This is a genomic window from Streptomyces sp. TG1A-8, assembly GCF_030499535.1.
In the GTDB taxonomy this organism is placed as follows: Bacteria; Actinomycetota; Actinomycetes; order Streptomycetales; family Streptomycetaceae; genus Streptomyces.
Genome location: NZ_JASTLB010000001.1, coordinates 2813879 through 2928469 on the forward strand (window position 1 = coordinate 2813879; position 114591 = coordinate 2928469).

Annotated in this window: 93 protein-coding genes, 5 pseudogenes and 2 riboswitches (2 of these 100 only partly in view); of the genes and pseudogenes, 33 read left to right on the forward strand and 65 right to left on the reverse strand. The window is 74.0% G+C overall.

What is annotated here, in order from left to right:
- A protein-coding gene (locus QQY24_RS11920) for a L,D-transpeptidase family protein (protein ID WP_301972658.1) crosses the window boundary here: on the forward strand, window positions 1-782 show its 3' portion. The gene continues 40 nt to the left of window position 1, outside the view; 782 of the gene's 822 nt are visible here — the last part of the coding sequence; its start codon lies beyond the left edge, outside the window; it ends in the stop codon at window positions 780-782.
- Between the two features lie 243 nt (window positions 783-1025).
- On the opposite strand, the gene QQY24_RS11925 is transcribed toward QQY24_RS11920, so the two are convergent.
- The 6 genes from QQY24_RS11925 to QQY24_RS11950 form a co-directional block, all read right to left on the reverse strand.
- Window positions 1026-2159, reverse strand: coding sequence for a hypothetical protein (locus QQY24_RS11925; RefSeq protein WP_301972659.1), 1134 nt, complete (start codon window positions 2157-2159; stop codon window positions 1026-1028).
- Window positions 2159-2821, reverse strand: a complete 663-nt coding sequence (locus tag QQY24_RS11930; protein ID WP_301972660.1) for an RNA polymerase sigma factor — start codon at window positions 2819-2821, stop codon at window positions 2159-2161. The genes QQY24_RS11925 and QQY24_RS11930 overlap by 1 nt, the downstream gene beginning before the upstream one ends.
- 1175 nt (window positions 2822-3996) lie before the next feature.
- Window positions 3997-4629 (reverse strand): RNA polymerase sigma factor, encoded by a 633-nt coding sequence (locus QQY24_RS11935; RefSeq protein ID WP_301972661.1) that lies wholly within the window; start codon window positions 4627-4629, stop codon window positions 3997-3999.
- A 170-nt stretch (window positions 4630-4799) separates the two neighbouring features.
- A complete protein-coding gene (locus QQY24_RS11940) occupies window positions 4800-5183 on the reverse strand; it encodes a hypothetical protein (RefSeq protein ID WP_301972662.1) in 384 nt (127 codons plus the stop codon).
- A gap of 159 nt (window positions 5184-5342) precedes the next feature.
- Window positions 5343-5885 (reverse strand): hypothetical protein, encoded by a 543-nt coding sequence (locus tag QQY24_RS11945; RefSeq protein WP_301972663.1) that lies wholly within the window; start codon window positions 5883-5885, stop codon window positions 5343-5345.
- Between the two features lie 163 nt (window positions 5886-6048).
- Window positions 6049-7701: a glycoside hydrolase family 20 protein gene (locus QQY24_RS11950; RefSeq protein ID WP_301972665.1), complete on the reverse strand. Its 1653-nt coding sequence runs from the start codon at window positions 7699-7701 to the stop codon at window positions 6049-6051.
- Between the two features lie 152 nt (window positions 7702-7853).
- Here QQY24_RS11950 and QQY24_RS11955 point away from each other — a divergent pair, with 152 nt between their 5' ends.
- The 9 genes from QQY24_RS11955 (at window position 7854) to QQY24_RS11995 (ending at window position 14333) form a co-directional block, all read left to right on the forward strand.
- Window positions 7854-8429: a 2-oxo-4-hydroxy-4-carboxy-5-ureidoimidazoline decarboxylase gene (locus QQY24_RS11955; RefSeq protein ID WP_301972666.1), complete on the forward strand. Its 576-nt coding sequence runs from the start codon at window positions 7854-7856 to the stop codon at window positions 8427-8429.
- A 202-nt stretch (window positions 8430-8631) separates the two neighbouring features.
- Window positions 8632-9012, forward strand: a complete 381-nt coding sequence (sdhC, locus tag QQY24_RS11960; protein WP_301972668.1) for a succinate dehydrogenase, cytochrome b556 subunit — start codon at window positions 8632-8634, stop codon at window positions 9010-9012.
- 5 nt (window positions 9013-9017) lie between these two features.
- Window positions 9018-9500, forward strand: coding sequence for a succinate dehydrogenase hydrophobic membrane anchor subunit (locus QQY24_RS11965; protein WP_301972669.1), 483 nt, complete (start codon window positions 9018-9020; stop codon window positions 9498-9500).
- A 19-nt stretch (window positions 9501-9519) separates the two neighbouring features.
- Window positions 9520-11274 (forward strand): succinate dehydrogenase flavoprotein subunit, encoded by a 1755-nt coding sequence (gene sdhA, locus QQY24_RS11970; protein ID WP_301972670.1) that lies wholly within the window; start codon window positions 9520-9522, stop codon window positions 11272-11274.
- On the forward strand, window positions 11274-12053 hold the full coding sequence (locus tag QQY24_RS11975) for a succinate dehydrogenase iron-sulfur subunit (protein ID WP_301972671.1): 780 nt from the start codon (window positions 11274-11276) through the stop codon (window positions 12051-12053). The genes sdhA and QQY24_RS11975 overlap by 1 nt, the downstream gene beginning before the upstream one ends.
- Before the next feature lie 101 nt (window positions 12054-12154).
- Complete coding sequence (locus tag QQY24_RS11980) at window positions 12155-12565, forward strand: VOC family protein (RefSeq protein WP_301972672.1); 411 nt, start codon at window positions 12155-12157, stop codon at window positions 12563-12565.
- Between the two features lie 95 nt (window positions 12566-12660).
- Window positions 12661-13068: a hypothetical protein gene (locus QQY24_RS11985; protein ID WP_301976220.1), complete on the forward strand. Its 408-nt coding sequence runs from the start codon at window positions 12661-12663 to the stop codon at window positions 13066-13068.
- Window positions 13069-13073: 5 nt separating this feature from the next.
- A complete protein-coding gene (locus tag QQY24_RS11990) occupies window positions 13074-13577 on the forward strand; it encodes a thiol-disulfide oxidoreductase DCC family protein (protein ID WP_301976221.1) in 504 nt (167 codons plus the stop codon).
- Window positions 13578-13586: 9 nt separating this feature from the next.
- The gene (locus QQY24_RS11995) at window positions 13587-14333 is read left to right on the forward strand and encodes a TetR/AcrR family transcriptional regulator (protein WP_301972674.1); all 747 of its coding nucleotides are present in this window, start codon (window positions 13587-13589) and stop codon (window positions 14331-14333) included.
- Here QQY24_RS11995 and QQY24_RS12000 read toward each other — a convergent pair.
- The 3 genes and pseudogenes from QQY24_RS12000 to QQY24_RS12010 all read right to left on the reverse strand — a co-directional run.
- Window positions 14318-14497: pseudogene (locus QQY24_RS12000) on the reverse strand (peptide-binding protein); the annotation flags it as partial. The gene QQY24_RS11995 and the pseudogene QQY24_RS12000 sit on opposite strands and share 16 nt — an antisense overlap.
- Before the next feature lie 167 nt (window positions 14498-14664).
- A complete protein-coding gene (locus tag QQY24_RS12005) occupies window positions 14665-15957 on the reverse strand; it encodes a metallophosphoesterase (RefSeq protein ID WP_301972675.1) in 1293 nt (430 codons plus the stop codon).
- A gap of 16 nt (window positions 15958-15973) precedes the next feature.
- Complete coding sequence (locus tag QQY24_RS12010; RefSeq protein ID WP_301972676.1) at window positions 15974-16213, reverse strand: SCO4848 family membrane protein; 240 nt, start codon at window positions 16211-16213, stop codon at window positions 15974-15976.
- 91 nt (window positions 16214-16304) lie between these two features.
- On the opposite strand from QQY24_RS12010, the gene QQY24_RS12015 reads away from it, so the two are divergent.
- Window positions 16305-17537, forward strand: a complete 1233-nt coding sequence (locus QQY24_RS12015; protein ID WP_367657991.1) for a D-alanyl-D-alanine carboxypeptidase family protein — start codon at window positions 16305-16307, stop codon at window positions 17535-17537.
- On the opposite strand, the gene QQY24_RS12020 is transcribed toward QQY24_RS12015, so the two are convergent.
- The 14 genes from QQY24_RS12020 to QQY24_RS12085 all read right to left on the reverse strand — a co-directional run bounded on the left by QQY24_RS12020 (window position 17485) and on the right by QQY24_RS12085 (window position 34438).
- Window positions 17485-18444 (reverse strand): YihY/virulence factor BrkB family protein, encoded by a 960-nt coding sequence (locus QQY24_RS12020; protein ID WP_301972679.1) that lies wholly within the window; start codon window positions 18442-18444, stop codon window positions 17485-17487. The genes QQY24_RS12015 and QQY24_RS12020 overlap by 53 nt on opposite strands.
- 188 nt (window positions 18445-18632) lie before the next feature.
- A complete protein-coding gene (locus QQY24_RS12025) occupies window positions 18633-19211 on the reverse strand; it encodes a 2'-5' RNA ligase family protein (RefSeq protein WP_301976222.1) in 579 nt (192 codons plus the stop codon).
- Between the two features lie 116 nt (window positions 19212-19327).
- Window positions 19328-20341, reverse strand: a complete 1014-nt coding sequence (trpS, locus tag QQY24_RS12030; protein WP_301972681.1) for a tryptophan--tRNA ligase — start codon at window positions 20339-20341, stop codon at window positions 19328-19330.
- A gap of 99 nt (window positions 20342-20440) precedes the next feature.
- Window positions 20441-21892: a glycine hydroxymethyltransferase gene (locus QQY24_RS12035; RefSeq protein WP_301972682.1), complete on the reverse strand. Its 1452-nt coding sequence runs from the start codon at window positions 21890-21892 to the stop codon at window positions 20441-20443.
- 41 nt (window positions 21893-21933) lie between these two features.
- A riboswitch (ZMP/ZTP riboswitch) is annotated at window positions 21934-22023 on the reverse strand.
- A 107-nt stretch (window positions 22024-22130) separates the two neighbouring features.
- Window positions 22131-23315 (reverse strand): glutathionylspermidine synthase family protein, encoded by a 1185-nt coding sequence (locus QQY24_RS12040; protein WP_301972683.1) that lies wholly within the window; start codon window positions 23313-23315, stop codon window positions 22131-22133.
- 14 nt (window positions 23316-23329) lie between these two features.
- Complete coding sequence (locus QQY24_RS12045) at window positions 23330-23680, reverse strand: hypothetical protein (RefSeq protein WP_301972684.1); 351 nt, start codon at window positions 23678-23680, stop codon at window positions 23330-23332.
- 166 nt (window positions 23681-23846) lie between these two features.
- Window positions 23847-24800 carry an ABC transporter substrate-binding protein gene (locus tag QQY24_RS12050; RefSeq protein WP_301972685.1) on the reverse strand — a complete coding sequence of 318 codons (954 nt, stop codon included), beginning with the start codon at window positions 24798-24800 and terminating at the stop codon, window positions 23847-23849.
- 1 nt (window position 24801) lies between these two features.
- Entirely contained in the window at window positions 24802-26748 is a 1947-nt protein-coding gene (locus tag QQY24_RS12055; RefSeq protein WP_301972686.1) for a proline/glycine betaine ABC transporter permease, read from the reverse strand.
- Window positions 26748-27980, reverse strand: coding sequence for a glycine betaine/L-proline ABC transporter ATP-binding protein (locus tag QQY24_RS12060; protein WP_301972687.1), 1233 nt, complete (start codon window positions 27978-27980; stop codon window positions 26748-26750). Before QQY24_RS12060 ends, QQY24_RS12055 begins: the two co-directional genes overlap by 1 nt.
- Window positions 27977-29509, reverse strand: coding sequence for a GMC family oxidoreductase (locus tag QQY24_RS12065; protein WP_301972688.1), 1533 nt, complete (start codon window positions 29507-29509; stop codon window positions 27977-27979). The genes QQY24_RS12060 and QQY24_RS12065 overlap by 4 nt, the downstream gene beginning before the upstream one ends.
- 154 nt (window positions 29510-29663) lie before the next feature.
- Window positions 29664-31184, reverse strand: a complete 1521-nt coding sequence (locus tag QQY24_RS12070) for an aldehyde dehydrogenase family protein (protein WP_301972689.1) — start codon at window positions 31182-31184, stop codon at window positions 29664-29666.
- 347 nt (window positions 31185-31531) lie between these two features.
- Window positions 31532-32521 carry a malate dehydrogenase gene (locus QQY24_RS12075; RefSeq protein WP_301972690.1) on the reverse strand — a complete coding sequence of 330 codons (990 nt, stop codon included), beginning with the start codon at window positions 32519-32521 and terminating at the stop codon, window positions 31532-31534.
- A 599-nt stretch (window positions 32522-33120) separates the two neighbouring features.
- Complete coding sequence (locus QQY24_RS12080) at window positions 33121-33558, reverse strand: DUF3017 domain-containing protein (protein ID WP_301976223.1); 438 nt, start codon at window positions 33556-33558, stop codon at window positions 33121-33123.
- A gap of 25 nt (window positions 33559-33583) precedes the next feature.
- Window positions 33584-34438, reverse strand: coding sequence for a bifunctional methylenetetrahydrofolate dehydrogenase/methenyltetrahydrofolate cyclohydrolase (locus QQY24_RS12085; protein WP_301972691.1), 855 nt, complete (start codon window positions 34436-34438; stop codon window positions 33584-33586).
- 271 nt (window positions 34439-34709) lie between these two features.
- On the opposite strand from QQY24_RS12085, the gene QQY24_RS12090 reads away from it, so the two are divergent.
- Entirely contained in the window at window positions 34710-35354 is a 645-nt protein-coding gene (locus QQY24_RS12090; RefSeq protein WP_301972692.1) for an RDD family protein, read from the forward strand.
- Between the two features lie 120 nt (window positions 35355-35474).
- Here the strand turns inward: QQY24_RS12090 and purH are convergent, their stop codons facing one another.
- Both purH and purN read right to left on the reverse strand, forming a co-directional pair.
- Window positions 35475-37049 carry a bifunctional phosphoribosylaminoimidazolecarboxamide formyltransferase/IMP cyclohydrolase gene (purH, locus tag QQY24_RS12095; protein WP_301972693.1) on the reverse strand — a complete coding sequence of 525 codons (1575 nt, stop codon included), beginning with the start codon at window positions 37047-37049 and terminating at the stop codon, window positions 35475-35477.
- Window positions 37046-37684, reverse strand: coding sequence for a phosphoribosylglycinamide formyltransferase (gene purN, locus QQY24_RS12100; protein ID WP_301972694.1), 639 nt, complete (start codon window positions 37682-37684; stop codon window positions 37046-37048). Before purN ends, purH begins: the two co-directional genes overlap by 4 nt.
- A 302-nt stretch (window positions 37685-37986) precedes the next feature.
- Between purN and QQY24_RS12105 the strand changes: the two genes are divergently transcribed.
- Window positions 37987-38784, forward strand: a complete 798-nt coding sequence (locus QQY24_RS12105; protein WP_301972695.1) for a hypothetical protein — start codon at window positions 37987-37989, stop codon at window positions 38782-38784.
- A 65-nt stretch (window positions 38785-38849) separates the two neighbouring features.
- Here QQY24_RS12105 and QQY24_RS12110 read toward each other — a convergent pair whose 3' ends face one another.
- Window positions 38850-40880 carry a DUF6350 family protein gene (locus tag QQY24_RS12110; RefSeq protein ID WP_301976224.1) on the reverse strand — a complete coding sequence of 677 codons (2031 nt, stop codon included), beginning with the start codon at window positions 40878-40880 and terminating at the stop codon, window positions 38850-38852.
- 113 nt (window positions 40881-40993) lie between these two features.
- On the opposite strand from QQY24_RS12110, the gene QQY24_RS12115 reads away from it, so the two are divergent.
- Window positions 40994-42118: a helix-turn-helix domain-containing protein gene (locus QQY24_RS12115; protein ID WP_301972696.1), complete on the forward strand. Its 1125-nt coding sequence runs from the start codon at window positions 40994-40996 to the stop codon at window positions 42116-42118.
- A gap of 125 nt (window positions 42119-42243) precedes the next feature.
- Here QQY24_RS12115 and sucD read toward each other — a convergent pair whose 3' ends face one another.
- From sucD to QQY24_RS12140, 5 genes and pseudogenes are all read right to left on the reverse strand, one after another.
- On the reverse strand, window positions 42244-43128 hold the full coding sequence (gene sucD, locus QQY24_RS12120; protein ID WP_301972698.1) for a succinate--CoA ligase subunit alpha: 885 nt from the start codon (window positions 43126-43128) through the stop codon (window positions 42244-42246).
- A gap of 26 nt (window positions 43129-43154) precedes the next feature.
- Complete coding sequence (gene sucC, locus QQY24_RS12125) at window positions 43155-44333, reverse strand: ADP-forming succinate--CoA ligase subunit beta (RefSeq protein ID WP_301972699.1); 1179 nt, start codon at window positions 44331-44333, stop codon at window positions 43155-43157.
- 434 nt (window positions 44334-44767) lie between these two features.
- Window positions 44768-45957, reverse strand: a pseudogene (locus QQY24_RS12130) (VWA domain-containing protein).
- Window positions 45954-48584, reverse strand: a complete 2631-nt coding sequence (locus tag QQY24_RS12135; RefSeq protein WP_301972700.1) for a DUF5682 family protein — start codon at window positions 48582-48584, stop codon at window positions 45954-45956. Before QQY24_RS12135 ends, QQY24_RS12130 begins: the two are co-directional and overlap by 4 nt.
- The gene (locus QQY24_RS12140) at window positions 48581-49711 is read right to left on the reverse strand and encodes an AAA family ATPase (RefSeq protein WP_301972701.1); all 1131 of its coding nucleotides are present in this window, start codon (window positions 49709-49711) and stop codon (window positions 48581-48583) included. The genes QQY24_RS12135 and QQY24_RS12140 overlap by 4 nt, the downstream gene beginning before the upstream one ends.
- 132 nt (window positions 49712-49843) lie before the next feature.
- Between QQY24_RS12140 and QQY24_RS12145 the strand changes: the two genes are divergently transcribed.
- Entirely contained in the window at window positions 49844-51205 is a 1362-nt protein-coding gene (locus QQY24_RS12145; RefSeq protein WP_301972703.1) for an SWIM zinc finger family protein, read from the forward strand.
- Window positions 51206-51245: 40 nt separating this feature from the next.
- Window positions 51246-52892 carry a DUF5691 domain-containing protein gene (locus QQY24_RS12150; RefSeq protein ID WP_301972705.1) on the forward strand — a complete coding sequence of 549 codons (1647 nt, stop codon included), beginning with the start codon at window positions 51246-51248 and terminating at the stop codon, window positions 52890-52892.
- Window positions 52893-52991: 99 nt separating this feature from the next.
- On the opposite strand, the gene QQY24_RS12155 is transcribed toward QQY24_RS12150, so the two are convergent.
- On the reverse strand, window positions 52992-53414 hold the full coding sequence (locus tag QQY24_RS12155) for a cobalamin B12-binding domain-containing protein (protein WP_301972707.1): 423 nt from the start codon (window positions 53412-53414) through the stop codon (window positions 52992-52994).
- A 224-nt stretch (window positions 53415-53638) separates the two neighbouring features.
- Here QQY24_RS12155 and QQY24_RS12160 point away from each other — a divergent pair, with 224 nt between their 5' ends.
- Entirely contained in the window at window positions 53639-54487 is an 849-nt protein-coding gene (locus QQY24_RS12160; RefSeq protein WP_301972709.1) for a triacylglycerol lipase, read from the forward strand.
- Window positions 54488-54743: 256 nt separating this feature from the next.
- Window positions 54744-56255: a M23 family metallopeptidase gene (locus QQY24_RS12165; RefSeq protein ID WP_301972710.1), complete on the forward strand. Its 1512-nt coding sequence runs from the start codon at window positions 54744-54746 to the stop codon at window positions 56253-56255.
- A gap of 59 nt (window positions 56256-56314) precedes the next feature.
- Here QQY24_RS12165 and pcrA read toward each other — a convergent pair.
- Window positions 56315-58794: pseudogene (gene pcrA / locus QQY24_RS12170) on the reverse strand (DNA helicase PcrA).
- Window positions 58795-59054: 260 nt separating this feature from the next.
- A riboswitch (cyclic di-AMP (ydaO/yuaA leader) is annotated at window positions 59055-59225 on the forward strand.
- Window positions 59226-59233: 8 nt separating this feature from the next.
- On the opposite strand from pcrA, the gene QQY24_RS12175 reads away from it, so the two are divergent.
- Together QQY24_RS12175 and QQY24_RS12180 are read left to right on the forward strand one after the other, a co-directional pair.
- Entirely contained in the window at window positions 59234-60151 is a 918-nt protein-coding gene (locus QQY24_RS12175) for a C40 family peptidase (RefSeq protein WP_301972712.1), read from the forward strand.
- Between the two features lie 99 nt (window positions 60152-60250).
- Complete coding sequence (locus QQY24_RS12180) at window positions 60251-61255, forward strand: hypothetical protein (protein ID WP_301972714.1); 1005 nt, start codon at window positions 60251-60253, stop codon at window positions 61253-61255.
- On the opposite strand, the gene QQY24_RS12185 is transcribed toward QQY24_RS12180, so the two are convergent.
- On the reverse strand, window positions 61233-61586 hold the full coding sequence (locus QQY24_RS12185) for a hypothetical protein (RefSeq protein ID WP_301972715.1): 354 nt from the start codon (window positions 61584-61586) through the stop codon (window positions 61233-61235). The two genes, QQY24_RS12180 and QQY24_RS12185, sit on opposite strands and share 23 nt — an antisense overlap.
- Before the next feature lie 409 nt (window positions 61587-61995).
- Here QQY24_RS12185 and QQY24_RS12190 point away from each other — a divergent pair, with 409 nt between their 5' ends.
- Entirely contained in the window at window positions 61996-63054 is a 1059-nt protein-coding gene (locus QQY24_RS12190) for an NlpC/P60 family protein (RefSeq protein WP_301976225.1), read from the forward strand.
- 19 nt (window positions 63055-63073) lie between these two features.
- Here the strand turns inward: QQY24_RS12190 and QQY24_RS12195 are convergent, their stop codons facing one another.
- Window positions 63074-63820: a response regulator transcription factor gene (locus tag QQY24_RS12195; RefSeq protein WP_301972716.1), complete on the reverse strand. Its 747-nt coding sequence runs from the start codon at window positions 63818-63820 to the stop codon at window positions 63074-63076.
- A complete protein-coding gene (locus QQY24_RS12200; protein WP_301972718.1) occupies window positions 63817-65109 on the reverse strand; it encodes an ATP-binding protein in 1293 nt (430 codons plus the stop codon). The genes QQY24_RS12195 and QQY24_RS12200 overlap by 4 nt, the downstream gene beginning before the upstream one ends.
- 212 nt (window positions 65110-65321) lie before the next feature.
- On the opposite strand from QQY24_RS12200, the gene QQY24_RS12205 reads away from it, so the two are divergent.
- Entirely contained in the window at window positions 65322-66800 is a 1479-nt protein-coding gene (locus QQY24_RS12205; protein ID WP_301972719.1) for a PspC domain-containing protein, read from the forward strand.
- A complete protein-coding gene (locus tag QQY24_RS12210; RefSeq protein WP_301972720.1) occupies window positions 66787-67047 on the forward strand; it encodes a hypothetical protein in 261 nt (86 codons plus the stop codon). The genes QQY24_RS12205 and QQY24_RS12210 overlap by 14 nt, the downstream gene beginning before the upstream one ends.
- On the opposite strand, the gene QQY24_RS12215 is transcribed toward QQY24_RS12210, so the two are convergent.
- The 3 genes and pseudogenes from QQY24_RS12215 to QQY24_RS12225 form a co-directional block, all read right to left on the reverse strand.
- Window positions 67044-67562, reverse strand: a complete 519-nt coding sequence (locus tag QQY24_RS12215; RefSeq protein ID WP_301972721.1) for a DoxX family protein — start codon at window positions 67560-67562, stop codon at window positions 67044-67046. The two genes, QQY24_RS12210 and QQY24_RS12215, sit on opposite strands and share 4 nt — an antisense overlap.
- A gap of 141 nt (window positions 67563-67703) precedes the next feature.
- The gene (locus QQY24_RS12220; protein ID WP_301972723.1) at window positions 67704-68993 is read right to left on the reverse strand and encodes a hypothetical protein; all 1290 of its coding nucleotides are present in this window, start codon (window positions 68991-68993) and stop codon (window positions 67704-67706) included.
- Between the two features lie 287 nt (window positions 68994-69280).
- A pseudogene (locus tag QQY24_RS12225) lies at window positions 69281-69379 on the reverse strand (class II aldolase/adducin family protein); the annotation flags it as partial.
- An 87-nt stretch (window positions 69380-69466) separates the two neighbouring features.
- Here QQY24_RS12225 and QQY24_RS12230 point away from each other — a divergent pair.
- Window positions 69467-69943, forward strand: coding sequence for a pyridoxamine 5'-phosphate oxidase family protein (locus QQY24_RS12230; RefSeq protein ID WP_301972725.1), 477 nt, complete (start codon window positions 69467-69469; stop codon window positions 69941-69943).
- A 9-nt stretch (window positions 69944-69952) separates the two neighbouring features.
- Here QQY24_RS12230 and guaA read toward each other — a convergent pair whose 3' ends face one another.
- Window positions 69953-71533, reverse strand: coding sequence for a glutamine-hydrolyzing GMP synthase (guaA, locus tag QQY24_RS12235; RefSeq protein ID WP_301972727.1), 1581 nt, complete (start codon window positions 71531-71533; stop codon window positions 69953-69955).
- Between the two features lie 350 nt (window positions 71534-71883).
- Here guaA and QQY24_RS12240 point away from each other — a divergent pair, with 350 nt between their 5' ends.
- A complete protein-coding gene (locus tag QQY24_RS12240) occupies window positions 71884-72153 on the forward strand; it encodes a chorismate mutase (protein WP_301972729.1) in 270 nt (89 codons plus the stop codon).
- A gap of 747 nt (window positions 72154-72900) precedes the next feature.
- Here QQY24_RS12240 and QQY24_RS12245 read toward each other — a convergent pair.
- From QQY24_RS12245 to QQY24_RS12265, 5 genes are all read right to left on the reverse strand, one after another.
- A complete protein-coding gene (locus tag QQY24_RS12245; RefSeq protein WP_301972731.1) occupies window positions 72901-74706 on the reverse strand; it encodes a GMC oxidoreductase in 1806 nt (601 codons plus the stop codon).
- A 61-nt stretch (window positions 74707-74767) separates the two neighbouring features.
- Window positions 74768-76381 carry a succinic semialdehyde dehydrogenase gene (locus QQY24_RS12250; RefSeq protein WP_301972733.1) on the reverse strand — a complete coding sequence of 538 codons (1614 nt, stop codon included), beginning with the start codon at window positions 76379-76381 and terminating at the stop codon, window positions 74768-74770.
- 127 nt (window positions 76382-76508) lie between these two features.
- The gene (locus QQY24_RS12255) at window positions 76509-77522 is read right to left on the reverse strand and encodes a serine/threonine-protein kinase (protein ID WP_301972735.1); all 1014 of its coding nucleotides are present in this window, start codon (window positions 77520-77522) and stop codon (window positions 76509-76511) included.
- A gap of 196 nt (window positions 77523-77718) precedes the next feature.
- Window positions 77719-78321 (reverse strand): recombinase family protein, encoded by a 603-nt coding sequence (locus tag QQY24_RS12260; protein ID WP_367657992.1) that lies wholly within the window; start codon window positions 78319-78321, stop codon window positions 77719-77721.
- 557 nt (window positions 78322-78878) lie between these two features.
- Window positions 78879-79832, reverse strand: coding sequence for an AraC family transcriptional regulator (locus tag QQY24_RS12265; protein WP_301972740.1), 954 nt, complete (start codon window positions 79830-79832; stop codon window positions 78879-78881).
- Window positions 79833-79954: 122 nt separating this feature from the next.
- Between QQY24_RS12265 and QQY24_RS12270 the strand changes: the two genes are divergently transcribed.
- Entirely contained in the window at window positions 79955-80707 is a 753-nt protein-coding gene (locus tag QQY24_RS12270; protein WP_301972742.1) for an SDR family NAD(P)-dependent oxidoreductase, read from the forward strand.
- A gap of 406 nt (window positions 80708-81113) precedes the next feature.
- On the opposite strand, the gene QQY24_RS12275 is transcribed toward QQY24_RS12270, so the two are convergent.
- The 7 genes from QQY24_RS12275 to QQY24_RS12305 all read right to left on the reverse strand — a co-directional run bounded on the left by QQY24_RS12275 (window position 81114) and on the right by QQY24_RS12305 (window position 92982).
- On the reverse strand, window positions 81114-83093 hold the full coding sequence (locus tag QQY24_RS12275; RefSeq protein WP_301972744.1) for a Tn3 family transposase: 1980 nt from the start codon (window positions 83091-83093) through the stop codon (window positions 81114-81116).
- The gene (locus QQY24_RS12280) at window positions 83003-83815 is read right to left on the reverse strand and encodes a hypothetical protein (RefSeq protein ID WP_301972745.1); all 813 of its coding nucleotides are present in this window, start codon (window positions 83813-83815) and stop codon (window positions 83003-83005) included. The genes QQY24_RS12275 and QQY24_RS12280 overlap by 91 nt, the downstream gene beginning before the upstream one ends.
- A 2-nt stretch (window positions 83816-83817) precedes the next feature.
- Entirely contained in the window at window positions 83818-84144 is a 327-nt protein-coding gene (locus QQY24_RS12285) for a DUF4158 domain-containing protein (RefSeq protein WP_301972747.1), read from the reverse strand.
- A 449-nt stretch (window positions 84145-84593) separates the two neighbouring features.
- Window positions 84594-86303, reverse strand: coding sequence for a serine/threonine-protein kinase (locus tag QQY24_RS12290; RefSeq protein ID WP_301972748.1), 1710 nt, complete (start codon window positions 86301-86303; stop codon window positions 84594-84596).
- Window positions 86304-86396: 93 nt separating this feature from the next.
- On the reverse strand, window positions 86397-88139 hold the full coding sequence (locus tag QQY24_RS12295; RefSeq protein ID WP_301972749.1) for a serine/threonine-protein kinase: 1743 nt from the start codon (window positions 88137-88139) through the stop codon (window positions 86397-86399).
- A 221-nt stretch (window positions 88140-88360) separates the two neighbouring features.
- Window positions 88361-90754 (reverse strand): protein kinase, encoded by a 2394-nt coding sequence (locus QQY24_RS12300; protein WP_301972751.1) that lies wholly within the window; start codon window positions 90752-90754, stop codon window positions 88361-88363.
- Between the two features lie 164 nt (window positions 90755-90918).
- The gene (locus tag QQY24_RS12305; protein ID WP_301972753.1) at window positions 90919-92982 is read right to left on the reverse strand and encodes a serine/threonine-protein kinase; all 2064 of its coding nucleotides are present in this window, start codon (window positions 92980-92982) and stop codon (window positions 90919-90921) included.
- Window positions 92983-93152: 170 nt separating this feature from the next.
- On the opposite strand from QQY24_RS12305, the gene QQY24_RS12310 reads away from it, so the two are divergent.
- Entirely contained in the window at window positions 93153-94196 is a 1044-nt protein-coding gene (locus tag QQY24_RS12310) for a serine hydrolase (protein ID WP_301972754.1), read from the forward strand.
- A 131-nt stretch (window positions 94197-94327) separates the two neighbouring features.
- On the opposite strand, the gene QQY24_RS12315 is transcribed toward QQY24_RS12310, so the two are convergent.
- A complete protein-coding gene (locus QQY24_RS12315; protein ID WP_301972755.1) occupies window positions 94328-96034 on the reverse strand; it encodes a glycerol-3-phosphate dehydrogenase/oxidase in 1707 nt (568 codons plus the stop codon).
- A gap of 284 nt (window positions 96035-96318) precedes the next feature.
- Here QQY24_RS12315 and QQY24_RS12320 point away from each other — a divergent pair, with 284 nt between their 5' ends.
- Together QQY24_RS12320 and QQY24_RS12325 are read left to right on the forward strand one after the other, a co-directional pair.
- On the forward strand, window positions 96319-97527 hold the full coding sequence (locus QQY24_RS12320; protein ID WP_301972756.1) for a nucleotide sugar dehydrogenase: 1209 nt from the start codon (window positions 96319-96321) through the stop codon (window positions 97525-97527).
- 334 nt (window positions 97528-97861) lie between these two features.
- On the forward strand, window positions 97862-98251 hold the full coding sequence (locus QQY24_RS12325; RefSeq protein WP_301972757.1) for a hypothetical protein: 390 nt from the start codon (window positions 97862-97864) through the stop codon (window positions 98249-98251).
- Between the two features lie 58 nt (window positions 98252-98309).
- Here QQY24_RS12325 and QQY24_RS12330 read toward each other — a convergent pair whose 3' ends face one another.
- From QQY24_RS12330 to QQY24_RS12345, 4 genes are all read right to left on the reverse strand, one after another.
- Window positions 98310-99434 (reverse strand): GuaB3 family IMP dehydrogenase-related protein, encoded by a 1125-nt coding sequence (locus tag QQY24_RS12330; protein WP_301972758.1) that lies wholly within the window; start codon window positions 99432-99434, stop codon window positions 98310-98312.
- 115 nt (window positions 99435-99549) lie between these two features.
- On the reverse strand, window positions 99550-101058 hold the full coding sequence (guaB, locus tag QQY24_RS12335) for an IMP dehydrogenase (RefSeq protein ID WP_301972759.1): 1509 nt from the start codon (window positions 101056-101058) through the stop codon (window positions 99550-99552).
- A gap of 163 nt (window positions 101059-101221) precedes the next feature.
- The gene (locus QQY24_RS12340; protein ID WP_301972760.1) at window positions 101222-101809 is read right to left on the reverse strand and encodes a sigma-70 family RNA polymerase sigma factor; all 588 of its coding nucleotides are present in this window, start codon (window positions 101807-101809) and stop codon (window positions 101222-101224) included.
- Between the two features lie 381 nt (window positions 101810-102190).
- A complete protein-coding gene (locus QQY24_RS12345) occupies window positions 102191-102802 on the reverse strand; it encodes a response regulator transcription factor (RefSeq protein ID WP_003948568.1) in 612 nt (203 codons plus the stop codon).
- 380 nt (window positions 102803-103182) lie between these two features.
- Here QQY24_RS12345 and QQY24_RS12350 point away from each other — a divergent pair, with 380 nt between their 5' ends.
- Window positions 103183-103512 carry a WhiB family transcriptional regulator gene (locus tag QQY24_RS12350; RefSeq protein WP_301972761.1) on the forward strand — a complete coding sequence of 110 codons (330 nt, stop codon included), beginning with the start codon at window positions 103183-103185 and terminating at the stop codon, window positions 103510-103512.
- Window positions 103513-103655: 143 nt separating this feature from the next.
- Here the strand turns inward: QQY24_RS12350 and QQY24_RS12355 are convergent, their stop codons facing one another.
- Window positions 103656-104552, reverse strand: a complete 897-nt coding sequence (locus QQY24_RS12355) for a LysR family transcriptional regulator (protein ID WP_301972762.1) — start codon at window positions 104550-104552, stop codon at window positions 103656-103658.
- 80 nt (window positions 104553-104632) lie between these two features.
- Between QQY24_RS12355 and QQY24_RS12360 the strand changes: the two genes are divergently transcribed.
- Together QQY24_RS12360 and QQY24_RS12365 are read left to right on the forward strand one after the other, a co-directional pair.
- On the forward strand, window positions 104633-105301 hold the full coding sequence (locus QQY24_RS12360) for an MOSC domain-containing protein (protein ID WP_301972763.1): 669 nt from the start codon (window positions 104633-104635) through the stop codon (window positions 105299-105301).
- A gap of 76 nt (window positions 105302-105377) precedes the next feature.
- Complete coding sequence (locus QQY24_RS12365) at window positions 105378-106151, forward strand: SDR family oxidoreductase (RefSeq protein ID WP_301972764.1); 774 nt, start codon at window positions 105378-105380, stop codon at window positions 106149-106151.
- 194 nt (window positions 106152-106345) lie between these two features.
- Here QQY24_RS12365 and groL read toward each other — a convergent pair whose 3' ends face one another.
- The 4 genes from groL to QQY24_RS12385 all read right to left on the reverse strand — a co-directional run bounded on the left by groL (window position 106346) and on the right by QQY24_RS12385 (window position 110604).
- Complete coding sequence (gene groL / locus QQY24_RS12370; protein WP_301972765.1) at window positions 106346-107971, reverse strand: chaperonin GroEL; 1626 nt, start codon at window positions 107969-107971, stop codon at window positions 106346-106348.
- 121 nt (window positions 107972-108092) lie between these two features.
- Window positions 108093-108401 (reverse strand): co-chaperone GroES, encoded by a 309-nt coding sequence (gene groES / locus QQY24_RS12375; RefSeq protein WP_301972766.1) that lies wholly within the window; start codon window positions 108399-108401, stop codon window positions 108093-108095.
- Between the two features lie 416 nt (window positions 108402-108817).
- Window positions 108818-109666, reverse strand: coding sequence for a polysaccharide deacetylase family protein (locus QQY24_RS12380; RefSeq protein ID WP_301972767.1), 849 nt, complete (start codon window positions 109664-109666; stop codon window positions 108818-108820).
- Window positions 109663-110604, reverse strand: coding sequence for a polysaccharide deacetylase family protein (locus QQY24_RS12385; protein WP_301972768.1), 942 nt, complete (start codon window positions 110602-110604; stop codon window positions 109663-109665). The genes QQY24_RS12380 and QQY24_RS12385 overlap by 4 nt, the downstream gene beginning before the upstream one ends.
- A 90-nt stretch (window positions 110605-110694) precedes the next feature.
- Between QQY24_RS12385 and QQY24_RS12390 the strand changes: the two genes are divergently transcribed.
- Window positions 110695-111861 (forward strand): class I SAM-dependent methyltransferase, encoded by a 1167-nt coding sequence (locus QQY24_RS12390; RefSeq protein ID WP_301972769.1) that lies wholly within the window; start codon window positions 110695-110697, stop codon window positions 111859-111861.
- 42 nt (window positions 111862-111903) lie between these two features.
- On the opposite strand, the pseudogene QQY24_RS12395 reads toward QQY24_RS12390, so the two are convergent.
- The 3 genes and pseudogenes from QQY24_RS12395 to QQY24_RS12405 form a co-directional block, all read right to left on the reverse strand.
- Window positions 111904-112200 (reverse strand): annotated as a pseudogene (locus tag QQY24_RS12395) (RNA polymerase subunit sigma-24); the annotation flags it as partial.
- A gap of 16 nt (window positions 112201-112216) precedes the next feature.
- A complete protein-coding gene (locus QQY24_RS12400) occupies window positions 112217-113260 on the reverse strand; it encodes an LCP family protein (protein WP_301972770.1) in 1044 nt (347 codons plus the stop codon).
- Between the two features lie 327 nt (window positions 113261-113587).
- Window positions 113588-114591, reverse strand: partial view of a LacI family DNA-binding transcriptional regulator gene (locus QQY24_RS12405; protein WP_301972771.1) — the 3' portion only. 43 nt of this gene lie beyond the right edge of the window; 1004 of the gene's 1047 nt are visible here — the last part of the coding sequence; the start codon falls outside the window, past its right edge; its stop codon occupies window positions 113588-113590.

Genomic DNA, 114591 nt, shown 5'->3' on the forward strand with positions numbered 1-114591 from the left:
CCGCCGTCCTCGCCGCGCTCTGCGGCTGCACCGTGCGGCCCCCGGGCGCGGACGGCACGGGCCGCTCCCCGGTGCGCGCCGGACCGCCGTCGGGCCGCGGCCCCGGGCCGGCCCGTACGGCCGGGGTCCCGGCCGCCCCCGCGCCCGCGCCCCCCGTGCTGTGGTCGCGCGGGGACAGCGGCGCGGGCGTCCGCGAACTGCAGGCGCGGCTCCGCCAGGTGGCCTGGCTGTTCGACGGGCCGACGGGGAGCTACGACGACCTGACCGAGCGGGCCGTCAGGGGGTTCCAGGCCAAGCGCGGGCTGCCGCCGACCGGCGAGCTGGACACCGTCACCTGGCGGCGGCTGCTGGGGATGACGCGCCGGCCGGGGAAGTGGGAGCTGTACCTGATGGGCGGCCAGCCGGCCGCCGCGCCCGATCCGCGCTGCCTGACCGGACGGGCGCTGTGCATCAGCAAGACCAGCCGGACGCTGCGCTGGATGGTCGACGGGCGGACGGTGTCGACGATGTCCGTCCGCTTCGGCACCCAGTACACCCCGACCCGCGAGGGTGTGTTCCGCATCTACTGGAAGTCACGACACCACGTGTCGACGCTCTACGACTCCCCGATGCCGTACGCGATGTTCTTCAGCGGCGGCGAGGCGGTGCACTACTCGTACGACTTCGCCGCCCGCGGCTACGCCGGCGGCTCGCACGGATGCGTGAACGTACGGGACGAGGCGGCGATCGCCCGGCTCTTCGCGCAGGTGAGGATCGGCGACAAGGTCGTCGTCTCCTGGTGAGGAGTGGGGCGCGGGCGGGACCGGGGGAACGTGTCCCGCCCGCGCCGGGTGCACGAGCCGTAGGTACGGGGGGAACCCCGGCTCAGTGCGACGGCCGATGACCAGTCGGCTCACTCGGTACTGCGTCAGTGGGCGCGGAAACGTCACACCTGACCGGTAGAAAAATCTACGGACCCGCAAAAGCCCAGGTGGGAGCAGCGGGATCGCACGGCGCGGAGCAACCGTGCGGGTCAGCCGCACGGATCAGGGGGTGCCGTGCGACGGGCTCGGCGCCGGGGCCGGTGTCCGCGCCGGCGCGGAGGACGGCCGGCGGGCGGCCGGCGGGGCGGGGGTGGCGGCGGTGCCGCGCCGGCCTTCCGCGCGCCCGGCGCCGCCCTGGTCGCCGTCGTCACCCTTGCTGCCGGACCCGTCCCCGCTCCCGGCCTTGCCCTTCGCTTTCTTCTTCGCCTTGTCCTCGGCCGTGCCGTCGCCGGTCCCGCCGCCCCCGCCGCTCCGGCCCGTGCCGCCGGAGGAGGCCGAGGGGGCCGAGGGGGCGGAAGGAACGGAGGGGGCGGCGGAGGAGGCGGACCGGCCGGCCGCCAGGACGGTCCTGCAGTAGCGGTCCACGCGCGCGGAGCCGCCCGCCAGACCGTCCAGGGTCCGCCTGCGGCCGGCGGTCAGCTCCTTGCCGTCCCGCAGGTCGCGGCAGGCCGCGGCGGCGCCCTGCCGCCGGGTGCCGGAGGGGCCGCCGGAGCCGGACGCGGCGTCCCGGTCCGCACTCCCGTCCGGCCCGACGGCCTCGGCGGAGGAGCCGCCACCGGGGGGCGTGCCCGTACTCCCGCCGGACGTGCCCGCGGCGAGGCCCCCCGGGGAGGGCGCGAACGGTTCCCCGGAGGCCGGCGTGGCGGACGCGGAGGCGGCCGGGCCGGGCTCCTGCCGGCCGAACGGAAGCGGCAGCACGCCGCTGCCGGCGGCCGCGGCGACCCCGCCGAGCGTGCCCGCGGTCACCACCGCGGCGAGTGCGAGCCGTGCCGGGCGGGCCCAGCGCGGGCGGCCGGACCGGATTCCGGTACGGGAGGGGGCGCCGGTGCGGACCGGTCCCGCGTCCGTGCCGGGCGCGGCCGGCCCGGAGCACCGCCCGGCCCCGCCGGAGACCGGTCCGGCGGCGGTACCGCCGGCCCCGGCCGCCTCCCGGGCCTTGCGGAACGCGGCCAGCGCGGCCTGTTCGCCGGGGAGTTCACCGGGCGCGGGGGCCACCTGGGCGGACAGTGCGCCCAGTGCCTCGACGAGCCGTTCCGCCTGGTCACGGACGGAGTCGTCGACGGCTTCCAGCGGCTCGCCGCGCAGCAGGCGTTCCGCCGTCCCACGGTCCAGCCACTTGTCCTGCTCGTCGGCCATCACATGTCCTTCTGCGTCCGCGCCCGCGTACGCGTCACAGTGGTTGACGTCACCGCGCGGCCATGCGGTTGCCGCGGGAGCGGGAGCGCTTCGAGCACGCCCGCCGATTCCGGATCCTCGCCGAGCAGTTCCGCGAGCCGCTTCAGGCCGCGGTGCGCCGCGGTGCGCACGGCGCCCGCGCGCTTGCCGAGCGTCTCGGCGGCGGTCTTGGCGTCGAGGCCCACCACCACGCGCAGGACGACCGCCTCGGCCTGGTCCTGCGGGAGCCGGGCGATGAGCGAGAGGGTGCTGTCGGTGGTCAGCGCCTCGATGGCCTCGCCGGCGGTGTCGGACTCGGCGGCCCGGCCGGTCAGCTCGGTCTCGTCGCCGCCGATCGCGGGGCGCCGGCCGCGCATGCGGATGTGGTCCAGGGCGCGGTTGCGGGCGATCCGGGCGGCCCAGCCGCGGAAGCGGTCGGCATCGCCGCTGAAGCGGTCCAGGTCGCGCGCGATCTGGAGCCAGGCCTCGGACGCGACGTCCTCGGCGTCCGGATCGCCGACCAGCGTGCGCACGTAGCCCAGCAGCCTCGGATGCACCGAGCGGTACACCGTACGGAACGCGGTCTCGTCCCCGTCCTGTGCCGCACGCACCGCGGCGGTCAGTCCCGCGTCGTCCCCCAGCACCGCACTCCCTTTACGCCCGTCTCCGATCGGCGCGAAAGGCACGTTACGGCCTGAAAGCTTCCCTCGTCCACGTCCGCGGGAGATGCAACTAACTCGTGACTCGCCCGGGTGTGACAGAAAACGCACTCATGGCGCTGAAGTGAGTACGGGCCGCCGCGCGGCCCGTGTCGCGCGACGGCCGGGGCCTCTCCTGTGGGGGGTGGCGGCCCCGGCCGTTGCTCCGACAGGGTGCGCCACCGCGTGCTCACCGCCCGCCGGCGGGCTTCCCGGCGGCCTTCCCGGGAACGGCGCCCCCGACGTCACCGGACCTGCCGACGCCCCCGTCGGCGTCCGCCGTGCCCCCGGCCCCGCTCCCGCTGTCGCCCTTGCCCTCGCTGTCGCCCTTGCCCGGGGCGTCACCGGCGCCGCTCCCACCGTCCGCGGGGGCGGCCGGGGGAGCCGCGCGGCGCAGTACGCGGCGACGTTCGCCTCGCCGCCCGCGGCCGTGACGAGCAGCCGCCGGACCGGCGCGTCCAGGGCGCTGCCGCGCTCTTCGGCCCGTTCGTGGGCGCGGCAGCGGACCGCGGTGTCCGAGGCGGCGGCGGAACGGCCGGGCCGTGCGGAAGGGGTCCCGGAGGCGGTGGAGTGCGGTGCCGGGGCCGGCCGCGCCGGGGCGCTGGCCGGCGGGCGCGTCCGCCGGCCCGCGTCGCCGGGGCCGGATCCCGGGCCGGCCGAGCCGATCGCCGCCGCGGCGACTCCGCCCAGCGTGAGGCTCGCGAGGAGCACGGCGAGCGCGGCCTTCGGCGACGGCCTCGCCGGGCGCGGCTCGCGGGGCCGCCAGTCGTCCCGCCGCCGGGTCCGCGCCCGGTCCGTCCCGGCGTCCCGCGCGGTGCGGAACGCGGCCAGGGCGCGCCGCTCGGCCTCACCCCCCTGGGCGCCGGGTCCCCGGCCCGCACGGATCACGGTGCCGAGGAACGCCTCGAAGCCGTCCGGCCCGCGGGAGCCCCCGGGTCCGGGAACCCGGCTCACCGCCCCTTCCTGCGCCCGTACCGCAGCCCGTCCCGTCCCCGCTCCGGCCGCGGGGGCCGTCGCACCGGCCGGGCCGGTGGCGGCGGGGGCCGGGCGGCCTCGGTGACGGCCGGGGAGTTCGCCGTCGTCGTGCCGTTCACCCATGTCCGCGTCCGCTCCGCCACCGTTCATGTCGACTCCCCCAGCGTCCGGGGACCGTCGTCCGTCACGCCCCCGGCCGGCGCGTCCGGGACGCCCAGCTGGCGGGCGAGCCGCCTCAGCCCGCGGTGCGCGGCCGTGCGGACCGCGCCGGGGCGCTTGCCGAGGACGCGTGCGACGGCGGGACCGTCGAGGCCGACGACCACCCGCAGCAGCACGGCCTCGGCCTGGTCGCGCGGCAGGGCCCGCACCAGGTCCAGGGCGCGCTCGGTGGACAGGGACTCCAGTGCCTGGTCGTGCGTGCTGTGCGGTCCGGGCAGGTCCAGTACGTCCTGGTCGAGCGCCGTCGCCCGGGGCCGCACCCGCCTTCGGCGCAGGTGGTCCAGCGCGCGGTGCCGGGCGATGGTCGCGGTCCAGCCGCGGAACCCGGCGCCGTCGCCCCGGAACCTGCCCAGGTCGCGGGCGATCTCCAGCCAGGCGTCGGAGGCCACGTCCTCCGCCTCGTCACCGACGAGGCCGCGGAGGTAGCCGAGCAGGCCCGGCTGCACCAGCCGGTAGGCCACCGCGAAGGCGGTCTCGTCGCCCCCCTGGGCCCGCGCGACCGCCGCGCCCAGCTCCCCGTCGTACGCCTGCACGCGGCGGGGTACCCCTCCCTGGCCCAACGCTGTCCTCGTTCGCCGTGTCCCACGTTCAGCCGTGCGCACGGCTCATGGTCATCAGCGTCGGCCCGCACGGAAATGTCACTGCCGGCCGGGCCCGGTCCCGCGCCGGGACGGCGGCGCGGGCGGCGGCACGGCCGGCCGCGCGGTCCGGGGGCGGCCCGGCCGGCCGTTCATCCGCTCGTCGCGTCCCGGCACAGCAGCCGCAGCGAGCCCTGGCCGCCGAAGCAGCGGCGGGCCTCGTCGAAGGGGTCCCACAGGCGGCCGTCGGGCGTGCGGACCCAGTGGTCGCCGCCGGTCGTCCACCACTCGGCGCCGGTCTGGCGGACGATGACCTCCCCGGCGTAGGCGCCGAAACCGCGCAGTACGGCCTCGACCGCCGCGTACGGCGGGTCCTCGCGGCGGATGTCCTCGATCATGCGGTCCACCCGCCACAGGCTCTGCGCCGAGTAGTCGAGCCGCACCCGCGCACCCTCGCGCATGGTCGCCACCGCGTCCGCCGCCCACCGCACGGGCTTCGCCGCGGCCTGCGGCCTGGTCTCCTGCTGTGCGGTCACGTAATGGGCTGTCACATAGGGAGAAGCGGCCCCGGCCCCGCTTCCGTCACCCGGATCCGCGGTGTTCCCCCGACCGGCGCAGGACCGCCCCACCTCCCCCGCAGGACGCCCACAGGACCCGCCCACGGCAGGGGTTTGGGACGGGGGAGGCCGGGTCCGTCAGGACTGTCCGCGCGTCCTGCGGGAGACCACCGCGCGCAGGACGCGGCGGCCCTCGACCGAGAGGTCCAGGGCGCGGCGCAGGCCGTTCGCGCCGTGTTCGGCGAGGAGTTCCAGGACGGCGACCTGGCGCCGCAGCTCGGCGGCGACCAGCGGGGACAGGGTCTCCGCGGAGACCAGCGGGGACAGGGACCCGGCGCCGTCCGCCGCGGGGTCGAGGAGGCGGTGGATGCGCAGGGAGGCGACGGAGCAGGTGCCGGCCCAGGCCCGTACCGCCTCGGCGCTGCGCACGGCCGGGGCGGTGTCCAGCATGCGGCGGGCGAGCCGCGCGGCTTCGGTCCCGGCCGGGTCCGCCGGACCGAGCGCGGCACGGGCCTCCTCCAGGTGCCCGGCCCAGTCGGAGCCCTCGGCGAGGCTCGTCCACAGCGGGCGCAACACCTCGTCGTCGCCGCCCAGCAACGGCAGGCACCGATCCGAACAAGCCAGACCACTGGCGGCCAGTCCGCGTTCGTCGGCCTGCGCGATCAGTTCCACCAGGCTCATGGAAGCCTCCCCGGCCAGGGCACCGCCGATACGGAGCCCGAACTCGCCCTTACTGCGGGCGAGGAGCCGAGACTGTCACAGCAGCAGGTTTCAGCCAAGATCCGTGGAGGTCACGAAACCGGCGCGGCGGCCCGGACCGCCGGGGCGGCGGCCGCCGCGGGGATCAGCCCAGGCGGTCCGCCAGCTTGCCGAAGTCCGCCCAGGACAGGGCCGGGGTGCGCGGGTCCCACAGCTTCTGCGCGGTGGCCCGCAGCGGCATCCGGATCCCGGCGGCGACCTGGGCCTCGGTCTGCGCGTTGGCGTAGTCGCACCACACCGCGAAGGATCCGCCGAGGATCTGCCCGTCGTACCGCGCCGGAACGGCGGTGGTGCCGCGCAGCACGCGCGGGGTCCACTGCTGGTAGATGCGCTGCCCGGTCGGGTAGACGAAGGTCTGCGGCTGGCCGAGGACGTAGTAGAGGAACTCGTCGTTGTAGTTGAGCACCCTGCGGCCGGCGCTCAGGTACTCCACCGGCTGCCGGGCGCCGATCTCCTTGCCGGTCCAGTAGGCGACCTGGAGGTCCCCGGCGGGCTGCGCGGAGGCGCTCCGGAAGAAGCCGTCGTTCCAGGCCCGCAGGGTGCGGTCGTGGGCGCGGACGGTGTCGGCGCGGTCGTCGAGCCAGTCGGTGGCGAGGTCGGCGACGGTGCCGCCGGAGCCGTGGGCCCGCCGGGCGGCGGCGGCCAGCTGCGGGTAGGCGGCCTGCGGGTCGGACGCGGCCAGCGCCTGGTACTCGTCGCCGCCGAGGTGCCACCGGCCGCCGGGGAACAGCCCGGCGTACTCGTCGAGCAGGTCGTCGACGATCTTCGCGGAGCCGTCCTTGGAGATGTCGATCGCGCCCCTGGTCGCGACCCCGCTCGCGTTGCGCAGCTGCAGCTCGGGGTGGGCGGCGAGGACGGCGCCCAGGTGCCCGGGCGAGTCGATCTCGGGCACGACGGTGATGTGCCGGCTCGCCGCCAGTGCGACGATCCTCCTGACCTGCGCCTTGGTCAGGTGGTCCTTGGAGACGATCTCGGGGTGGGTGCCGGACTCGATCCGGAAGGCCTGGTCGTCGGAGAAGTGCAGCCCCAGTTCGTTGAACTTCAGGTCCCCGAGCTCGCGTATCCGGTCCTCGATCCAGTCCTCGCCGAACGGTTTGCGCGCTATGTCCAGCATGAAGCCGCGCACCGGTTTGGCCGGCCGGTCGCGCACGACGCCCTCGGGGGCCGTGCCGCCGTCGTGCACCTCCTGCTTGAGGGTGCGGGTGCCGTAGAAGACGCCCGCGTCGGCCGGCCCGGTGATCTCGACCCGTCCGCCGCGGACGGTCAGGGTGTACGACTCCGCGTTCCCGCTCCCGGCCAGCGCCAGCCGGACGTCGCCGGCCCGCGCACCGTCCCCCTCCCCCGCGTACGTGAGCCCCAGCTCGCCGGCCACCAGCCGCCCCTCGTCGGCCAGCCTCCCGTCGGCGACGACCACCCGCTCGCCCTTCCTCGGCCGCCAGCCGGGGCCGCGCGCCGGGGTGTGCGAGCGCACCGCGGGTATGGTGCGCGGCGCTGGGGACAGCGGGTAGGACCGGCCGGGCGTGGGCGTCCCGGCCCGGGCGGCCCCGCTGGGCGCGCCGACGGCCCCCTCGTCCGACACCGCCCGCGGCGCGTTCCGCCGCTCGGTCCCGCCCCCGTCCGCCGAGGCCCACACGCCGACACCCGCGCCGAGCGCCACGGTCCCCGCGAAGACGGCGGCCACCGCCGTCCGCTTCCGCCTCACCTGTCGCGCCGAGGCCCGGCGCCTGTGCTGACTCACCCGGCCAACGTACGACCGATCGGCCGGCGATCCGTCATCGAGGGGTCGCCGACCCCTTCCGTCCGGGTGAAATCCGGGCGTCCGCCGGACACACTCCGGCCACACCCGATAACGTGAAGACACACCTTTCACACCATCCCCGGACACCATCCGTGACGCGAGGACCCACGCTGCTGCCTGCGCACCGTCTCCCGTACCTCCCCCAGCCGCTCGACGCCTTCAACGGCGCGCCCGCCGACGAGGCCCGCACCCTGCTCGTGCACTGCCTGCGCAGCCGACGCTGGGCCCGGCGGATCGCCGACCACCGCCCCTATCCCGACCTGGCCGCCCTGCTGGCGGCGGCGGACGAGGCGGCCTACGACCTGTCCCCCGGCGACCTGGCGGAGGCCCTGTCGGGCGAGCCCCTCCCCGAGCTGCCCGCGGACACGTACGCGGCGGCCCGCACGGCCCTGAGCGCGGCCCACGCGGCCTACGAGGCCCGATTCGGACACGCGTTCACCATTTCCCTGGGGGGCGCACCGCCGGACGAGGTCGTCGACCGGGTCCTGGAGGGCATCCGGTCACGATTGGCGAACGATCCGGAGGAGGAGCGGGTGGCGGCGGCGGAGGAACTGCGGCGCCTCGCGGGCGAGCGCCTGCGCCGGTTCCTCGGGGGTCCGGGGCCGTCCGCCCCGGCGGCACCGCCGCGAGGCGCGACCAGCCCGAAGGCGCACACACCCGGCACGTGACCGCCCGTCCCGCGGCGGCCGCCGGCGCGCGGCCCCGCCACTGGACCGACCGCGTGCCAGATAGATCACACAAGGTAGGCCCCCCGTGAGCGTCCCGACGGCACGCGGATACGATGCAGAGGGCCGGTGGACCGTACCCGGCCGGGCCCGACCGACACCGAAGCCGGCGCGGCCCTAGTCCCCGCTCCCGGAGGGTTCTTCCGTGCCGGCTGGAACGCTGTACCGCGGCCGGGAAGGAATGTGGTCCTGGGTGGCTCACCGAGTCACCGGCGTCCTCATCTTCTTCTTCCTGTTCGTTCACGTGCTGGACACCGCACTCGTCCGTGTCTCCCCCGAGGACTACGACAAGGTCGTAGCCACCTACAAGACCCCGATCGTCGCGCTGCTGGAGTACGGCCTCGTCGCCGCCATCCTCTTCCACGCGCTCAACGGCCTGCGCGTCATCGCCGTCGACTTCTGGTCGAAGGGCACGCGCTACCAGAAGCAGATGTTCTGGACCGTCATGGTCGTCTGGGTCGTCCTGATGGCCGGGGCGATCTACCCCGTCCTCGGCCACGCCGCTCGTGTTCTGTTCGGGAGCTGAGGCCCATGTCCACGACTGAAACCCCCGCGTCCGGAGTCGGCCCCGTCGAGGGCGCCCCCGTCTACACCGTCGACAACCCGGCCCCGCTCATCGAGGCGCCGCGCAAGCGGACTAGGAAGTCCCCGAAGTCGACCCGGGGCAACTTCGAGCTGGCGGCCTGGCTGTTCATGCGCCTGTCCGGCATCGTGCTGGTCGTCCTGGTGATCGGCCACCTGCTGATGCAGCTCGTGCTGGACGGCGGCGTCTCCAAGATCGGCTTCGCGTTCGTGGCGGGCCGCTGGGCGTCCCCGTTCTGGCAGGTCTGGGACCTGTTGATGCTGTGGCTGGCGATGCTGCACGGCGCCAACGGCCTGCGCACGGTCATCAACGACTACGCGGAGCGGCCGAACAGCCGGTTGTGGCTGAAGGGCCTGCTGTACACCGCCACGGTGTTCACCATCCTGCTGGGCACGCTGGTGATCTTCACCTTCGACCCGAACATCCGCTAGGCACGGGGCTGCGAGAATCATGAAGATCCACAAGTACGACACCGTCATCGTCGGCGCCGGCGGCGCGGGCATGCGCGCCGCCATCGAGGCGACGAAGCGCAGCCGCACCGCGGTCCTGACCAAGCTCTACCCCACCCGCTCCCACACGGGCGCCGCGCAGGGCGGCATGGCCGCCGCGCTGGCCAACGTGGAGGAGGACAACTGGGAGTGGCACACCTTCGACACGGTCAAGGGCGGTGACTACCTGGTCGACCAGGACGCCGCCGAGATCCTGGCGAAGGAGGCCATCGACGCCGTCCTCGACCTGGAGAAGATGGGCCTGCCGTTCAACCGCACCCCGGACGGCACCATCGACCAGCGCCGCTTCGGCGGTCACTCCCGCAACCACGGCGAGGCCCCGGTCCGCCGTTCCTGCTACGCGGCCGACCGCACCGGCCACATGATCCTGCAGACGCTGTACCAGAACTGCGTCAAGGAGGGCGTGGAGTTCTTCAACGAGTTCTACGTCCTGGACCAGCTGATGACCGAGGTCGACGGCGTGAAGCGGTCGGCCGGCGTGGTGGCGTACGAGCTGGCGACCGGCGAGATCCACATCTTCCAGGCGAAGGCCGTGATCTACGCCTCCGGCGGCTGCGGCAAGTTCTTCAAGGTGACCTCCAACGCGCACACCCTCACCGGTGACGGCCAGGCCGCCGTCTACCGCCGGGGCCTGCCGCTGGAGGACATGGAGTTCTTCCAGTTCCACCCGACCGGCATCTGGCGCATGGGCATCCTGCTGACGGAGGGCGCCCGCGGCGAGGGCGGCATCCTGCGCAACAAGGACGGCGAGCGCTTCATGGAGAAGTACGCGCCGGTCATGAAGGACCTGGCGTCCCGCGACGTCGTGTCCCGCTCCATCTACACGGAGATCCGCGAGGGCCGCGGCTGCGGTCCCGAGGGCGACCACGTCTACCTCGACCTCACGCACCTCCCGCCGGAGCAGCTGGACGCCAAGCTCCCGGACATCACCGAGTTCGCGCGCACCTACCTGGGCATCGAGCCGTACACGGACCCGATTCCGATCCAGCCCACCGCGCACTACGCGATGGGCGGCATCCCGACCAACGTCATGGGCGAGGTCCTGGCGGACAACACCACGGTCGTCCCGGGCCTGTACGCGGCGGGCGAGGTGGCCTGCGTCTCGGTGCACGGCGCCAACCGCCTGGGCACCAACTCGCTGCTGGACATCAACGTCTTCGGCCGCCGGGCCGGCATCGCCGCCGCCGAGTACGCGGAGAAGGCGGACTACGTCGAGCTGCCGGAGGCCCCGGAGGCCTTCGTCGTCGAGCAGATCGAGCGGCTGCGCAACTCCACCGGCGGCGAGCGCGTGGCCACGCTGCGGCGCGAGCTGCAGGAGACCATGGACGCGAACGTCATGGTCTTCCGCACCGAGCAGACGATCAAGACGGCGGTCGAGAAGATCGCCGAGCTGCGCGAGCGCTACCGGAACGTGGCGGTCCAGGACAAGGGCAAGCGGTTCAACACGGACCTCCTGGAGGCGATCGAGCTGGGCAACCTGCTCGACCTGGCCGAGGTCATGGCGGTGTCCGCCCTGGCCCGCAAGGAGTCCCGCGGCGGTCACTACCGCGAGGACTACCCGAACCGCGACGACGTCAACTTCATGCGTCACACCATGGCGTACCGCGAGGTCGGCGCCGACGGCTCCGAAACCGTCCGTCTCGACTACAAGCCGGTCGTCCAGACCCGCTACCAGCCCATGGAGCGTAAGTACTGATGGCTACCCCCGTTCTGGACAAGGAAGGCGCGGCCGGCCAGCCCGAGCCCGGTTTCGCCGACTCCCCCTACATCACCGCCACCTTCCGGATCCGCCGGTTCAACCCGGAGGTCTCGGCGGAGGCGACCTGGGAAGACTTCCAGCTGGAGATCGACCCCAAGGAGCGGGTCCTCGACGCCCTCCACAAGATCAAGTGGGACGTCGACGGCACCCTCACCTTCCGCCGTTCCTGCGCGCACGGCATCTGCGGCTCGGACGCGATGCGGATCAACGGCAAGAACCGCCTGGCGTGCAAGACGCTGATCAAGGACATCAACCCCGAGAAGCCGATCACGGTCGAGCCCATAAAGGGCCTCACGGTCCTGAAGGACCTGGTCGTGGACATGGAGCCGTTCTTCCAGGCGTACCGGGACGTGATGCCGTTCCTGATCACCAGGGACACGAACGAGCCCACGCGCGAGCGTCTGCAGTCCCCCGAGGACCGCGAGCGCTTCGACGACACCACCAAGTGCATCCTGTGCGCCGCGTGCACGTCGTCCTGCCCGGTGTTCTGGAACGACGGCCAGTATTTCGGCCCGGCCGCGATCGTGAACGCCCACCGCTTCATCTTCGACAGCCGTGACGAGGCGGGCGAGCAGCGCCTGGAGATCCTCAACGACCGCGACGGCGTCTGGCGCTGCCGCACGACCTTCAACTGCACGGACGCCTGCCCGCGCGGCATCGAGGTCACGAAGGCCATCCAGGAGGTCAAGCGCGCCCTGATCACGCGCCGCTACTGACCGTCCCGGTCCTGCCCGAGGGCCCCGCTTCCGATCCTCCGGAAGCGGGGCCCTCGGGCGTTTTCACCGGTTTCCCGGCCCGTCGGTTCTAATCTGACGACATGTCAGACAAAGAGTCGTACGAGCTGCTCGGGTTCGACCACGTACTGCTCCCCGTCGGCGACCTCGGGGAGGCCGTCGGGTTCTACGAGCGGGCCGGGTTCCGTGTCGGGTTCCGCTTCGACGAGGGCGGGCTCGCGCTGCTGAAGGTCGGTGCGGAGACGCCCGGCATCCTGCTGCGGGTCGAGGACGAGCTGCACCACCGGACGCCGCCCTGGCCCCCGCCCCGGCTGTGGCTGGAGGTGCCGGACGCGCGGGCCGCGGCGCGGGAGCTGGCCGCCGCCGGGATCGCGCCGCTGGACGAGGCGTTCCCCGGGGCCACCGGATGGACGGTGGAGATCGCCGATCCGTGGGGGAACGTCGTGGGGTTCACGGACTACAGCAAACGGCCGGAGCTGGGCCGCAGGGGGTGAGGCCCAGGTCTCCCACCTCTCGGTTGAACACGTTCAAAAAGAGGGCTACAGTCATGTCCGTCAGCGTTTTGAACGCGTTCAAGAAGGGGTGGGGCATGGACCGCACCGTCATCGCCTACGTCATCTACCTGGTCGTCAGCATCGCGCTGACCATCTGGGTGGCCCGCACGCTCAGCAGCAACGGACGGGTCTTCCTCGCCGACGTGCTGCACGGCAACGAGAAGCTCGCCGACGCCGTCAACCACCTGCTGGTGGTCGGCTTCTACCTGGTCAACCTGGGCTTCGTGGCGCTGTACCTGAGCGACAGCGGGGACATCGAGGACACCCGCGGCGTCTTCGAGGCCCTGTCGGCCAAGCTCGGCGTGGTGCTGCTGGTGCTCGGCGTGATGCACCTGGGCAACGTGTACGTGCTGAACAGGATCCGCCGGCGCGGGGCCATGGAGCACGAGCAGCAGCCGCCCGTGGGCCCGACCGGCTGGGTTCCGCCGGTGACCGGGGCGTGAGCGCGGTGAGCGCGGCGCGGACCGGGACCGCCGCCCTCGGCCGGGACGCCGCCGGCGTCCCGGTCCGCGGGCTCACCGTCCTGTACGACGCCGAGTGCGGGCTGTGCACCCACCTGCGCGACTGGCTGGTGCGGCAGCCGCAGCTCGTGCCGCTGGAGCTGGTCCCCGCCGGGTCGGCCCCGGCCCGCGCGCGCTTCCCCGGCCTCGACCACGCCGCCACCCTCGAGGAGGTCACCGTGGTCGGGGACGCCGGGCAGGTCTACCGGGGCGCCCGCGCCTGGATCGTCGTCCTGTGGGCCCTGCGCGAACACCGCCCGCTCGCCCACCGGCTGAGCACCCCGGCCGGCACCGGGCTGGCCCGGGGGGCGGTGCTGGCCGCCGCGAAGTGGCGGGGCGCCCAGTGGGGCGGGCGGTCGTACCGGAGGGCGGACGGGTGGTCGTACCACCCCGACCGGGGCTGGACCCACGGGCCGCGGTCCTGTTCCGGCGGCACCCGCCCCACTGGTTAGGCTCCTGGTGTGCCCGCGAAGAACGACGGCCCCGAGGGGGCCGGCCCCCAGACCAAGTCCGAGCAGACCCGCGCGCTCATCCTGGAGACCGCGATGCGGTTGTTCCAGGAGCGCGGCTACGACAAGACGACGATGCGGGCCATCGCCAACGAGGCCGGGGTCTCCGTCGGCAACGCCTACTACTACTTCGCGGGCAAGGAACACCTGATCCAGGGCTTCTACGACCGGATCGCCACCGAGCACCAGGTGGCCGTCCGGGAGGTCCTGGACCGGGAGACCGACTTCGAGGCGCGGCTCGCGGGCGTGCTGACCACGTGGCTGGACCTCGCCACGCCGTACCACGAGTTCGCGGTCCAGTTCTTCAAGAACGCCGCCGACCCCGACAGCCCGCTCAGCCCCTTCTCCCCGGAGAGCGAGCGCGCCCGGGAACAGGCCATCAGCATCCACCGCGAGGTGCTGGCCGGCTCCGGGGCGAAGGTGGCGCCGGAACTGCGCGAGGTGCTGCCGGAGCTGATGTGGCTCTCGCAGATGGGGCTCGTCCTGTACTGGATCTTCGACCGCACGCAGGGGCGTGAGCGCAGCTACCGGCTGGCGCGGCGCGGGGCCCGGCTGACCGCGCGCGGGGTCGCCCTGGCCCGGTTCCGGGTGCTGCGCCCCCTGGTGCTGGAGGTCCACGAACTGTTCACGGACTTCCTGCCGGGGATGACGAGGGTGCTGCCGGACCCGGGGCGCGCGGCGCCGAGGTGGCCCCGGTAGCTCCCGTGGGGCGCGAGGACGGCGCTGCGGCCCTTGGTGTACGAGGTGAGCCTGTACGGGCCGGTGCCGTCGACCCGGCTGCCGGTGCGCAGGGCACCGGCCGGGTACCTGTCCCGGTCGACGATCGAACCGGCGCCGGTGGCGACCTTCTGCGGGAAGGTGGCGTGCCCCTGGCCCGGCACGGACTGCGCCACTCCCCTGGTGGCCGGCTCACCCGATCACACGCGTTTCGCCTGGGGAGGAGTGTGTGAACCGAATGAGCGAGAACGTACCGAAGCGTTGTTTCCGCCCGGTTCCACGGTTCCTCCACAGCGGACGGGCGGGATTCCGCTCACGCGCGCGCGGCGGCCAGTTCGATCACCGTCACGTCCGACGGCGCCCCCACGCGCGTGGGCGGGCCCCAGGCCCCGGCGCCCCGGCTGACGTACAGCTGTGTGTCGCCGTAGCGTTCCAGGCCGGCGACGGTGGGGTTGGCGGCGGCCGCGAGGAGGCTGCCGGGCCAGAGCTGGCCGCCGTGGGTGTGGCCGGAGAGCTGGAGGTCGACGCCGTACCGGACGGCCTCGTGGATCTGCACGGGCTGGTGGGCGAGCAGGACGCAGGCGCGGGCCGGGTCCCGGTCGCCGAGCGCCCTGGCGAAGTCCGGCCCCCGGCCCTCGCCCTCGCCCTGGAGGTCGTTGACCCCGGCCAGGTCGAAGTGGGGCAGTTCGGTGCGGGCGTTCTCCAGGGGGTGCAGCCCCAGCGCGCGCACCTGGGCCACCCACTGCTCGGCGCCGGAGAAGTACTCGTGGTTGCCGGTGACGAAGTACGCGCCGTGCCGGGCGGTCAGCCCGGCGAGCGGGGCCGCGGCCGGGCCGAGGTCCTTGACGCTGCCGTCCACCAGGTCGCCGACGACCGCGATCAGGTCGGACCCGGTCGCGTTGACCGTGTCGACGACCCTCTGCGCGAAGTCCCGGCCGAGCACCGGCCCGAGGTGGACGTCGCTGACGACCGCGATCCGGAACCCGTGGGCGGCGCGCGGCAGTGCGGCCAGGGGCACGACGACCCGTCGCACCCGGGGCCCGCGCAGGACGCCGTGGGTGCCGGTGGCGACGGTGCCGACGGCGACGGCCGCGGCGGCCCCGCCGACGACCCGGGAGACGAAGAGCCGGCGGGAGGGCTCCGCCGAGCGCTCCGGCAGGGGCACGGGCCGCTGCCGCGGGCCGGGCTCCGGCGGCGCCGGCACCGGGGCGGCCGGCACGGCGGGCCGGGCCGGCACGGCGGACTGGGCGGGCTGGGCCGGCAGGGCCACCGGGTCCGGTCGCCGGGTCCGGGTCCGCCGAACCGCCACGCGCCGCAGCAGCGGTCGCACGGCCTCCGCCGCCACCACCGTCAGCAGCAGGTAGAGGGACAGGGCGAGCCACAGGAAGCCGGGCCAGGCCAGGGTCCGCTGGAGCCAGAAGGGGGCGCCGGAACGTTCGGCGGCCAGGGCTCCGACGGCCAGGACCGGACCCGCCACGAACACCGCCGTGCCGGTCCGGCGGGCGGGCCCGGGGCCGGCGGTGGTGTCGCGGACCAGCCGCCGCCACACGTACCAGTGCAGGCCTGCCACGACGGCCAGGGCCGCGAGCGCGAGGACGATGACCACTCCGTCCCGTCCCCCGCTACGGCGTCCGGCGCAGGGCGCGCAGCCCGCGCAACCCGATGGCCCCGATGACCGTCCCCAATACGAAGGAGACGACCGCCAGCAGCAGGTGCACCCAGAAGTACGCGGTCGGGTGACCGTCGTCGAAGGCGAGTCCGCTGCTGTCCTTGACGAGGTTCTTGACGAAAGTGACCCAGATGACCCAGCTCCACACCCCGAACGCGAGCAGGAACCAGGAGACCGGGCGGCTGAGCTTCATACGACCAGTATCTCCGCCGGCCGGCCGGTTCCCCGCCCGGGGTGGGGAGGGCGGTGGGACTCCGCGGTCCGCGACCGGTGCGTTCTCGACCGTGTCCGCTGCCGAAAGGACCGTCCGGCGCTGCCTGCTGGTCGCCTCCGCCGCCCTGCTGTCCCTGTCCGCCACCGGGCCCGCCGCCCTCGCCGCCCCGGCCCCGCCGGCCGGCCCCACCACCGCTCCCCCGGCGCTGATGTCCCAGGTGGGCGGTGCCCGGCTGGGGCGGCCAGGGACGCAGGTCGACCTCGCGCCGGGCGTGCCCGTGCTGCCGAAGGACCTCACCGCCCGCTCCTGGATCGTCTCCGACGCCGAGTCCGGCCAGGTGCTCGCCGCGCACAACGCGCACTGGCGGCTGCCCCCGGCGAGCACCCTGAAGATGCTGTTCGCGGACACCGTGCTGCCGAAGTTCCCGGCGACGACGGAGCACACGGTGGCGGCGTCCGACCTGGCGGGCGTGGGCGCGGGCTCCAGCCTGGTCGGGATACGGACGGGCCGCGCCTACACCGTCCGGGACCTGTGGCTCGGCGTGTTCCTGCGCTCGGGCAACGACGCCGTGCACGTGCTGTCCGCGATGAACCACGGGGTCGCGCGGACCGTGCGCGACATGCAGGAGCACGCCGCCGACCTCCAGGCCCTGGACACGCACGTGGTCAGCCCGGACGGCTACGACATGCCGGGGCAGGTGTCCTCGGCGTACGACCTGACGCTGTTCGCGCGCTCGGGGCTGCAGAAGAAGGACTTCCGCGACTACTGCTCGACCGTGCGGGCCAGGTTCGGCCCCAGCGAGATCCGCAACACCAACCGGCTGCTGAGCGGTGACACCGACGTGCCGGTCTACCGGGGCATCGCGGGCGTGAAGAACGGCAACACGACGCGGGCGGGCGCCACCTTCACCGGGGTCGCCGAACGCGGCGGCAAGGTGCTGCTGGTCACGGTGATGCACCCGGACGGGCGCGGGCACAACGAGGTCTACAAGGAGGCCGCGAAGCTGTTCGACTGGGGTTTCCAGGCGGACGGCAAGGTGCAGCCGGTGGGCCGGCTGGTGCCGCCGGGGACCGCCGCCCCGGCCACCGCCCGGCCGGGACCCACCGCCTCCGCCCGGCAGGTGCCGGTGACCGGGGGCACCGGCTCGGAGCCGGTGGCGGGCGCCCCCGCCGGGCCGGGCTCCGGCGCCGGGACCGCCCTGGCGGTGGCCGCCGGGCTGCTGGTGCTGCTCGGGGGCGGGGCGTTCCTGGTCAACCGCCGCTGGCCGCTGCCCGATCTGGTGCGCCGCCGGCCACGGCCCTGACCTCCCCGGTGCCGTGCGGCGCCGCGGCCGAGGCCACCGCCCCGGTGCCGGCCTCGGCCTCCTTGCTCCGCGTCGCCGTCCAGGCGGCGCAGAACAGGACCAGTTTGCAGGTGAAGTTGATCCACAGCAGCAGTGCGACGGGGACGCCGAAGGCGCCGTACATGCTCTTCGCCGCGACCCCCTGGACATAGCCGCTGAGGAGCAGCTTCAGCAGCTCGAAGCCGACCGCGCCGGTCAGCGCGGCCACCACCAGGCGGCGGCGCGGCGGCTCGACTCCGGGCAGCAGGGTCAGCACGTAGAGCAGGACCAGGAAGTCGCCGAGCACGGCGACCGCGAACGCGGCGGCCGTCAGCAGCGCGCTGCCCCAGCCGCGCTGCTCCAGGCCGAGCAGGCCGGCCACCCGGCCGACGGCGGCCGAGGCGAGCGTGGAGGCGGCCAGCGTCACCAGCAGGGCGCCGCCGAGGCCCAGCAGGACACCCGCGTCCTTGGCCTTGGTGACGAGCGGGTTCTCCTCCTGGTCGGGCAGTTCCCACACCGCGCGCAGGCAGTCCCGCACCTGGCCGACCCAGCCGATGCCGGTGAACAGCAGCGCGGCGCCGGCGATGACGCCGACGGTGCCGGCGTTCTGCACCAGGGAGCCGAGGTCCAGCTGGTCGGACAGGCCGGGGAACTGGTCGGCGATCCGGTTCTCGACGGCCTTCTGGCGGGAGTCGCCGAGGGCGGCGGCGGTGACCGCGGCGGCCACGGTCAGCAGCGGGAACAGGGCCACGAAGCTGACGAACGTCATCGCGGCGGCCAGCCGCGTCCACTTGACCCGGTCCAGACGCCCGTACGACCGCCAGGCGTGCGTGAGCGTCAGCCGGGCGACGATCGGCCCGATCCCGGGGATCCTCTTCAGCCAGTCCATGTTCCGCCTGTGCCCTGCGGCATCCCGCTCATCACCCGTCGCGCGGAACCTGACGCCCTTTCGCGGCCCGTTGCCGTCCCTCCCCGGCGGGAGCGACGGCCGCGGGCCCGTCCGGGACACGCGGGGCGCCCCCGCACGCCCCGGTCCCCGCTCGTCCCCGGCGGCACGCGCGGGGAGGAGGGCGGCGGCTAGCGGCTGGCGATCGTGCCGCGCTCGACGAGCCCGGCCTGGGGCGGCACCACGGGTCCGCCGAACGTGTAGTCGCGCAGCTTGCGCCAGGCGCCGTCGGCGCCCTGCTCGTACAGCGCGAAGCCGGTGCACGCCCACTCGGCCGCGAACCCGGCCAGTTCCTCGAAGGCGCGGTCCATCGCCGCGTCGTCGATGCCGTGCGCGACGGTGACGTGCGGGTGGTACGGGAACTGCAGTTCGCGCGCCACGGGTCCGGAGGCGTCGCGGATGTGCTGCTGCAGCCAGGTGCAGTCCTCGGCGCCCTCGACGACCCGCACGTACACCACTGGGGACAGCGGCCGGAAGGTGCCGGTCCCGGACAGCCGCATCGGGAACGGGCGGCCGGCCGCGGCGACCTCGGCGAGGTGCGCGTCCACCGCCGGCAGGTCCGCCCCCTGCACCTCGGTCGGCGGCAGCAGGGTGACGTGCGTGGGGATGCCGTGCGCCGCGGCGTCGCCGAAGCCCGCGCGCCGGCCCTGGAGCAGGCTGCCGTGAGGCTCCGGGACCGCGATCGACACGCCGATCGTTACGGTCCCCACGTCGTCTCCCGTCATCGAACCCTCCCCGGCACGGATGCCCGCCGGGGCAACTCTCGGCTATCGACTGTACGACCACCGCCGCCGTGTTGTACGGCTGCGGCGGTGTGCTCTGCGGCTCAGTGCTTCGCCGGGAGGAGGCCGATCCGCTCGTACGCCCGCGCGAGCGTCTCGGCGGCGACGGCACGCGCCTTCTCCGCGCCCTTGGCCAGGATCGAGTCCAGCGTCTCGGAGTCGTCCAGGTACTGCTGGGTGCGGTCCCGGAACGGGGTCACGAAGCCGGCCACGACCTCGGCGAGGTCCGTCTTGAGCGCACCGTAGCCCTTGCCCTCGTACCGCTGCTCCAGTTCCGCGATCCCGGTGCCGGTGAGGGTGGAGTAGATGGTGAGCAGGTTGCTGACGCCCGGCTTGTGCTCGCGGTCGAAGCGGACCACCGTGTCGGTGTCGGTGACGGCGCTCCTGACCTTCTTCGCGCTGGCCTTCGGCTCGTCCAGCAGGTTGATCAGGCCCTTGGGGGTGGCCGCCGACTTGCTCATCTTGGCGGTCGGGTCCTGCAGGTCGTAGATCTTCGCCGTCTCCTCGGGGATGTACGCGCTCGGGACGGTGAAGGTGTCGCCGTAGGTCTGGTTGAACCGGTCCGCGAGGTCGCGGGTCAGCTCCAGGTGCTGGCGCTGGTCCTCGCCGACGGGGACCTGGTCGGCCTGGTACAGCAGGATGTCCGCGACCATCAGCATCGGGTACGTGAACAGGCCGACGGTGGCGCGGTCGTTGCCGTGCCTGGCGGACTTGTCCTTGAACTGGGTCATCCGGGAGGCTTCGCCGAAGCCGGTGATGCAGTTCATCAGCCAGGCCAGCTGGGCGTGCTCGGGGACGTGGCTCTGCACGAACAGGGTGCAGCGCTCGGGGTCCAGGCCCGCGGCGAGCAACTGCGCCACGGCGACGCGGGTGTTCTCGCGCAGTTGCGCCGGGTCCTGCCGGACCGTGATCGCGTGCAGGTCGACGACCATGTAGAAGGCGTCGTGCGCGTCCTGCAGGTCGACCCACTGGCGGACGGCACCGAGGTAGTTGCCGAGGTGGAACGAGCCGGAGGTCGGCTGGATACCGGAGAGCACGCGGGGACGTTCGAAGGCCATGCCCCCATTGTCGCAGAGGGCGCGGGGTGGGTCCGGTGCCGCCGGGAACCGCGGGCCGGGGCGGCCGGCCGCGCGGTCCCCGGCGCTCCCGGGGGCGTCTCAGCCCAGGTCGATCTCCGGGTACAGCGGGAAGCCGGCCACCAGGTCGGCGGCGCGCCGGGAGATCTCCTGCGCCACCTTCGGGTCCAGCGCGTGGGCCGCCTTGGACGGGGCGCCCGACTTCGTCGTGCCCGGCTCCGTCGTGGTCAGCACCCGGTCGATCAGGCCCGCCACCTCGTCCATCTCCGCGGTGCCGAGGCCGCGGGTGGTCAGCGCCGGGGTGCCGACGCGGATGCCGGAGGTGTACCAGGCGCCGTTGGGGTCGGCCGGGATGGCGTTGCGGTTGGTGACGATGCCGGAGTCGAGGAGCGCGGCCTCGGCCTGGCGGCCGGTCAGGCCGTAGGAGGCGGCCACGTCGATCAGGTTCAGGTGGTTGTCCGTGCCTCCGGTCACCAGGGTGGCGCCCCGGCGCGTCAGACCCTCGGCCAGGGCGCGGGAGTTGTCGACGATGCGCTGGGCGTAGTCCTGGAACGAGGGCCGGCGGGCCTCGGCGAGGGCGACGGCCTTGGCGGCCATCACGTGCGGCAGCGGGCCGCCGAGGACCATCGGGCAGCCGCGGTCGACCTGGTCCCTGAGGGAGTCGTCGCACAGGACCATGCCGCCGCGCGGGCCGCGCAGGGACTTGTGGGTGGTGGTCGTGACGATCTGGGCGTGCGGGACCGGGTCGAAGTCGCCGGTGAGGACCTTGCCGGCGACCAGGCCCGCGAAGTGGGCCATGTCGACCATGAGGGTCGCGCCGACCTCGTCGGCGATCTCCCGCATGACGCGGAAGTTGACCAGGCGGGGGTAGGCGGAGTAGCCGGCCACGATGATCAGGGGCTTGAACTCGCGGGCCGTGGCGCGCAGGGCCTCGTAGTCCAGCAGGCCGGTGGCGGGGTCGGTGCCGTAGGAGCGCTGGTCGAACATCTTGCCGGAGATGTTGGGGCGGAAGCCGTGGGTGAGGTGACCGCCGGCGTCCAGGGACATGCCGAGCATGCGCTGGTTGCCGAAGGCGCGGCGCAGCTCCGCCCAGTCGGCCTCGGTGAGGTCGTTGACCTGGCGGACGCCGGTCTTCTCCAGGAAGGGGGCCTCGACCCGGTCGGCGAGGACGGCCCAGAAGGCGACGAGGTTGGCGTCGATGCCGGAGTGCGGCTGGACGTAGGCGTGGCGGGCGCCGAAGAGTTCGCGCGCGTGCTCGGCGGCCAGGGACTCCACGGTGTCGACGTTGCGGCAGCCGGCGTAGAAGCGGCGGCCGACGGTGCCCTCGGCGTACTTGTCGCTGAACCAGTTGCCCATGGCCAGGAGCGTGGCCGGGGAGGCGTAGTTCTCCGACGCGATCAGCTTGAGCATCTCGCGCTGGTCGGCGACCTCCTGGCCGATGGCGTCGGCGACCCGCGGTTCGACGGCGCGGATGACGTCCAGGGCGGTGCGGAAGGCGGTGGACTCGGTGGAGAGGGACTGCGGCTCGGTCATCTCGGCCTCCGGGTGGCGTGGCGGGTTGCGGTCACGGTGCACGGTTCGGCCCAGGCGCACGGCACTCGATCACTCGCGGGCCGCTCCCCGATGGTCCGTCCCATCCCAGCGCGCCAGTCACGGCCCGCGGCCAGCCTACCGGGCCGTCCGCGGGCGGCCGGAGCACGTCCACCATCCGGTACGCGCCCCGCGGGGCGCCCCGGGGAGGCGGTCCACCGTACCGGGGGACCGCCCGGCGTCACAGGACGACGTGGGGCAGGAAGCGGGCGTACCCGTCGGTGACCAGGCCGGCCGACTCCCGGATGCCGAGGCCGGCCGGCTCGTCCCGGACGACCCAGGCGCCGAGGACGACGTGGTTGCCGTCGAAGGCGGGCAGCGGGGCGAGCTGCTGGTAGCAGCAGGCCTCCTGCCGCACGGCCGCGGGGTCGCCGGGCTCGTGCACGGTGACGCCCTCGCCCTCGCGGCCCAGCAGGGGCTTGGCGACGTACCCGGTGGTCCGCGCCAGCTCGCGCGGGCCGTCCAGGTGGGCGGGCAGGAGGTTGGGGTGGCCGGGGTACAGCTCCCAGAGGACGGCGAGCAGGGCCTTGTTGCTCAGGAGCATCTTCCAGGCGGGCTCGATCCACATCGTCGTGCCGGTGCCGCCGCCGTTGTCCAGCGTGTCGAGGACGTGGCCGGCGAAGGGGTCGGTGGTGAGCCACTCCCACGGGTAGAGCTTGAAGACCGCGCGGATGAAGCGGAGCCGGTTGTCCACGAAGCGGCCGGAGAGGTCGTCCCAGCCGATCTCCTCCACGGAGAGCCAGTCGGTGTCCAGTCCGGCCTGTTCGGCGGTCTCCTTCAGGTAGGCGACCGTCATCACGTCCTCGCCGAGTTCGTCCGCGGACGAGTGCGCGAAGTGCAGGGGGCTGCCGGGCGGCAGGAGCGCGGCCTGCGCGCGCCAGGCGTCGACCAGGCGTTCGTGCAGGGAGTTCCACTGGTCGGCGCCGGGGAAACGGTCCTCCATCCAGAACCACTGCGCGGAGGCGGCCTCGACCAGCGAGGTGGGCGTGTCGGCGTTGTACTCCAGGAGCTTGGCCGGGCCGGTGCCGTCGTAGCGCAGGTCGAAGCGGCCGTAGACGGAGGGGAGTTCGGCGCGGCGGTGCCAGGCCTCGGTGACCGCCGCGGCGATCCGCGGATCGGTGATGCCGAGGTCGGCGAGGCGGTTTCCGGTCACGATGTGCCCGGCGGCCTCCAGGCACATGCGGTGCAGTTCCCCGACGGTCTCCTCCAGCGCCTCGACCTCGGGGAGCGTGAAGGCGTAGTACGCGCTCTCGTCCCAGTAGGGGCGCAGGGAGCCGTCGGGGTGGCGGGTGAGCGGGTAGACGACCCCCTGCTCCTCGACGGTCCGCTGCCAGCCGGGGCGGGGGGTGGTGGTGCGGCGTTCCATGCTGCGTGCTCCCGTCAGCCGCCGGAGCCGCCCTTGCCGCCGCCGAAGCCGCCCCGGGAGACCCCGGCGCGGTGGCCGTCGCCGTCCGAGGAGCCGGAGCCCTTGGCGGGTTTGGTGAGGGAACCGCCGGTGACCCAGGAGCCCTTCCTCTTGCCGCCGTAGTACCACACGCCGCCGCCGGACGTCCCGGTGTTCCTGCAGTGCTTGTCGGAGACGACCTTGTAGCCCTTGGCGAGGGTGTAGCTGTCGCGGTCGACGCAGCGCCTGTCCGGGTCGGAGGAGCAGGCGGTCAGCGCGGCGGCGAGCAGACCCACGCCGCCGAGGACCACCGTGGTGGAGCGGAGCTGCCTGCGCGTGTTCGCCATGCGGTGTCTCCCCCGTCGGCCGTGCGTGTACGGCGGTCAGCCTAGGGACCGGCCCGGGGACCCGCGCAAGGGGGGCCGGGCTCCCCCGCCGTCCCGGTGCCGTTCCGCACCGGTTCGCACGGGTGTGCGCCGTCCACCCGCCCGCCGGGTCCCCGGGCGGCGGTGGTCAGGACAGCCACTTCCGCCACACGTCGGGGTGGCCGTCCACCCACTTCCTCGCCGCCTCCTGCGGGGAGAGCTTCCGCTCGGCGATCATCAGGGAGACCTCGTTCTGGTCCTCGGTCGTCCACCGGAACCGCTTCAGGAGGGCCGCCGCCCGGCCGCCGGACCGGGCGAAGTGGGCGTTGAGGTACTTCTGCAGCGCGGTGTGCGGGTAGGAGCAGGCGACCTCGGCCGGGTCGGCGTCGCAGCCCTCCCGGTGGGGCGGGAGCCTCACTTCCGTCATGGGGACCTTCCGGAACAGCCATTGCGGGGTGTACCAGTACGTCAGGAACGGTTTCCGCTCCTTGGCGAACTGCTCGATCTGGGTGATCTGCGCGGCCTCGGACCCGGCGAAGACGACCTGGTAGTCCAGCTTGAGGTTCCTCACCAGCGCCTTGTCGTTGGTGGTGTAGGACGGGGAGCCGTCCATCAGCTGGCCCTTGCCGCCGCTCTCGGCGGTGCGGAAGAGGGGGGCGTACTTGTTGAGGTTCCTCCAGTCGGTGATGTCGGGGTGCTGCTCGACCAGGTAGGTGGGGACGTACCAGCCGATGTGCCCGGTCACCCCGAGGCCGCCGGCCGGCACGGCGGTCCTCTTGTCGGTGACGTACCGCTTCTCCTGCTCCGGATGCCCCCACTCCTCCAGGAGGGCGTCGACCCGGCCCTGGCTCAGCGCGTCCCAGGCGGGCACCTCGTCCACCTGGACGGTGTCGACCCGGTAGCCGAGCTCGTGCTCCAGGAGGTACTGGACGACGGCCACGTTGGACTGCGCGCCCACCCAGGACTGCACGGACAGGGTCACGGTCTTCGCGCCCCGGGCGTCCGCGAACGGACTGGCCTGCCGGGTCATGTCGGCGCCGCCGCAGCCGGTGAGCAGCCCGAGGACGGCGACGGCGGCCGGGACGGCCGTACGGAACCGCATGTCACGCCCCCTTCTTCGCGCGCCGCCCGGTGGGCTGCGTCACCCGGTCGAGCACCAGGCCCAGGCAGACGATGGCCGCGCCGGCGACCAGGCCGGTCGCCAGGTCGCCCTGGGCGAGGCCGAACGCGACGTCGTAGCCGAGGGCTCCGCCGCCGACCAGACCGCCGATGATGACGACGGCGAGCACCAGGACCACGCCCTGGTTGACCGCGAGCAGCAGGGACCTCCGGGCCAGCGGGAGCTGGACCTGCCACAGCTGCTGGCGGCCGGTCGCGCCGAGCGAGCGCGCCGACTCCAGCGCGGCCGGGTCGACCTGGCGCAGGCCCTGCGCGGTGATCCGGACGACGGCCGGGAGGGCGTAGACGACGGCCGCGGCGACGGCGGGTGCGCGGCCCACGCCGAACAGGGCGACGACCGGGATCAGGTACACGAACTGCGGCATGGTCTGGAGGACGTCCAGGACCGGGCGGAGTGCCCGGTCGACACGGTCGCTGCGGGCGGCGGCGATGCCGGTCGCGAGGCCCAGGACGAGGGTGACGGCCACGGCGGCGAGCACCTGGGAGAGCGTGTCGAGCGAGGGCTCCCACACCCCGAGCACCCCGATCGCGGCCATGGCGAGGGCGGCGGTCAGCGCGGTGCGCCAGGTGCCGATCAGCCAGGCCAGGGCGGCCACCGCGAACAGCACCGACCACCAGGGCAGCCACTGCAGGCCGGCGCGGACGGGGTCCAGGACCCAGGTGGTGAAGCGGCCCGCCCAGTCGGCGGTGCCGCCGACGACCGGGACGCCGGAGTACAGGTGGGCGGTCATCCAGTCGACGGCGCGGTTGACCGGCTCGGCGATGCCGAGGGTCCAGGAGCCGGGCCAGTCCAGGCGGCCCAGGAGGCGGCCGGCCAGGGCGACGGCCGCGGCGGCGGCCAGGACGTGGGGCCGGCCGATGGTGCGGGGGCGCTCGCCGGCCGGGACGCCGTCCCCGGCGGCGCCGGTCACCCGGTCCAGGACGACCGCGAGCAGCACGATCGGGACGCCGGCCGCGAGGGCCGCGCCCACGTCCACGGAGGCGAGCGCCTGGTAGACGCGGTCGCCGAGGCCGCCGGCGCCGATGACCGAGGCGATGACGGCCATCGACAGCGCCATCATGATCGCCTGGTTGAGGCCGAGGAGGAGCTCCTTGCGGGCCAGCGGGATGCGGGCGGTCAGCAGCCGCTGGCGGGCGGTGGCGCCGAGCGAGTCCACGGCCTCCAGGACCTCGGAGTCGGCGCCGCGCAGGCCGAGCGCGGTGAGGCGGGCCATCGGCGGGGCGGCGTAGACGACGGTGGCGAGGACGGCCGCGGGCACGCCGATGCCGAAGACCAGGACGACGGGGAGGAGGTACGCGAAGGCCGGGAGCACCTGCATGGTGTCCAGGACCGGGCGCAGGGCGCGGTCCATGCGGTCGGACAGGCCGGCGGCCAGGCCCAGCAGCGCTCCCACGAGTACGGAGGCGAGGACGGCGACGGCCATGAGCGCGAGGGTCTGCATGGTCGGCACCCACATGCCGAGCGCTCCGCAGGCCAGGAGGGCGAGGGCGGTGCCGGCGGCCAGGCGGGGGCCGGCGGCGCGCCAGGCGACGAGGGCGCCGAGGGCCGTGACGCCCGCCCAGCCCGCGGCGAGGAGGACGAGGTAGACGGCGCGTACGGAGATGACGACGGCGTTGCTGACGTAGCCGAAGAAGTACAGGAACAGCGGGTGGCTGTCGCGGTGGTCGATGACCCAGCCGCTGGCGGTGGCCAGCGGCCGGGACAGGTCGACGGTCAGGGCGTGGGGCCAGGTGCCGCCGCCCCAGCGGGCGGTGGCCAGGGGGACGAGGACCACGGCGGCGGACGCCAGCAGCAGGAGCTTGGCCGCGGCCCGGGTCCGCAGGACGCGGGGGAGCGCCGTCCGGGTGGCCGGGATGCCGAGCGTTGCCATCAGACGGCCTCCGTGCCGGGGCCGACCGGGGCGGGGGCCGTTCGCCGGCGCCCGCCGGGTGACGCCGCGTCCGCCGCCGTTCCGGCGGCGGGAGCGTCCTGGACCGTGGCGGCGGGAGCGTCCGGGAGCGGGGCGGCGGGAGCGTCCGCCGTCGCTTCGGACGTGCCGGCGACCACGCCGAGGAGCCCGTCGGAGTCCACCACGCCCAGGCACCGGCCGCGGTCCATGACGCGGGCCGGGGACCCGGCCCGGGCCACCGCCTCGATCGCCTCGGTGACCGTGGCCTCCGGGCGCAGCGCCGGACCGGTCGCCGATTCGTCCGGGGCGGCGGGGCGCATGGCCGTGCGGACCGTCATGACCTGTTCGCGCGGGACGTCGCGGACGAACGCGCGGACGTAGTCGTCGGCCGGGGAGCCGACGATCTCCTCGGGGGTGCCCAGCTGGACCACACGGCCGTCGCGCATGAGGGCGATGCGGTCGCCGAGCCTGAGGGCCTCGGAGAGGTCGTGGGTGATGAAGACCATCGTGCGGCCCTCCTCGCGGTGCAGGCGGGCCACCTCGTCCTGCATGTCCCTCCGGATGAGCGGGTCGAGGGCGCTGAACGGCTCGTCGAACAGCAGGACCTCGGGGTCCACGGCGAGCGCGCGGGCGAGGCCGACCCGCTGGCGCTGGCCGCCGGACAGCTGGCCCGGACGGCGCTTCTCCATACCGGCGAGACCGACCTTGGCGACGATCCCGGCGGCCCGCTCGCGCCGCTCGGACCGGCCGACGCCCTGGATCTCCAGGCCGTAGGCCACGTTGTCGAGGACGGTGCGGTGCGGGAGCAGGCCGAAGTGCTGGAAGACCATCGCGGCGCGGTGGCGGCGCAGTTCGCGCAGCCGGGTGCGGTCCATGGAGCGGACGTCCTCGCCGTCGATGGCGATGGTGCCGGCGGTCGGTTCGATGAGTCGGGTCAGACAGCGCACCAGGGTGGACTTGCCGGAGCCGGACAGGCCCATGACGACGAAGACCTCGCCCTTGCGCACGTCGAAGGAGACGTCCCGGACGGCGGCGGTGCAACCGGTGCGGGAGCGCAGGTCGGCGGGGCTCAGGGCGCTGAGTTCCGGGTCGGCGGGCACGCGCTCGGCCTTGGGGCCGAACACCTTCCACAGGCCGTCCACGCGGAAGACGGGAGCGGGGGCGGAATCGGGGGCGGAGTCGGGGGACTTGCGGGTGGGGACCGTGAGCGTCATCGGACGTCACCTCCGAGCAGATCGGCGGCCTTCTCCCCGACCATGAGCACCCCGATCATCGGGTTCACGGCGGGTATCGTCGGGAAGACGGACGCATCGGCGATGCGGATGCCGTCGAGGCCACGGATCCTCAGGTCCGGGTCCACCACGGCGAGTTCGTCGTCGGCGGCACCCATCCGGCAGGTGCCGGCGGGGTGGTAGACGGTGTGCGCGGCCCTGCGGGCGTACTCGCTCAACTCGGCGTCGTCCACGACCTGCGGGCCCGGGCAGACCTCGCGCTTGAGCCAGCCGGACAGCGGCTCGGTCCGGGCGATCTCGCGGGCGATGCGGATGCCGTCGACCAGGGTCCGGGCGTCGTAGTCGTCCCCGTCGGTGAAGTACCGGAAGTCCAGGGCGGGCTTGACGGACGGATCGGCGCTGGTCAGGTACAGCCGGCCGCGGCTGCGGGGCTTGGGGATGTTCGGGGTCATCGAGACGCCGTGGGGCGGCCGTTCGTAGCCGAGGCGTTCGGGGTTGTCGGTGAACGGGATCTGGTAGAAGTGGAACATCAGGTCGGGGCCCGGGCTCCGGGGGTCGCGCCGCACGAACAGGCCGGCGTCGGAGTCCATCGCGGAGTTCTCCGGGATGGGGCCGTGGGTCTCCCAGACGATGACCGACTCGGGGTGGTCGAGCAGGTTCTCGCCGACGCCGGGCAGGTCGTGCGCGACCGGGATGCCGAGTGCTTCGAGGTCCGCGCGGGGGCCGATGCCGGAGTGCAGCAGCAGGCGCGGCGAGTCGACGGCGCCCGCGCACAGCACGACCTCCTTCCGGGCCCGGACCAGCAGTTCCCCGCCGTCCCCGGTGCGCACGCGCACGCCCCCGGCGCGGGTGCCGTCCAGCTCCAGCCGGTACGCCCAGGCCTCCAGGAAGAGGCGGAGGTTGGGGCGCCGGTCCAGCACCGGGTGCAGGTAGGCCACCGAGGCGGAGGAGCGCTTGTTGTCCTCCGGATGGTAGGCGAGGTCGAAGAAGCCGACACCCTCGGTGAACGGCTCCTGGTTGAAGCCCTCGACGCGGGGCACGCCGAGTGCCGCGCGGGCCGCGTCGACGAAGTCGCGGGCGATGGCGTTGCGGTCCTTGTCGTCCACGGGGACGATGTTGTTGAGCAGGCGGTCGAAGTAGGGGTCCATGCGGGCGGCGCCCCAGCCCGCGGCGCCGGCCGCCTCCCACTCGTCCCAGTCGGACGGGAGCGGCTTGAAGGAGATCAGGGTGTTGTGGGAGGAGCAGCCGCCGAGCACGCGGGCGCGGCTGTGCCGGATGTGGGAGTTGCCGCGGGGCTGCTCGGTGGTCGGGTAGTCGTAGTCGAGGTCGCCGCCCAGCAGGCCCATCCAGCGGCGCAGGGTCAGCACGTCGTCGCGGCCGACGTCGCTGGGGCCGCCCTCGATGACGGCGACGGTGACGTCCGGGTCCTCGGTCAGGCGGGAGGCGACGACCGAGCCCGCGGTGCCGCCGCCGATGACGACGTAGTCGAAGTCGTGGGTGTGATCGGGCATGGGGTGGTTACTCCTGTGGGGTGGGAGGTCGTACGGAGGCCGGGAGGAAGGGGTGTGGGGCTCCTGCTCCCGGACTCGGGCGGTGGCCCCGGTCCCGCGGCTCGTGAGCCGCGGGACCGGGGCAAGGCCCGGACCGGCGGGACCCGGCCGCGGTTCAGCCGGCGAACCAGCGCACCGGCCTCGGCGCGAGGTTCTGGTAGACGTGCTTGGTCTCGCGGTACTCGGCGAGCCCGGTCGGTCCCAGTTCGCGGCCCGTCCCGCTCCTGCCGAAGCCGCCCCACTCCGCCTGCGGCAGGTAGGGGTGGAAGTCGTTGATCCAGACGGTGCCGTGGCGCAGCCGGCCCGCGACCCTGCGGGCCCTGGCGGCGTCGGCGCTCCACACGGCGCCCGCGAGGCCGTACTCGGTGTCGTTGGCGAGGAACACCGCCTCGTCCTCCGTGCGGAAGGTCTCGACGGTCAGGACGGGTCCGAAGACCTCCTCGCGGACGACCTTCATCCCGCGGTGGCAGGCGTCGAGGACGGTCGGCTCGTAGAAGTAGCCGGATCCGGGCCGGGCGGGGCCGGGCGAGGGCCGCTTGCCCCCGCAGCGCAGCACCGCGCCCTCGGCGAGCGCGGAGGCGACGTACTCCTCGACCTTGGCGCGCTGCTGCTCGGAGACCAGCGGGCCGCACTCGACGCCGTCCTCGGTGCCGCGGCCGAGCCTGATCCGCTGGGCGCGGCGGGCGAGTTCGCCGACGAAGCGGTCCCGGACGGACTCCTCGACGATGAGGCGGGAGCCGGCCGAGCAGACCTGGCCGCTGTGGATGAAGGCGGCGTTGAGGGCCTGGTCGACGGCGGTGTCGAAACCCTCCTCGGTGGCGCAGGCGTCGGCGAAGACGACGTTGGGGTTCTTGCCGCCGAGTTCGAGGGCGACCTTCTTCACGGTGGGGGCGGCGGCCCGGGCGACCTCGGTGCCGCTGGCCAGGCCGCCGGTGAAGGAGACCAGGTCGACGCCGGGGTGTTCGGCGAGGCGGGCGCCGACGGTGCGGCCCGGCCCGGTGACGAGGTTCGCCACTCCGGTGGGCAGGCCGGCCTCGACCAGCAGTCCGACCAGCGCGATGGTGGTCATCGGGGTGATCTCGCTGGGCTTGACCACGAAGGTGTTGCCCGCCGCGAGCGCCGGGGCGATCTTCCAGCTGGCCTGGAGCAGCGGGTAGTTCCAGGGTGTGATCAGGGCGCAGACGCCGACCGGCTCGTGCACGACGACGCTGTGCACCTCGGGCGAACCCGCGTCGACGACCCGGCCGGGGGGCTCGGCGGCGACCAGGTCGGCGAAGTAGCGGAAGGCGTCGGCGACGCAGTCGATGTCGACCCGGCCCTCCTCGGCGGTCTTGCCCGCGTCCCGGCTCTCCAGCAGGCCCAGTTCCTCGCGGTCGCGCGCGAGGAGGGCGGCGACGCGGCGCAGCAGCGCGGCGCGCTCGGCGACGGGGGTCCGGGGCCAGGGTCCGTGGTCGAAGGCGTGCCGCGCCGCGGCCACCGCCCGCTCCGCGTCCTCCTCGTCCCCTTCCGCGACCACGGCGAACGGCCGGCCGTCCGCGGGGTCGAGGATCTCGCGCGTGGCACCGGAGACCGCCTCCAGCCAGTCACCTCCCGCGTGGATGGTCGCCCGGGCCCGCCGTTCGGTTCTGTCCACCATGGTTGGTTTGCCTTCCGTTCCTGTTCAGTGCCCCTATGTCTCAGCCGTGCCACCGTCAGGGACCGTGGCCGCCTGCCCCAGGGCCTCCGGTCACATGCATGATCGGCGGACGAAAGTGCGCTGGGTCACTCCGATTCGTGGAGGAAGCGGGCGGGACGGCCGGCGACCGCCGGGACCGCGGCCGGCCGTGCGGGCCGCCGGAACCGTCCCGGCCGTCCGTCCTCACCCCGGACCGCCCTTCCCGGTACGGGATTTGACGGCAGGGGCGGAAACGGGTGCGGGCCCCGTTCCGGAGGAAACCGGAACGGGGCCCGCACGGGACCGCGGCGTGAACGCCCAGGGCGGTCTCAGATGAGGCCGAGGCCGCGCACCGCCTCGCGCTCCTCCGCCAGCTCCTTGACGGAGGCGTCGATGCGGGCGCGGGAGAACTCGTTGATGTCCAGGCCCTGGACGATCTCGTACGTGCCGTTCTTGGTGGTGACCGGGAAGGAGGAGATCAGGCCCTCCGGGACGCCGTAGGAGCCGTCGGACGGGATGCCCATCGACGTCCAGTCGCCCTCCGCCGTGCCGTTGACCCAGGTGTGCACGTGGTCGACGGCGGCGTTGGCGGCGGACGCGGCCGACGAGGCGCCGCGGGCCTCGATGATGGCCGCGCCGCGCTTGGCGACGGTCGGGATGAAGTCCTCGGCCAGCCACTTCTCGTCGTTGACGACCTCGGCGGCGTTCTTGCCGGCGACGGTGGCGTGGAAGATGTCCGGGTACTGGGTGGCGGAGTGGTTGCCCCAGATGGTCAGGCGCTTGATGTCGGCGACCGTCGCCCCGGTCTTCTTCGCGAGCTGGGTCAGCGCGCGGTTGTGGTCGAGGCGGGTCATCGCGGTGAAGCGCTCGGCCGGGACGTCCGGCGCCGCGGCCTGCGCGATGAGCGCGTTGGTGTTGGCCGGGTTGCCGACGACGAGGACCTTGATGTCGTCCGCGGCGTGGTCGTTGATCGCCTTGCCCTGCGGCTTGAAGATGCCGCCGTTGGCCTCCAGGAGGTCACCGCGCTCCATGCCCTTGGTGCGCGGGCGGGCGCCCACGAGGAGGGCCACGTTGGCGCCGTCGAAGGCCACGTTCGGGTCGTCCGTGATGTCGATGCCCTGCAGCAGCGGGAACGCGCAGTCGTCCAGCTCCATGGCCGTGCCCTCGGCGGCCTTCAGCGCCGGGGTGATCTCCAGCAGGCGCAGCCTGACCGGCACGTCCGCGCCGAGCAGCTGGCCGGAGGCGATGCGGAAGAGCAGGGCGTAACCGATCTGGCCGGCCGCGCCGGTGACGGTGACGTTCACGGGAGTGCGGGTCATGGCGTTCTCCGTATGACAGCAGGCGGTGGGGCGTCCCTGCCCCGGGCGGATGATCGATCTCTTGGCGTCAAGAGAGATCCAGCGGTCAGGCTATCGCGCATCAGGCATCCGGCACGGCCGGGACCGTGTGGCCCACCCCACAAGGCGGGCGCGCGGCGGATCGAGGGGGCGCCCGCTCGCGTGGGGGGCGACCGCCCGTCCGGGAGAGGAGGGACGGGGCGGTCGCCACCGGGGAACCGGTGTCCGGACTCCCGTGGGGGTACCGACCGGGTGCCCGGGAACCGGCGGGCCATGCGCGCCGGACGGATCGCACCCGGATCCGGGTCCCGCCGCCCTCGGCGCGTGCCGTCCCGCTCGGACCCTGCGGCCCGTCCGCCCGCGGGCGGGGGCGGGGGCGGCGCGGTCCGTGGCGGGACGCGGACACCGTAGCGGAACGGTCACTTCCGTGCCACAGCGCGCGGACAGCCGTTGAACCGGCGCTCCACGGCGGGAAGGCTGCTTCCCGACGGCGGTTCGCCCCGACTCGGGGGAGGGGACGAACCGCCGTTCGCCCGCGCTTCCGTGAGGAGGACGCGGGCGAACGGCGCCGGGAGCGGGGGCTACTTGGTGAGCGTGAAGTGCAGGGTGTCCTTCAGGAACGGGATCTCCAGCCATGGGCTGGGCTGGGCCATCATCGCCAGCAGGGCGATCGCGAGGCCGAGGACGCCGTAGGTCACGATGTCCGTGAAGCGCGAGCGGACCGCGAGCATGCCGACACCGGGCAGCGTCCAGCGCATGACCGCGCCGGCCAGCAGGGCCGCGCCCACCAGCAGGGTGCCGGCGCGGAACAGGTCGAGCGCGGCCAGCAGCAGGCCGAGCGCGACCGCGGACAGCACGACGAGCACCGGCCACTGCCGGGCGGGTGCCGGGGCGTCGCCCGGGGCGGCCCGTCCACCGCCCTCCGGCCGCGCGGTGTCCCGGGTGAACAGCGGGAAGCGGCGCGTCACCCGGCGCGGGCGCCCCTGGGCGTCGGGGGCGCTGATCGCGTCACGGACCATCGGCTCCGACTCGGTGCGCCCGTCCTCAGCCGGCACTGCGCTCCGCCGCCTCGACCACGTTGACCAGCAGCTGCGCCCGGGTCATGGGGCCCACGCCGCCCGGGTTCGGGGAGATCCAGCCGGCCACCTCGGCCACCTCCGGGTGGACGTCACCGACGATCTTCCCCGCCGCGTTGCGGGAGACGCCGACGTCCAGGACGGCGGCGCCCGGCTTGACGTCCTCGGCGCGGACCAGGTGCGGGGCGCCGGCGGCCGCGATGATGATGTCGGCCCGCTTGAGGTGCGCGGACAGGTCGCGGGTGCCGGTGTGGCACTGGGTCACGGTGGCGTTCTCGCTGCGCCGGGTGAGCAGCAGCGGCATGGGGCGGCCGATGGTGACGCCCCGGCCGACGACGACGACCTCGGCGCCCTTGATCTCGACGCCGTGCGCCCGCAGCAGGGTGAGGATGCCGTTGGGCGTGCAGGGCAGCGGGGCGGGCTCGTTGAGGACGAGCCGGCCGAGGTTCGTCGGGTGCAGGCCGTCCGCGTCCTTGGCCGGGTCCATCAGCTCCAGGACGCGGTTCTCGTCGATGCCTCCGGGCAGCGGGAGCTGGACGATGTAACCGGTGCAGGCCGGGTCCTCGTTCAGTTCGCGGACGACGGCCTCGATCTCCTCCTGGGTCGCCGTCGCGGGCAGCTCACGCTGGATGGAGGCGATGCCGACCTGCGCGCAGTCGCGGTGCTTGCCGGCGACGTACTTCTGGCTGCCGGGGTCGTCCCCGACCAGGATCGTGCCGAGGCCGGGCGTGACGCCCTTCTCCTTCAGCGCCGCCACGCGGACGGTCAGATCGGACTTGATCGCGGCTGCGGTGGCCTTGCCATCGAGAATCTGGGCGGTCATGCCCCCATCCTCGCGGATGACGGGCCCCCGGTTCCAATCCGGGGCCCCGGCACGGCCGCCGGGGAGGCGCCCCGTCCGGGCCCGGGCGTCGGCTGTGATCAGTGATGTTGCACTTGCACAACGGCTCGGGAATCCGGCTGGACAAGATCTTGACCGTCGATGACGATGAGCCGCACAGCATCGCGGTCCGGTGGGGGGCAAACCGCCCAGTTCGTGACGTTCCTCCGTGCCTTCCGCGTCGTTCCCGTAGCGTCAACGGAGGAATCCCGTCATGAGTTTCGGCTCGCCCAACAGCCCCTACGGTCAGCCGCAGGACCCGCAGCAGGGCTACGGACAGCAGGAGTACGGACAGCCGGGATACGGACAGCCGGGGTACGGCCAGCCGGGGTACGGGCAGCAGGCCCCGCAGGGTGTCCCGCCGCAGCAGGGCTACGGCTACCCGCAGCAGCCCGGTTATCCCCAGCAGCCCGGTTATCCCCAGCAGGGCGGCTACCCGGGCTACCCGCAGCAGTCCGGCTACGGCGCCCAGCCGCCCTACGCGAACTGGGGCCAGCGGTTCCTCGGCACCCTCGTCGACATGCTGGTCTTCCTGGTGCCCTACATCCTGGTGATCGTCGGCAAGGACACCCCGGCCCTGGCGGGCGTCGGCGCGCTCGCCCTGATCGGGCTGGCGATCTGGCAGCTGATACGGGAGGGCCGCACCGGTCAGACGATCGGCAAGAAGGCACTGGGCATCCGCCTGGTGAAGGAGGACACCGGCCAGCCGCTGGGCGTCGGCATGGCGTTCGTCCGCCGTCTCGCCCACTTCCTGGACAGCATCGCCTGCTACCTCGGCTGGCTGTGGCCGGCGTGGGACTCCAAGCGCCAGACGTTCGCCGACAAGGTGTGCGGCTCGATCGTCGTCCGCAGCCACTGAGCCGCCGGGTCCGGCGCCCGCACGGAAAGCGGCCTCCGGGCTCCCACGAGGGGAGCCCGGAGGCCGCTTCGCGTTTGCGCCGCGGGCCGGGGCCGCAGCGCCCCCGGCCCCTCGGCGGACTCAGTGGAAGAAGTGGCGCGTGCCCGTGAAGTACATGGTCACGCCCGCCTTCCCGGCGGCCTCCACGACGAGTTCGTCACGGATCGAGCCGCCCGGCTGGACGATCGCCCGCACCCCGGCGCCGATGAGGATCTCGGGGCCGTCGGGGAAGGGGAAGAAGGCGTCGGAGGCCGCGTAGGAACCGCGGGCGCGCTCCTCGCCGGCCCGCTCGACGGCCAGCTTGCAGGAGTCGACGCGGTTGACCTGGCCCATGCCGACGCCGACCGAGGCGCCGTCCTTGGCGAGCAGGATCGCGTTGGACTTCACCGCGCGGCACGCCTTCCAGGCGAAGACCAGCTCCTTCAGCTCCCCGGCGTCCAGCGGCTCGCCCGACGCCAGCGTCCAGTTGGCCGGGTCGTCGCCGTCGGCCTGGAGGCGGTCGGTGACCTGGAGCAGGACACCGCCGTCGATGTGCCTGACCTCCACCCGGTCGCCGGAACCGTCGGGGGCCTTCAGCACCCGGAGGTTCTTCTTCCTGGTGAGGGCCTCCAGGGCCCCCTCCTCGTAGTCCGGGGCGACGATGACCTCGGTGAAGATCTCCGCGACCTGCTCGGCCATCTCCCTGCTGACCGGCCGGTTGACGGCGATGACCCCGCCGAACGCGGACAGCGGGTCGCAGGCGTGCGCCTTGCGGTGCGCCTCGGCCACGTCCGCGCCGACCGCGATGCCGCACGGGTTGGCGTGCTTGACGATCGCGACGCAGGGCTCGTCGTGGTCGTACGCGGCACGGCGGGCGGCGTCCGTGTCCGTGTAGTTGTTGTACGACATCTCCTTGCCGTGCAGCTGCTCGGCGCCGGCGAGGCCGCCCGCCGGGCCGCCGGCCGCGTACAGGGCGGCGGGCTGGTGCGGGTTCTCGCCGTAGCGCAGGGTGTGCTTGCGCTCGTGGGTGGTGCCGAGGAAGTCCGGGAAGGGGGACTCGTCGACGGGCGCGTAGGAGGAGGCGAACCAGGAGGCGACCGCGACGTCGTACGCGGCCGTGTGCTGGAAGGCCTCGGCGGCGAGCCGCTTGCGGGCGGCGAGGTCGAAGCCGCCGCCCCGGACGGCGGCGAGGACGTCGGCGTACCGCTCGGGGCTGGTGACGACGGCGACCGAGGGGTGGTTCTTGGCGGCGGCGCGGACCATGGACGGGCCGCCGATGTCGATCTGCTCCACGCACTCGTCGTCCGAGGCGCCGGAGGCGACGGTCTCCCGGAAGGGGTAGAGGTTGACGACGACCAGGTCGAACGGTTCGACGCCCAGCTCGGCGAGTTGCGCGCGGTGGCTGTCCAGGCGCAGGTTGGCGAGGATGCCCGCGTGCACCTTCGGGTGCAGGGTCTTCACCCGGCCGTCCAGGCACTCGGGGAAGCCGGTCAGCTCCTCGACCCGGGTGACGGGGACGCCGGCGGCGGAGATGCGGCCGGCCGTGGACCCGGTGGACACCAGCTCGACCCCGGCTTCGTGCAGCCCGCGCGCGAGGTCTTCCAGCCCGGTCTTGTCGTAGACGCTGACGAGCGCCCGGCGGATGGGCCGCTTGGTGCTCTCGGCGGTGGCGGTCACTGGATAACTACCTTTCGTCCCTCAATGCGATGGCCGTTGCGGGCGAGCCGCCCCACGACCTCGACGAGCAGCCTTCGCTCGACTTCCTTGATGCGCTCGTGCAGCGCGCTCTCGTCGTCCTCGTCCCGGATCTCGACCACGCCCTGCGCGATGATCGGCCCGGTGTCGACGCCGTCGTCGACGAAGTGGACGGTGCAGCCGGTGACCTTGGCGCCGTACGCGAGCGCGTCACGGACGCCGTGGGCGCCGGGAAAACTGGGCAGCAGGGCCGGGTGCGTGTTCACGAACCGCCCGCCGAACCGTGCGAGGAACTCCTTGCCGACGATCTTCATGAACCCGGCGGAGACCACGAGGTCGGGTTCGTACGCGGCCACCGCCCCGGCGAGGGCGGCGTCCCACTGCGCCCGCGTGTCGTGGTCCCGCACCCGGCACACGAAGGTCGGCAGCCCGGCGCGCTCGGCGCGGGCGAGCCCCTCGACGCCCTCGCGGTCGGCCCCCACGGCGACGACCCGGGCGCCGTACGCCTCGGCTCCGGTGCGCTCGATCTCGTCCAGCAGCGCCTGCAGGTTGGTACCGGATCCGGAGACCAGCACGACGAGGCGCTTGGCCGCTCGGCCAGGAGGGGTGGCGGCCACGGTGGGGCCCTTTCTCGGGAAGGCGGTGTGCGGCGGTGTGCCCGACCGGCGGTTTGTGCAGTCGTACGAATGCTTCGCGCCCCGGGATACGGGGAAGTCTACGAAGCGGCCGGCCGCCAGCAACGATACCGGCAGTGCCGAAGGCCCCCGTGGGACGGGGGCGTGGCCGGAAGGTAGCGTTCGTGGGAACCGAGACGGTGCAGCGAAGGAGCCGCCCCGGGAACGCGGTCGCCGCGCGGCTCGTTCACGGGGTGCAGCTCACGTCGGACTGCCGTAGTCACCTAGGGGAAGACGCTCTCTTGATGCCCGATCGCAGCCTGCGACTCCTCACGTTCCCGCCGCGCCCGGCCCAGGGGGGCGAGCGGGGTCCCGCGCTGCTGCGGGAACGGCCGGCCGCACCGTCCGAGGCGCCCACCGGCGGACGGGACGGCGATGGGCGCGGTGGTGAGCAGCAGGACGAGAACCCGTTCGCGCCCCCGCCGGAGGGCACCCCCGACCAGCCCTGGCGGCCCCGCCACCCCGAGGGTCCGGGTCCCGGCGGTGACTCCTCCTGGGGCAGCCGGTGGAGCGACCGCCAGCCCGGCCGTTCCCCCGGCGGCTTCGGCGAGCGTCCCGGAGGGGGCCCCGAGGGTCCCGGCGGTCCCGGCGGCCGGCAGGACCGGAACGGCCCCGGCCCGCGCTGGGACCCGGCCGACCCGGTCCAGCGCCGCGCGCGCTACGCCCTGCTGTCCGGCATATGGGCCGTCTTCTTCGCCCTGTTCAGCTGGCCGTACGTGGCCCTGCTGCTGGGCGCGCTCGCCCTGTACTGGGGCATCAGCGCCCTGCGCGCCAAGCCCCGCCCCCCGGCCCCGGACGCCCCCGCCGCCACCTCCGCCCCCGCCGCGGCCCCGGCCGGCCGCTCTCACACCACCGCGGCGATCAGCGGCCTGGTCACGGCCTGCCTGGCCCTGGTCCTGGTGGGCACGACGTTCACCGTGCAACTGGTCTACCGCGACTACTACACCTGTGCCGGCGACGCCCTGACCCACGAGGCGAAACAGTCCTGCGAGCGGCTCCTGCCGGCGGAGCTGCGCGGAGTGCTGAGCGTCGGGGACGGCTGAGGCACACGGATTCCGGCCGGGCCGGCACGGGACGGCCGGGCCCGGCCCGCCGGGGCGTGCGCCGGTCAGCCGGCCGGTTCGGACGGCGGCGGTGCCGTGCCCGGCGCCTTCCGCGGGGTTTGCGGTCCGGACGGCTCCCCGGCCGCCGGCGGGGGTCCGCCGACGGCCGGGGAGCCGTCCGGCGGGGACGGCGCGGGGCCCGGGGAGGAGCGCTCCGGCGGTGCCCCGGCGGCGGCCTTCCGCAGGGCCGCCCAGCGGGAGACGCGGGACAGTTCGTCGTGCCAGGGGGCCGGGAACGGGTCGTCGGCCGGGAGGAAGTCGTACAGTTCGTCCTCGGCGGGACCCGGAGCGGTGGCCGGGCGGGTCCCCGCCCGCTTCCCGGACGGGCCGTCCGCGGGCGGAGCTCCGCGGGCCGCCCGCCGCCCGGCGCCCCGCGCGGAACGCCCGGCGCTCCCGTTCGCGCCCTCCCCCACCGTTTTCCCGTCCGCCCCGCGCTCCGTCCCGCGGGCCGGCTCCGGCGCCCGCGCGGAACGCCCGGCGCTCCCGTTCGCGCCCTCCCCCACCGTTTTCCCGTCCGCCCCGCGCTCCGTCCCGCGGGCCGGCTCCGGTGCCCGCGCCCCCTCCGCCGTCGCCGCCCTCTCCCGTGCCGGCACCCCGCCGCCCCTCGTCCGCCGCCCCCACACCAGCCACGCCCGGACCGTGAGCGTCACCGGCAGCCCGGTCAGCGCCACCCAGAGCCCGGCCGCTCCACCGGCCTGCCACCACACCGGCCCGAAGCGGGACAGCGCGGCCTCGCCCATCGGGCCGCCCGCCTGCGCGGCGAGCAGGCCGACGAGCAGCGCGCTCACCAGGGCGGTCAGCACCAGCACGCCCGTGGTCCGCCCCGCCGACCAGCGCACCGGTCGTTCCCGCGCCCACCCGTCCGCCTCCGCCCGCCCGTCCGCCTCAGGCCGTCCGTCCGTCTCAGGCCGTCCGGGCTTGCCCGGCCCGTCCGCCGCCTCCTGCCCCGGGGCGTCCGGTGCCGCCGCTCCGCGCACCACGGCTCCCCGCGCCACGGAACCGCGCGCCACGAACCACCCCGCCGTCATCCCGGCCGCCACCGGCACCAGTCCCGCGGCCCAGTTCAGCGGTGTCCCGGGGCCCGCGTCCGGTACCGCGGCCAGCAGCGGGAAGGGGGGCAGCAACGGGGCGGGGTCGGAGGCGAAGGGGTGCACCGGGTGCCCGGCACCGAGGACGAAGCCGGGACCGAGGGCGTAGGAGGCCGCCCACACCGCCGCGTTGGGGATGAGGGCGACCCCGAGGAGCAGGACGGCCAACCGCCCGGTCCAGCCCTCCGTCAGCTGCAGGAAGGACGTCCGCGCCGCCTCGCCGTGCCACGCCAGTGACACCCCGGTCAGCACCGCCCCGCCCCCGACGAGCACCGTCGTGCCGGCCCCGGCGGACCGCACCGCCGTACCCAGCCGTGCCCGCGCGTCCGCCCCGGACAGCAGCCGCCGCACCGGTCCCGGAAACACCGGCGGCAGACCGCGCAGGAAGTCGCGCGGGCGGTTGCGCGCGGGCCACCACGCGCCGGCACCCGCCGCGCCCGCGACGACGAGCGGCAGGCAGAACGCCACCGAGGCCCACGCGGGCCGCAGTTCACCGCCGGCGCAGTACAGCGTGGCGGCGGCACCGACGCCGAGGTAGCCGAGCACCACCCCGGTCCAGGCCGTGTGCGCCGGGACCGGCGGGGGCCCGTCGGGCTCCGCGGACGCGTCCCGCGCGTCCCGCGCCGCCCGGTACAGCAGCCACACCGGCAGGGCGAGGAGCAGCAGCGGGGACACCCCGACCGGCACGGGCGCGCCGGAGAGCGTGCCCGTGCGGACCAGGTCGGCCCCGTGCGCCAGGAGCCACAGCGCGGCGGCGGTGCGCAGCGCGCCGTCCGGCCCGCTGTCGGGGTACGGCGAACTGATCCACAGCGCCAGCACGAGCACGGCGATCGCGCCGAGCCCCAGTCCGGCGGCGACCGCACCGCCCAGGAGGCCCGCGGCCAGCCCGGGCGAGCGGCCGCGCGTCCGGGCGGGCGGGGATGACGACGGCGGTCGGCGAGCGGTCATCTGGGTCACGCCGCCATGCTCCCAACGCCACGCGCTTTCCGGCCGCAACAGGCGAACCCCCGAAGTGTCGCTCAATATATGTTTATGTGCTTTTTCGTGCGAAAGGGTGTCCTGTGACGGAGAGTCCTGCCCACCCCCTGCCTCCGCCGGGGGAACGCCGGCGCCTGCGCAAGGCCGCGTCCCTGACGCGGGCCCAGCTCGCCGAGCGGATCGGCGTCGACCGGGCGGCCGTGCGCGCCTGGGAGACGGGGCGCGCCGCTCCGGCCGGCCCGCGGGGCGAGGCGTACGCCCGGTTGCTGGCCGGTCTCGCCCAACCGGGCACCGGTCGGGCGGGCCCGGCCACCGCGCCGTCGGCGTGGGCGCCGGCGCCGGGGGGCCGGGGGGACGCGCAAAGGCCCGCGGCGGTCGGCGGCGGGGCAACGGGCCCGGCGGGCGTGCCGTCCCTGACGCCCGCTCAGGCCTTCGACGCCCTCCACGCGTTCTGCACCCCGGCGCTCGTACGCCAGACCTACCTGCTCACCGGGCGGCGCGGACTGGCGCGGGAGTCCGTCGAGCGGGCGTTCCACCTCGCCTGGCAGCGCTGGCCCGAGGTGGCCCGGGACCGGGACCCGGCCGGGTGGGTGCGGGCGGCGGCGTACGAGTACGCCCTCTCCCCCTGGCACCGTTTCCGCCCCCGCCACCGGCACCCCGAACCCCAGCCCGCCGATCCCGCCCACCGCGCCCTGCTGGACGCGCTGCTGCGGCTCCCGCCGTCCTACCGGCGCACGCTCGTGCTGTACGACGGCGTCGGCCTGGACCTGCCGGAGACGGCGGCGGAGACGGAGGCGAGCACCCCGGCGGCGGCGAACCGGCTCATCCACGCGCGCGAGGCCGTGGCGGCGCGGCTGCCGGAACTGGCCGACCCCGCGGTACTGCACCGGCGCCTGGTCGAACTGGCCTCCGCGGAGCGCACGCACGCCGTCCGGCCGCAGCCGGTGCGCACCCGCGCCGAACGCCGCAGCGTGCTCTGGACCCGGGCGGCCGTCGCCGCCACCTGCGCCATCGGCGGCGCGACGACGCTCACACTGCGCACGGCCCCCACCCACTACGAGGCCCCCCTCGCCCCCGCCCGGGCGGTCCACGGTGTCCCGCCCCCCGCGGCCATGGGCCCCCTGTCCCACGAGGAACTGTCCCTGCGCGAGAAACTCCGTCACGAGGACGGCGGCGGCCCGCAGCGACTGCTGCCCCTGCCCGGGTGAGCCGCCGGAGCATCACGTCACCGGCGCGGGCATCACGTCACCGGCGCGGGCGGCACGGGCGGCGGAAACGCCGGTGGGCCCGCCCCCGGGCGAGGGGCGGGCCCACCGGTGCACCGTCGAAAGGCTCAGGCGCTCAGGATCTCCCGCGCCAGCTTCGCCGTCTCGGTCGGCGTCTTGCCGACCTTGACGCCGGCGGCCTCCAGGGCCTCCTTCTTCGCCTGGGCGGTGCCGGAGGAACCGGAGACGATGGCACCCGCGTGGCCCATCGTCTTGCCCTCGGGCGCGGTGAAGCCCGCGACGTAGCCGACGACCGGCTTGGTCACGTTCTCCTTGATGAACGCGGCGGCACGCTCCTCGGCGTCGCCGCCGATCTCACCGATCATCACGATCAGGTCGGTGTCGGGGTCGTCCTGGAACGCGGCCAGGGCGTCGATGTGGGTGGTGCCGATGATCGGGTCACCGCCGATGCCGACGGCCGTCGAGAAGCCGATGTCCCGCAGCTCGTACATCATCTGGTACGTCAGCGTGCCGGACTTCGACACCAGGCCGATGCGGCCCGGCTTGGTGATGTCGCCCGGGATGATGCCGACGTTCGACTGGCCCGGGGTGATGATGCCGGGGCAGTTCGGGCCGATGATCCGGGTCTTGTTGCCCTTCTTGCCGGCGTACGCCCAGAAGGCGGCCGTGTCGTGCACGGCGATGCCCTCGGTGATCACGACGGCCAGCGGGATCTCGGCGTCGATGGCCTCGACGACCGCGTCCTTGGTGAACTTCTCCGGCACGAAGATGACGGAGACGTTGGCGCCGGTCTTCTCGACGGCCTCCTTGACGGTCCCGAAGACGGGTACCTCGGTGCCGTCGAAGTCCACGGTCTGACCCGCCTTGCGCGGGTTCACGCCGCCCACGACGTTGCTGCCGTCACCGAGCATGAGCTTGGTGTGCTTCATGCCGGTGGCGCCGGTCATGCCCTGGACGATGACCTTGCTGTCCTTGTTGAGCCAGATAGCCATGGTGGTTTGAGTCCTCGTCCTCGTGCTTACTTGGCGGCGGCCAGCTCGGCGGCCTTGTCGGCCGCGCCGTCCATGGTGTCGACGCGCTGGACCAGCGGGTGGTTGGCGTCGGTGAGGATCTTCCGGCCCAGCTCGGCGTTGTTGCCGTCGAGACGGACGACGAGGGGCTTCTCGACCTTCTCGCCGCGGTCCTCCAGGAGCTTCAGGGCCTGCACGATGCCGTTGGCGACCTCGTCACAGGCGGTGATGCCGCCGAAGACGTTCACGAAGACGGACTTGACGTCCGGGTCGCCCAGGATGATCTCCAGGCCGTTCGCCATGACCTGGGCGGAGGCGCCGCCGCCGATGTCCAGGAAGTTGGCGGGCTTGACGCCACCGTGCTTCTCACCGGCGTACGCGACGACGTCCAGGGTGCTCATGACGAGCCCGGCGCCGTTGCCGATGATGCCGACCTCGCCGTCCAGCTTGACGTAGTTGAGGTTCTTCTCCTTGGCGGCGGCCTCGAGCGGGTTGGCCGCGGCCCTGTCGTGGAGCTCCTCGTACTCGGGGTGACGGAACTCGGCGTTGTCGTCGAGCGACACCTTGCCGTCCAGGGCGATGACCTCGCCGGAGGCGACCTTCGCGAGCGGGTTGACCTCGACCAGGAGGGCGTCCGACTTGATGAAGGTGTCCCACAGCCTGACCAGGACGTTCGCGACCTTGTCCGCGACCTCGGCCGGGAACTTGGCGGCCTCGACGATCTCGCGGGCCTTGGCCTCGTCCACACCGTCGATGGCGTCGATGGCGATCTTGGCGACGGCCTCGGGGCGGGTGGCCGCCACCTCCTCGATCTCCATGCCGCCCTCGACGGAGGCGATGGAGAGGAAGGTGCGGTTCGCACGGTCGAGGAGGAAGGAGACGTAGTACTCCTCGACGATCTCCGGAGCGGTCTCGGCGATCATGACCTTGTGGACCGTGTGGCCCTTGATGTCCATGCCGAGGATGTCCGTCGCACGGGCGACGGCCTCGTCCGGGGAAGCGGCCAGCTTGACGCCACCGGCCTTGCCGCGACCACCGACCTTCACCTGCGCCTTGACGACGGACTTGCCGCCCAGACGCTCGGTGATCTCGCGCGCCGCCTCAGGCGTGTCGATGACTTCACCGGCCAGCACCGGTACATCGTGCTTGGCGAAGAGGTCCCTCGCCTGGTACTCGAACAGGTCCACGCGCTTCCGTCCCTATCAGTGATCTCGCGGTTCGTTGGATGCGTGGGCGTGCCGCGAAGGGCAACGTGACGACGTCCGCATGTGTCACAGGGGATGCGCACACGGTGTCCGAGCGCGCGGCATGTCCGTCTCGCAGGTTATCTCTGCCAGCGGGGGGCCTCTAAATCGCGGGTCACACCTGAGCGGTGATACCTGTCACATGATGCCGGGTTCGCTGGCACGCCGTGCCGCCCCGCGAGTGGGGCCGGGACGTCCTGCGCGGTCCCACCGGGCCGGGGCCGGTCCGGTGGGGCCTCCGGGGACGCCCCGGACGCCGCCGGTCCGTCCTGCCGGTCCCCGCCGACGGGGCGTCCCCCCGTCGGCGGGGACCGGCAGGACGGACCGGCGGCGTCCGGCCGTACGGGGCCGGCGGCGGGCCGGCCGCGCGGCCGGTGTCACGCGGTGTCCGGCACCGGCAGCGGCCGTTTCTCGACGGCCGCCGCCATGACCTCGGGGAAGAGGTCCGGCGTGCAGGCGAAGGCCGGTGCGCCGAGCGCGGCGAGCGCTGCCGCGTGATCCCGGTCGTACGCCGGCGTGCCCTCGTCCGACAGCGCGAGCAGCGCCACGAACTGCACCCCGGACGCCTTCATGGCCGCTACCCGCTTGAGCATCTCGTTGCGTATACCGCCCTCGTAGAGGTCGCTGATCAGCACCACGACCGTCTCGGCGGGCCGGGTGATCTGCGCCTGGCAGTAGGCCAGCGCCCGGTTGATGTCCGTGCCGCCGCCCAGCTGGGTGCCGAAGAGGACGTCGACCGGATCGTCGAGCTGGTCGGTGAGGTCGACCACCGCCGTGTCGAAGACGACCAACCGCGTGCTGATCGACCGCATGGAGGCGAGGACCGCCCCGAACACGGACGCGTAGACCACGGACGCGGCCATCGACCCGGACTGGTCGATGCAGAGGATGACCTCCTTCTTCACGGACCGTGCGGCCCGGCCGTAGCCGATGAGCCGCTCCGGCACGATGGTGCGGTACTCGGGCAGGTAGTGCTTGAGGTTGGCCGCGACGGTGCGGTTCCAGTCGATGTCGTGGTGGCGCGGCCGGCTCACCCGGGCACTGCGGTCCAGGGCTCCGGTGAGGGTGGCCCGGGTGCGGGTGGTCAGCCGTTCCTCCAGTTCCTCGACCACCTTGCGGACCACCGCGCGGGCCGTCTCCCTGGTCGTCTCGGGCATCGCCTTGTGCAGCGAGAGCAGCGTGCCGACCAGGTGCACGTCGGCCTCGACCGCCTCCAGCATCTCCGGTTCCAGCAGCAGTGAGGCCAGCCCGAGCCGGTCGATGGCGTCGCGCTGAACGACCTGGACGACGGAGGAGGGGAAGTAGGTGCGGACGTCCCCGAGCCAGCGCGCCACGGACGGTGCCGACGCGCCGAGGCCCGCCGAACGGTCCCGCCCCGCCTGCGGTTTGTCCCCCTGCCGTACAGGGCGGCGAGTGTTCCGTCCATCGCCGCGTCGCGGCCCGACAGGGCGCATCCGGTGCCGTCGGCCCGGTCGCCGCCGAGCACCAGCCGCCAGCGCCGCAGCCGCTCCCGCGCCGGGTCGCCGTTGTCGGCGCGGGCTTCGGCCGCCGTCGGCTCGGTCGTCATGCGCCCACCCCCAGCAGGCCGTCGCCGGCCGTCCGCTGATCCACTGTTCCCCGGCCCGCTGTTCCCCGGCCCGCTGTTCCCTGATCCGCTGGTCCCCGCGCGGCCCGGTCCGCCCGCCGCGGATCCGCCGGTTTCCGGCCCGCCGGGCCCTCGTCCGCCGGCTCGTCCGGTCGCTCGTCCAGGCCGAGCAGCAGCCGCAGCACCGGCAGGACGGCGTCCGCGCGTGCGGTGTCCGGTTCCGCCGCGAAGCCGGGCCGGCCGGGCGGTCCCGTCGTCCGGCCCGCCGGGCCGCCCCCGCCGTCCGGCCCGCGCCGCACCAGCTCGCCGAGCGTCCTGCGCACGCCGGGCTCGTACGCCGAGAACGTGCGCCGCAGCAGCGGCAGTACGTCCGTGAACGCCTCCGCGGGCACCCCGGTCAGCCAGGCGTCGACCAGGCCGAGCAAACGCTCGTCGTGGACCAGCAGCATGCCGCCCCCGCCGCCGACGAACCCCTCGATCCAGGCGGCCGCGTCGGCGGGCGGTGTGCCCGGCGAGAGCACCAGCCCCATGAGCCGGGCCGCCTCCTCGGGCCCCAGCGCGCCGTCGTCCAGCAGCAGCCGCGCGGCCCGCCCCCGCACGACGCCGGGCACGGTGTCCCGCAGGGTCAGGGTCCGCAGCACGGAGCGCCAGCGGTCACGCACGTCACCGTGCCCGGTGGCCGCGGTTCCGGCCAGCGTCTCCGCCAGCAGGCCGACCGCCGTGCGGACGGAGTCGAGGTGGCCCCGCATCTCCTGCGCCGCGTCCGCGTCCAGGGCCGCGCAGGCCGAGGGGAGGCCGACGAAGACACGCTCGGCCAGGCCCGCCGCGACACCGGTCAGGGCGCCGGTGTCGGTGCCGCGCACGTCGCCGTAGCGCAGGGCGCGGACCAGGGCGGGCAGTGCCTGGGCGAGCCGGCCGACGTCCGTGTCGAGGGCCGCCCGGTCGGCGAGCACCCGCATCACCACGGGCAGCGCGTCCGGCAGTCCGGCGAGCAGGCAGTGCTCGGCGAGCGCGGTGACGTCGGCGAGGGCCGGCGCGGCGGTCGCGTCCGCCTCCGCCCTGGCCGTGGCCGCGGCGAGCACGGTCGTCCCCCACACGCCCGCCTCGGCGACCCGCACGGACAGTTCCGGCTCCCAGCGCAGCCGCCACGCCTCCCGGAACGTGCCCGTGCTCCCCCGCGACCGGACCGGCTCCCCCCAGCCGACGCCGAGCAGCCGCAGCCGGTGCAGCAGCCTGCTGCGGCCTACGTCGGCGTCCTTGCGCAGGTCCAGCTCCAGCTCGCGCTCCAACGCCTCCGGCTTGAGCCGCAGCCGGCGCTGCTCGCGGGCCAGGTCGCGCTGCAGGGGCACCGCCGGCGCCGCCTCGGGCACCTCCCCCAGCACGTCCCCGACCACCAGGCGGTCGTGGATCAGGGTCAGCGGCACGTCCGAGCCGTCGCACATCACCGCGCGCACGGCGTCGGTGGTCTCGCCCAGGCCGGGCAGCGGGCGGCCGCGCATCGCCGCGAGGGTCTCGGCCAGCCGGACCGCCTCGATGACGTGCGCCGAGGAGACGATCCGGTCCTCCTCGCGCAGCAGCCCCGCCACCTTGGTCAGCCACCGCTCGACCGGCCGGTCCGGCGCCCGGAACAGGTGCCCGTACCAGCCCGGCGAGTCGATCCCGGCACCGTACCCGCTCGACCGGGCCAGCCTGCGGTGCGTCCACGGCACCCAGGTCATGTCCGCCCTGACCTTGGGCAGGCCCTTCAGCAGCGCCCGGTCGGCGCCGACGGCAGTCTTCTCCCGCAGTGCGGGCACGTGCCAGGCCCCGCACACGACGGCCACCGCCTCCCCGAACTCCCGGCGGGCGGAGCGCAGGTGGAGCCGCATGTGGGCCTCGCGCACCAGGTCGCGGGGGCGCCCGCCGGCGCCGTAGCGCTCCCGCAGCGCCTTCATGGCCTCCTCCAGCGCGGCGAACGGCGCGAAGGGATCGCGCGGGCCGGGTCCCCGGTGCTCGACGACGTCCTCCCACCACCGCTCGGGATCGTCGTACCCGGCGGCCTCGGCGAGCACCCCCAGGGGGTCGACGCGCAGGTGCTGCGCGGCGCCGGCCTCGTCTCCGGGGCCGGCCGCGGTCCCCGGGCCGGAGTCGCCTCCGGGGCCGGTCCCGGACCGGGGGCCGGCCACGGCACCGGGACGTGCCGCCCCCTCTTCCGGACCCGCCTGCTCCCCCGGCCCCGCCGGGTCCGCGTCGGACGGTGGCCGCTCCTCCGCCTCCCTGGCCAGCGCGTGCGTGGCGGGCAGGTCGAAGAAGCGGACCGGAACGCCGTGCGCGAGGGCCCACCGGACGGCCACCCACTCGGGGCTGAACTCGGCCAGCGGCCAGAACGCCGAGCGGCCGGGCTCGTCCACGGCGTGCGCGAGCAGGGCGACCGGGGGCCGCATGTCCGGGTCGGCGGCCAGCGGGATCAGCGCGTCGGCCTCTGGCGGCCCCTCGACCAGCACGACGGCGGGCCGGGCGGCGTCCAGGGCGGCCCGCACCGCCCGCGCGGAGCCGGGTCCGTGGTGCCGCACCCCGAGGAGCAGCGGTCCGGCGGCGTACGCCCTCCCCCTCAAGGAGTCGTCGCTCATGCGCTCACCTCCCGGCAGGCCCGGTAGAAGTCCTTCCAGCCGTCGCGCTCGCGGACCACCGTCTCCAGGTACTCCTGCCAGATGACGCGGTCGGCCGCGGGATCGCGGACGACGGCGCCGAGGAGACCGGCGGCGACGTCGCCGGGACGCAGCACGCCGTCACCGAAGTGGGTGGCGAGGGCGAGGCCGTTGGTGACGACGGAGATCGCCTCGGCGGTGGACAGGGTGCCGCTCGGCGACTTCAGCTTCGTGCGGCCGTCGGCGGTGACGCCGTCGCGCAGCTCCCGGAAGACGGTCACCACCCGGCGGATCTCGTCCGTGCCGTCGGGCGCGGCCGGCAGGTCGAGGGAGCGGCCGATCTGCTCGACGCGGCGGGTGACGATGTCCACCTCGGCGTCGGCGCTCTCCGGCAGCGGCAGCACCACGGTGTTGAAACGGCGGCGCAGCGCGCTGGAGAGGTCGTTGACACCACGGTCGCGGTCGTTGGCGGTGGCGATGAGGTTGAAGCCGCGGACCGCCTGCACCTCCTGGCCCAGCTCCGGTATCGGCAGCGTCTTCTCGGACAGGATCGTGATCAGGGTGTCCTGCACGTCGGCCGGGATGCGGGTCAGCTCCTCCACGCGGGCCGTCATGCCCTCGGCCATGGCCCGCATGACGGGGCTGGGCACGAGGGCGTCGCGGCTGGGGCCGTGGGCGAGCAGCCGCGCGTAGTTCCAGCCGTAGCGGATCGCCTCTTCCGGTGTGCCGGCCGTGCCCTGCACCAGCAGCGTCGAGTCGCCGCTGACGGCCGCGGCGAGGTGTTCCGACACCCAGGTCTTGGCGGTGCCGGGCACGCCGAGCAGGAGCAGGGCGCGGTCGGTGGCGAGGGTGGTGACGGCGACCTCGACGATGCGGCGCGGGCCCACGTACTTCGGTGTGATCACCGTGCCGTCGGGCAGCGTACCGCCGAGGAGGTAGGTGGCGACCGCCCACGGCGACAGCTTCCAGCGGGCCGGGCGCGGGCGGTCGTCCTGGGCGGCCAGCGCGGCGAGTTCGGTCGCGAAGGCCTGCTCGGCGTGCGGCCGCAGCGCCTGCGCGTCCTTAGTCGGGTGCGGTGCGACGGACGTCGGTTCCACGGACACAGTCATGGCTGAGGCCCCCTCCAGCTCGGCCGGTTCGGATCTGCCACCAACGGTGCACCACCCCACTGACAATCGCCCTGACCTGCGCCGACGCGCTCACAGGGCCGATTGTCAGTGGGGGGACCTACCGTCGGTGACATGACTGAGCAGGGGGTGCGCTGGACCGCGGAGCAGGTGCTGGCGCTGGCGCCCGACGCCGCGTCGCGCAAGGCGGGAAGCAAGCTGGGCGCGGCCGGGCCGTGGTCGGGGGCGGGCAGCGCGCGGGGGGCGGTGTGGGGGCTGTGCAGGGGCAGTGGCAGCAGGCCGTACCAGACGGCGGTCGACCTCGCGGACGCGGCGGGGCCGGCGTACAGGTGCAGTTGTCCGAGCCGGAAGTTCCCGTGCAAGCACGCGCTCGGACTGCTGCTGCTGTGGGCGGGCGGCGACGGCGCGGTGCCGGTGGTGGCCGAGCCGCCGGAGTGGGCCGAGCAGTGGATCTCGGGCAGACGCGGGCGCGCCGGGGGCGAGCGGGCGGACGCCGGCGGGAGTTCCGCGTCCGGTTCCGTCGAACCGGAGGCGGCGCGGCGCCGGGCGGAGCGGCGGGCCGAGCGGGTCACGGCGGGCGCGACGGAGCTGGAGCAGCGGCTGGCGGACCTGCTGCGCGGCGGTCTGGCCACGGCCGAGCAGGCGGGGTACGGACTGTGGGACGAGACGGCGGCCCGCATGGTCGACGCCCAGGCGCCCGGACTGGCGGCGCGGGTGCGGGAGCTGGGGGCGATCCCGGCGTCCGGTCCGGGCTGGCCGGCCCGGCTGCTGGAGGAGTGCGCGCTGCTGCACCTCCTCGACCAGGGCTGGCTGCGCCGCGACCGGCTGCCGGCGGACCTCGCCGCCACGGTCCGCGCCCGGCTCGGCCTGCCCGCCCCGGCGGACGGCCCGCCGGAGCGCGACCGCTGGCTGGTCCTCGCCCAGTACGACACGGTCGACCCGAAGTTGACGACGCGCCGGATATGGCTGCACGGCGCCGATTCGGGCCGCACCCGGCTGCTCCTCTCGTACGGCGCGGCGGGCCGGGCCCCGCAGCTGGCGCTGCCGGTCGGCCTGGCGCTGGAGGCGGAGCTGTCGGTCCACCCCGGAGCCGGGCAGGTGCGGGCCGCGCTGGGCGAGCGGTTCGCCCCGCCCGCGCCCGCCGGGATCCGCCCGCCGGGTGTGAACACGGCCCGGGCGGCGGCCCGCTACGGCGAGGCGCTGTGCGCCAACCCCTGGCTGGACTCGGTCCCGGTCACGCTGGACCGGGTGGTACCGGGGCCGGGCGGGGAGCCGGGATCGTGGCAGCTGGCCGACGCGGAGGAGGACTCGGCGCTGCCGCTCACCTCGGCCGCCCGCTCCCACCCCGGCCTGTGGCGCCTAGTCGCGCTCTCGAGCGGACGCCCCGTCAAGGTCTTCGGCGAGTGCGGCCACCGCGGCTTCACCCCCTTGACGGCCTGGCCGGAGGGTCCGGGCGAGCCGGTGACGCTGTGCTGACCGGTCCGGCCCCTCAGGGACACGAAGGGAAGGGAACGCCGTGAACGGCACCTCGACCACCCGGGACACCGCGGCTGCCGCCACCTCCTGGGAGGACCTCGTCACCACCGCCCTGCTCGGCACCGACCGGCGGCCCCCGGCGGGGGCCGGGCCCGGCCGCCGGGCCCCGGTGGCGCTGCTGGACGCCGCCGCCGTGGAGGCCGTACGGCGGCGGGCGGGACTGCGGCCCGCGCCGGCGGCGCGGCGGCCGGAGCCCGCGCCCGAGGATCCGCGCCCGCCGCTGCCCGCGGCCGCGGCGCGCCGGCTCGCGACGCTGCTGGCCGACCGTCCGGGCGGTGGCGGCGGCCGGCGGGGCAGCGCGCCGGACCTGGTGGAGCTGTTGCCGCAGTGGCTGGCGGCGGCCAACGCGCGCGGGTACGCGGCGCCGCCGCAGGCGCTGCCCGCGCTGCTGGACGCCGCCCGGGGCCGTACCGACCTGCGGCCCGCGGCGCTGGCGTTCGCCGGGCCGCGGGCGCTGTGGCTGGCCCGGCTGAACCCGGACTGGCGGTTCGCCCTGCGCGCCGCGCCCGGCGGCGGAGCGGCGCTCCCGGACACCGGGGACGGCGAGGCCGTGCGGCGGCTGTGGCAGGAGGGCCTGTTCGCCGAGCGGGTCGCCCTGCTGGCCGCGCTGCGCGCCCGTACACCCGCGCTCGCCCGGGAACTGCTGGCGCGGACGTGGGCGACGGAGCGGGCCGAGGACCGGCTGATGTTCCTGGACTCGCTGCGTGCGGGCCTGTCCGCCGAGGACGAGCCGTTCCTGGAGCAGGCGCTCGGCGACCGCAGCCGCAATGTCCGGGCGACGGCGGCGGAGCTGCTGTCCGCGCTGCCCGGTTCGGCGCTCGCCGCGCGCATGGCGGCCCGGGCCGCCGTGTGCGTGGCCGTGGACCGCACGGGGGACTCGCCGGTGATCGTGGTGGAGGCCCCGCCCGAGTGCGACCCCGGCATGGAGCGGGACGGCGTGGCGGTCAAACCCCCCGCGGGCAGGGGGGAGCGGTCGTGGTGGCTGGGTCAGCTGGTGGAGGCCGCGCCGCTCGGGACATGGCCGCAGCGGCTCGGGGGACGGACGCCGGAGCGGATCGTGGCGCTGCCGGTGGCGGACGGCTGGCAGGGGGAGCTGCACGCCGCCTGGTGCCGGGCGGCGGTGCGGCAGCAGGACGCCGCGTGGGCGAGGGCCCTGCTGGGCGCGCCGTCGGCACCGGAGGCCGGCGGGCCGGGGGCGGTGTCGCTGGCGGAGCGGGCGAAGCTGCTGGCCGCGCTGGAGGCCGGTGAGCGGGCCGGGTGGGTGGCCGGGTTCATCGCGACGCACGGCCTGTCGGAAGCGTTCCAGCTGCTCGGGGTGTGCGCGGTGCCCTGGGCCCCGCCGCTGGGCCGGGCGGTCGTGGACGCGCTCGACATCGCCCGGGACGCGGGCAGCTACCCGTGGAGCTTCAGCGGGGTCATGGGCCTGGCCGAGCGCTGTCTGGACCCGGCCGAGGCGGTACGGCTGGAGGGCCTGCTGGCGGTGCCCGACGAGCGGGAGGACGCGTCGCCGGGGGCCGGCGGGTACTGGGCGGAGGCGTTCCAGCGGCTGGTCACCACCCTGCGGCTGCGGGCGGCGATGGCCGAGGAGCTGGCGCCGTCCGCCTCCGCCGGTCCGTCCGGCGCATGACGGTGTGGCGGGCGCACGGCGGCGTGGCCGCTCGGGGCCGGACCGGAAATCCGGGGCCGGCCCCCGGGCGCCCCGGCCGGGCCCGGCCCGGCGTCCCGCTCAGCCGCCGGAGGCGGCCGGCTGGCGGACGTTCGTCCGCACCCACTCCACGATCGACGTGGTCGTCGCCCCTGGCGTGAAGATCTCCGCGACGCCCTTCTCCTTCAGCGGCGGGATGTCCTCCTCGGGGATGATGCCGCCGCCGAAGACCAGGATGTCCTCGGCGTCACGCTCCTTGAGCAGCGCTATGACGGCGGCGAAGAGGGTGTTGTGGGCGCCGGAGAGGATGGACAGGCCGATCGCGTCGGCGTCCTCCTGGATGGCCGTGTCGACGATCTGTTCCGGCGTCTGGTGGAGTCCGGTGTAGATGACCTCCATACCGGCGTCGCGCAGCGCCCGCGCGATGACCTTGGCCCCGCGATCGTGGCCGTCGAGCCCCGGCTTGGCCACCACCACGCGGATCGGACCGGCTGCCACACCCATCACTGCCTCCATCAACCGACTACGGAAGCGACCGCTTCCGTCCGTACCGACAAGTACCGCACATCCGGCGCGTTGCGTCACCCGTCGCGAAGTGAACGAACGTTATCGCCAGCATCCCGCAAGCGGCGGTTTCACGGTGCGCAGCGAGGGGGAAATCACACGGTGGGACACAAAGGCACACGGGGGGCCGAGCCGCCCTCCCGCGTGCCGACGGGAGGTCGCCCATGAAGGTCACCGGGGTTCTTCCCTCCCTGCCGCTCTACCGGCGGCTGTGGCCCGGAAGGCTGGCTTCCCTGTCGATGGCCCTGGTGAAGGCCACCGCACTGGAGGCCGCGATCCTGGCGGGGCACGTGCTGCTGTACCCGACCGGCCTCATCCAGGAGCGCCCCTGCCCCGATCCCCCGGCGCCGGACGGCACCACCAGACTCCCCGACCGGTCCGGCCCGCCGGTCGTCCTGCTGCACGGCTTCATCGACAACCGCTCGGTCTTCGTCCTGCTGCGCCGCACCCTGGCCCGACACGGCCGCCAGCGGATCGAGTCGCTGAACTATTCCCCGCTGACCTGCGACATCCGCACCGCGGCGGAACTGCTGGGCCGGCACGTCGAGGAGATCTGCGCACGCACCGGCAGCCGCGAGGTCGACATCGTGGGACACAGCCTGGGCGGGCTGATCGCGCGCTACTACGTGCAACGCCTGGGCGGTGACCTGCGGGTGCGCACCCTCGTCACCCTGGGCACCCCGCACTGCGGAACCCGGGCGGTGCCGCTGGCCAACGCCCATCCGATCGTGCGGCAGATGCGGCCCGGCTCCGAGGTGATCGAGGAGCTGGCCCGCCCGGCGCCCGGCTGCCGCACCCGGTTCGTCGGTTTCTGGAGCGATCTGGACTCCGTGATGGAGCCGCTGGAGGCGGCCTGCGTCGAGCACCCCGATCTGGACGCGCACAACATCCGGGTGACCGGCATCGGGCACCTGGCCCTGCCCGTCCACCCCGCCGTGGCCGCCGGGATCCGGGAGGCCCTGGACTGCGAGCACACCGGGGACCGGCTCGCCGACGGGCTGACGGTGGCCTGAGGGGAGCACCCGGGCGGCGGACCGGGAGCGACCGCGGGGCCACGGCACGGTCCGCGCACAGGTGACTCACGGTCACCTGTTGTCGGGCAATCATCGAACACAAAGCCGAACTCGCGCCCGCCACCCCCCGGAACACGGCCGAATGCCCGTTTCAGGCCAACGTGAAACCAGCCGAAGATTGTCGCGCCCGCATACCGCCGGGTACAGTCGCCGCACTGCTCTGGCAGCCCCTGTTGTCGAGGCGAAAGAGAAGTTGGTGAACGATCGTCACCCGTCGGGGACCATGACCACCCCGGCCCCGGCTTCCGACGCCTCCGACGCGCACTACGCGCCGTACGGGGCACGGGAAACCCCGCAGGACGACCTCACCACGTACGGCGGCTACGACGCCACCCGTTTCCCGGCCGGTGACACCGGCACCGGGACCTTCGAGACCGACCCGCTCTTCGGCGACCTCCCGGGCGGCACGCAGCACACCGGCGCGTACGACACCGGGCAGTGGCGGACCGACACCGACCGGAGCCCGCACCCCGACCCGTACGCGGCCCAACACCACACCTCCTACGCCACCGGCGGGTACGACACCACCGCCTGGACGATCCCCGCACAGACCACCGGGAACGACACCACCGGCCAGTGGGACGCGAACGCCTGGCTCCAGCCCGGCGACGCCGGCGCCGACCCCACCCAGCAGTGGGAGTGGGGCACCCAGACCCTCGACACGGGCGCCTACGACGCCACGCAGTGGAACACCGACGGCGCGGCCGTGGCGCACGAACAGCACGCCGAGCCGTTCGACCAGCAGACCACGGCCACGCTCGAGCAGGTCGGGGACGAGTCGGCGACGAGCGTCTTCGAGCAGGTGCCGCACGAGGGCGCGCCCTTCGGCCCCTTCGACACCTCCTCCGAAACGCCCGACGGGGAAAGCGGGCCGGCCGCCACCGGCGAGCTGCCCGTCGTACCGGAGTTGCTCGACGGGCAGGAGGAGGGCGTCCCGGTCCCGGCCGCCCGCGTCGGCTCGCGCGGGGCGGCACGGTCCCGGCGCCGCACGCCTCCCAAGCGCTCCGCGCTGCTGACCATCGCCGTGCCCTCGGCCTGTGTGATGGGGGTCGCCGGAATCGCCGCCGCCTCCGTCGGCGCCCTGACCGACGGCGCCCAGGAGACCACCGCCTCCGCGTCGGACGCGCACGCGGTGCAGCCGTCCGTGGCCAACAGCCAGTTGGACACCCAGCTCAGGACGCTCTCCGCCGGCGCCGACGACTTCGCCGACCGGGCCAGCCGTACGCAGGAACGCATCGACCTCGAGGTGCAGCAGGAGCTGGAGAAGAAGAAGGCCGCCGCGGAGGCCGCGCTCAAGGAGCGGCTGCGACCGAAGTTCGCGCTGCCGGTCGCGCAGCACGGGCTCAGCGCCTACTTCGGGCAGGCCGGGGTGAACTGGATGTCCGTGCACACGGGCATCGACTTCCCGGTCTCCTACGGCACCACGGTCATGGCCGCCACCGACGGCACCGTCACCACGAAGTGGAACAGCGCCTACGGCAACATGATGATCGTGACGGCGAAGGACGGCACGCAGACCTGGTACTGCCACCTGTCCAACTACCGGGTACCCTCCGGGACGATCGTCAAGGCCGGCGAGCCGATCGCCTACTCCGGCAACTCCGGCAACTCCACGGGCCCGCACCTGCACTTCGAGGTGCGCCCGGCGGGCGGATCGGCCATAGACCCGCTGCCCTGGCTGCGCAGCCACGGCCTGGATCCTTCCTGAGACCCGTCGCGCACCGGGTGGGGTGGGGGTCCCGCCCGGACGGCGGGACCCACCCGTGCCTACAGCTTCTCCACCGGCGCGTACCGCAGCAGCAGCCGCTTGGGCTTGTCGTCGCCGAAGTCGACCGTCGCCTCCGCGTTCGCACCCGTGCCCTTCACCGCGACGACCGTGCCGAGTCCGAACTGGTCGTGGGTGACGCGGTCCCCGACGGCCAGGGCGACCACCGGCTTCTCCCCCGCGCGCCGGGTGGCGAACCCGGACGCGCCCGAGACCGCGGAGCGGGAGCGGGTCGAGGACAGCGAGGCCGCGACCCCGGCGGCGGGACCGGAGGGCATCGGCGCGGTCGCCCCCGTCCGCTTCCAGTCCACATGGGCGGGCGGGATCTCCTCCAGGAAGCGGGAGGGCGGGTTGTACGACGGCTGGCCCCAGGCACTGCGCAGCGTGGAGCGCGTGAGGTACAGCCGCTCCCGGGCGCGCGTGATGCCGACGTAGGCCAGGCGCCGCTCCTCCTCCAGTTCCTTGGTCTGGCCGAGGGCCCGCATGTGCGGGAAGACGCCGTCCTCCATGCCGGTCAGGAAGACGACCGGGAACTCCAGGCCCTTGGCGGTGTGCAGGGTCATCAGCGTGATGACGCCGCTGCCGTCCTCCTCGTCCGGGATCTGGTCGGAGTCGGCGACCAGGGCGACCTGCTCCAGGAAGTCGGCCAGCGTCCCCTGCTCGCCCTCGCCGCGCTCCTGCTCGAACTCCAGGGCCACAGCCGCCAGTTCCTGCAGGTTCTCGATGCGGGTCTCGTCCTGCGGGTCGGTGGAGGCCTGCAGTTCGGCCAGGTAACCGGTGCGTTCGAGCACCGCTTCGAGGACGGTCGCGGGTCCGGCGCCGGACTCCACGATCGTACGCAGGTCCTCCATCAGCGTGTTGAACCGCTTGACCGCGTTGGTGGACCGCGCGGCCATGCCGTACGCCTCGTCCACGCGCTTCAGCGCCTGCGGGAAGCTGATCCTCTCCCGCTGGGCGAGGGCGTCGACCATCGCCTCGGCGCGCTCGCCGATGCCCCGCTTGGGGACGTTGAGGATGCGGCGCAGCGGCACCGAGTCCTCGGGGTTGGCGAGGACGCGCAGGTAGGCCAGGACGTCCCGGACCTCCTTGCGCTCGTAGAAGCGGACGCCGCCGACGACCTTGTAGGGCAGGCCGACGCGGATGAAGACCTCTTCGAAGACGCGGGACTGGGCGTTGGTGCGGTAGAAGACGGCGACGTCGCCGGCCTTGGCCCGGCCCGCGTCGACCAGGCGGTCTATCTCGTCCGCGACGAACTGCGCCTCGTCGTGCTCGGTGTCCGCCACGTAACCGGTGATGCGCGCGCCCTGGCCGGCGTTGGTCCACAGGTTCTTCGGGCGGCGGGACTCGTTGCGCTCGATGACCGCGTTGGCGGCGGACAGGATGGTCTGCGTGGAGCGGTAGTTCTGCTCCAGCAGGATCGTCGTCGCGTCCGGGTAGTCCTCCTCGAACTGGAGGATGTTACGGATCGTCGCGCCCCGGAAGGCGTAGATCGACTGGTCCGCGTCACCGACCACGCACAGCTCGGCGGGCGGGAGGTCGTCCGCGTGGGGCGGGGCGTCCCCGGCGTGCTCGCCGGTGCCGACCAGTTCGCGCACGAGTGCGTACTGGGCGTGGTTGGTGTCCTGGTACTCGTCCACCAGGACGTGCCGGAAGCGGCGGCGGTAGTGCTCGGCGACGTCCGGGAAGGCGCGCAGCAGGTTGACCGTCGTCATGATCAGGTCGTCGAAGTCGAGCGCGTTCGCCTCGCGCAGGCGTGACTGGTACAGCGCGTAGGCCTGGGCGAGGGCCTTCTCGAAGCCGTCGGTGGCCCGGGCGGCGAAGTCCTCCTCGTCGATCAGCTCGTTCTTCAGGTTGCTGATCTTGGCGCTGAAGGACTTGGGCGGGTAGCGCTTGGGGTCGAGCTCCAGGTCGCGGCAGACCAGGGCCATCAGGCGCTTGCTGTCGGCGGCGTCGTAGATCGAGAACGAGGAGGTGAACCCGAGCTTCCTGGACTCCCGGCGCAGGATGCGCACGCACGCGCTGTGGAAGGTCATGACCCACATCGCGTGCGCGCGCGGGCCGACGAGCTGCTCGACGCGCTCCTTCATCTCGCCCGCGGCCTTGTTGGTGAAGGTGATCGCGAGGACCTGGCCCGGGTGCACGTGCCGCTCGGCGAGCAGGTGGGCGATGCGGTGGGTGAGCACGCGGGTCTTGCCGGAGCCGGCGCCGGCGACGATGAGCAGGGGGAGCCGGCGTGGACGACCGCGGCGCGCTGGTTCTCGTTCAGCCCCTCCAGGAGGGCGGCGGCGTCGATCGCGGGGCGCGGGGCGCCGTCGCGGTAGTGGGTGTCCCGCTCCGGCGGCACGTCGAACTTCCCGCCGAACAGGTCGTCCGGAAGCGACTCCGGAACGTGATCGTCCTCGGGCGGCGGCGGGGGCTCCTCCTCGTGCCCGCGAGGGGCTCGGAGGTCCGCCAGGAAGCTGTCGTCAAAGAGGCTGCTCATCGCTCTCCGAGTCTAGGGCGCCCCGCGGACAACCGGTCGCCGCCCCGGGGGCACGACCGGTCCCCCGGGGCGGCGATGACCGCTTCGGCACGCACCGGTCCGCCGCTCACGCTGCGCGGGCGTCCCGTCGCGGAGGCCCGCCCGCTCACAGGTCACGAAAATGTATCGGACATTTCGTGCGCCAACCTTCACAGGAGTCACACGAGTTGGCTAAGTTTCCCTCAGGTCGCACGACCCCTTCCGGCGAACGTCGCCGGGCCGCGCGGCCTCCGCCGAGTCCGGTGCGCCCCTGTGCGGCGACCGGAGCCGGGGACCCACCGATCCTGGGGTGAATCGGCCGACTCCCACCCGGGACGACGCCGTAGGGCAACCCTTCCGAACCACCCGCCCGAACCCGACAGCTAACCCGGTAGGCGGCACATGGAAGGAGTCGCCTCCCTTGGCGTCGCACCGCAAGCCGCGCCCCGGCGGGACGCGCGGAGCAGTCGTCCGCACCAGCCCCGCCCTGGCCACCGCCGCCTTCACCTCCGTGGCCGTGCTGTCGCACGCGGCCGAGGCGGCGCCCGCTCCCGACGGCCGGCCGAGCCGGGAGGAGATCGAGAGGAAGATCGAGGACTTCTACCGGCGGGCCGAGTCGGCGGCCGAACCGCAGGAGGCGGCCGGGGCGCGGACCGGCCGGCCGCGCGAGCGCGCCGACGTCCCGCGCGAGGGGGTCCGGCTCCCGGACGGCCCGCGGGACTACTTCGACCAGAGCCGGGTGATGGACCGGCTGGCCTCGACCGTGCGCAGGCGCCAGGAGACCGCCAGGACCCGTGCGACACCCGTCGTGGCGCCGGCCGAGGCGCCGAACGGTCCGAAGACGGCCAAGGCCGCCGCCCAGCGAAAGCTGGCGTCCGCGCGCGCACTGCTCGCCCGGGAGGCGGCCCGGGGCACGGCACCGCCGCCGGGCCGGTCCGCCCGCGGCATCACGCCGTCCGCCGCCCCGGCCGACCTCCCGACCGACCTCCCGGCCGGCAAGGCCGTCGCCTTCGCCCGCGCACAGATCGGCAAACCGTACGTCTGGGGTGCCGCCGGGCCCGGTTCCTACGACTGCTCCGGCCTCACCCAGGCCGCCTGGAAGGCCGCCGGCGTGGCCCTGCCGCGCACCGCGGCCGGCCAGGCCCGCGCGGGCACGGCGGTCACGGTCGCCGAGGCGCGACCCGGTGACCTGGTCTTCTTCGGCGGCGCGCACCACGTCGGTCTCTACCTGGGCGGGGGCATGATGGTCCACGCACCGGGGCCCGGCGCGTACGTCTGCGAGGAACCGGTCCACCACGGCGGCGAAACGCCCGTCCACAGCGTCGTGCGACCGGCCTGACCCGTCCCGCGCCCGCCGTCCCGCGCGCGGTGCGCTGTTCGGGCCCCCGCGCGCGTGCCCTCCCCCGGACGGACCGCGCGGCTCCCTACCATCGGGCGCATGCCCGGCATCTCAGGTCTGCGTGCGTGGTGGGCCCGGCGCCGGCCGGCGGCCGGGACCGCGGTGATGGCGACCGGCATCGTGTCGGTGGGCCTGCACATGAGCGGTGACGAGACGCCGTCCCGGATCCTCCTGGGGGTCGCCTGCGTCGTCTGGGCGGGGCTCGGTGCCGGGTTCGCCGTACGGCTGGTGGGACAGCGGCACCGGTGGGCGGCGCAGGCGCGCGGCCCGGGTGCGCTCACCGCCGTCGCCGCCACGGCGGTGCTCGGCACCCGGATCTCGGCGCTCGGCCGGCAGACCCCGGCGGAGGCGCTGCTGGCGCTGGCGGCGCTGCTCTGGCCCGTGCTGCTCCTGCTCGCCCCACGGAACCGGGGGCGGCGCATGCCCGGGACGGTGTTCCTGTGCTGTGTGGCCGCACAGGGGCTCGCGGTGCTGGCGGCCGTCCTGGCCGCGAGCGAGGCACTGGCGTGGCTCGCGCACGCCGCGCTGGCGCTGTTCTGGCTGGGCCTGGTGTTCTACGGCCTCGCCCTGACGCGCTTCGAGCCGCGCCAGGTGCTGCACGGGGCCGGGGACCACTGGTTCGCCGGCGGGGCGCTCGGCATCTCGGCGCTGGCGGGGGCCGAACTGCTCCTGGCCGACAGCGCGCGCCTGCCCCTGTGGAACGACGACGACCGCGGCACACTGCGCGACATGACCATCACGCTGCTCGTCCTGGACCTGGCCTGCTACCTCGTCCTGCTGGCCGCCGAGGTGGCGCTGCCCCGGCTGCGCCACGACGTGCGGCGGTGGGCGACGGTGTTCGCGACGGGGGCGACCGCGGCGGCGGTGCTGTCCGTCGCGGCCGCCGTGGACGCGCCCTGGCTGACGGGGCCGGGGCGGGCGCTGGTGTGGGTGGCGGTGGCGGCGTGGCTGGTGGCCGTCGTCGCCGCGGTGCGCGCGGCCCGCGCGGGGGCCGGCCAGGGCGGCAGGGGGGCGCCGGGCGTCACGTCCACAGCACGGCGATGAAGATGTTCGCCGTGGTCAGCAGGCCGACCAGCCCGAAGAGCCCCTTGTCCACGTCCTCCTCGTCGCGCTTCACGTAGACCAGCCCCAGGACGACGATCAGCAGGGCCAGCTTGAGGCCGATCTTGACGGTGTTGACGTGGTGGTCGTCGGCCTCGTTGAGACCGACCAGGACCACGCCGGTGGCCAGCATGGTGAACGCGCCGTGCAGCATGGCGGGGACGAAGCGGGCCGTGCCCCGGCCCATCGCCTTCATCTGGGTGAGGAAACCGCCGAGCAGCGCGGCGATGCCGATGATGTGCAGGCCGACGAAGAGATGGATGAGTACGTCCATGGGCCGGAGCCTAATCAGGGGCCTCCCGGCTTCCCGTCACCGGGCCCGGCCGAGGCGCCCGCCGGTCGCGCCCGCGTGTGTTCCATAGCACCCCAGGGCTCCCGCGCGTCCCGCTTGCCCCACTTCGATCACCACGCTGCGTGAAGGCGGTCATGGGAGATCGGTGAACCGACCACGGCCGGTCACGACTCCGCCCGTCATGGGCAGTTCCGCACAGTGCGTTACCAAGCCGTCACCGTTGGCCCTAGCGTCCTCACCCGGGTGACCGGCTCCTGATCACCGTCCTGACCAGGGGCGGCCGTCGGTCTCCCCGGCCGGGAGGTGTCCGGCGCGCTCCCCGTGCGGGCCGCCGTCGGACGCACCGACCGCTCGGTCCTACGAGTCCTACGGAAGGGACGTGACGGTCCAGGTGGCAGCGCACCGCAAACCCCGGCAACGCTTGCTCGGCGGTCACGCCGCCCGCACGGCCGCGACCATCGCCCTGGCGGGCGCGGCCACCGCAACGGGTTTCGACGGGACGGGACACGCCGAGCCGCAGCTGACGCCGGCACAGGTGAGGACGCGGGTGGACCAGTTGTACCGGGAGGCGGAGGCCGCCGCCGAGAAGTACGACGGGGCCCGGGAGAAGGCGCGGGCGGCCCGGGACCGGCTGGACTCCCTGCGGGACGAGACCGCCCGCAAGCAGGACGAGCTCAACACGGCCCGGGCCGCACTGGGGTCGTTCGCCGCGGCGCAGTACCGCGACGGCGGCATCGACCCGGCCTGGCAGCTCGCGCTGTCCAGCGATCCCGACCGGTACCTCGACGGTGCCGCGTTCGCGGAGCGGGCCGGTGACCGGCAGGCCGGGACCGTGTCCCGGGTGCGCGCACGATTGCGGGAGATCGAGCAGTTGCGCGGCGCCGCCCGCGTCCAGCTGGCCTCGCTGCGGTCGCGGCAGGCCGAGTTGAAACGGCGGAAGGAGACCGTCACCGGCAAGCTCGCCGAGGCGCACCGGCTGCTGGACCGGCTCACGCCCCCGCAGCGGGCCCGGGTCACCGGCGGCTCCGTACCGGGACGCGCCTCGCGCTCGGTCCCGGACGCCCGTCCCGCCCCGGCGCCGCCGGAGTCCGCCGCCCTGGGGGTCCGCGCCGCCGAGGCCGTCGCCTACGCCTACCGGAAGCTCGGCAGCCCCTACGTGTGGGGCGCGACCGGCCCGGACGCCTTCGACTGCTCGGGCCTGGTCCAGGCCGCCTACCGCTCCGCCGGGATCTCCCTGCCCCGCACCACCTACGCCCAGATCAACGCGGGCCGCCGCGTGCCCCGCTCCCGGCTGCGGCCGGGCGACCTGGTGTTCTTCTATTCCGGCGTCAGCCACGTCGGCCTCTACGTCGGCGACGGCCGGATGATCCACGCCCCGAACCCGTCGGCGCCGGTGCGGCTGGCCCCGGTCGACGAGCTGCCGTTCGCGGGAGCCACGCGGGTGGTGTGAGGGTGGCCCCCCGGGCCTGTCAGACCAGCCGGCGGGCCGTGGCCCAGCGGGTCAGCTCGTGGCGATTGGACAGCTGCAGCTTGCGCAGGACCGCCGAGACGTGGGACTCGACCGTCTTCACCGAGATGTACAGCTGCTTGGCGATCTCCTTGTAGGCGTAGCCACGGGCGATCAGGCGCAGCACCTCACGTTCGCGCTGGGTGAGCCGGTCCAGGTCCTCGTCGACCGGCGGGGCGTCGGTGGAGGCGAAGGCGTCCAGGACGAACCCGGCCAGGCGCGGGGAGAAGACGGCGTCCCCCTCCTGGACCCGGAAGACGGAGTCGACCAGGTCGGCACCGGTGATGGTCTTGGTGACGTAGCCTCGGGCACCGCCGCGGATCACGCCGATCACGTCCTCCGCCGCGTCGGACACGGACAGCGCGAGGAAACGCACGGGCCGCTGGGCGTCCGTCGTCAACGCGGCGCACCTGCGCAGGACCTCGACCCCGCCGCCGCCCGGCAGGTGGACGTCGAGGAGGACCACCTCGGGGCGGGTCGCGGTGATGACCGTGACCGCCTGGTCGACGTCCGCGGCCTCGCCGACCACCTCGACGCCGGTCTGCGCGGTCTGCCCGATCTCGGCCTGGACGCCGGTGCGGAACATGCGGTGGTCGTCGACGAGCACCACGCGCACATGGCGCCCACCCGCGCCGTCACCGGCGGTGGGTCCGGACCCGGCCGCCTCCGCCGGCGCCGCAGTGCCGTTCGCCTCGGTCGCGTCGCTCATGACGTCCTCTCCGCCCTCTCCATCTCCAGTTCGACCTCCGTGCCCCCGTCCGGCACCGCCCGCAGGCGGGCCGTGCCGCCGTTGCGCTCCATCCGGCCGATGATCGATTCTCTGACGCCCATGCGGTCGGCGGGTATCGAGTCGGGGTCGAAGCCCGGGCCGCGGTCGCGGACGGACACGAAGACCGTCCTTCCCTCGACCTCGGCGTAGACCTGTACGGCGCCGCCCTGGCCACCGTACTTGGCGGCGTTCACCATCGCTTCGCGCGCGGCCTGCATCTGCGCCGCGGTCCTCTCGTCGAGCGGGCAGTCGCCGACCACGACGACCTCGATGGGCACACCGTGCTTGTCCTCCACCTCGGCGGCGTTGCGGCGCACCGCCTCGGCGACCGTGTCCGGCTCGTCGGCCTCGTCCTTGCCGGTGCCCTCCGGCTTGTAGAGCCAGGTGCGCAGGTCGCGCTCCTGGGCCCGGGCCAGGCGGCGCACCTCGTTCGCGTTGTCGGCGTTGCGCTGGATCAGGGTGAGGGTGTGCAGCACGGAGTCGTGGACGTGGGCGGCGACCTCGGCGCGTTCCTGGGCGCGGATGCGCATCAGGCGCTCCTCGGACAGGTCCTGGGTCATCCGGACCAGGTAGGGGCCGGCGAGCAGGGTGACGCCGACGAGGACGGCGAGCGCGGCCTGGAGGACGGCGCCCAGGTGGGCGGCCGAGCCCTCCATGACGAAGATGGCGGAGACGCCGGCCGTGACGAGCAGGACGCCGACGCCCGCCCGCAGCAGGGTGAGGGTGCGGCGCCTGCTGCCGACCTCGACCCAGCGGGCCCGGCGGGCGTTGTCCGCTTGGCGCCAGACCAGGGCGACACCGGCCGCGACGAGGACGGCGGGCAGCAGGTACGCCTTGGCAGCGCCGCCCGGGTTGACGCTGCCCACGAACACCATGGACACGACGACCATGAGGAGCAGGGCGAGCATCTGGCCCTTGTCCGGCTTGCGGGCCACGAGTCTGCGGCGGCCGTCCGGCGCGGTTTCGGTGCCCACCAGCGAGGACGGCCTGTGGTCGCCGACACCGCCGACACCGAGGGGCACGAAGAACCAGAAGGCCGCGTACAGCAGGGCGCCGAGGCCGTTGGCCATGAACAGGCCGGCGAACGCGAGCCGCACCCAGACCACGGGCAGACCGAGGTGCCCGGCGAGGCCCCGCGCCACTCCGCCGAGCCAGCGGCCGTCGCCGCTGCGGTAGAGCTTGCGCGGCGGCCGCTGGTCGTCGAGGGTCGGTGCTGCGGCTTCCGGCATGCCAACGATGGTCACACGGTCGTGGGGGCGGGGCATCAGGGTCGGCCCCCTAGACGCCCCTGATCTCCGTGCCGGCCCGGCGGGAGCGGGGGCCGACCGCCGCACAGGCTCCCCGTCGAACACCTCCCCGCCGCTGTCTCAGGGCCGATTTCAGGGTTCGCCCAGGGTCGTTCCGACTGCCGCCGCGGTGGCCGGGCCGCCACCATGGACACATGACGGATCACGAGCACGCCGCGACGGGTCCGGGACCCGGCTCCGGCCCGAGCCCGGCCCCGGGCACCGGACCGACGGATGCCGCGTCCGCCGCGGCGGGGGGAACGGGAGCGGCGGGAACGGCGGGGGCAGCCGGCCCCGGCACGAAGGAGCGGTGGGCGGGGCGCGCGGAAGGGGAGCAGGACCCCGCCCCGCGGCGGTCCGCCGAGGGCCCCGGCCGGTTCCGGCGCGACCGCCGGTACAAGACGATCGCGGGGGTGTGCGCGGGACTGGGGCGGCTGACCGGGGCGGATCCGGTCATCTTCCGGATCACCTTGGCCGTGCTGTCCGCGACCGGCGGCATCGGCCTCCTCTTCTACGGCTTCGCCTGGCTCTTCGTGCCGTACGAGGACGAGGACGAGCAGGAGAACGAGGTCCGCAAGCTGCTGACCGGACGGGTCGACGGCCAGGCGCTGGCCGCCGTGCTGTTCGCGCTGGTCGGTTGCGGGATCCTTCTGACCATGGTGCGGAACGGCGGGGTGCTCACCTTCGCCGTGGTGCTCTCCCTGCTGCTGGCCGGCGCCGGGTACTGGTCGCGGCACCGCGGTGCCCCGGACTCCGATCCGCTCGCCGCGCAGGCCGCCGCCGACGCCCCGCCGGAGGCCCAGGCACCGCCGGTCGCCACGGCCTATCCCTCCTGGTGGCGGGACCCGATCGTCAAGGACGGCACCCATGCCGGCGGCACCGGTTACCTGTGGGGCCCCGGCGAGGGCCGCGACTTCCTGTCAGCCGTCGACGTCGGCATGCCCACCCCCTGGACGCACTCCGGTGCCCCTGACGCGGGTGCCGCCGCCTCCCCGAGGCCGCGCGACCCTCGCTGGATCGGCGGTTGGGTGTTCCTGACAGCCCTGGTGGCGGGCTGCCTCGGCACCCGGATGAGCTGGGACACGCGCCCGCTGGGCACCAGTGTGCAGACGGGCCTGGCCTGTGCCCTCGCCGTCTTCGGCCTGGGTATCGCGCTCAGCGCCTTCCTGGGGCGCACCGGGGCGGGGTCGGTGTTCCTGGCGATCGTCACGGCGGCGCTGCTCGCCGGGTCCGCGGCCCTGCCCGGCGACATCACCACCCACTGGAGGCACACGTCCTGGAGACCGGCGACGACGGCGGAGGTGCGGCCCGCGTACGACTTCGGCACCGGTGTGGCCACCCTGGACCTGACCGGGATACGCCCCGCCGAGGGACAGACGGTGACCACGGACGCCAGTGTGGACGCGGGACAGCTGAAGGTGATCGTGCCGGCGGGCGTGCGGGTGCGGTTGAGCATCGACGTGGGGGTCGGAGACATCCGGTTGCCCGGGGACGACCGAAAGGACGTGGACGTGAAACCGGGCAGGCACCAGGAGGTGACGCTGTCCCCGGCCGGCGGCGAGAAGGCGGGCGTGCTGACGATGGGTCTTCAGGTGGGAGTCGGACAGGTGGAGGTCGGCCGTGCTGCGTCATGAGTTCCAGCCCGGGAAGCTGGTCGCCGGTCTCTTCCTCACCGTCACCGGTGCCGTCTACGCCGGGGACGCGGGCGGCCTGTGGGAGACCCCGTGGTTCGTGGCCGTCCCGTTGGTGGTGGGCGGCCTCTGCCTGGCCGGTGCCGCGGCGGTGGTGACGCGGGACGTGCGCAGACGGCGCGGCGGCGGGAGCCGCGGAGCCGGGAGCCGGCACGAAGCCGGGAGCTGTTCGGGAGCGGGGAGCCGCTAGCGGTAGCCGCCCGTCCGCCGGCGCCGCCGGTCCCGCAGGACCGCGTCGAGGGAGAGGCGGGGGGCTCCGGCGAGCACGAGGGGCAGCCAGGCCATCAGGTAGACGAGGTCGTTGCCGTAGTAGTAGGGCGTGGTGGCCCAGCTGACGGTGAGCCACAGGCTGAGCGAGATCAGCGCGCCGCCGAGGGCGGCGAGCCGGGTGAACAGGCCGAGCAGGACGCCGATGCCGACGGCCAGCTCGCCGAGGGCGATGGCGCAGCCGAAGCCGACCGGATTCTTCAGGGCCAGGTCGATCAGGGCCGGGAGGGCGGCGGAGTCGCGGGCGGCACGCATCGTCTCGCCGATGGAGCCGGCGCCGCCGGACCGCAGGAAGGAGCTGTCGGTGAGTTTGTCCAGACCGGCGTAGACGAAGGTGACGCCGAGGAAGAGGCGCAGCGGAAGGAGGGCGTGGTGCGAGGCCGTGTCCCGCCAGTCGCGGCGGCCACCCGGTGGGGAGAGGCGCGTGTCCGCCCGCATACCCTGAGTCATCGATCCCAGCCGCCTCTCACCTGCCGTGCCCGGACTCCTCACCCGACGATACGTGCGGCGGGCGGGGCTCGTTCAATCAACCCCGTGCACCGCTGCCGGATGGCCCTGCCCGCCGGCGGTCCGCCGGGGTCAGTCCGTCACCTCCACCACGCACCGGTTGCTCGCCGTCCCCGCCGCGGTGATCACCTGGATCTCCACCGTACCGGGTTCCACCTCGGCCGGCACCGGGACGGTCAGGGTGGTGTCCGTGGGGTTGCGGAAACCCCCGGTGACGGGGACCAGGGGGACGTGGACGTGGACCGCGCCGATGCGCACGACCATGCGGGAGAGGAGGTCGGCGGACTGTGCCCCCGGGGGCACGAAGCCGGTGCCGCGGACCTCGACGTCGTCGCCGGTCCGGATCGGTCCGTCCAGGTCGCCGGGCTCGCGGGCGCGGACCACGGACAGGATCAGCGGCCGGCCGCCCTCTGCGTACTTGCCGGCCAGGTAGGTCGCCGCGGAGATCAGCACCAGGGCCGCCAGGCCCCAGGGCAGGTCGGGCAGCCCGTCCGGGCGGCGGGCCAGCCGTACGGCGGCGAACAGCAGGGCGACGGCGCTGACGACGACGTACTGGAGATCGGCGAAGGCGCCCCGGCCGGCGTCGTCGGTGAGCAGGTCGGCGGCGCGCGGCCGGTGGGCCGGCAGCTTCTGCAGCCGCTGGGCGAGGATGCGCAGTCCGACCACCCGGCGCACCAGCACGGCGATCCCGCACACGACGGCGATGACGGTCACCAGACCGGCCCCGCGCGCGAGGCCGAGCCCGGAGAGCAGCGCGTCGCGTTCGGCGGGGTCGGAGGCGACGGCCAGGCGGCCGGCCGGCAGCAGGACCGCGTAGGCGGCGAACAGCACCCAGCAGGCGGCCACGGTCCGGGAGGTGGACATCCGGTTGTCCTCCCCGATCACCGGGGCCAGCGCCCCGCCGTGCGCCCGGTGGAACCAGGAAGCGGCGGTCAGCGCGGCGGCGACGACGAGCGCGGCGAGCAGTGCGGCGGTGCGCGCGCTGTTCCAGCCCGCGCCGACGGCGGTGAGCGACTCGGTAAGCAGCAGGACGACGACGGCGCCCCACACCACCGCCGCCGTGCGCACCCACAGCCGGGCGAGCCGCATCCGTCCCTCCGCCCGGCCGCGTTCGGCGACGGTCTCCGCCCACTGGGTCAGCTCCTCGGAGACCCATTGGCGGGACGCGGGCGCGGAGTGCGCCACGCCCGCCGGCAGGCCCGCGCCGGCCGCGTACGCGTCGCGGGCGCGCAGGAACGCGGCGACGGCCCGCCGGTGCCCCTCGCGCGCCCCGTGCGGACAGTTCCCGCAGTCGCAGCCGCCCCCGTGGACCGGGCCGACCGGGTCGGCACCCGTGCCCCGTCCCGCCCCCTGTACCGCCACGCCCGACCCCCGCCTTCCGCACGACCCGCGGCGCGGCCGGCGATGCTCCCGTCCGGGGCGCGCCGGCCACCCAACTCCCTTGTGATGAAAGCGCATTGTGCCCTACGCGGGGGCGGCCCGGAGCGGCCTGGCCGGATCGGGACGGGTGACGTCCCGGCCCCTGCGTTGACCGGCCGTGCCGGGCTCCGCACGGCCGGGGACGTCCAGCGGGCGGGGCCCGGCCTGCGGAGCCCGGAAGGACGGCGGGACGGAAGGACGGCGGGACGGCGGGGCCCGGCCGGGTCCCAGCTGAGCAGGTCGGGCCCGCTGCGGCGGACGTCCTGCCACAGGGGCTGGCGGTTGATCCAGACCACCAGGTCACCGCCGAGCTGTTCGCGGGTGGCGACGGGCCGGCTTGTGGTCGATCCGGGAAGAGGACGCGCCGCCGGAAAATCCGACAGGAGGTGTCGGGTATCACGGCCAGACTGACGCACATGAGCCCTGTCACCTGGGCGGCCTTCGCGGCCGCCGCACCCGAGTTCGCCCGCACCGTCGAGGAACGCTTCGGCGCCTTCCGCCACCACGTCCTCGCCACCCTCCGCGCGGACGGTTCCCCGCGCACCAGCGGCCTGGAGGCCGCCTTCACCGGCGGTGAGCTGTGGCTCGGCATGATGCCGGACTCCCTCAAGGCGCTCGACCTGCGCCGCGACCCGCGCTTCGCCCTGCAGGCGAACCCGGGCGAGGGCACGGGGATGGCCGGCGGGGACGTGCGGATCGCCGGGCGGGCGTACGAGGTGACGGACGGCGAGGCCCGGGCCGCGTACGTGGAAGAGGTGGAACCGCCGCAGCCGTTCCACCTCTTCCGCACCGAACTGACGGAGGTCGTGCGGACCTGCGTCGAGGACGACACCCTCCTCGTCGTCCGGGTCTGGCGGCCCGGAGAGCCGGTGCGCACGCTCAGGCGGACGTGACCTGCGGGACTACTCCCACTCGATGGTGCCCGGGGGCTTCGAGGTGACGTCGAGCACGACCCGGTTGACGTCCCGGACCTCGTTGGTGATCCGGGTGGAGATGCGGGCGAGGACGTCGTACGGCAGCCGCGACCAGTCGGCGGTCATGGCGTCCTCGGAAGAGACCGGGCGCAGGACGATCGGGTGGCCGTAGGTGCGGCCGTCGCCCTGGACGCCGACGGATCGGACGTCCGCGAGCAGGACGACCGGGCACTGCCAGATGTCCCGGTCCAGGCCGGCCTCGCTCAGCTCCTCGCGGGCGATGGCGTCGGCGTCGCGGAGCAGGTCCAGACGCTCCTTCGTCACCTCGCCGACGATCCGGATGCCGAGGCCCGGGCCCGGGAAGGGCTGGCGCTGGACGATCTCCTCGGGCAGGCCCAGTTCCTGGCCGACCATCCGGACCTCGTCCTTGAACAGCTTGCGCAGCGGCTCGATCAGCTGGAACTCGAGGTCCTCGGGCAGGCCGCCGACGTTGTGGTGGGACTTGATGTTGGCGGTACCGGTGCCGCCGCCGGATTCGACGACGTCCGGGTACAGGGTGCCCTGGACGAGGAACTCCACGGCCGGGCCCTCGTCGGCGATGATCTCGGCCTGGGCCTGCTCGAAGACGCGGATGAACTCGCGGCCGATGATCTTCCGCTTCTCCTCGGGGTCGGTGACCCCCTTCAGGGCGGTGAGGAAGCGCTCCTCGGCGTCGACGACCTTCAGCTGGACGCCGGTGGCCGCGACGAAGTCCTTCTCGACCTGCTCGGTCTCGCCCTTGCGCATCAGGCCGTGGTCGACGTAGACGCAGGTCAGCTGCGAGCCGATGGCCTTCTGTACCAGGGCGGCGGCGACGGCGGAGTCCACGCCGCCGGACAGGCCGCAGATGGCGCGCCTGTCGCCGACCTGCTCGCGGATCGCGGCGACCTGCTCCTCGATCACGCTGCCCGTGGTCCAGGACGGGGTCAGGCCCGCGCCGCGGTACAGGAAGTGCTCCAGCACCTGCTGGCCGTGCGTGGAGTGCATGACCTCGGGGTGGTACTGGACGCCGTAGAGCTTCTTCTCGTCGTTCTCGAAGGCGGCGACCGGGACGACGTCCGTGGACGCGGTCACGGAGAAGCCCTCGGGGGCGGCGGAGCAGGCGTCGCCGTGGGACATCCAGACCGCCTGCTCGGCGGGGGTGCCCTCGAAGAGGGTCGAGGAGGCCTTCGACACGTGCAGGTCGGTGCGGCCGTACTCGCGGGCGCCGGTGTTGTCGACGGTGCCGCCGAGGACCTGGGCCATCAACTGGAAGCCGTAGCACATGCCGAAGACAGGGACGCCGGACTCGAAGAGCCGGCGGTCGAGGCGGGGCGCGCCCTCCTCGTACACCGAGGAGGGGCCTCCGGACAGGATGATCGCCGCGGGTTCCTTGGCGAGCATCTCGTCGACCGGCATGGTGCTCGGCACGATCTCGCTGTAGACCCGCGCCTCGCGGACGCGACGGGCGATGAGCTGGGCGTACTGCGCGCCGAAGTCGACGACCAGGACGGTGTCGGGGGTGGCGGCAGCGGGAGTCGCTGATGACACGGGGTGCCTTCCGGCGGTCGGGCGGGGGTCTTGTGCCATCGAGTCTACCGGGGCGTCCGCGGGTGGCCTCGCCGTCCGCCGGGCTCCGCCCCGGCCCCGGGACCCGCTCCGCCCGCCCGCCCGGCCCGGCGGAGCGGGAGCGTGCCGTGGCATACTGGGCGCATGCTCGCGCACTCGACCTTCCTCTTTACCTATGGCACCCGGCCCGCCGGCTGCCATGGTCGTGCTGCTTGAGCGCAACGCCAAGCGACTTCCCAGGCGCCCCGGGCCGACAAGGCCCGGGGCGCCTGTCGTTCTCCGGGTCCTGTCGTTCCGGGCACCGCGCCGGCCACTTCGTCAGGAGCCCCGACATGATGACCCCCGCCACCACGACCGGTCCGGAACAGACCATCGCGGACGCCCGGACGCGCATCGACGCGCTGGACGACCGGATCATCGGCCTGATCCAGGAGCGGATGGCCGTCTCCACCGTCGTCCAGCAGACCCGCATCGCCTCCGGCGGCCGCCGGGTGAACCTCTCCCGCGAGATGGAGATCCTCGGCCGGTACCGGGAGGCCCTCGGCAAGCCGGGCACCCCGCTGGCGATGACCCTGCTGGAGCTGTGCCGGGGCCGCATCTGAGTCCGGCCCCGCCCCACCCGTACGGGGCGTGAACGGCCCGCGCGCCGCTTCGTCGGGTCCGGCGTCGTGCCGGACCCGGCGGCCGCGGCCCTCGGGTCCCCGGGCACCGCGCCGGCCCGCGGACGCTCGCTCCCGGGCGCCCGCACGGACGACGGCGCCGCTCCGGCCGACGAGGGCCCCCGCGGCCCGGAACCCGCGAAGCCCTCCGCCGTGCCGCGTGATCCACGTCACAGGACAATTCCGGGACGGCGGCACAACCGTCCAGGAGCTTCGCCGATCAAACCTGCTACCGGATCGAGAAGACGGTGGACACGAGGGACCTGCGTTCGGAGGGGGACGCAGGTCCCTCGGTGCTCGGCTCACCTGGGTTCGACCCGGCCGAGCGGGCCGGGACCGGCCGCCCGGCGCCCCGCACCCCGCCCGCCGGGCGGGGTCCCCGGGGCACGGCTCGCCGTGGAGGCGGGCCCAGGTGAGCCGCTGGGCCGCGGACACCCGCCCGGGGTCCTCGCCCCGCGGTCCCGGCGACGTCGTGGCCGGAGGCCCCGCAGAGCCCGTGCTCCGCGCCGGACGGGGTGAGCAGGGACTCGCGGCCCGGGGAGGGGCGGTACGGACCGGTGTGTCCCTCCGGGCCGTCGACCGTCGGGCGGGCCGATTCGTCAACGGCCGTCGGCCCCTCCTCCTCTCCCCCTCGGGGGCCGGCGGTGCGCGGGCGGCGCGGCCGGCACCGCGGTCACGGGGTCTTCGCGGTCACGGGGTCTTCGGCGGTACGACCGGGATTCCCAGGAAGGGCAGTCTCAGGGCGCCGAACGCGTCCGCGGGGACCGCCGGGTTGCGCGGCTCCACCGGCTGCAGCCGCTCGTACGCCGCCCCCTGCGCCGGCCGCGGATCCTCCTCGCCCTTGTTCGGCCAGTACGACATGGCGCGTTCGGCCTGCGCGGTGATCGTCAGCGACGGGTTGACGCCCAGGTTCGCCGACACCGCGGCGCCGTCGACCACCGAGATGCCGGGGTGACCGTACAGCCGGTGGTAGGGGTCGATCACGCCGGTCTGCGGGGAGTCCCCGATGGGGCAGCCGCCGAGGAAGTGCGCGGTCAGCGGGGTGCCCATCAGTTCCCCGACGTTGCTGCCGGCGAAGCCGTTGATCTCCTCGGCGAGGGCCGAGGCGGCCTCGGACGCGGCCCTGATCTGCTTGGGGTTCGGCGCGCCGTGGCCCTGCCGGGCGGTGAGCAGGCCCTTGCCCACGCCGCCGGGCTTCAGGTACGTCGTCAGCGAGTTGTCCAGCGACTGCATCACCAGGCCGATGATGGTCCGCTCCGACCAGCGCCGGTTGGACAGGGAGCGGGCGACCAGCAGGGGGTGGCGGGCCGCGTTCGCCAGCCAGGCGAGGACGCGCGAGGAGCCCTCGGCGTAGGGGACCTGAAGGATGGACAGGCTGCCCATCGCGTTGGAACCCCTGCCGTAGCGGACCGGCTCGATGTGGGTGCTGTCGTCCGGGTGGACGGACGAGGTGATGGCGACGCCCCGCGTGAAGTCGGCCGCCGTTCCGTGCACCTTGCGGTAGCGGCGGTTGTCGGTCTGCGCGCCGACCAGCGCCTCGGAGTTGGTCCGGGTCAGGTCGCCCAGCCGGGCGGAGAGGTGCGGCAGTTGCCCGCCCGCCTTCATGCGGTGCAGCAGGGTCTGCGTGCCGTAGGTGCCCGCCGCCACGACGACCTTCCGGGCGGTGAGGATCCGCCCCCCGCCCTTCCTCTTCCGGTCCGTGGGCAGCGTGGCCACCGCGTAGCCGCCCCGCGAGTCGTCCGTGACGGACACGGCCGTCGTCATGGGGTGGACGACCGCGCCGGCCTTCTCGGCCAGGTACAGGTAGTTCTCGTTGAGGGTGTTCTTCGCGCCGTGCCGGCAGCCGGTCATGCACTCGCCGCACTCGGCGCAGGCGGTGCGGGCCGGGCCGGCCCCGCCGAAGTACGGGTCCGCCACCTGCTGGCCCGGCTTCGCCGTGACCGTCCCGTCGGCGTCCTCGCCGTCGCCGAAGAACACGCCGACCGGCGCCAGGTGGAAGGTGTCGCCGACGCCCATCCGCTGCGCCGCCGCCTTCAGGTGCACGTCGGAGGGGGTCATGGTCGGGTTGAGCCGGACCCCGAGCATCCGCCGGGCCTGGTCGTAGTACGGCGCCAGCTCCTCCTGCCAGTCGGTGATGCCGCGCCACTGGGGATCGTCGAAGAACGCCTTCGGCGGGACGTAGAGGGTGTTGGCGTAGTTGAGCGATCCGCCGCCGACGCCCGCGCCCGCCAGCACCATCACGTTGCCGAGCAGGTGGATGCGCTGGATGCCGTACATGCCGAGCCTGGGCGCCCACAGGTAGTTCTTCAGGTCCCAGGAGTTCTTGGGGAGGCCGGCGCGGGTGAAGCGGCGGCCGGCCTCCAGGACGCCGACCCGGTAGCCCTTCTCGCTCAGGCGCAGGGCGGAGACGGAGCCTCCGAACCCCGAGCCGATCACGATGACGTCGTAGTCGTACCCGTCCTCGTCCCTGGTCCGGACGGACTTCTCCTGCGACACGTGCTCTCCTCGTCGAGAAGGGGCTGACTGGCTGGTGACTGGTGGCCGGTGACGCGGACCGCTAGCGGAAACGGAACGCCTTCATCAGGCGCAGGCTGCGGCTCATGAACCGGGCGTAGTGCTCGTCGTCCATGCCCAGCGACGGCGCCATCGGCAGCAGCCGCTGCTGGGCGACCGTCTGGGCCTCCGTGTACTTGAGGATGCCCTCGGAGCCGTGGCGGCGGCCGAGGCCGGAGTCCTTCATGCCGCCCATCGGGGACTGGACGCTGCCGTAGGCGGACGCGTAGCCCTCGTTGACGTTGACGGTGCCGGTGCGCAGACGGGCGGCCACGTCACGGCCGCGCCGGGCGTCCTTCGTCCAGACGGAGGCGTTCAGGCCGTACGGCGTGGCGTTGGCACGCCGGATCGCCTCGTCGTCGCTGCCGAAGCGGTAGACGGAGACGACCGGGCCGAAGGTCTCCTCCTCGCACACGGCCATGGAGTCCTCGACCCCGTCGAGGATGGTGGGCTCGAAGAAGTACGGGCCGATGTCCGGGCGGGCCACACCGCCGGCGATCACCTTCGCGCCCTTGGCGACGGCCTCCTCCACGTGCCGTTCGACGGTCTTCAGCTGCCGCTCCCCGACCAGCGAGCCCATGTCGGCGCCGTAGGCGAGGGAGCTGCCGAGCCGCATGGCCCGGGTGCGGGCGGCGAAGCGGTCCAGGAAGGCGTCGGCCACGGACTCGTGGACGTACAGCCGCTCGATGGAGATGCAGAGCTGGCCGGCGGAGGAGAAGCAGGCGCGGACGGCGCCGGCCGCCGCCTTCTCGACGTCGGCGTCGTCCAGCACCAGCATGGCGTTCTTGCCGCCGAGTTCGAGGGAGACGCCGACCAGGCGGGCGGCGGCGCCCCGGGCGACCTCGCGGCCGGTGCGGGTGGAGCCGGTGAAGGAGACGTAGTCGGCGTGCCGGACGATCTCGGGTCCGACGACCGGGCCCTCGCCGAGCACGACCTGGAAGACGCCGGCGGGCAGTCCCGCCTCGATGAGCAGGTCGCGGGCCCACAGGGCGGTGAGACAGGTCTCGGTGTCCGGCTTCATCACGACCGCGTTGCCGGCGGCGAAGGCGGGCAGCGCGTCGCCGACGGACAGTTCCAGCGGGTAGTTCCAGGGGGCGATCTGGCCCACCACACCGCGCGGGTGCCGCAGTTCGGTCACCTTCGTCAGGGCCGGCACGGCGCCCGTGTGCCGCTTGGGCCGCAGATGGGCGGGGGCCTTCCTGCCGTAGTGCCGGGCGGCGACGGCGACGGCCTGCACCTCCTCGTGCGCGTGCAGGCGGGCCTTGCCGGTCTCCAGCTGGACCAGGTCGAGGACCTCGGCCTGGCGTTCCAGCAGCAGGTTGTGGAAGCGGAGCAGCACGGCGGCGCGCTGCCGCACCGGCGTCCTCTCCCACGCGGGCTGCGCGGCACGGGCCGCCCGGAAGGCCCCGAGGACGTCCTCGGGGGTGGACTCGGGCAGGTCGGCCAGCTTCTCCCCGGTGAAGGGGGTGTGGTTGGCGGTCCGGCCGGAGCCGACGACGTCCTTGGTCAGCCGGGCCACCAGCTCGGGTGTGACCACGTCGGCGGCGGTGCGGGCGCCTTCGGGGGCGGGCGCGAGCGGGTTGGTGCCGGTGCGGCGCAGGGCCTGCGAGTCCGTCATGACGCGCAGGGTATGCCGCGGCGGGGTGTTTGTGTACCCGTCGGTAATCGGGATTCACCGACTGCTCACATCCCGCCAGTGATCACTGGCAGCGAATGTGCTGATCAGGGGCGTTGTCCGGCACCGATCACTCGGTGCCGGGTTTTCTCGCGAGCAGGAGACCGAGCGCGGCGAAGGGGGTGCGGCGGCGGGGCCCGGGCGGGTCCGGCGGGGGCCCGGAGTCCGAGGGGCGCGCGGGGCGCGCGGGGGCGGAGTCTGGGGCGGGCATGGGGACGGGCACGGGTGCCGGCACGGGCCCGGCCGCCGTCCCGGGCGCGAGCGGTTCCGGCCGTGCCGATGACACCTCCGGCTCCGGCTCCGGCTCCGGCTCCGGCTCCGGCGATACGGAGCCGGTCCCGAGGTACGCCTCCAGGACGGCCGTGACCTCCTCCGCGTCCGGCCGGGCCCCGGGGTCCGGTGCGTGGAGCCGGGCCACGAGCGGGCCGAGCGGGCCGGGGTCTCCCCCCTCGACGGCGGTGGCGAGCAGCGTGCCGAGGGACCACAGGTCGGCGGCGGGTCCGGCGACGGACCCGGCCGCCCGCCCGGGCGCCCGCTCCGGGGCGACGAACCCGGCGGGAGCCTCCTCGGCGTGCCCGTCCCCGGTCCCGAAGTCGGTGACGACGACCCGGCCGGTGCCGGACTCGACCAGGACGTTGGCGGGCTTGATGTCCCGGTGCACGATCCCCACCGCGTGCGCCGCGCGGAGCGCCCCGAGGACGGCGAGTCCGACGCGGGCGGCCTCGGCGGGCGGCAGGGGGCCGCGCCGCAGGACCTCGTCCAGCGGTTCGCCCTCGACCAACTCCATGACGATCCAGGGCAGTCCGTCGTCCGTGACCACGTCGTGCAGCGTGACGGCGGAGGGGTGCCGGACCCGGGCGGCGGCCCGCGCCTCCCGGTAGAGCCGGTGCGCGGTCCGCCGGCTGTCCTCGTCGTCGGCCGGGTCCCCGGGCAGTGCGGGCTCCTTGACGGCGACGTCCCGCCGCTCCCGCTCGTCCCGCGCCCGCCAGACGGTCCCGGACGGCCCGGACCCGATGCGCCCGCGGAGGCGGTAGCGTCCGCCGATCAACCGTTCCCCGGGCGGGTGTTCGCCGTCTCGCGTCATGCCCCATGAGTACCGTGCGCGCCGGCCCGTTGTCGAAGCGACACGGTCACCGGGCCCACCGGTGCGGGCCGGTCCGGAGGGTGCCGGGGGCCGGGGTTCGCGATCGGCGGCTGCGCCGCCCCGCGGCCCCGGGCGGGGGCGGCCGCCCTCACGGGGTGCCGGTAAGAATGCTGTCACCAGCCGCAAACGGCGGTGATCAGCCCTCGGACCTGGTGGGTTGGGGCAGTTCCGGCGTGCTCGGCGCCTCAGCGAGTGCGAGGCGACCGCCCTTCAACTCGGGCACGTAGTTATAGATCGTGTTCCTGGAGACGCCGAGGAGCTTCGCGATCGAGGTGACGGTGTTCTCCGGGCGGGCGAGCAGGTCGCGGGCGTGACGTACCTGCTCCTCTGTCATCGCCGGCGGGCGGCCGAGTCGGGCGCCGCGGGCGCGGGCGGCGTCCAGACCCTCGTTGGTGCCCTGCACGATGAGTTCGCGGATGAACTCCGCCAGGGCCGCGAACACGTGGAAGACCAGGCGCCCGCCGGGTGTGATCGTGTCGAGCGCCTCGTGCAGCGAGGTGAAGCCGACGCCGCGCTTGCGCAGGCCGGACACGATTGCGATGAGGTCCTGGATGGAGCGGCCGAGCCGGTCCAGCGACGGGACGATGAGGGTGTCGCCCTCGCGCAGGTAGTCGAGGGCCTTCCACAGTTCCTCGCGTTCGGCGTTCTTGCCGGACTTCTTGTCGGAGAAGATCCGGATGCACCCTGCTGCGGCGAGTGCGTGGATCTGCCGGTCGAGCAACTGCCCCTTCGTGGACACGCGTGCGTATCCCACGAAGCTGCCGGTCCGTACGGCCGGAACGGGGCGAGGAGGTCGGTGGCGTCGTCGTCCTGGGCTGGCCGCACCCGCCAGATCGTACAGAAAAGGGTGCTCCTCAAGTTCTTGGGTACATCGACTTTCTGACACCGTTTCATGGGCATGATCCGACGCCGATCCGGCAGCCGCCGCCGCTTATCGATCTTGCTCATCAATCGGTCGATAGATGAGCGCCGTGCGAACGAGCCGTGTGTTCGCGAACATGCGCGACTCCTTTTGGTCACCCGTTCGCTTGTGCGACCTTCGGGTTGTCGATCCCAGCGCTACTGATCGGCATGCCGCTGATGGTGGTCGGAGCCGGCGGTGCTCGGGGAGGACGACACCGTGTGTGGCTAAGGCGTTGCCGCCGGAGTCCGGTTCGTGGTCCCGCTGCGCTGAATCCGCGGGAGAGCTCCTGCCGGCAGCACGGCGCCTCCCAACAGCCAGGGCAGCGGGCCCGGGAACCTGATTTCGATCCCTGACTATGGGCTTCGAGAACGGGTACTTGTCGCGGTACGGGGTCAGTGGCCCTGATCCGGACGACCGTTGACCGCGCAGGTTGATGTTTCGCGGAATTGTTTGGGTGAGGAACCGACCACGCGGCGGAATGCGGTGCTGAACGCGCTTTCGGATTTGTAGCCGATCATGAACGCGAGTTCGGAGATCGTTCGTGTGCCGCGGCTCAGGGCGTCGCGGGCGAGGCTCATTCTCCACTGGATCAGATAGTCCAGCGGGGTGGTTCCAACCCGGCTCTTGAAGGATGAGGCGAACGCGGAACGTGACATGTGGCTGATATCGGCAAGCTCTTTGAGTGTCCAGGGGTGTGCCGCGTCGGTGTGCATGGCGCGAAGTGCGGCACCGATGCCGTCGTCGTTGAGCGCTCCCAGCCAGCCGGTGGGCTGATCGGCCTGTTCGGCGTGGGCGCGCAGCATGTGGACGAATAGGACCTGGGCGAGGTGGTTCAGGACGAGAGAGCTGCCGGCGGCGGCGGTCCTGGTCTCGGAGACCAGGAGCTCGCTGAGGTGTGCCAGGAGCTTGCCGCGGGGATCTGCGGCACGGACAAGCACGAGCAGCGGTAGGACTTGGGTCAGGGCTGGGGTGTTCGTGCCCTCGAACGAGAAGTGCCCGCCGCAGAGGTATGTGTCTTCCTCGGCCTCCGGGCCGATGCGTACGACACCGTCCCTGGCGCTCCCCCACACCGACTTCGCGGGGCGCGATGGTGCGGTGAGCGTGCTGGCCAGGACGTAGGGCGGGGGGTTGCCCAATAGGTAGAAGTCGCCCTCTTCCAGTAGTACGGGCTTGCGCCCGTCAAGGGTCAGCCAGCACGTGCCGCGCGCGACGACGCCAAGCTTGACATCCGAGGGCTGGTCGAAGCGCAGCGCCCAGGGGCCCGCCGCATGGAGACCGGGGTCGATCACGGTGCGAGGGCGCAGAAGACCGATGGCGTCGGTGATCGGATCGCCGGAGCCGAGCATGCGCTCCTCCCTTCTGGACGATACGTAAAGAAATGAGGACTATACGTGATGCACTGTACCGGGGTGTTCCTGGAGTATGGCTATCGAAGCAGGTCAACACAGAGGGCTATGGAGGCACTCGCATGGGACAGCTTGAGGGCAGGACGGCTGTGGTCACCGGCGGCAGCACCGGAATCGGTCTGGCCACCGCCGCACGTCTGGCAGACGAGGGCGCGCACGTGTTCATCACAGGCCGGCGCAAGACCGAGTTGGATGCCGCCGTCGAGACCATCGGAACATCCAGGGCCACCGCGGTGGTCGGCGACATCTCCGAGGCAGCCGACCTGGACCGGCTCTACGACGCGGTCCGCGCCCGGGGACAGGGACTGGACGTGCTCGTCGCGAACGCGGCGGTCGGTGCGTTCGGCACGCTGGAGCAGACCACCGAAGACCACTTCGACCAGACCTTCGGAGTCAACGTCCGGGGCACTCTGTTCACCGTGCAGAAGGCGCTCCCGCTGCTCAATGACGGCGCCTCGGTCATCCTGATCTCCTCCACAGCCGCCGACAACGGCATGGAGGCGTTCGGTGCATACGCGGCGTCCAAGGCCGCCGTTCGGTCGTTCGCGCGGACATGGTCCAACGAACTCAAGGGTCGGGGCATCAGGGTCAACGCGGTGTCGCCGGGCGGGGTCGAAACTCCCGGACTCGCCAATATTCTCGGTGGCGAGGAGACACTGTCCGCCGTCAAGGAGAATGTCGCCGCGACCGTGGCCAAGGGCCGCATAGGGCGTCCTGAGGAGGTCGCCGCCGCCGTGGCGTTCCTGGCTTCCGGACAGAGCAGCTACATCGTCGGCGCGAACATCTACGTCGACGGCGGGCAGAACCAGATCTGAGAACTTGATTTCGATCCTGAGTCGTTGACCACCCCGGCATTCCTTGCTGATCGGCGAGAAACACCAAGCCTCTGAGCTGCTGCTTCTTCGTTCTTCACGCTCTTGACGCGCGGTGGCGGGGCTGGGAGGCAGGAAGAGGGGCGGGCGGGGCGGTGCCAGGGGTCTGCCCGAGCTGGGTGAGCCGTGAGGAACGGTGGTCGCCGATGGCTCCGAGATGATGCGCTGGTGCCGGATTGGTCGGTCGTCCACGCGTCTGATCCGCAGTTCGACGGGAAGCGGTGGCTGACCGCATGTTCGCGCGAGCACCTGGCTGACCTGGTCGAACAGTGCAAACGGCGCCCGTTCGTGGACGCCGAGCTGGTGGCCTGGGTCACCGCCACCGCGTCGTCGGCGGGACTGGACAGCCTTATGCGTCCGCACCTTCCTCAGCCGGCTCCTCATCGCCCGCTGTACGAGGGCTGGACACCGTGACCGCGGTGAGGTTGAGGCGGGCGGCCATGTCGAGGGTGACCTCGCCGTATGGCCGGACGTGGGACCAAAAGAGCGGGGTCAGGCCGCGCCGGTCGGCCGGGGTGAGCAGGGTGGCCCACTCCGTTTCGCCGAGGATGTCTTGGAGCATCAGGGTGTTCACGTAGACCAGGGCCGATTGCAGAATCCGCAGGCACAGCACGAACATCTCCTGCTCGTCGCGCCGGTTCGAGGCGATCTCCCCGCCCTTGCCGTACGCGATCACGGAGTTCGCGCCGTTGGAGGGCTCCATCACGTTCAGGCCCTCCTCGACCTCCCGCCGAAGGTCCCGAAGCCGCAGGTAGCGGGCCACGAAGATGGTCTTCTGGGCACGGCCGACCTCCAGCATCGCCGCGTAGGTGGGGTGGGAGGCGTTGCGGGTGAAGCGGCGCAGGATCGCCTCGGTGGACGCGGTACGGGTCCGGATGGCGGTGGCGTACTTGATCATCTGGTCGTACTGCTGGGCGATGAGTTCCCAGCGGATCGGACGGGTGAGCGCCAGGGTCAGCTGCGGGTGGGCATCCGGCTCGCCGGCCACCGGCCGGTACAGCTTCACCTTGTTGATCCGCTTGATACGCGGCAGCAGGTCGAAGTTCAGCAATCGCGTGATGCCAAACCCGATTTCCGACTGGCCGTGCCAGTCCGTGTAGTTGGCCTCCACGTCCATCGTCGTTCCGTGCCGCATCGCGCCCTCGATCATCGCGGCGACCTCGGAGGCGGTGCAGTTGATCAGCTGGGAGTGGATGACCAGCGACTTCTTCTCCACGTGCCAGTAGATGAGCACCCCACGGCCGCCGTAGCGCGAGTGCCACTCCGTGAAGAGGTTCTGGTCGTAGGCGCGCACGTGGGTGGAGTCGGAGGCGACCGCGGTCGAGCCCTGGCCCCACAGCTCGGTGCTGCGGGCGGCGAAGGTGGCGTTCGCGATCTGGATGGCGATGGCGCGAGCGGCCTCCGCCGACAGATACCGGCGCCGTACGTAGCGGAGTTCGTCCTCGGTGTGGCCGTGGCCGCCGGACGCCACGGCCTTGATCCCGGTGTTCGTACCGTACGCGTAGATGACCAGCAGCAGGCGTTCGGCCAGCACCTCCGGCGAAAGGCTGCCGCCGGAGACGGAGGTGACCGCGTCCAGGCATCCGGTCCGCAGCACCGCTTCCTTGAGCATGTCGACGAGCGGCACGACGCCCCAACGCCGCTGTACCTCGGCCTTGATCCTGCGCAGGTTGCGCGGCTCGGGCTGGGCCTCGGCCGCCGTCAGCCGGATCGCCCCGGACTTTCGCTCGGCGATGTCCAGCCGGGACAGCTTCGGCATCCCGTCGTTGAGCAGGGTCAGCTCGGCCGTCATCCGCTCGCGCAACTCGTCGACGAACACCGCGGCGTCCAGCGGCTTGCGCAGCTCCCGGTAGTTCTCCGCCCGCCGGGCCTCGAAGTCCTGCGGCAGGTCCTCGTCCGGGTTGCGCCACTTGTCGGCGCCGACCACCCAGATCTCCTTGCACTTGAGCTGATCGCGCAGTGCCTGGAAGGCGACGACCTCGTAGACCATGCGCACCACCCGGCGTCGGCCCCGCTTGTCGGTGCGGTGCACGACCTCCGCCCAGTCCCCGCCCATCGCCTTGTGGACCGGCACCGTCTCGCCCAGCGGGTAGTACGTCGTGTTCCCCGCGTTCGCGTACCGCGCCACCAGCGCCAGGGCCTCGAGCACCGGCCGGTGGACGTGATTGCCGGAACGGAACTCCAGTACGTCCAGCAGCTTGATCAGCCCGCGCCGGTAGTGGTTGGTGTACGACGCCTTCAACGTGGTCTGCACCGTGCGCCGGTAGACCGGCCCCCGGGTCTTGAACTCGTGCACCAGCTCCCGCAGCGTCGCCTCACCCCCGGACACCGCCGGGAAACGACCTGGCGGACCGACCCCTCCGGGGTGCCGAGCGACGCCTCGGCGAGCTTGAAGAGGATGTTCTCCTTGCCCGACACCTTCTTGAACGCGTTGACGAGCTGCTCGGTGACCTTTTTCTCGGCCCGCGCCCCGATCCGGTGCACCGTGGAGATCAGCAGCTCCACCAGCGTGTCCGTGATCTCCCGCTCCCGCTCGTGCAGCAGCGCGGCCAGCAGCGCCACCCGCAGCGCCACCGGGTGCGTCCGCAGATGGGAAGGCGACTCCACCGCGGCCCGCGCCCGCCAGCTCGCCACGACCTTCGGCGCGACGTCGGCGCACAGATCCCGTGGCAGACCGATCGCCCGCACCGCCAGAAGTTTGTCGATCTCGGTGAGCATCGTCTCCAGGCTCACGTTGCCCGGCGCTTCCTTGACCTTCGCCAGCACCGGCGGCGCGTCCTCGCCCTCCGTACCGCCGTCCGTGGGTCCGGCGTCGTCCTGGTCGGCGCCGACCGCCAGAGCCACGATCCGCTCGATGCTCTCCACGGTCAGCCGCGAGGAGATCAGGGCCGTCAGTGCCTCCTCGGCCGCCCGCAGGGCAGCCCCCACGATCCGGTCGCACCGGCCCGACGTGGGCGGCTCGATACTCTCCGCGCGGCAGCGCACCGGCAGTTCCACCCGCACCTGCTCGGGCCTGCGTTCCTTGTGCGCGACGTTGTCAGTCAGATACACCGTCAGCTTCTCCGCGTCCGCGACGCTGCACTCACGGAAGCCGAGGTGCTCCCGGACCTGCGCACGGTGGTACTCGACCGTGCGCCCGTCCAGTCGTAGAAACCCAGCTTCGAGGCAGGAACCTGCACCTGCCGGGCGACGAACTCCACTGCCTCACCGGGCAATTCTGCCCGGTTCCGGGGAAACCGGCCGTACTGCGTGTAGAACTTCAGCAACACGGCGAAGCCCAGTCGCGTCGCACCGCGCTTGCCGGACACGAGCGCCTGCTCGTCCTTCAGCAGCGTCCAGTGCTCGACGAGTTCATCCAGGTCCAACGGAGTACGGGCCACGATCGCCGATCGTCCTCGCAGAGCTTCACCCACCGCAGCCGTACGGCCCAGGACTCACCCACACGGGTGACACCCTCCCAAGATCACCGCCGTTTGCGGCTGGTGACAGCATTCTTACCGGCACCCCCTCACCCGGGCGGCGGGCGGCGAGCCGGTACGGACCGTCACCGGCCCGCCGCGCGGTGCCCGTTCCACCGTGCGGCGGGCCCGGCGGGCAACCGGTACCGCCCGGCGGCCGGCCGCCCGGCACCCGGCTTCCGCGCCGGTGCCCCCGCGGACGCGTGGGCGGCGGGTGCGGGGCCGGTGGTCGCAGCGCACGGCCTGTCGTGCCGTCGACCGGGAGCCGGGTCCCGGCACCACCCGGGCGCCGTCCGCGCCGCGCCGTCCGCGCCGTCCGCGTCGGCCTCGCGGGAGGACTGGCCGGTCGCGACGCCGTGGGCGGGCAGCGGTCAACGGGCGTCGGCCGAGAAGGTGTCGACCGCCACGTCGAAGTGCTCCCGGGCCTCGCGCACCGTGCCGACCGGTGCCGACACCCACACGTCGTACATGCGCCCGCCCTCCTCCCAGCACAGGTCGTAGGTGTGCCGGGGGCCCTCCGCGGCGCTGAAGCCGTTCCAGGTGAACTCCCAGAACGCCGCGGGGTGCGCGGCGTGCGTGGTGCGGGTGACCCGGCCGTCGTGGTAGCCGGGGTTGTTCCCGGGGCCGTCGGCCGCGGCCCGCTCCAGCACGGCCACCGGACCGCCCGGCCGGGGTTCGGTGACCTTGATGCCGAGGCGGAAGGTCCGCGTCGGGGAGAGGTAGAGGACGCGCTCGTCCTGCCACTCGCGGGCGAAGTCCTCCGGTACGGCCAGGGAGAAGCCGGCCGGGTCCCGGGCGGTGCGGTAACCGGATGGCGCGGTGCGGGAGACGGCCGTGGCCGGGCCGCCCGTCGGCGCACCCGTGGCGCTGGGCGCGGGGGTGGCCGTCGCGGACGGCGAGGCGGTGGTGCGTGCCCCCGTCGCCGTGCCGGACGGCGGGCCGCCCGGGGTGCCGTCCCCGCCGCCGTCCTGGTTCAGCAGCAGGGCCACCGCCGACACGCCCGCACCGGCCACCGCGGCGACGAGCAGCGCGCCGATGAGCGCTCCGCGCAGGGACCGGTCCACGGACGGCGGTTGCCGGGCCGGGGACCCGGACGGGGCGCGGGGCCCGCGGGGCGCGTCGCGCCCGAACGGCGGGTGGGGTGCGGCGGGGGGAGCGGGGGCGCGCATCCCGATCGCCCCCGGCCCGGCCCCGCGTCCCGGGCCGGGGGCGCCCGGGGCGGCCGGTCCGTCCGGCGCCGGCGGGGTCCGGCCGGTCTCCAGGAACGTCCGCAGCATCCACTCGGCGTCCGCCGCGCCCAGCCGCCGGTCCGGATCGCGCTCCAGCAGCCCCCGCACGACGGGCAGCAGCGGCTCGGCCTGCGCGGGTGGCCGGATCTCGGCGGCCACGACGGCGTGCAGGGTGCCGCCGAGCGAGTCGCGCCGGAACGGCGACTCGCCGCTGAGCGCCGTGCACAGCAGCGCGCCCAGCGACCACAGGTCGGACTCCGGGCCGGTACGGACGCCGGACATCCGCTCCGGGGCGGTGTACTCGGGCGAGCCGACGAAGGAACCGGTCTCGGTGAGCGTGGTGGCACCGGCGACCTGCGCGATGCCGAAGTCGGTGAGCACCACCCGGTCGGTGCCGGACTCGACCAGGACGTTCGCCGGTTTGATGTCCCGGTGCAGCACCCCGGACCCGTGCGCGGTGCGCAGCGCGCTCAACAGGTCGGCGCCGATGCGGGCGGCCTCGACCGGGTCCACCGGGCCCCGTCTGTCGATCCGGTCGGCCAGCGAGCCGCCGTCGATCAACTCCATGACGATGTAGGGGCGTTCGCCGTGCTCCAGGACGTCGTGCACGACGATGATGTGCGGGTGCCGCAACTGCGCCACCGCGCGGGCCTCACGGAAGGTGTGGTCGCGCCGGCGCCGGGCGTCGTCGTCCGGCAGGGAGTCGTCCGGGGCGAGTTCCTTGACCGCGACCCGGCGGCCCAGCACCTCGTCGCTCGCCCGCCACACGACGCCCATGCCGCCGCGCCCGATCCGGGCCTCCAGGCGGTAACGGCCCGCGATCACGCGGCAATCGTCCCCCTCGGTCCCCATGGGGCCCATCATGCCGCACCGGACGCACCGCCTCCGGAGCGCCGACCGGCCAACCCGGCCGGACGCCACCCGGTCGGGTGGCGTCCGGCCGGATCAGCCGGCGTCCGGCTGCCAGCCCTGCAGCACCCGGGTGAACTGCCTGCTCGTCGTCGGCCAGTCCACCGAGGGCGAGGACATGTAGAGGGCGTACTCGGTGCCCTCCCGCGAGTAGTACGTCTCCTCGACGGCGTGCCGCGGCCCGGGCACGTAGGGGGGGTCCTTCTTCAGGGCGGTCCAGGTGTACTCCCACAGCGAGCCCTTGCGGTCGCGGTAGGTGTTCTCCTCCATGGTGACGCGCTGGTAGCCGACCAGCCGGCTGAGCTGCTGCTCCAGGTCCCGCTGGTGCTGGTAGGCGTCGGCGAAGTCCGGTGAGGTGTCGATGGAGACGCGCACGAAGTGCTTGCCGCCGTCGGGCGTGTAGTCGACCTGCTTGAGGTCGCCCTGGATGTCGTAGACCTTGCGCTTCCAGCCCCTGGGCAGGGAGATGCCGAAGCCCAGCGGGTCGACGTGCCGCACCCAGGTGTCGGGGACGGCGCCCTCGGAGCCGGCGGTGCCCGAGCCGCTCGGGGTCGGGGGCACCGGCGTGGGCGTGGTCCCGTCCGTCACCTCGGTCCGTCCCCGGTCGTCCCAGTGCTGGTAGCCGCTCGCCACCGCCCCGCCGAACAGGGCCGCGGCGGCGACGACGAGCGCGACCGTGCGCAGCCGGTGCCGGGCCGCCGGGCGCGCCGTGCCCGCGGCGGCGGGCGCCACGGCCGTCGGCCCGGTGACCGGATGGCCCGGGACGGCGGAGCCGTAGCCGGAGGCCGCCGTTCCGGAGCCGTACGCGGGGGCGGCGGCGCCGTGGCCGGGAGCGGTGGCGCCCGGGCCGTACGCCGGCGCGCCCACCCCGGAGCCGTACCCCGGCGCGCCCGCCGGGCCGTACGGCCCGGCGGTGCCCAGGCCCGAGCCCTGGGTCGGGACGAACGCCCGGGCCGCGTGCGGCCGACGGCCCTCCGCCGCCTCGGCGAGCATCTGCTCGGCCTCTTCCGGCCCCGGCCGCCGGTCGGGTTCCTTGCGCAGCAGTGCGGTGATGACGGGCGCGAGCGGACCGGCGTACCGGGGGTCCTCCGCCTCCTCCTCGACGACCGCCTGCATGGTGCTCAGCGGAGAGGTGCGGCGGAACGGCGAACGGCCCTCGACCGCCGTGTACAGGGTGGCGCCCAGCGCCCACAGGTCCGAGGACGAGCCTGGGTCGTGGCCGCGCACCCGTTCGGGCGCGAGGTAGTCGACCGAGCCGACGACCTCCCCGGTGCGGGTGATGGTGGTGTCGCCGTCGATCTGGGCGATGCCGAAGTCGGTGAGCAGGACCCGGCCGTCCCGGCCGAGGAGCACGTTGCCGGGCTTGACGTCCCGGTGCAGTACGCCGGCGGAGTGCGCGGCGCGCAGTGCCCGCAGCACCCACAGGCCGATCCGCGCGGCCTCCCGGGGCTCGATGCGGCCGCGCTCCTTGACCGCGTCGGCCAGCGAGTTGCCCTCGACCAGCTCCATCACGATCCACGGACGGCCGTCGTGTTCGAGGACGTCGTGCACGGTGACGACGGCGGAGTGGTTGATGCGCGCGGCGGCGCGCGCCTCGGCCCGGGTGCGCGCGAGCAGGATCGCCCGGTCGCTGTCGGAGACGTAGAGCGCGGCGGTCAGCTCCTTGACGGCGACCGCCCGGTGCAGCACCTCGTCGTGGGCGCGCCACACCCGGCCCATGCCGCCGCTGCCGATGGAATCGGCGAGCCGGTAGCGGCCCGCTACGAGCAGGCCCTGCATTTGATTCACGTTGCCCCGCAATGGTCTTGACAGGGTCAGACTAAGGACCGGCCTGCCCGCAGGGAACCTGCGGGGTGGCACGGAAACCGCACTGTGACGGTTGTCGCTTCCGCGCGCGGACGGGAACCGGGTGCCGTCGCGCTCAACAGAAGTGACGGGCGCTCAGTCGCGGTGCCGGGCCCCGGGCCGGAACACGGTGCCCCGGCGGGGGCACCGGTTTCTCAGCCGGTGTAGCGGTACGTCGCCGTCGCCTGCTCGTACAGGCGTGTCACCTCGTCGCGTTCGGCCTCCGGACCGCGGACCTGGACGATGTGGTAGCGGCCGTCGAGCAGGATCGCCATGTTGCGCACGTACAGGTCGCGCCCCTGGTCGTCGGTCCAGGTGAACTGGCCCTCGGCCATGGTCCGTCCGCCCACCTCGATGGTGCGCAGACCGGTGGCCGTGGCCCAGCTGGAGTCCCGGTACGGCTGGAGTTCGCGCTCCTTGTCCCGCTGGTAGGCCATCGGGTCGCCGCCGTTGGCGGAGGCGCTGTCCCTGCCCGGTACGACGATCAGCTCGAAGTCCTCGTGCGCGTACACCACCTGGGCGCTGCCGTTCCTGGGCGTGCGCTGCCAGCCCTTGGCGACGGCGACGCGGAAGCCGTCCGGGTCGGTGCGCAGGGTGAACCCGTCGGCGACGGAGGGGTCCCCCCCGGTCTGGGTCTCCGCGGCGGGCGCGGACTCCGGTGGGTCGCCGTCGGGCGCGTCCTGCCCGGCGGACGGCTGCGCGCCGGAGGGCGCGGAACCCGCCCGGCCGGAGTCTCCCGTGTGCCCGTCGGCCGCCGCGCCACCCGGCCCGTCCTTGGGCATGAACACCATCGCGTACGCGACCGCGCCCGCCAGCAGGAGCAGGACCAGCAGCACCAGGGTCCGGCCGAGACTGCGCGGGGAACGGGCCGCCGGAGCCTCCTGCCGGGCCCGCTTGTGCCGGGCGGGGGCCGCCGGCGCGCCGTTGCGGCGCCACCGCCGCACCAGCTCGCCGCGGCGCCGGACGATCGGCAGCCGCCTGGGGTCGGGCGGCACGGGGACGACGTGGCTGCCGGCGTCCGGTTCGGGCGCGGAACGCACCAGGGAGCGCAGCCAGCCCCCCAGGTCCTCGAAGTCCAGCCGGTCGGTGGGGTCCTGACGCAGCAGCGACTCCACGACCGGGCGCAGCGGACCGCACTCCTCGGCGAAGGCGGGCGGCTCCGCGCACACCAGCTGCACCAGCTCGGCCGTGGACTCCTCGGGGTAGGGCGCGTGTCCCTGCACGGCCCGGAAGAGCAGCGCCCCGAGGGCCCACAGGTCGGTGGCGGGCCCGACCGGTGCCGCCAGCTGCCAGTTCTCGTGCACGGGCACGGCCTGCTCGGGCGCCCAGCGCTCGGTCACCGGCCCCACCACGGTCATCCGCACCTGGCGCGCCCGCTCGGCCGCGAGCGCGGTACCCGGCCCCCGGCGCACGCTCCCACCGGCACCCGGCTCGTCCCAGCGTCCGGCTCCGGGCCCTCCCGCGGCACCGGCGGGGAGGGCGGGGACCGCCCCGGCGGCCGGGCGGCCCGCGGGCAGCTCGGCAGGGCCGTTCTGCTGGGTCTCCTGCACCCGGGCCGCGGCCCGGGCTCCCGCGCGGTAGGCGGCGATCGCCCCGGCGCGGGCGGCCCGGATGTCCTCCCCGGTCTCCGGCGCGCACCGGCCCGCCGGTCCGGTGCCGACCGCTCCGCCGGCCGCCCCGCCCGCGCCCGGCACCGGCAGCCCGCCGGCCGCCCGCGCCTGGATCGCGGCGCGGCGCGCGGCCTCGGGATCGGCGTCGGCGGAGGGCGGGAGCCCCCGGTCCCCCGGACCCCCGGCGGCCGGGACCGGTCCGGGGACGGGTCCCGGCAGCGCACCGGGCCCGCCACCGGCGCCGGGCACCCCGGCACCGGGGCCGCCGGCGCTCCCGCCCGCGGGGAGCACCGGTCCCGCACCGTCCGCCTCCGCGTCCTGCGCGGGCACCGGGTCGTACCCGCACAGCGCCTCCTCCGCCGCGCCGACGGCGAGGCCGGTCAGCAGCACGCGGCCGTCGTCGCAGACGAGGACCGTGCGGGCGGTGATGTTGCGGTGGACCCAGCCGTGGGCGTGCAGCACCCGCAGGGCCATGAGGACGTCGGAGGCGACCTCGGCCGCCCGGTACGGGCTCAGCGGCTCCTCGGCCAGCAGCGAGGCCAGCGGGCGCGCGGGCACCAGTTCGCTGACGATCCACAGCGAACCGCCCTCGGCGAACACGTCGAAGACCTGGTCCAGGCGCGGATGGTCGGGGATGCCGGCCACCGCCTGCACGGCCTCGACCGCGCGCCGCACCGCCGGGTCCGAGGGCCGGCGGGTGGCGGCGCGGGCCGCCGGGCCGCGGCGCGCCCCGTGCGCGCGGGCGGTGAACCCCTCGGGCAGGCCCTCCGCGTCGAGCACCTCGGCCTCGACGACCTCGGGCAACAGCACCTGGCGAACCAGGACTTCCTGCCCGCTGTAGGTGTCGAAGGCCGGGGTCTCGGTCAGTTCGTACTCGTCGGAGGGGGGCAGCGGCAGGCGGTAGCGGTCGGCGAGCACCCGGCCCGCGTAGTCGTCCACGTTGCCTCCCCCGGCCGCCCGGCCGCTCGGTCCCGTTCGCCTCACGGCCCGTTCCGCGCACACACCCGGCTGCGTACGGTCCTCGACCCTTCACGATACGTGCCGGAGGCAAGCGCAATGAGCGGATGACGGATTCTCAAGCTCCCAACCCGGGCTCGTTCAGGTCACGACTTGGGCTCGAAGGCCTTCGCCAGCGTGTACCAGGTGTCCTTGCGCAGGCCGCTGTGCCAGTTCGCGTCCTTCGCGGTGTACATCAGCGCGTAGCCCTGGTGGGCGTTGACGACGAAACCCCGGTCGACGGTGTGGTACCTGGTGCCGCCGTCCACGTAGGTGAACTCCCAGTCGGCGGCCTTCCAGCCGCGGTAGTCCACCTCTTCGATGCCGATCCTCTTGTACTGGGAGCGCACCATGTAGCGCTCCTGGTTCTTCCAGTCCGCCACCGGGTCGCCCTTGGGCGTGCCGGTCCAGGCGATGAGCAGCTTCTGCCCGTCCGGTCCGGTGTAACGGTCCCCGGCGGCTCCGGTGGACTGGTACTTCCAGCCCTCGGGCAGCCCGATCGAGTACCCCTGGCCGCCCCTGTGCGTCGACACCACCGGCGCGCTCCCGCCGCCGGACGGGCCCGACGACCCGGAGCCGTCCTTGCCGGAGGCGCTCGCGCTCGGCGCGTCGTCCCGGCCCGCACCGGCGGTGGCGGTGGCGGAGGCCGAGGTGTCCCCGTCCGGCCGCGCGTCGCTGGGCGTGCTCCGCGCGCTGCCGGAGCCCCCGTCGTGCCGGGCGGAGGCGCCGGCGCTCGCCGTGGTGCCGGCCGCGCCGCCCTTGCCGTCCTGGTCGTCGCCGCCGAGGGTGAGGACCAGCACGGTGCCGATCACGGCGAGGACGACCACGACCGCGATGATCACGAGCGTGCGCCTGGGCACCACGTCGGTGAGCGGTGCCCTCGGCACCGGTCGCGTCGGCAGGTCCATGTCCGGCGGCGGCACCACGGGCCATCCCGAGCCCGGCTTGCCCGCACCGGAGTGGGGCACGGACGCGGTGCCCGTGGCCGGCCGGCCCGCCGGTGCGGCGGAGCCCGCCGCACCGGAGCCGGCCTGTCCCGGAACCCGCGCCCCGCCGGAAGCCGTGCCGGAGGTCGTGCCCGCGGCCCCGCCGGGCGTGCCCGCCACGCCACCGGTGCCCGGCGCCGCCGTGCCGCCGCTCCCGGACCGCGCGGCGGCGGCCGCGCCGGCCGCCCCGGCCGCCTTGCGGACCGAGCGCAGCGCCCCGCGCAGCTTCTCCCCCGGCTCCTCGCCCCGCTTGTCCTCGGACCCGCCGGACTGCTCCGGCAGTGGCACCACGCGCGTGGCGTCCATGGCCTGCGGCTCGGGCGCGTGGATGACGGCGTTGAGCATGGCCCGGGCGCCGGCGTCGTCCAGCCGCTGGGCCGGGTCCTTGGTGAGCAGGCCGTAGATGACGTCCTTGAGCGGACCGGCGTTCCTGGGCTCCTCCAGGGGCTCGGTCATCACCGCGGTCAGGGTGGCGATCGCCGAGCCCTTGTCGTAGGGCGGCATGCCCTCGACCGCCGCGTACAGCAGGCCGCCCAGCGACCACAGGTCGGCGGCCGGGCCCGGCTTGTGCCCGCGGGCGCGCTCCGGGGAGATGTAGGAGGGGGCGCCGACGAGCATGCCGGTGGAGGTGATGGACGGGTCGCCCTCGACCTGCGCGATGCCGAAGTCGGTGAGTACGACCCGGCCGTCCTCGGCGATGAGCACGTTGGACGGTTTGACGTCCCGGTGCAGGATGCCCTGGCGGTGCGCGGAGCGCAGCACGTCCAGGACGGCGAGCCCGACCTCGGCGGCCCGCCTGGGCTCCAGCACGCCGTCCTCGCGGATGACCTCGGCCAGCGACTTGCCCTCGACCAGCTCCATGACGATCCACGGCCGGTCGTCCTCGTCGACCACGTCGAAGACCGTCACCGCGCTGTTGTTGCGGATCCGGGCGATCGCCTTGGCCTCGCGCAGGGTGCGCGTGATCAGGCGCCGCTTCTCCTCCTCGTCGATGTTCGACGGGAACCGCAGCTCCTTGACGGCGACCGTCCGGCCCAGGGTCTCGTCCTCGGCCCGCCACACCGTGCCCATGCCACCGCGGCCCAGCACGTCTCCCAGCCGGTACCGCCCGGCGAGGAGACGACGCTCGCTCTTGTCCTGACGAGTCTCCTGACGAGATGTTCCCGCCCGCTCCGCCTCCGACATGCGTCCCCTCATGCAACCCGCCCTGACAGAGCCTCCATTGTCCCTCACCCGACAAGTGGTCCACGCCCAGGGTGTCCCCGGGCGCGGACCGGGCCCCGCATTCCGGCGGACCGCCGGAGCGGCCGGACCGCCTGCCGGAATGATGGGGGCCCGACGAGGAGGGGACCCGGATGCCGACGCTTCGGACACTGCTGTCCATACCGGTGCTCCTGGTCCTGCTGTTCGCGCCCAGCGCCTCCGGTGGCGCCACCACGGCCGGCGCCACGCGGGCGGTGCTCCGGCTGCTGGTGACCGAGGGCGGGGCCCCGGCCGCCGCCCTGCTGGACCAGGACGCGGACGGCTCCCGCTACACGGCCGCCGGCCGGGGCATCACCGCCTCCGACCACTTCCGCGCCGGCAGCATCACCAAGACCTTCCTGGCGACGGTGGTGCTGCAACTGGCCGCGGAGCACCGGCTCTCCCTGTCCGACACCGTGGAGCGGCACCTGCCCGGCCTGCTGCGCGAAGGCGGCACCGACGGACGGCGCACCACCCTGCGCGCCCTGCTCACCCACACCAGCGGACTCGCCGACTTCACCCGGACCACGCACGGCGCCGTGGCCCTGACGCCCCTTCAGGCCGTCCACACCGCTATCGCCCTCCCCCCGGGCCGCCCGGGCCGCTATTCCTACTCCAACACCAACTACGTCGTGCTCGGCATGGTCGTCCGGCAGGTCACCGGCCACCCGTACGCCGTCGAGGCCCGGCGCCGGATCATCGCTCCGCTGGGTCTGACGGGCACCTCCTTCCCCGGATCCCGCAGGTCCCTGCCCTCGCCGCACGGCCACGCCTACTCGGCCGACGGCACCGACGTCACCGCGCTCGACCCGCGGGTGGCCGGGGCCGCGGGCGAGCTGGTGACCACGCTGGCCGACCTGAACCGCTTCTACGCGGCCCTGCTGGGCGGCCGGCTGCTGCCCCCGCGCCGGCTGCGCGAGATGCTCGGCACCCGTGCCGCGCACGGGGCGTACGGCATGGGGATCTTCCCGGTGAGGCTTCCGTGCGGTGTGACGGTGTGGGGGCACAACGGTCGGATACCCGGAAGCTACGTGCGCAGTGCAGCCACCGCCGACGGCCGGCGCGTCCTCACCTTCCGCGTGAACACGGACGCGTTCGCGGATCCCCGGCTGGAGCGGGCCCTGCTCGCCGCCGCGTTCTGCCCCCGCACCGGATAGAACGGCCGGGCCCCGCCCGGAGATCCCGGCCGGGGCCACTCGTCCGGGTGATGTCGGCGGCCCGTGCCGGATCCGCCCGGGGCGCGGGCCCGGAGGCGGACACCGGTCCGGCACGGCCGGCGGCCGGCCCGTCACAGCGGCACGATGTCCGGTGCCCCCAGCCGTGCCGCGTCCGCCGTCAGGTCGTCGGGCTGGAGCTGCGACTCGCGCTCGGCCTCGACCCGCTTCTCGTAGTGCGTGACCTCCCGTTCGGTCCGGTCCGCGTCCCAGCCGAGGACCGGTGCCATCAGCTCGGCGGCCTCGCGGGCGCTGCGGGTGCCCCGGTCGAAGGTCTCGATGGAGATGCGGGTGCGGCGGGTCAGGACGTCGTCCAGGTGCCGGGCGCCCTCGTGCGAGGCGGCGTACACGACCTCGGCGCGCAGGTAGTCGTCGGCGGCCCGCAGCGGCTCGCCCAGGGCGGGGTCGGCGGCGATGAGGTCCAGGACCTCCTCGGCCATGGAGCCGTACCGGTTCAGCAGGTGCTCGATCCGGACCACGTGCAGTCCGGTGCGGGCGGCGATCCGCGCCCGGGCGTTCCACAGCGCCTGGTAGCCCTCGGCGCCGAGCAGCGGGACGTCCTCGGTGACGCAGTCGGCCACGCGCGCGTCGAGGCCGTGCACCGCCTCGTCGACGGCGTCCTTCGCCATCACCCGGTACGTCGTGTACTTGCCGCCCGCCACGACCACCAGACCCGGCGCCGGATGCGCCACGGTGTGTTCGCGCGAGAGCTTGCTGGTGGCGTCGGACTCACCGGCCAGCAGCGGGCGCAGTCCCGCGTACACGCCCTCCACGTCATCGCGGCCGAGCGGCACGGCGAGCACCGAGTTGACGTGTTCCAGCAGGTAGTCGATGTCGGCGCTGGACGCGGCCGGGTGGGCCTTGTCGAGGTCCCAGCCGGTGTCGGTGGTGCCGACTATCCAGTGCCGGCCCCAGGGGATGACGAACAGGACGGACTTCTCGGTGCGCAGGATCAGGCCGGTGGTGGAGTGGATGCGGTCCTTGGGGACGACCAGGTGGACGCCCTTGGATGCGCGGACGTGGAACTGGCCGCGCTCGCCCACCATGGCCTGTGTGTCGTCGGTCCACACACCGGTGGCGTTGACGACCTGCCGGGCCCGGATCTCGTACCGGCCGCCGCCCTCCACGTCCAGGACCCGGGCGCCGACGACCCGCTCGCCCTCGCGCAGGAACCCGGTCACGCGCGCACGGTTGGCCGCCTGCGCGCCGTACGACACCGCCGTGCGCACCAGGGTCGCCACGAAGCGGGCGTCGTCCATCTGGGCGTCGTAGTACTGCAGGGCGCCGACCAGCGCGTCCTTCTTCAAGCAGGGCGCCACGCGCAGCGCGTGACGCCGGGTCAGGTGGCGGTGCAGGGGCAGGCCCCGGCCGTGTCCGCGGGCCGTGGACATGGCGTCGTAGAGCGCGACGCCCGAACCGGCGTAGAACCGCTCCCAGCCCTTGTGCCGGAGGGGGTAGAGGAACGGCACCGGTTTGACCAGGTGCGGGGCCAGCCGCTCCAGGAGGAGACCGCGCTCCTTGAGGGCCTCGCGGACCAGGGCGAAGTCCAGCATCTCCAGGTAGCGCAGGCCGCCGTGGATGAGTTTGCTGGACCTGCTGGAGGTGCCCGACGCCCAGTCGCGGGCCTCGACGAGGCCGGTGGACAGGCCGCGGGTGACCGCGTCCAGCGCGGTGCCGGCCCCGACCACTCCGCCGCCGACCACCAGGACGTCCAGTTCGCGCTCCGCCATCGCCGCCAGTGCCTCGGCGCGTTGCGCCGGGCCCAGAGTCGCTGTCCTCACCGCTGCCTCCCGCTGTCGCACGTCTCGCTCGCGTCGGCCGCACCCGCGGTGGGGCGAAGCCCGGTCCACCCCTGCTCATGCCCGGATTCCCACCGCCTCGTCCGGCCGCGGCCGCCCCGCGCTCCCGGCCCGCGGCAACTCGCCCGCAACCACCGGGAAGACACACGAACACAATCCCGCATAACGGTCATATTTACTCCTAGTGTGACAGTGCGCTCGCTCGTCCTGTCCGCAGCGGTTGCGCACCTGTTCCGCTCCGGCTACTGGGAAGGACGGCCCACGCCATGCCCGCAGACCTCGCCGTCATCGGACTCGGTCCCCACGGCCTGCCGCTCGCCCAGGCCGCCGTCACCGCCGGCATCCCGACCATCGGGTACGCCACCGGTCCCGAGGCGGGCTCGCTGAGCCCGGCCGAACTGCGCCGGATGCGCGCCGGCGGCTTCCGTCCGGTCAGCGACCCGGCCCAGCTCGGCCGGGTGCGCACGGCGGTGATCTGCGCGCCCACCCCGCGCGGCGCCGACGGCGCGCTCGACCTCGGCCAGGTGGAGGCCGCCGCGCGCACGCTGGCCGAGGGGCTGCGCCCGCACACCACGGTCATCCTGGAGTCGCCCGTGCTCCCCGGGACCACCGAGGAGTTCCTGCGTCCCCTGCTGGAGAAGGGCTCGGGGCTGCGCGCCGGCCGTGACTTCCACCTCGCCTACTCGCCCAGCCGGACGGACCCCGGCAGCCGCGACCACACCCCCGCCGGCACGCCCAAGGTCATCGGCGGCCTCACCCCCGCCTGCACCGAGTCGGCCGCCGCCTTCTTCGGGCGGCTCACGGACAAGGTGGTGCGCGCGCGGGGACTGCGCGAGGCGGAGACGGTGCAGCTGCTGGAGACCAACTTCCGGCACGTCAACATCGCGCTCGTCAACGAGATGGCCGTCCTCTGCCACGAGCTGGGTGTCGACCTGTGGGACGTCATCCGCTGCGCGGAGACCAAGCCGTTCGGCTTCCAGGCGTTCCGGCCGGGCCCCGGCGTCGGCGGGCACGGCGTCCCGCAGGACCTGACCGGGCACGCGAGCCGCGGCCTGCGCATGGTGGAGCTGGCCCAGCAGGTCAACCACCGCATGCCCCGGTACGTCGTCCAGCGCGCCGCGGCGCTCCTCAACGAGCACGGCAAGTCCGCCCGCGGCGCGCGCGTGCTGCTGCTCGGGGTCACCTACAAGGCGGACCTCGCCGACCTGCAGGGCACGCCCGCCCGGGAGATCGCGACCCGGCTGATGGAGCTGGGCGCGGCCGTCAGCTACCACGACCCGCTCGTGGCCTCCTGGAGCGTCCTGGAGCGTCCGGTCCCCCGCGCCGACTCCCTCTACGAGGCCGCCGCCGACGCGGACCTGACGATCCTGCTCCAGCAGCACCGCACGTACGACCTGCAGGGCCTGTCGGTGAAGGCCCAGCTGCTGCTGGACACGCGGGGGGCGACCCCCACCGGGGCGGCCCACCGCCTCTAGGGGCGGTCACGAACGGAAAACGGCCGGGGCGCTGTCGTCCCCGGCCGTTAGTCTCCCCCGGTCTCGTCGCGCACACCTGCGCGTACGTCTTCCGTTCGTCATCCAGTTGTGTCACAGCACGGGGGATACCTGTCATGGGCCAGTCAGCACCACCGCCGCAGCCCGCGCCCGGCACCGCGCCGCAGCCCGGCCCGGTCGACGGCAATCCGTACGCCGGCCGGCCGCCGGAGCACCCGCGGCGCCCGGGACGCCGTACCCGCCGCAGCCGGGGGCACCGCGGCCGGGGGCCTTCGCGCCACCGTCGGCCCCGCCCGCGCCGGTCCGGGACAACCTCGTGCTCGGCCTGCTCGTGGCCCTCGCCGCCGCCCTGGTCGCCGCCGCCCTCTACGGCCTCGTCACCGGCCTCACCAAGCACGAGATCGGCTGGGCGGCCGTCGGTGTCGGCTACGTCATCGGTGTCGCGGCGGGCCGGGCCGGCGGCCGCAACCCGGGCGTGGCGATCGCCGGTGCCGTCCTCGCGCTCGGCTCGGTCTACCTCGGCCAGCTGGCCGGTGAGGCCGTGATCGGGGCGAAGGACCCCGGCGTGGGCTTCGGCGAGCTGTTCTTCCACCACTTCGACCTCGTGCAGAAGGTCTGGAGGGCCGACGCCGACCCGCTCACCTCCGTGTTCTTCGCCATCGCCGCGTTCGCCGCGTTCTCGGGCGCCAAGAGGGCCGCCGCGTAGACCGCGCCCCGGACGCGGGAAGGGCCCGCCGGTGGCCGGGCCCTTCGCGCCGTACGGGTCAGCGCCGGTGCTGGCTGTCCGCCACCGTGACCTCGACGCGCTGGAACTCCTTCAGCTCGCTGTAGCCGGTCGTGGCCATGGCACGGCGCAGGGCGCCGAAGAAGTTCATCGAGCCGTCGGGCTTGTGGGACGGGCCGGTGAGGATCTCCTCGATGGTGCCGACCGTGCCCAGGGCGACCTTCTCGCCGCGGGGCAGCTCCTCGTTGACCGCCTCCATGCCCCAGTGGTGGCCCTGGCCCGGCGCGTCCGTGCCCCGGGCCAGCGGGGAGCCCATCATCACGGCGTCGGCGCCGCAGGCGATCGCCTTGGGGAGGTCGCCGGACCAGCCGACCCCGCCGTCCGCGATCACGTGCACGTACCGGCCGCCGGACTCGTCCATGTAGTCGCGGCGGGCGGCGGCCACGTCGGCGACCGCGGTGGCCATCGGCACCTGGATGCCGAGGACGTTGCGCGTGGTGTGCGCGGCGCCGCCGCCGAAGCCGACCAGGACACCGGCGGCGCCGGTGCGCATGAGGTGCAGTGCCGCGGTGTAGGTGGCGCAGCCGCCGACGATCACCGGGACGTCGAGCTCGTAGATGAACTGCTTCAGGTTCAGCGGCTCGTGCGAGGACGACACGTGCTCCGCCGAGACGGTCGTGCCCCGGATGACGAAGATGTCCACGCCCGCGTCCACGACCGCCTTGGAGAACTGGGCGGTGCGCTGCGGGGAGAGCGCGGCCGCCGTGACGACGCCGGAGTCGCGCACCTCCTTGATGCGGGCGCCGATCAGCTCCTCCTTGACGGGCGCCGCGTAGATCTCCTGCAGGCGGCGGGTCGCCCGCTCGGCGGGCAGCTCGGCGATCTCGTCCAGCAGCGGCTGCGGGTCCTCGTGCCGGGTCCACAGGCCTTCGAGGTTGAGTACGCCGAGGCCGCCCAGCTCACCGATGCGGATCGCGGTGGCCGGGGAGACGACCGAGTCCATGGGGGCGGCCAGGAACGGCAGCTCGAAGCGGTAGGCGTCGATCTGCCAGGTGATCGAGACCTCCTTCGGGTCCCGCGTACGGCGGCTGGGGACGACGGCGATGTCGTCGAAGGCGTACGCCCTGCGGCCGCGCTTGCCGCGCCCGATCTCGATCTCAGTCACGTCTTGGCCTTTCCCTGATGCGTCTCAGCGTCTTCCAGTATCGCCGACGGGTGCGGCGAGGGCGGCCACCGCAGTTCCGGGGCCGCCCTGGACGAGCCTCACGCGCGCGCGTGCGTCACTTCCTGCCGCTGTAGTTGGGCGCCTCGACCGTCATCTGGATGTCGTGCGGGTGGCTCTCCTTCAGGCCCGCCGAGGTGATCCGCACGAACCGGCCGTTGGCCTGCAGGTCGGGGACGGTCCGGCCGCCGACGTAGAACATCGACTGGCGCAGGCCGCCGACCAGCTGGTGGACGACCGAGGAGAGCGGGCCGCGGTAGGGCACCTGGCCCTCGATGCCCTCGGGGATCAGCTGCTCGTCGGAGGCGACGCCCTCCTGGAAGTAGCGGTCCTTGGAGAACGACCTGCGGTCGCCGCGGGTCTGCATGGCGCCCAGCGAGCCCATGCCGCGGTACGACTTGAACTGCTTGCCGTTGATGAACAGCAGCTCGCCCGGGGACTCCTCGCAGCCCGCGAGCAGTGAGCCGAGCATCACCGTGTCGGCGCCCGCGACCAGGGCCTTGGCGATGTCGCCGGAGTACTGCAGACCGCCGTCGCCGATGACCGGGACACCGGCGTCCTTGGCGGCGAGCGCGGCCTCGTAGATCGCGGTGACCTGCGGTACGCCGACGCCGGCGACCACACGGGTGGTGCAGATGGAGCCGGGGCCCACACCGACCTTGATGCCGTCGGCGCCCGCGTCCACCAGGGCCTGGGCGCCGTCGCGCGTGGCCACGTTGCCGCCGATGACGTCGACGCCGGAGGAGTTCGACTTGATCTTGGCGATCATGTCGCCGACGAGGCGGGAGTGGCCGTGCGCGGTGTCCACGACGATGAAGTCGACGCCGGCCTCGATCAGCGCCTGGGCGCGCTCGAAGGCGTCCCCGGCCACGCCGACCGCCGCGCCGACCAGGAGGCGGCCCTCGGCGTCCTTGGCGGCGTTCGGGTACTTCTCCGCCTTGACGAAGTCCTTGACGGTGATCAGGCCCTTGAGCACGCCCTCGTCGTCGACCAGCGGCAGCTTCTCGATCTTGTGCTTGCGCAGCAGCTGCATGGCCTCCGGGCCGGAGATGCCGACCTTGCCGGTGACCAGCGGCATCGGGGTCATGACCTCGCGCACGCGACGGCTGCGGTCGGTCTCGAAGGCCATGTCACGGTTGGTGACGATGCCGAGGAGCTTCTTGTCGCCGTCGGTGACCGGGACGCCGCTGATGCGGAACTTGGCGCACAGCGCGTCGGCCTCGGCGAGCGTGGCGTCCGGGTGGATCGTGATGGGGTCGGTGACCATGCCGGACTCGGAGCGCTTCACCAGGTCGACCTGGTTGGCCTGGTCCTCGATGGAGAGGTTGCGGTGCAGGACGCCGACGCCGCCCTGGCGGGCCATCGCGATCGCCATGCGGGATTCGGTCACCTTGTCCATGGCGGCGGACAGCAGCGGGATGTTGACCCGCACGTTCCTGGAGACGTACGAGGCGGTGTCGATCTCGTCGGGCGCCATGTCCGACGCGCCCGGCAACAGCAGCACGTCGTCGTAGGTCAGCCCGAGTGTCGCGAATTTTCCGGGCACTCCGTCGACGTTGGCAGTCATGACACCTTCCCCAAATGGCCTTGCTCGGTGCGGATGTCCATGCTAACGGGAAGCACGGTCGGCGCATTCCACGATGCGGGGCCGCTAGCGGCTTCGTATTTTCATACGAAAACACTCGTGCGGCGGTTCGACGGCGGGCCAAGGGCGGTCCCACACAGGGGTCTTACTGTTCGGCGAGGGCGCGCAGCCGGCTCAGTGCCCTGTGCTGGGCAACGCGGACCGCCCCCGGTGACATTCCCAACATCCGTCCGGTCTCCTCCGCGGTCAGGCCCACCGCGATGCGCAGCAGGAGCAGCTCGCGCTGGTTCTCCGGCAGGTTGGCCAGCAGCTTCTTGGCCCACTCGGCGTCACTGCTGAGCAGGGCGCGCTCCTCGGGGCCGAGGGAGTCGTCGGGGCGCTCCGGCATCTCGTCCGAGGGGACGGCCGTGGAGCCCGGGTGGCGCATCGCGGCGCGCTGGAGGTCGGCGACCTTGTGCGAGGCGATGGCGAAGACGAACGCCTCGAAGGGGCGGCCGGTGTCGCGGTAGCGGGGCAGGGCGAGCAGGACCGCCACGCAGACCTCCTGGGCGAGGTCCTCGACGAAGTGGCGCGCGTCCCCGGGCAGCCGGGACAGCCGGGTACGGCAGTAGCGCAGCGCGAGGGGATGCACGTGGGCGAGCAGATCGTGCGTGGCCTGCTCGTCCCCCTCGACGGCACGGTGTACGAGCGCGCCGATCGCCCCGTGGGCCGTGCCCGCCTCGTCGTCGCGCATCGGTCCATGGTGCCCTGCGGCCCTCCGGTCCGCCGCATCGTGCTCGTGGTTGTGCACCGAAGCGTTATGAGCAGGTGCGCCGGCACTCATCCCCTGCGCCCTCCCCTTCCGCTCGACCGACTCGTCCCCGAGAGACTCCACATCTCAAGGATGCGGCATCGGCGGCGGAACGAGCACCGGGCGTCCGGCGGGTCGCCTTGCGCCGCACCTGTCGGCCCGTCCGGCGCATCCCGGCGTCCACCGGGGTGCGCCGCGCGGCCGCGCGCCCCGGGCGCGTACCCCGTGGGCACCGCCGCCCGGCCGCCCCGGGTGGCCCGGCCGCCGGGAGTTCGCGGCCGGGGCACCCGGGCGGCGGTGCGCCGTGCCGCCGTGGCGCACGTCCTACCGGACCAGTCCCCAGCGGAAGCCGAGTGCCACCGCGTGGGCCCGGTCCGATGCGCCGAGCTTCTTGAACAGGCGGCGGGCGTGCGTCTTGACGGTGTCCTCGGAGAGGAACAGCTCGCGGCCGATCTCGGCGTTGGAGCGGCCGTGGCTCATGCCCTCCAGGACCTGGATCTCGCGCGCGGTGAGCGTGGGCGCGGCGCCCATCTCGGCCGAGCGGAGCCGGCGGGGGGCCAGGCGCCAGGTCGGGTCGGCCAGCGCCTGCGTCACCGTGGCGCGCAGTTCCGCCCGCGAGGCGTCCTTGTGCAGGTAGCCGCGCGCGCCGGCGGCGACCGCGAGGGCCACCCCGTCGAGGTCCTCGGCGACGGTGAGCATGATGATGCGTGCGCCCGGGTCCGCGGACAGCAGCCGGCGCACGGTCTCGACGCCGCCCAGGCCGGGCATGCGTACGTCCATCAGAATGAGGTCGGAGCGGTCGGCGCCCCAGCGGCGGAGGACTTCCTCGCCGTTGGCCGCCGTCGTCACACGCTCGACGCCGGGCACGGTCGCGACCGCGCGGCGGAGCGCCTCTCGGGCAAGCGGGGAGTCGTCGCAGACGAGGACGGATGTCATGACCGCCCTCCGCAGCTGATGCGCGTCACCTTGAGCCTCCAGGCTGGTACGGAATCGTCACCTGTGCGGTCGACCGTCTCGGACGCCTGCCCGAGCGCTTCTGTTTTCAACCGCCTCCGCACTCTCAACGACGGTCACTCGAAAGAGTTACGGGGACGCACCCCGCCTTCGGCACTCCAGGTGAGTGCTCCGACACGGTGCAGACACGTTCGACGGAGCCGCAACTTTTCCTCACGTCCCGTGCCCCGTTCAGCCGCTTTTCTTCCCGTTTCGTAGTGTTCGGGGCTAGATTCGCAATGAGTCATATTTTCATCTTCTTGGACCGGAGATGCAGGGTTTTCGGCACCGTATCGCCCAGAACGGCTACAAGGGGTCACGCAATGGCAGATTTCTCCCGCCTTCCCGGACCGAACGCTGACCTGTGGGACTGGCAGCTGCTGGCCGCCTGCCGCGGGGTCGACAGCTCGCTCTTCTTCCACCCGGAGGGCGAGCGCGGGGCGGCTCGGAGCGCTCGCGAGAACTCGGCCAAGGAGGTCTGCATGAGGTGCCCGGTCCGCGCGCAGTGCGCGGCGCACGCGCTGGCGGTGCGCGAACCGTACGGCGTGTGGGGCGGCCTGACCGAGGATGAACGCGAAGAACTGATGGGGCGGGCACGCAACCGTCTGGTGTCGGCCTCTACCACCAACGGCGACACCGCCCCCAACGACTGAAGGAACGTTTCTGCATATATGTTCCCGCCGGGCACGCCGCACGTGCCCCCGACGTCGGCACACGGGTCCGTTCCTCCGTGACGCCCGTGCAGGGGACGCCGACGCGCGCCACCGGCCCGGGAGGACTTCCGGCCGGATCCCCGCTATCGCCCGGCCGCCCGGGCCAGCTGTTCCAGCGTCGCCGCCACGGCCGGCACCCGTGCCAGGTCGGGCAGGGTGAGGGCGACGATCTCCCGCCGCACCGCCGGCTCCAGCCGCACCGCCCGCACTCTCCTGGGCCGTACCGCCTCCACCGCGAGCTGCGGCAGCACCGCCACTCCGAGGCCCGCGCCGACCAGGCCGACCACCGCCGGATAGTCGTCGGTGGCGAAGTCGATGCGCGGCGTGAATCCGGCGCTCTCGCAGGCCGCCACCAGCTGGCCGCGGCAGCGCGGGCAGCCCGCGATCCAGGGCTCGCGGGCCAGCTCCCCGAGGGCGACGGACTCCGCGCGCGCGAGGCGGTGCCGCTCGGGCACCAGAGCGATCAGACGGTCCGTCAGCAGGGGGCGCACGATCAGGTCGTCCCAGTCCTCGGTGACCGCCGCGCCCTCGTAGCGGAAGGCGAGCGCCAGGTCGCAGTCGCCCTCACGCAGCAGCTCGGCCGACCTCGGGGGCTCGGCCTCCTCCAGCGAGACCCGGGTGCCGGGGTGGGCGGCGCGCAGGGCGGCCAGGGCGGTGGGGACCAGGGTGGAGCTGCCGCTGGGGAAGGAGACCAGCCGGACCCGGCCGGCCCTCAGGCCCGCGATGGCGGCGACCTCCTCCTCGGCCGCGGTGAGTCCGGCGAGGATCCCGGAGGCGTGCCGGACGAGGGTCTCGCCGGCCTGGGTCAGGCGCATCTCCCGGCCCCCGCGGACCAGCAGCGGTGTGCCGACGGAGGCCTCCAGCGCCTTCATCTGCTGGCTGACGGCCGGCTGGGTGCAGCCCAGTTCGCGCCCCGCCGCCGAGAAGGACCCGGTGGCGGCGACGGCGCGCAGGACGCGGAGATGACGGGCCTCGATCACCTGTCGAGCATAAGCCCGGCTTGGGCGCGGTGCCTGATTCCGCTTCGACGCTTTGGGTCCCGCTCACGTACCGTGCGGGCATGAAGCTTCTCTCGGTCAACCTGGGCCGTCCGCAGCCGGTGCCGTACACCGACCAGCCGCAGGGCCTGACGGGCATCGACAAGCGGCCGGCCGGCGGGCCGGTGCGGGTGGCGGCCCCGGGTCCCAAGGGGACCGGCGGGAGCGGGCTGGCCGGGGACGCGGTGTGCGAGCTGCGCCACCACGGCGGGAACGACCAGGCGGTCTACGCCTTCGCGCGCGAGGACCTCGACGAATGGGAGCGGGAACTGGACCGCCGGCTGGCCAACGGCTGTTTCGGCGAGAACCTGACGACGGACGGTCTGGACGTGTCCGGGGCACTGATCGGCGAACGGTGGCGGATCGGTCCCGACGTGGTGCTGGAGGTGACCTCGGGGCGGCTTCCGTGCCGCACCTTCCAGGGCCATCTGGGCGTAGGCGGCTGGGTCAGGAGGTTCACCCGGAAGGGCGCCACCGGTGCCTACCTGCGGGTGATCGAACCGGGTGAGATCCGGGCGGGCGATCCGATCGAGATCGTGCACCGGCCGGACCACGGGGTGACGGCGGCACTGCAGTTCCGCGCGGTCACCACCGAGCGGGAACTGCTGCCCCGGCTGCTCGCGGCGGGCGAGGCGCTGCACGGCGAGACGCTGGCCGCGGCCCGCGAGTACGTGGCCGGAAAGGAACGCTGAGGGCCGGTCGGGCGGATCCCGTGCGACGGGCGCCGCCAGAACGGGCGCCGCCGGTCCGGGTCACTACCCTTGGGCCATGACAAGGGCTCTGATTACGGGATCGACCACGGGCATCGGTGCCGCGTTCGCACGGCGGCTGGCGGCGGACGGGCATGACCTCGTCCTGGTCGCCCGGGACACCGAGCGGCTGCGCGAGCAGGCGACCGAACTGCACGACCGGCACGGGATCGAGGCGGAGGTGCTGACCGCCGACCTGGCCGGGGACGAGGGCATCGAGGCGGTGGCCGCCCGTCTGGGCGACCGCCGCGATCCGGTCGACCTGCTGGTCAACAACGCCGGCTTCGGCAACCGGGGCCGCTACCTCGAAACGTCTATGTCCGACGAGCTGAGGATGCTGAAGGTGCACTGCGAGGCGGTGCTGCGGCTGACCTCGGCGGCCACCGCGGCGATGCGGGAGCGGGGCCGCGGCGGGGTGGTGAACGTCGCCTCGGTGGCGGCCTTCCTGCCCCGGGGCACCTACGGCGCGTCGAAGGCGTGGGTCGTGCAGTTCACGCAGGGCGCGGCGAAGGACCTGGCCGGCAGCGGAGTGCGGCTGATGGCGCTGTGCCCGGGGTTCGTGCGCACCGAGTTCCACGAGCGCGCCGAGATTGGTACGGACAACATCCCCGGCTGGATGTGGCTGGACGCGGACAAGCTGGTCGCGGCGGCGCTGGCCGACCTCGCGCGCGGCAGAACGGTGTCCGTCCCGGACCCCCGGTACAAGACGCTGATGGGCCTGGCGAAGGTGGCCCCGCGCGGACTGCTCGCCGGGATCGACTCCCGGACGGGCCGCAAGTACGGGCCGCAGTAGCGGACGGGGGCGCCGCGGCAGGAGGAGGACCGGCACCGGACCGGGGGCCGGGGCCGCCGACGGCGGGACGGCCGGGACGCGGTGGCCGGCACGACCGGCCGGGGGCGCCGGACGGGCGGGGAGCGGCGGGCGGACGACGCGAAGGCCCGGCACCCCTCGGCGGGGTGCCGGGCCTTCGTCAGCGGTCCGTCGGCTCAGTGGGAGTGGCCGTGGCTGTGTCCCGCGGCGGCCGGCTCTTCCTCTTCCTTCTTCTCGACGACCAGGGTCTCGGTCGTCAGCAGCAGGGAGGCGATGGAGGCGGCGTTCTCCAGGGCGGAGCGGGTGACCTTGACCGGGTCGATGACACCGGCCTTGATCAGGTCGCCGTACTCGCCGGAGGCGGCGTTGTAGCCGCTGCCCTTCTCCAGGTCCTTGACCTTGGAGACGATGACGTAGCCCTCCAGGCCCGCGTTCTCCGCGATCCAGCGCAGCGGCTCGACCACGGCGTTGCGGACGACGGAGACACCGGTGGCCTCGTCGCCGGTCTTGTCGAGGTTGCCCTCCAGGACCTTGGAGGCGTGCACCAGGGCGGAGCCGCCGCCGGAGACGATGCCCTCCTCGACCGCGGCGCGGGTCGCGGAGATGGCGTCCTCCAGACGGTGCTTCTTCTCCTTCAGCTCCACCTCGGTGGCGGCGCCGACCTTGATCACGCACACGCCGCCGGCCAGCTTCGCGAGGCGCTCCTGGAGCTTCTCGCGGTCCCAGTCGGAGTCGGTGTTCTCGATCTCGGCCTTGATCTGGGCGACGCGGCCCTGCAGGTCCTCGCTCTTGCCGGCACCCTCGACGATCGTGGTGTCGTCCTTGGTGACGGTGACGCGGCGGGCGGAGCCGAGCACGTCGATGCCGACCTGGTCGAGCTTGAGGCCGACCTCCTCGGAGATGACGGTGGCACCGGTGAGGATGGCCATGTCCTGCAGCATCGCCTTGCGGCGGTCGCCGAAGCCGGGGGCCTTCACCGCGACGGCGTTGAAGGTGCCGCGGATCTTGTTGACGACCAGGGTCGACAGGGCCTCGCCCTCGACGTCCTCGGCGATGATCAGCAGCGGCTTGGAGGAGTTGGACTGGATGACCTTCTCCAGCAGCGGCAGCAGGTCCGTGATGGCGGAGATCTTGCCCTGGTGGATCAGGATGTACGGGTCGTCGAGGACGGCCTCCATGCGCTCCTGGTCCGTCACGAAGTACGGCGACAGGTAGCCCTTGTCGAAGGCCATGCCCTCGGTGAAGTCCAGCTCCAGACCGAAGGTGTTGGACTCCTCGACGGTGATGACACCGTCCTTGCCGACCTTGTCCATCGCCTCGGCGATCAGCTCGCCGACCTGCTGGTCCTGGGCGGACAGCGCGGCCACGGCGGCGATGTCGGACTTCTCGTCGATCGGGCGGGCCGAGGCGAGCAGGTCCTCGGAGACGGCCTTGACCGCGGCGTCGATGCCCTTCTTCAGGGCGGCCGGGGAGGCACCGGCGGCGACGTTCTTCAGGCCCTCGCGCACCAGCGCCTGGGCGAGCACGGTGGCGGTGGTGGTGCCGTCACCGGCGATGTCGTTGGTCTTGGTCGCCACCTCCTTCACCAGCTGGGCGCCGAGGTTCTCGTACGGGTCCTCGATCTCGACCTCGCGGGCGATCGTGACGCCGTCGTTGGTGATGGTGGGGGCGCCGAACTTCTTGTCGATGACGACGTTGCGGCCCTTGGGGCCGATCGTCACCTTCACCGTGTCGGCCAGCTTGTTGACGCCGCGCTCGAGGGCGCGACGGGCGTCCTCGTCGAACTTCAGGATCTTCGCCATGACAGCGGGAGCCCTCTCGGGAATCTGTAGGTGAAAAAAGAACTGCGCCCCGGGCGCCCGGCTTTTTGGGTGATGGCGGGGGCCAGGGGCGCAGCTGGAAGCAACTGAGTGCTCGAGGTGGTTACTTCTCGATGATCGCGAGGACGTCGCGAGCCGAGAGGACGAGGTACTCCTCGCCGTTGTACTTCACCTCGGTGCCGCCGTACTTGCTGTAGAGGACGACGTCGCCGACCTTGACGTCGAGCGGAAGGCGGTCGCCGTTCTCGAAACGGCCCGGGCCCACGGCGAGGACGGCGCCCTCCTGGGGCTTCTCCTTCGCGGTGTCCGGGATGACCAGGCCAGAGGCCGTGGTCTGCTCGGCGTCCAGCGGCTGGACCACGATGCGGTCCTCGAGCGGCTTGATGGCAACCTTGGAGCTGGCGGTCGTCACGATCCGACCTCCCCCTTCGGAGATCTCACGGGGTTAACTGTCTGAGGTGGCGACCAGGTCGATCCGTCGTCGCGGGTGCCGGACCTGCCCGTCGCTTTGTTGGCACTCTCCTGGGGGGAGTGCCAGACCTGAGACTATGACCGCGATTAGCACTCGGTCAAGCGGAGTGCCAATGCGCGCGGCGCGTCGGCGGAAATCGGACGTCCGCAACCGGCGGGGACGGTGCCCGCGCCGGACCGCCGCCGCCGGGGGCCGGCCGTCTCCGCAGCCCCCGCTCCGGCCCCGGACGGGCCGCGCCCCCGGCCGCCGGACGGGCCCGGTCGCCACCGGGACCGGACGTCCGGTCCCGGCCGGAGCGCAGGGCCACCCGGCCGGGTGCGCCGCACGCGCCCGGCGGCCGTCCGGCGGCACGGCGCCTACAGGTAGTCCTCCAGGCGCGCCACCGTGAGCCCGGCCCGCTGGAGCATGCGCAGCAGGCGGATCGTGCGGGCCCTCGGGCCGGGGGCCGCGGGCCCGCCGGGGTCCACCAGGACGACGTCGCCGGGGCACAGGTGCCGCGGGCCCCTGGTGTAGGTGAGGCCGGCGCCGGTGAGGGTGGCGCGGTGGAGGACGAGCGCCGACAGGGCGCAGTCTGCGGCGGCGCGCAGGGTGGTGCCGTCGTAGGCGCCGTGGGGCGGGCGCAGGAGGCGGGGGCGGGCGCCCAGGCGGGAGCGCAGGCGGTCCTGCTGGCCGCAGATCTCGGCGCGCTGGCCGGAGTAGGGCAGTGCGGGCAGGGCGGGGTGGTGGAGCGTGCGGTTCTGGAGGCCGGCGCCGGCCGCGCGGAGGCGGGCGAAGCGGCCGTGTCCGGGGCCCGCGGCGCTGCCGGTGAGGAAGAAGCTGACCGGCAGACCGAGTTCGCGGACCATGTCGGCGAAGCGCGGGTCGCGTTCGGCGCCGTCGTCGTAGGTGAGGAAGACGACCCGGTCGGCGGTGGGGACGCGGTCCACGACCCGGGGCAGGGCGGTGTCCGCTGCGGCGCGGCCCGGCCGCGGCCGGGCCGGGTGGCTCGGCGGGGCGGCGAGCGGGGCGGCCAGGCCCCAGCGGCGGTAGGCCCGCTCCGCGTGCGGGCGCGGCGGCCGCACCTCCTCGGCCGCCCTCCTGCCCAGGCGCTCGATGGGGTCCACGGACTGCGCGCAGCCCGTCAGGAGGGCGGTCGAGGCGAGGACGGCGGCCAGGGCGGCCCGCGCTCCCGCGGCACCGCCCCCGGACCGCCCCCGGCGGCTCACAGGTAGTCCTCCAGGCGCGCCACGGCGTAGCCCTCGCGGGTGACCTTGTCCAGGAAGCGGCGCATGTCGTCGACCATCGTGCCGTCCCAGTCGCCGCGTCCGCGGAAGTGGGTGAGCACGATGTCGCCGCGACGCAGCCGCTGGTCGTCCTCGCGGTACTCCCAGTGGTCGACGTAGACCTCCTCGTTCCAGATCGGCGCGTACCGCACGCCGCAGGACTTGGCGGCGCGCAGGGTGTCCTGGTTGTAGTTGCCGTAGGGCGGGCGGAAGACCTCCGGGCGCCTGCCGAACTGCTCCTCCATGACGTCCTGCATCCCGCAGATCTCCCGCCGCTGCTCCTCGTAGGACAGGCCCGGCAGGTACGGGTGGGTCAGGGTGTGGTTGTCGAGGGTGTTGCCGTAGGCCTGCACGGTGCGGAAGTAGGCGTAGTCGTCCTTCACCAGGTAGTCGCTGAGGAAGGCGGTGTACGGAACCTTCAGCTCCCGCATCATCCGCAGGAACCCGGGGTCCTTCTCGGCGCCGTCGTCGATCGTCAGGAAGACGATCTTCTGCTCGGTGGGGACGGTGGTGAAGACCGGCGGCAGCCCCCACTCGTCCTGGTGGTCCACCTCGAACCCGGCGCGGGCGGTGATCCTCGGCTTCCTCGCGGGCGGTGGCGGAGGCGTCAGCGGTGCCCGCTCCAGCCCCCACCGCCTGGCGGCGGCGACCAGGCGGGCGTGCTCGGCGGCGAGGCGGGCGGCGGTGTCCGCGGGCCCGGCGGGGGCGCCCTGCCGGCCGGGGGCGGAGCGGGCGCCGGGGGCCGTGCCGGGAGCGGGGCGGGTACCGGGGTCGGCGCAGCCGGCGGCGAGGGCGGCGAGGGCCAGGGCGGCCGTCCCGCAGCGGAGGACGACCCCACGGACGCGTGCCCGAATTTTGTCATTTTGTACTACAGCTCGCATGGTGCCGGATCCTCGCAGGCCCGCGCCCCGCGGCCGCCCCGACACCGCCGCCGCGGGCGCACCGTCCACCGGCTGGCCCACAATGACCGGGTGAACGACCTCGCTCTGCTCCTCACCCCCGAAGGCCGCGCCCTCCTCGACGAGGTGCGCGGCACCGACCCCGTACGGGAGCTGGCCGTGGCCACCCGGCTGCGCCGCACGCATCCCGCGGAACTGGTGTCGGCCGCGCTCGGCCAGGCCCGGCTGCGGCAGCGGGCGCACGCCAAGTTCGGGGCCGAGGACGCGGAGCGGATGTTCTTCACGCCGAACGGGGTCGAGCAGTCGACGCGCAGGAGCGTGGCGGTGCACCGGGCGGGCCGGCTGCGGGAGCTGGGGGTGACCTCGGTCGCCGACCTGTGCTGCGGCATCGGCGGTGACGCGATCGCGCTGGCGCGGGCCGGGATCCGGGTGCTGGCCGTGGACCGGGACCCGCTGACGGCGGCCGTGGCGCGGGCGAACGTGGCGGCGCTGGGACTCGGCGGGCTGGTCGAGGTGCGGGAGGCGGACGTCACGGAGGTCGACACCGCGGGCTACGACGCCGTCTTCGCCGATCCGGCACGGCGGGGCAGACGGGGCCGGATCTTCGATCCCGAGGCGTACTCACCGCCCCTGTCCTGGGCGGTCGCCGCGGCCCTCCGGGCGCCCCGCGCCGCCCTGAAGGTGGCCCCCGGCATCCCGCACGAGGCCGTCCCCGCCGAGGCCGAGGCCGAGTGGATCTCCGACGGCGGCGACGTGAAGGAGGCGGTGCTGTGGTTCGGGGCCGGAACGCCCGGCGGGGTCCGCGCCACCCTGCTGCCGGGCCCGCGGACGCTGCACGGCCGGAACCTGCCCGACCCCGCGGTGCGCCCGGTCGGGCGGTACCTGTACGAGCCGGACGGCGCCGTGATCCGCGCCCACCTGGTCGCGGAGGTGGCCGAGGAGCTGGACGGCGGACTGGTGGACGCGACCATCGCGTACGTCACGGCCGACGAACTGCGCCCGACGCCGTACGCCGCGGCCTACGAGATCACCGACCGGCTCCCCTTCAACGTCAAGAGGCTCAAGGCCCTGCTGCGGGAGCGGGAGGTCGGCACGCTGACCGTGAAGAAGCGCGGGTCGGCGGTCGAACCGGAGGAACTGCGCAGGAAGATCAGGCCCCAGGGGCCCCACGCGGCCACCGTGTTCCTGACCCGGGTGGCCGGGGCACCCACGATGCTCGTGGGCCGGCCCGCCCGGTAGGGGTCCGCGGGGGATCCGCCGGGCCGGCGCGGAAGGCGCCGCTCAGGCCGGTGCCCCGGCGGCCCGGCACCGCAGCAGCCGGCGTTCGCGTGCGTTGCGGGCCGGTCCGGCCGCCCGGGTGAACCCGGCGCGGGCCTCGGCCGTGCGGCCGAGGCGGGCGAGCAGGTCGCCGCGGACGCTGGGCAGCAGGCGGTAGCCGCGCAGGACCGGTTCGGCGGCGAGGGCGTCGACGAGGGCGAGCGCCGGGCCGGGCCCGTCGGCCATCGAGACGGCGACGGCCCGGTTCAACCCGACCACCGGGGACGGGGCGCGGGCCGCGAGCAGCGCGTACAGGGTGGCGGTGGTCCGCGGCCGCTCAGCGCAGGGAAGCCCACAGCGCGGCGGCCTGGGGTTCCCGCGCCACCACCCGGTTGGGGTCGGAGGGCGCCGTGACGACCGGCATCGTCACGGTCCGGACCCGGCCGGCGGTCAGGCCCCTCAGGCTCTGCCCGAGTCGGGCCAGCTCGGCCAGCGAGTCCAGGCCGGTGTCGGTGGTGAGGCTGGCGGTGACCGCGTCGGCCACCCGGTACAGCGCGGCCGGGTCGGTGAGCAGGTCGGTGGCCGCCATCCGCTCCAGCAGGGCCTTGACCAGTTTCTGCTGCAGGCCTATCCGGCCCAGGTCGCTGCCGTCGCCTATGCCGTGCCGGGTGCGGGCGAGGGCCAGGGCCCGGGTGCCGTCGAGGTGGTGGGTTCCGGCCCTCAGGTGCAGGTGGCTCCTGTCGTCGTCGATGTCCTGCGAGGTGGTGACGTCGACCCCGCCGAGCGCGTCCACCAGCTCGGCGAAGCCGGAGAAGTCGATTTCGAGGTAGTGGTCCATGCGGATGCCGGTGACCGACTCGGCGGTCTTCACCGCGCACACCGGTCCGCCCACCGCGTAGGCGCTGTTGAACATCGCGCCGTACGCGACCGGCGTCGCGCCCCCGGAGGACAGCGGGCAGGAGGGGCGGGTGACCAGGGTGTCGCGCGGGATGCTGACGACGGTGGCGCCGGTGCGGCCGGCGTCGACGTGCACGACCATCGCCGTGTCGGAGCGGGCGCCGGAGCTGTCGCCACCGCCCAGCGCCTTGTTGGCGGCGCCGCTGCGCGAGTCGGAGCCGAGGACCAGGATGTTCAGGGCGCCGGACGGCAGCGGTGCGGTGGACGCCGCGGCGCCCGCGGCCGGGGTGGCGGCCGGGACGGGGCGGTCCGCGCCGAGCGCGCCGTCGATGTCGACGCCGCGGATGTTGTGGTCGAGATGCCAGTAGGCCCAGCCCGCGGCGGCGGCGCCCAGCACCAGCGCGCCCGCCAGGGCCAGACCGAGGGCCTTCAGCACTCCCGGCCGCCGGCCCGCCCGTCCGCCCCGCTCCTCGTGTCCCGTCACGGACAGGAACGTAAGTCCGAATCATGAGCGGCCGGTTAGCGGAAGCGGCCGGTTCCGGTTTTCTTGTGGAATTCTCATCCCGGCGTCACGGCGGGCACCGGATCGCTCACGCTCCAGGACCCGTCGAACCCGAACGCCACCGGACCGCCGTCCGGGACGGTGCCGTCGCGGGAGGCGTCCCGGCGGGACACCGCCGTGCCCGGCCGGGTGCGGGCGGGGACGCGGGGGACGGGCCCGTTCCCGCCGTCCCCGTCGCGGGTGCCCGCGGAAATCCCGGCCGGGGAACCGGCCGGCTCCGGAGCGGTGCGGGGCGGGCCCCGGCGCCCGTCAGTGCGCGGACCGCCGCTCGTGCGCCGGCTCCGCCGTGCTCGACCGCACCACCAGGCTCGTCGCCAGCTCCACCCGGGTCGCGGCCCGCTCGTCGTCGGCGCGGCCCATCTCCAGCACCAGCCGGGCCGCGGCCTCGGCCATCTCCGTCAGCGGCTGCCGCACGGTCGTCAGCGGCGGACCGACCCAGCGGGCCACCGGAAGATCGTCGAAGCCGACCACGCTCAGGTCCCCCGGGACACGCAGGCCCAGCTCGCGCGCGGCCTCGTACAGGCCGAGCGCCTGCAGGTCGTTGCCCGCGAAGACCGCGGTGGGCCGGTCCGGGCGGCGCAGCAGTTCCAGGCCGAGGCGGTAGCCGGCGTCGTGGTGGAAGTCGCCGGCCACGACGAGCGAGGGGTCCACGGGCAGCCCGGCGGTCTCCAGCGCGGCCCGGTACCCGTCGACCCTGGCCCGGCTGCACATCATCCGCGAGGGCCCGCTGATCGCGCCGATGCGGGTGTGGCCGAGTTCCACGAGGTGGCGGGTGGCGGCGAGGCCGCCCTGCCAGTTGGTGGCACCGATGGAGGGCACGTCGGGGCCCGGGTCGCCGGCCGGGTCCATCACCACGAACGGGATGGAGCGGCTGGTCAGCAGCGCCCGCTGGGACTCGTCGAGCCCGGACAGCACCAGCACGACGCCGTGCGGACGGCGGGCGGCGACCTGGTCGGCCCAGCTGCGGCCCGGGGTGAGCCGCCCGGCCGACTCGGACAGCACGACGCTCAGCCCGGCGTCGCGGGCCACGTTCTCCACGCCCCGGATGACCTCCATCGCCCAGGCGCTCTCCAGTTCGTGGAAGACGAGGTCGATCAGCGGCGACCGGGAGGCCTCGGCGCGGCGGCGCCGGTAGCCGTAGGCGCGCAGCAGTTCCTCGACGCGGGCGCGGGTCGTCGGGGCGACGTCGGCGCGGCCGTTGAGCACCTTCGAAACAGTCGGGGCGGACACCCCGGCCTCGCGGGCGATCTCGG

Coding starts and splice junctions, on each gene's coding strand:
- QQY24_RS12040 (WP_301972683.1), bottom strand. CDS start 23,315: ATGGAACGCCGCACCACCACCCCCCGCCCCGGCTGGCAGCGGACCGTC.
- QQY24_RS12195 (WP_301972716.1), bottom strand. CDS start 63,820: ATGAGCGACGCGACCGAGGCGAACGGCACTGCGGCGCCGGCGGAGGCG.
- QQY24_RS12070 (WP_301972689.1), bottom strand. CDS start 31,184: ATGGTGGACAGAACCGAACGGCGGGCCCGGGCGACCATCCACGCGGGA.
- QQY24_RS12215 (WP_301972721.1), bottom strand. CDS start 67,562: ATGCGGGCGGACACGCGCCTCTCCCCACCGGGTGGCCGCCGCGACTGG.
- QQY24_RS12140 (WP_301972701.1), bottom strand. CDS start 49,711: ATGACTGTGTCCGTGGAACCGACGTCCGTCGCACCGCACCCGACTAAG.
- QQY24_RS12080 (WP_301976223.1), bottom strand. CDS start 33,558: ATGGTCCGTGACGCGATCAGCGCCCCCGACGCCCAGGGGCGCCCGCGC.
- QQY24_RS12185 (WP_301972715.1), bottom strand. CDS start 61,586: ATGGACGTACTCATCCATCTCTTCGTCGGCCTGCACATCATCGGCATC.
- QQY24_RS11980 (WP_301972672.1), top strand. CDS start 12,155: ATGTCAGACAAAGAGTCGTACGAGCTGCTCGGGTTCGACCACGTACTG.
- QQY24_RS12050 (WP_301972685.1), bottom strand. CDS start 24,800: ATGCGGTTCCGTACGGCCGTCCCGGCCGCCGTCGCCGTCCTCGGGCTG.
- QQY24_RS11925 (WP_301972659.1), bottom strand. CDS start 2,159: ATGGCCGACGAGCAGGACAAGTGGCTGGACCGTGGGACGGCGGAACGC.
- QQY24_RS12160 (WP_301972709.1), top strand. CDS start 53,639: ATGAAGGTCACCGGGGTTCTTCCCTCCCTGCCGCTCTACCGGCGGCTG.
- QQY24_RS12310 (WP_301972754.1), top strand. CDS start 93,153: ATGCCGACGCTTCGGACACTGCTGTCCATACCGGTGCTCCTGGTCCTG.
- groL (WP_301972765.1), bottom strand. CDS start 107,971: ATGGCGAAGATCCTGAAGTTCGACGAGGACGCCCGTCGCGCCCTCGAG.
- QQY24_RS12200 (WP_301972718.1), bottom strand. CDS start 65,109: ATGCCGGAAGCCGCAGCACCGACCCTCGACGACCAGCGGCCGCCGCGC.
- QQY24_RS12230 (WP_301972725.1), top strand. CDS start 69,467: ATGAGCCCTGTCACCTGGGCGGCCTTCGCGGCCGCCGCACCCGAGTTC.
- QQY24_RS12045 (WP_301972684.1), bottom strand. CDS start 23,680: ATGGCGAACACGCGCAGGCAGCTCCGCTCCACCACGGTGGTCCTCGGC.
- QQY24_RS12010 (WP_301972676.1), bottom strand. CDS start 16,213: ATGAAGCTCAGCCGCCCGGTCTCCTGGTTCCTGCTCGCGTTCGGGGTG.
- QQY24_RS12360 (WP_301972763.1), top strand. CDS start 104,633: ATGAAGCTTCTCTCGGTCAACCTGGGCCGTCCGCAGCCGGTGCCGTAC.
- QQY24_RS12020 (WP_301972679.1), bottom strand. CDS start 18,444: ATGGACTGGCTGAAGAGGATCCCCGGGATCGGGCCGATCGTCGCCCGG.
- QQY24_RS12270 (WP_301972742.1), top strand. CDS start 79,955: ATGGGACAGCTTGAGGGCAGGACGGCTGTGGTCACCGGCGGCAGCACC.
- QQY24_RS12365 (WP_301972764.1), top strand. CDS start 105,378: ATGACAAGGGCTCTGATTACGGGATCGACCACGGGCATCGGTGCCGCG.
- QQY24_RS12065 (WP_301972688.1), bottom strand. CDS start 29,509: ATGCCCGATCACACCCACGACTTCGACTACGTCGTCATCGGCGGCGGC.
- sucD (WP_301972698.1), bottom strand. CDS start 43,128: ATGGCTATCTGGCTCAACAAGGACAGCAAGGTCATCGTCCAGGGCATG.
- QQY24_RS12060 (WP_301972687.1), bottom strand. CDS start 27,980: ATGACGCTCACGGTCCCCACCCGCAAGTCCCCCGACTCCGCCCCCGAT.
- QQY24_RS12340 (WP_301972760.1), bottom strand. CDS start 101,809: ATGCGCGACGACGAGGCGGGCACGGCCCACGGGGCGATCGGCGCGCTC.
- QQY24_RS12265 (WP_301972740.1), bottom strand. CDS start 79,832: ATGCTCGGCTCCGGCGATCCGATCACCGACGCCATCGGTCTTCTGCGC.
- QQY24_RS11975 (WP_301972671.1), top strand. CDS start 11,274: ATGGCTACCCCCGTTCTGGACAAGGAAGGCGCGGCCGGCCAGCCCGAG.
- QQY24_RS12035 (WP_301972682.1), bottom strand. CDS start 21,892: ATGACCGAGCCGCAGTCCCTCTCCACCGAGTCCACCGCCTTCCGCACC.
- trpS (WP_301972681.1), bottom strand. CDS start 20,341: ATGGCCTTCGAACGTCCCCGCGTGCTCTCCGGTATCCAGCCGACCTCC.
- QQY24_RS12180 (WP_301972714.1), top strand. CDS start 60,251: ATGCCCGGCATCTCAGGTCTGCGTGCGTGGTGGGCCCGGCGCCGGCCG.
- QQY24_RS12295 (WP_301972749.1), bottom strand. CDS start 88,139: ATGCAGGGCCTGCTCGTAGCGGGCCGCTACCGGCTCGCCGATTCCATC.
- QQY24_RS12085 (WP_301972691.1), bottom strand. CDS start 34,438: ATGACCGCCCAGATTCTCGATGGCAAGGCCACCGCAGCCGCGATCAAG.
- QQY24_RS12135 (WP_301972700.1), bottom strand. CDS start 48,584: ATGAGCGACGACTCCTTGAGGGGGAGGGCGTACGCCGCCGGACCGCTG.
- QQY24_RS12205 (WP_301972719.1), top strand. CDS start 65,322: ATGACGGATCACGAGCACGCCGCGACGGGTCCGGGACCCGGCTCCGGC.
- guaB (WP_301972759.1), bottom strand. CDS start 101,058: ATGACTGCCAACGTCGACGGAGTGCCCGGAAAATTCGCGACACTCGGG.
- QQY24_RS11945 (WP_301972663.1), bottom strand. CDS start 5,885: ATGAGCCTGGTGGAACTGATCGCGCAGGCCGACGAACGCGGACTGGCC.
- QQY24_RS12255 (WP_301972735.1), bottom strand. CDS start 77,522: ATGACGCGAGACGGCGAACACCCGCCCGGGGAACGGTTGATCGGCGGA.
- QQY24_RS12290 (WP_301972748.1), bottom strand. CDS start 86,303: ATGGGGACCGAGGGGGACGATTGCCGCGTGATCGCGGGCCGTTACCGC.
- QQY24_RS12250 (WP_301972733.1), bottom strand. CDS start 76,381: ATGACGGACTCGCAGGCCCTGCGCCGCACCGGCACCAACCCGCTCGCG.
- QQY24_RS12240 (WP_301972729.1), top strand. CDS start 71,884: ATGATGACCCCCGCCACCACGACCGGTCCGGAACAGACCATCGCGGAC.
- QQY24_RS12145 (WP_301972703.1), top strand. CDS start 49,844: ATGACTGAGCAGGGGGTGCGCTGGACCGCGGAGCAGGTGCTGGCGCTG.
- QQY24_RS12055 (WP_301972686.1), bottom strand. CDS start 26,748: ATGGCAACGCTCGGCATCCCGGCCACCCGGACGGCGCTCCCCCGCGTC.
- QQY24_RS12305 (WP_301972753.1), bottom strand. CDS start 92,982: ATGTCGGAGGCGGAGCGGGCGGGAACATCTCGTCAGGAGACTCGTCAG.
- sdhA (WP_301972670.1), top strand. CDS start 9,520: ATGAAGATCCACAAGTACGACACCGTCATCGTCGGCGCCGGCGGCGCG.
- QQY24_RS12350 (WP_301972761.1), top strand. CDS start 103,183: ATGGCAGATTTCTCCCGCCTTCCCGGACCGAACGCTGACCTGTGGGAC.
- QQY24_RS12345 (WP_003948568.1), bottom strand. CDS start 102,802: ATGACATCCGTCCTCGTCTGCGACGACTCCCCGCTTGCCCGAGAGGCG.
- QQY24_RS12090 (WP_301972692.1), top strand. CDS start 34,710: ATGAGTTTCGGCTCGCCCAACAGCCCCTACGGTCAGCCGCAGGACCCG.
- QQY24_RS11965 (WP_301972669.1), top strand. CDS start 9,018: ATGTCCACGACTGAAACCCCCGCGTCCGGAGTCGGCCCCGTCGAGGGC.
- QQY24_RS12385 (WP_301972768.1), bottom strand. CDS start 110,604: ATGCGAGCTGTAGTACAAAATGACAAAATTCGGGCACGCGTCCGTGGG.
- QQY24_RS11985 (WP_301976220.1), top strand. CDS start 12,661: ATGGACCGCACCGTCATCGCCTACGTCATCTACCTGGTCGTCAGCATC.
- QQY24_RS12320 (WP_301972756.1), top strand. CDS start 96,319: ATGCCCGCAGACCTCGCCGTCATCGGACTCGGTCCCCACGGCCTGCCG.
- QQY24_RS12105 (WP_301972695.1), top strand. CDS start 37,987: ATGCCCGATCGCAGCCTGCGACTCCTCACGTTCCCGCCGCGCCCGGCC.
- QQY24_RS12110 (WP_301976224.1), bottom strand. CDS start 40,880: ATGACCGCTCGCCGACCGCCGTCGTCATCCCCGCCCGCCCGGACGCGC.
- QQY24_RS12155 (WP_301972707.1), bottom strand. CDS start 53,414: ATGGGTGTGGCAGCCGGTCCGATCCGCGTGGTGGTGGCCAAGCCGGGG.
- QQY24_RS12075 (WP_301972690.1), bottom strand. CDS start 32,521: ATGACCCGCACTCCCGTGAACGTCACCGTCACCGGCGCGGCCGGCCAG.